This window comes from Streptomyces sp. NPDC087310, assembly GCF_044744405.1.
Taxonomy (GTDB): domain Bacteria; phylum Actinomycetota; class Actinomycetes; order Streptomycetales; family Streptomycetaceae; genus Streptomyces.
In genome coordinates this window covers 229171-341523 of sequence record NZ_JBIUYF010000005.1, presented here as the reverse complement: position 1 = coordinate 341523, position 112353 = coordinate 229171, and the positions used below count along the sequence as shown (strand labels likewise).

Here is a 112353-nt window from a genome sequence, read left to right as displayed (position 1 = left end):
TGGGCGCCTGCGGGGTGCGTCCGGAGTCACCGGCGTGGGCCAGCGCGCGGATCGCCTCGACGCCCGCGGCCGTGGACCAGGGGGTCACCCGCAGCTCGGGCCCCCAGTTGACGGTCGGGCCGATGGTGTCCGGGCGCGGCAGGTGCAGGTTGCGCAACTGCTCCTCGAACCAGCCCACGTACGACTGCTGCCGCGCCAGCGCGCGCAGTACGGCCGGCAGGCTCCAGCGGCGCAGCCGGGCGAGGTCGCGGATGCCCCGGACCGCCCTGAGCGGGGACGTCGCGTACAGGTCGCTGAAGTAGGAGGGCGCCACCGTGAACAGCTCGTCCCCGCCGAAGCCGCCGATGTGCACGGTGGCCCCGGTGGCCGCGAAGATCCGGGACATGGCGATCTTCCGCGCGCGGTTGCGGATGAGTGTGTACGGTGCGCCGAGTCCGTACGGCACCGACCGGACCAGCCCTTCGCCGGGGTGCCAGATGCCGTCGTACGGGCCGGGGATGTCCTCGGGGCGCAGAACGGTCAGGTCCCGGCCCATCTCCTTGGCGGCGATGGCCGCCCAGTGGGCGTCGTCGTGGTTCGGGTCGATGGTCTGCTCGACGAAGGAGTGGAAGCGCGCGCCCTGTTCGGCCATCAGGAAGCAGAGCGACGTCGAGTCCATACCGCCGGACAGGTCCGCCGACAGGCCGTCCGCCGTGGCGATCCTGACGGCCACCGCCTCGTCCAGCGCGGCCCGCAGCCGCGGGGCGCCCTCGCCGATCGGCAGCTCCGACGGCGGCGGTGTCCACCAGGTGGCGCGGTCGATGCCCTCGGCGGTCACGCGCAGGCGCTGGTCGGCGGGGAGCCGCCGTACCCCGGTCCAGTAGGTGCCCTCGGTCAGTCCGTGGTCGAAGCCGGGGTGGACCATGCCCCAGGCGACCATCTCGATCCGCGGGGTGGCGCCGGCCAGCCGGGCCAGGAGCTCCACCGAGTCGGACACCGCGTAGGCGCGGGTGTCCTCCCGCCGGGCGTAGCACACCTGGCGCAGACCGGACGCGCTTCCCTGGACGTACAGGGCGCGGCCGTCCGTGTACAGGATGTGGAAGCTGCCCGGGAGGTCGTGTGCCGCGGCCATGAGGCCGTCGGCGTCGGCGTGCCGGTCGAGAAGACGTGCCAGACGTCCCGCTTCGGCATCCGTCTCGCCGAAGAGCGCGAGACGTCTGGCACCGGCTTCCGCAACGATCAGACGGGAGTGCGAGACGTCGGCGACGACCCACGTCCGGCCTGACGCATAGCTCAGTGTTGCGGTGTCATCGGCCATTCCTGGGAGACCCGGAAATGCGCCTTCGACGTTTTCTGGGAAAGCGACGAACCACGACGCACCCAACGGTCTCCCCCTTCATGACCGAATGACATGTGTGATTATCAGATGATGGCTACGCCTTCACCGTCATTGCTGGCCCAGCCGTACCACATGGTGAGTTCGGAGAACTCGCCGACGGGCAGCATCTCGGGCGCCTCGTATTCAACGATCTCGTTCTCGATCATTTTCCTCACTCCTTAATTCGAAGGACGATATAAACCCTAACCATGGCTCCGCGTGCGAAGCAAGGAATTTTCCGCGGGATAGTCGTTCCGGTGGGGCTGAAATTCGCTGGTTTGAAGGCAGGGGAACCGAAAGCGGAATATATCCTTCGGTTAATGAAAGAAATGTGGTGACCGCCCTCGTGCGGGCGATCACCCTGTGGTTCGGGGCGCGGACGACAGCGTCGCGCGTCCGTGTTCGATTTCGGAGCGGTCGGTGGGCGGACGTCGTTCCGGCGCGCCGGGACGGTGTTCCGGTCGGGTCGGCCGACGCCGGTTGGCGTGAAGCCGACGTTGTGACCGAGAGGCGCACCTGCGGCGCGCCGACCCACACGAGCGCCCCGTCACCGCGCCGGCCCCCACGAGCGCCCCGTCAGCGTGCCGGCCCCCACGAGCGCCCCGTCAGCGTGCCGGGGGCGTCATGTCCTCTCCTGGGACGGCCATTCCGGGGACCTCCGCCGCGACGAGGTCGGCCGGGAGCCGGAAGACCAGCGAGCCGAAGAGGAAGCCGGCCCCGATCGCGCCGAGCACGATGACGTCGCCGCGCCGGGCCCGGCCCTCCCTGGCCAGCCGCCACAGCGCCGTCAGCGGTGAGGCGGCGGCGGTGTTGCCCAGCGTGTCCGCGGTGACGGGGACCCGCTCGGGCTCGGCGCCGGCCATGCGCCCGATGTGCCGTACCAGCTTGGCGTTGGCCTGGTGGACGGCGAAGCCGCTCACCTCGTCCACCGTGACCCCGGCCAGCGAGAGCGCCTCGCTCAGCGACTTCGGCACCCGGGTCATCGCCTCCCGCAGCACCACGTTGCCGTCCATGAAGATGTACGGCGAGCGGGGGGTCTCCGTCGTCGACGTCGGCACCTCCTGGTCGATCCGCCAGGCCGTCGCCATCCGGACGCCGTCCGAGTGGACATGGCCGAGGTCGTAACTGAGCAGGCCGTCCGCGCCGTCCGTCCGGTGGAGCACCACGGCCCCCGCCGCGTCCCCGAAGAAGATCCGGGTGAGGCGGTCCGCCGGGTCGGTGATGCCGGAGCCCCGCTCGGCGCAGACGACCAGCGCGGTCTCCAGGCCCGGTTCCTGGAGGAGGCAGGAGGCCGTGTACATCCCGTACGCGGACGAGGCGCACGCGTGCTGTGTCAGGTCGAGGATCCGCGGGGTCTCGATGCCGAGGCGTTCGGCGAGGCTCACCCCCAGGGACGGCATGATCCAGTCCGGGCTCGTACACGCGACCACCAGGACATCGACGGAGCGGGGCCCGATGCCGGCCGCCTCCATGGCCTTCGCGGCCGATTCGACCGCGAGGTCGAGAACGGTCTCGTGGGATTCGAGGAAACGGCGTTCCCGGATTCCGGTTTTCTCCTCGATCCATTCCGGCGTGGTGTCCAGGGTTTCGCAGAGTTCCGCGTTCGTGACGACTCTCCCGGGCAATGCCAGCGCGACGCTGCGCGGACTGACGGGCGCGAGTTCCCATGTGGGCATGACGAAGTCTCCTCGGTGCCGGATTCAGGGTGTTCGGGGTGGTGCGGCGCCTATTTCTCCTCGAACGCCATGCGTACGGAGCTCCTCAGGTACGGGCTCGGCGTGGGGCGCTTGTCCAGCGTGATGCCGAACCATTTCTCGTACGCGTCCAGCACCGCGGCGTCGTCGGCGAGTTTCTCGGTCGCCGTCTTCTTTCCGCGGGTGACGGTCAGCACGTCGTCCTTGAGCATGACCCAGCCCTCCTCGGTCGGAAGGGAACAGAACATGTTCTGGAGGAGCATCGAGTCCGGGCTGGTCCGGTACCAGTGGATCACCTGGTCGAAGTCGGACAGGGACGTCGGATCGTCGTAGACGCGGTACTGCGGCTTTCCGTCACGGAGGACGTCGGTGGCGCGCTCGTCGACCTTCCGTACGGAGAACACACCGTGCGGATCGCCCTGTGCCTCCGGCGTGTCCAGGGGGATCGGATATCTGGCGCCCTTGCCGAACCCGACGTCGACGAGCCAGTGCCGCCCCCCGACCTCCGCCGTGAGCGTCATGTGGTTGTACGGGTCGCGCAGCCGGCCGCCGATCCAGACGCGCGCGTGCCGGAGGCGCACGGTGAAGCCCAGGGCTTCCAGGAGGAAGAAGAAGGCGCTGTTGAGTTCGCCGCAGGCGCCGCCGCGGCGCTGGTGCACGATCTTCTCGACGATCCGTTCGTCCTTGTAGTAGATCTCCTTGCCGAGGTGGTAGTCGAGGCTTTCGAAGGGCACCGACAGCACATGCCGCTCATGGAGGTGGCGCAGCGCGGCAAGGTCGGGCCGTTCCGGCCGCCCGGCCGAGATACGCCGCAGATAGGCGGCCGTCATCGCTTCGTCCAGCATGCCGTTTCCCCTGTCGGTGTGGGTGTCAGTCGCCGTCGAACGAGAAGCGGGGCGCGTCGTTCGTGTACGGGGTCGGTACGGGACGCCGCTCCAGCCTCATCCCGAACCACCGCTCGTACGCCGCCAGTACCGCCGCGTCGTCGGTGAGCTTCTCGGTCCGCTTCCCGTCCTCGGAGACGACGGTCAGCAGGTCGTCCCGCAGGATGACCCAGCCGTTCTCCAGGGGCATCGAGCAGACGAGGGTCTGCAGGAACGGGGAGTGCGGGCTGGTTCGGTACCACCACATCGTCTGGCGGAAGTCGGGCAGCTCCACCGGCTCCTCGTAGAGGATGTACTGCGGTGTCCCGTTGCGGAGCACCTCGACGGACCGCCGGTCCGGGCGCCGCGTGGTGAACTCGCCGTGCGGGTCCCGCTGGGGCTCGCCGGAGTCCAGCAGCAGGGGGCGGCGGCTGCTCTTGCCGAATCCGATGTCGGCGATCCACCGGGCGCCGTCGACGGCCACCGTCATGACCACATGGTGGTACGGGGCGGTGGTCCCCCCGCCCGGGATGTGGACGCGGCCCTGATGCAGGGTCACATCGAACCCCAGGGACTCCAGCAGGAGGTAGAACGCGGTGTTGATCTCACCGCAGAGGCCGCCCCGGCGCTGGTGGACGATCTTGTCGACGGCCCGTTCGTCCATCCGGATGTCGGCGCCGCGGTGGTAGTCGAGATTGTCGAAGGGCACCGAAAGCACATGCCGTTCGTGCAGGTGGCGCAGTGCGTCGGCGTCGAGGCGCTCCGGGGGGTCGGCCGAGATGCGGTCCAGGTAGGCGGCGACCGTCGTGTGGTCCAGCACGGTGTCTCATCCGTCCTTTCCGTCGAATCGCGGGAGGAACCGCGGGAAGAGGGCCTCGGCATTGGCGTGCTCCAACTGCCGCCGCCCCTCGGGGCTGAACCCGCCGTGGCCGATGACGCGGTGGCCCGTGTCGAGCGTGTAGTGCTCGGGCATGAGCGGGAAGTCCGAGCCGACCAGGATCCGGTCCGCGGCGGCGAAGGAGCGCAGCGCCGCCAGGGCGTGCGGATCACCCGCCATGGCGATGTCGACGTAGAGCCGCCGCAGTGAGCCGACGGGGTCCGCGGGCAGCCGGTCGGCGAGAGGCGCGCTGATCAGCCCGCCGCAGGCGAGCCGGCCTGCGTAGAAGGGGACGCCCCCGCCGCCGTGCGGCAGGATCACCGGCAGGTCCGGGAACCTCTCCAGCGTCCGGTTGTAGAGCAGGTGGGCCGCCACCCGTACCGACTCGAAGGGGAACTCGTACAGCGAGGCGGGCAGGCCGAAGTCCGGCTGACCGGTCGACGGGGGGACCGTCGGGTGCACGAAGAGCGGGGTGCGCCGGCGGTCCGCCGCCGCGAAGAGCGGGTCCATCGAGCGGTCGCCCACGTACAGGCCGGCGTAGTTGCTGATGAGGCCCACACCGTCCAGCCCGAGCGTGTTGATCGCGTACGCGAACTCGTCCAGTACGAGGTCGTGGTGGGGAAAGGGGAGCGTGGCGAAGGCGCCGAAGCGGCCGGGGTGCGCGGCGACCAGCTCGGCCAGGTACTCGTTCACCCGGCGCGCGAACCGTGCGGCGGGCTTCGGCTCCAGGGTCGCCGGCACCCCCGGCCAGACGCTGACCACGGCGGCGCGGATGCCGTGCCGGTCCATCATGGCGAGGCTGCCGCGCGCGCTCCAGGTCGGCCGGTCGACGCCGGGGAGAATGGTCGCGACACCCATCCGGGCCAGCTCGTCGAGGTAGAAGTCCGGCAGGATGTGGTGGTGTACGTCGATGGCGCGCGACCACGGCCTTTCGGTGGGCGCTGTCTGCTCACTGTCCGGCATCGATCGTCCTCAGGTCGGGGCAGGTCAGGTCGGGGTGGGGCGGGGCGGGGCCGGATCGGGTCAGGGCGCGTCAGGCCCGGGTGGTGCCCGGCGGGTTGCTGATCAGACACCTCCAGACGCCGTCGGCGCCCCGGCGGAGGATGTCCGCGGCCGTGCCCTCGACGCGCTGGTGCGTTCCGTCCGGACCGGTGCCCTCGTGCACGTAGTCGCAGATCAGCAGCGCCGTGTCGTCGACCGTGTAGATGTGCCGTACCGACAGCGTGACCGGGAGGCGGTCCGGCAGCGTCGCCTCGGCGGACTTCCACATCTCCTCACCCGTCTGGTACTGGCCCGGGGCGAGAACACGCATGGCGTTCGGTGCGAAAAGCTGCTGGATGGCTTCGAGCCGGCCCGAGTTGAAGGCCAGCTCGAATGCCGTCGAAAGCTGATCGGGTTCGGTGGGAAGGGTGATCTGTTCGTCCGTGGAATTCGACATGAGAACAGAACAGTGCACCGTCACAGGGCACTCAACCCGTCACCGGCCAGTCTGTCAGGTCCGGTCCGTGCCGGAATTCGGGCCGGGGCGAGCTGTCCGCGGACCTGACGAACTGTCCGGCGCGGGCCTGGGCAGCGCACGTACCGGACCGTGAGGATGACGCCTCGTACCCGGGGGATGTCGCATTCCCCGCAATGACGAATGGCGAGGAGTTTTCCATGGTCAAGGTGGCCATCATCTTCCATTCCCGGAGCGGCAACATCTTTCGGCTGGCCACCGCGGCGGCGGCCGCGGTGGAAAAGGCGGGTGCCGAGCCGAAGCTGTACAAGGTTCCCGAACTCCCGGACCCGATGGTGCTGGACAAGGAGGCATACGCCGAACTGGAGACCACCACCGGTGACATCCCGGTGGCCACGCTGGACGATCTGGTGGCGGCGGACGCGATCATGATGGGTACGCCCGTCCACTTCGGTCTGCCGGCCCCCGAGATCCTGAAGTTCGTCGACAGCTCGGGCCCGGTGGCCATCCCGGGGAAGCTGGCGAACAAGGTCGCGACCGTGTTCGCCTCCGGGTCCGCCGCGCACGCCGGGCAGCAGACGGCGATCCTCGCCCTCCACAACGTGCTGTGCCACTGGGGCTGCCTCATCGTCCCCAACGGGTCGAGCGTCGAGATCCTGGCGTCCGAGCACAACGGATCGCCGTACGGCACGTGCAGCATCTCGCGGCACGCGCCGGACAACGTCCACGAGGACAACCTGAGGGCGATCGAGTACCAGGCCCTGCGTCTGGTGGAGGTGGCCACGGCCTACCGGACCGGGCTCCAGCAGCAGGAGTCCGCCATCGACTTCGTCACCTTCGACTTCCTCATGAAGAAGTTCCCCCGCCTGTCGGTGGACTGACGGACCGTGGACCGACGGGCGGTGGACCGGCCGGCGAGCCGCCGGAGCGGCGACTCGGCGCACCCGCGGCACTCCGGTGCCGCGGGTGCGCCGGCATGTCGGCGGGCCTCTCCCACCCCTTGGTCCCCGGAACCCCCGTGGTACTTTGATCCGGTACTAGACCAACGTTCGAGTGCTCGATCGATGTCCGCCTCGCAACCGCCTCGGAGACGTCCCGAAGACGTTCCGGAGGCGATGTACGGGGACCGGCGGGAGGCCGGGAGGACATCCACCCGCAGCCCCACTCATGTCCCCGCACAGGAGGAACACGTGAAACTGGTCATCTTCGGCGCGAACGGCCCGACGGGCCGGTTGACCACGGAACAGGCGCTCGCCGAGGGCCACGAGGTCACCGCCGTCACCCGCCGGCCCGACGCGTTCCCGCTGAGCGGCGCCCGGTTGAGCGTGGTCAAGGCGGACATCCTGAACCCTGACGAGACGCACACCGCGGTGGCCGGCCATGACGCGGTGATCTCCACCGTCGGCGTCCCGTACACGAAGGAGCCGGTGACCGTCTATTCGGAGGGCACCGCCAACATCATCAAGTCGATGAACGCGCACGGCATCCGGCGCCTGGTCTGCGTCAGCTCGATCGGGGCGAACTACGAGGACGCGCCCGGCGAGGCGTTCGTCTTCCGCAAGGTGATCGTGCCGATCCTGCTCAAGATGGGCCGTCCCCTCTACGAGGACACGAGCCGCATGGAGGAGATCGTGAGCGCCAGCGGCCTGGAGTGGACGGTCGTCCGCCCCGCCGGCCTCTTCGATGCCACGACCACCACCGACTACATCGTCAGCAGGACCCGTCACCCCGGCTGGTTCACCTCGCGCAAGGACCTCGCGGACTCGCTGGTGCGGGAGGCGGTCGACAACCTCAACGTCGACTCCCGCGTCGAGGTCATCACCACCAAGGGCGTGCCCAGTTACTTCCAGGTCTTCGCCAAGGAGGCGCTGCACATCGGCAAGAAGTGAGCCGCGCCGAACGGCCCCGAAGGCGGCACCACCCCGGGAACGGGTGGTGCCGCCTTCGTACGGGTCCGGCGGTCAGCCGGCCCGCAGCAGTGTCATCCCCATGGACATGCCGCCGCCGAACGCCGTCAGCAGGGTCAGATCACCGGGGGCCACGGTGCCCGAACGGGCCAGGTGGTCCAGGGTGATGGGGACCGAGGCCGCGCCGGTGTTGCCGTACTGCGCGACGGTGGTGGCCATCCGGGCGGCAGGGATGCCCAGCCGCTGCGCCAGGCTCTCCAGGAGCCGTCCGTTGGCCTGGTGGGGCACGAAGTGCGCGATGTCGTCCTGGGTCACCCCGTTGTCCTTGAGGAACGCCTCGATGCCGGGGGCCACTTGGGTCTCGACGAACTCGGTGACGCCCCGGCCGTTCATCGTGAAGTACTGCGCCCCCTCGCGGAGCGTCTCCTCCGTCGCCGGCAGCCGGCTGCCGCCGCCGGGCACGCCGATCAGCTCACGGGCGGAGGAGAAGCTGGCCAGGCGGGAGGAGAGCATCCGCTGCCGGCCGCCCGGTCCCAGGACGACGGCACCGGCACCGTCCCCGAACAGCACGATCGTGCGGCGGTCCGCGGGCGAGAGGATGCGCGAGTACACGTCGGCGCCGATGACCAGGGCGTGGTCGGACGAGGAGCCGGCGAGCATCCGCTCGGCGATCGACAGGGCGAACGTGAAGCCGCTGCATACCGAGTTGACGTCGAAGGCGGCGGTGCCGTGCCCGGCGCCCAGTGCGTCGGCGACGACACAGGCGGTCGCCGGCTGGGGGGAGTCCGGGGTGGAGGTCGCCACGACGATGAGGCCGAGCTCGGCGGCGCCGACCCCGGCCTGCTCCAGGGCTGCCCGGGCGGCGGCGACGGCGAGGTCCGAGGTCGCCTCCTCCGGCTTCGCCCAGCGCCGCTCACGGATCGCCGTCTTGCGCACGATGGCCATCTCGGACACCCCGGTCAGGGTGCTCAGCTCCTTGTTGCTCATCACGCGACCGGGCACGTAGGACCCCGTCCCGAGTACGCCCGGTGCGTCCTGGGCGGCAGCGCATGTGATCATGGTCTGCTCCAATGTCGTCCTGACTGGTACCGGCCACCCGCCCGCGTCGGCCACGACGGGGAACGGGGCCCGCGCGGGCCGGATACGGCGGATCCGCAGGAGATCAGGACATCCGCTGCCCGGTCCGAGGTCCAGCGGACCGGTGCGGATCTGTCAGATGAGCCGGCGCCGACCGGTCGTGCCCGGGTGTCCGGCGGGCGGGGTGCGGCTGTCAGCCGGTGACGGGGAGCTGGGCTTCCAGGCCGTCGAGGACGAGCTTCACACCCAGGTGGAAGTTGTCCTCCCAGTCCTCGTCGAGCATGTACTCGTACTCCACGAGCGTCGGGTACTCGTCCTGCTGCCGGCGCAACTGCTCCTGTGCCGCCGCGCGTTCGGCCTTCGACCACTGGAGGTTGGACTGGCTCGCCGCCGAGCCGAGAACGTGGTTGTACAGTAGCCAGCAGGCTGCCTGTGTTTGCTGTGCCTTGAATCCGGCGCGCGACAACGTTGCCTGGAGGAACTCCAGCCACGTGAGGAAGTTCGGCCCTATCGACGGCCGTTGACGCAGCGGCAGTGCGGCGGACCACGGGTGCCGCAGAAGCATGGCCCGACATCCGGAGAGGAGGGCCACGACGTTCTCCTGCCAGATTCCGTCGTGCCCGTCGGGGAGCGGGGCCTCGACGAAGATGGCATCGGTGGCCAGGTCGACGACGTCGTCCTTGGTGTCGATGTGCCAGTACAGCGTCGTGGCGCCGATGCCGAGACGCTCTGCCAGGTGGCGCATGGTCAGCCGCTCCATGCCCTCCTCGTCCAGCAGGGCGATCGCCGCCTCGGTGATGCGCTCCCTGGTCAGCGGCGGCTCGTGGCGCGGTGCGGGCGGTCGGCGCAGCCAGACGCTCTGCCCGGAACCCGAGCCCGTACGACCGTTCCCCCGTGGCTTGCTCACGCTGACCCTCACCAACCTTTCCGGCGCATCGTACGCGGCGGAGCTCATCGTAGTACATTGATCGGTGCGCTCGATCAATGTACGAGAGACCGACCGATGTTCGACAACGGCTCTCACCTGCGTTCCTCACCGCACGCAGGCCCGGCAGCTCAGCCCGCCCGCCAGGAAGGACCGCATGAAGCTGGTCGTGTTCGGCGCCAACAGCCCCACGGGTCGTCTGGTCACGGCCATGGCCATGACCGCGGGGCACACGGTCACCGCGATCACCCGGCGGCCGGCCGATTTCCCGTTCTGCGACCACCGGGTACAGGTCGCCGACGCGGACGTGATGGACGCCGACGCGGTGGACTGGGTCGTACGCGGCCATGACGCCGTCCTCTCGGTGGTCGGCGCGCCGCCCTCCGTGAAGCCCGTCACCGTCTGCTCCCAGACCGCGTACAACATCGTCAAGGCGATGATCAACAACGGGGTGCGGCACCTGCTCTGCGTCGGCTCCGCCGGTCTCGACGCCGCCGACCTGTCCCGCGCCGACCTCCTGCGTCAGCGGGCCACCCGCCCGGTGGTCCTCGCGTGCGGCCGCGCCGTGCAGGAGGACGTGCGGCGGATGGAGAACGTCGTCCGGGAGGCCGGGCTCGACTGGACCCTGTTCCGGACCGGGCGCCTCGTCGGCCGGAGCGACGTGTCGGACTACCGGATCGCCCCGCGGCCTGAGCCGCGTCTGCTCACCTCCCGGGTCGATCTCGCCCACGCCCTGGTCCACGAAGTCACGCACGGCGACCACCTGCGGCGGACCGTCTACGTCGCCACCGCGCGCCACGCCGCGTGAAAGGCGTGCCGTCCTCCGTGTCGTTCGGAATTTACGGCAGGCAAACATCAGGCAAAGCAGACCCTTTGGGGCGCTGCCCGTCTTCCGTGTGTTCCGGGTGAATCGGTGGCGTCCACTCGCCGTGTGACGGGTGCGTCTTCGCTCGTCAGTGGGGTAGGTGACAGATTTGTGTCCTGTGTGGTGGTGCAAAGATCGACTGGTGGATAAAGTGATGTCCGTTTGGGTGGGATAAATCACCCTGTGCACATGACAGTCGAGGAGTGGTCAAGCGTTCTACCAATCTTCCGCGGGGCATGAGTTCCGGCCCGGCGGGACATTAAATCGGGGGTCAACATGAATACAGCCAGGTTTCCGCTGGCCAGGATGGGAAATCAAAAAGAGAATTCTGATCGATTATTCGGTGAGAACGTTCCGCCGGATGAATTGCTGAGAGAAATGTCGACCTCGCTCTTCGCCTCCCTGCCGCGTGCCGATCAGCGCAAGAAGGGCGTCGAGTACGTCAGGGGCCTCCTGGAGGTGCCCGGACGCAAGTCGATCAGGAACATCGCGAGTCTGATCGGTGGCCGGGCGACGGACCAGAGCCTGCACCATTTCATCAGCGAGTCGACATGGGAGTGGGCGCCGGTGCGCCAGGCCCTGGCCCGCTATCTGGTGCCCCGCCTGCCGGTCGAGGCATGGGTGCTGCAGGACACGGTGATCCGCAAGGCGGGACAGCACTCGGTCGGGGTCGACCGCCGGTTCGTACCGGCCGAGGGGCGGGTGCTGAACGCACAGCAGGCGATCGGGGTCTGGGCGGCCTCCGGCTGCCGGAGCGGCCCGGTCGACTGGGGGCTCCATCTGCCCCCGACCTGGATCGACGACCGGTCGCTGCGCAGCCGGGCCTCCATTCCGGAGAGCACCGAGGCGGAGACCCTGTCCGACCGGGCCGTCAGGCTCTGCGTCGGCATGGTGTCCGAATGGGGGCTGCCGGTACGGCCGGTGGTGCTGGACGCCAGTTCACTGAACCTCGCCATGCTCTTCGACCGGCTGGGCCGCCGGGGCATCCCCCTGCTGGCACGGGTCGACCCGTCGGTCCCGCTGCTCGTCTCGGACCCGGCGCTGACCGGCCACCGCGGCGCGGCGAGCATGCCGGCCGGAGAGGTCGCCCGCGCGGCGAGCAGCACCAGACAGCCGGCCCGGTGGCGCGAGTTCGGTAGCTGCGGCGGGATGCGCTCGGGGCTGATCGCGACGGTGGCCGTCCGGCTTCCCCAGGGGCGGGCGGCACGGCTGCGGGCGGGCGGCGGCCGGCGGCTGGCCCTGGTCGGGCTGGCCGAGACCGGACAGGGGAACGAGCCCCAGTTGTGGCTCACCAACCTGACCTCCCTCAGGTCGACCTCGCTGCTCACCCTGTTCACCCTGCTGGAGCGGGTACGGGACGACTACCGCGACGTCGCGAAGAACGTGGGCATCGAGGACTACGTGGGGCGTTCGTTCGACGGATGGCACCGCCACATGACCCTCGCCTCGGCCGCCCACGCCATCGCCGTGCTGAGCTGCCCCGGCCAGGTGCGGAACGGGGAGCCGGGCAGCGCGGAACCCGGCACCTGACGAAGTGAGCCGCGGCGCGTTGTCGCCGTACGCCCCCCACCGCAGGATCGGACCGTAGGCCGATCGGCCGGCGCTCGGTCCGCGCCGGTGCGGCCGTGATCCGTCCGGCCGTGCGGTGGGGGGCGTCACGGGCTCCCCACCGGTGCGCACGGCATCCCGCGCGACCCGTGCCGCGCGGCGACCGCGGGACGTACCCGCGGACCGATCCATCCACAAGGGGAGAGGCGTCAGTGGACAACCCTGTGCTCGACATCGGATCGCTACCGGCCGGCCAGCAGCCCGGGTGGGACGACACGGAGGGCGTACGGCGGGTACGGCGGCAGCTCCTGGCCGCCCCCGGGCTCGTCGGCCCCGAGGACGTCCGCGCGCTGCGCTCGGCGCTGGCCGTCGTCGCCGCCGGGGAAGCCCATGTGGTGCAGGCGGGGGACTGCGCGGAGGACCCCGCCGAGTGCACCGCGCCCCATGTCGCCCGCAAGACGGGCCTCCTGGACGTCCTCGCCGGCACGCTGAAGGGGGTCACCCATCGGCCGGTGGTCCGGGTGGGGAGGATGGCCGGCCAGTTCGGCAAGCCCCGCTCGAAGCCCACCGAGTGGGTCGGCGACCTCGAACTCCCCGTCTACCGGGGCCATATGGTCAACGGCCCCGAACCCGATCCGCTGAGCAGACGCCCGGACCCCCGGCGCCTGCTGGCCTGCTACCACGCCTCCGGCACGGTGCTGCGCCATCTGGGCCGGCACCGCGGGCCGGGGGAACCGGGCATCGACCCACCGGTGTGGACCAGCCACGAGGCCCTCGTACTCGACTACGAAGTCCCCCTGGTGCGCGAGGACCCGGCCGGTGCGCCGGTCCTCACCAGCACGCACTGGCCGTGGATAGGGGACCGCACCCGCCAACTGGACGGCGCCCATGTCGCCCTGCTCGCCGCGGTGGCCAACCCGGTCGCCTGCAAGGTGGGCCCGGGTATGACCGCGCGGGAGTTGCTCGCCCTGTGCGAACGGCTCGACCCGGCACGCGAACCCGGCAGGCTCACCCTGATCGCCCGCATGGGGGCGCAGCTCGTCGCCCACCGGCTGCCGCCGCTCGTGGCGACGGTACGGGAGGCCGGGCATCCGGTGATCTGGCTCAGCGACCCGATGCACGCCAACACGGTCACCGCGCCGGACGGGCGCAAGACCCGCTACCTCGACTGGATCGTCCGGGAGGTACGGGACTTCAGGGCCGCGGTGCGCACGGCGCGGGGGACCGCCGGCGGACTGCATCTGGAGACCACCCCGGACGACGTGACCGAATGCGCCCCGAGCCCCCTGGCCGCCGATCAGCTCGGCGGCCGCTACACCAGCCTGTGCGACCCGAGGCTCCGCCCGGACCAGGCCGTCTCCGTGGTCGCGGCCTGGGGCGCGCGGACCGGTGAATCCGAGGACGGCGCCCGGCGGGACCGTCCCATCCGAACGCGTACGAAGGAGGACCGCACATGAACGGCAAGGTCGCCCTGGTCACGGGGGCAGCGCGGGGGATCGGCGCGGCGGTGGCCCGCGCGCTCGGCCACCAGGGGGCCGCCGTGGCCGCCGTGGACTGCGACGCGGACGGGCTCCGGTCCACCGTGGAGAAGCTGACCGCCGACGGTGTCACCGCCGAGGGGTTCCCGGCCGACATCACCGACCGTACCGAGGTCGGCAAGCTGGTCGACACGGTCGAACAGCGGCTGGGCCCGGTGGACTTCCTGGTCAACGCGGCCGGGGTGCTCCACCTGTCCGAGGCACGGCACCTGACCGACCAGGACTGGGACGCCACCTTCGCGGTGAACGCCACGGGGGTGTTCGTGATGTCACGCGAGGTCGTCAACCGGATGGTGCCGCGCGGGCGCGGCGCCCTCGTCACGGTGGCGTCGAACGCGGCCGGCACGGCCCGTACCCAGATGGCCGCGTACGCCGCCTCGAAGGCCGCCGCCACCATGTTCACCAAGTGCCTGGGCCTGGAAGTGGCCCGGCACGGCATCCGGTGCAACCTGGTCGCCCCCGGATCCACCGACACCCCGATGCTCAGCTCCATGTGGCACGACGCGAGCGGACGCCGGACCACGATCGCGGGCACGCCCGACGCGTACCGGGTCGGCATTCCGCTCGGCAAGCTGGCCCTGCCCTCGGACATCGCCGACGCCGTGGCCTTCCTCCTGTCCGACCAGGCGGGACACATCACCCTGCAGAGCCTCACCGTGGACGGCGGCGCCACCCTCGGGGTGTAGGCACGGCGCGATCGGACGAGGCCGCGACCGTACGAGGCGGAGAGAAGACATGAGCGGGATACCTCCCATCGAACCCTACGAACTGCCGCGCGCGGGGGAGTTGCCCGCCCGCGTCCCGTCGTGGACGGTCGACCCGCGGCGCGCGGTGCTGCTGGTCCACGACATGCAGCGCTACTTCCTCCGGGCGCTGCCCGAGCCCCTGAGAGGACAACTGCTGTCCCACGCGGCGCTGTTGCGCGCGCGCTGTGCCGAACAGGGCATCCCCGTCGCGTACACGGCACAGCCCGGCGCCATGGACGAGGCGGACCGCGGTCTGCTGAAGGACTTCTGGGGGCCGGGCATGCGCCGCTCCGCAGCGGACCGCGAGATCACCCCGGAGCTGGCACCGGCGTCCGGCGACTGGACGTTCACCAAGTGGCGGTACAGCGCCTTCTTCCGCTCCGGCCTGCTGGAGCGGATGCGGGAGCACGGCCGCGACCAGTTGATCATCTGCGGGGTGTACGCGCACGTGGGCGTGTTGATGACCGCGGTCGACGCGTTCACCCACGACATCGAGACGTTCCTGGTGGCCGACGCGGTCGCCGATTTCTCCGCCGCCGACCACGCAACGGCGCTCGACTACGCGGCGCGCTGTTGCGCCGTCGTCACCACGGTCAAGGAGGTCGTCGCGTGACATCCGATCTGCTCGGCAGGGTGCTGGCACCGCATCCGCCGCCCTTCGCGCTGCTCCACCGGCCCACGGCGACCGGCGGGCGGTTGGAGGTGCTCGTCGGTGAGGTGCGCGCCTATCCCACCCTCGGGTCGATCCCGCTGCCCGAGGCGCCCGCCGCCGACGGCCGGCCGCACCACGACGTCCTGGTCCTGGTGCCGTACCGGCAGATCACCGAGCGCGGCTACGCCGGTGTCGACGACGGCGCGCCGCTGCTCGCCCTGCGGGTGACCGACCAGCAGACGGTGCCCCTGGCCGAGGCCCTGCCCCGGCTCGTCCGTACGCCGATCCGGCTGGTGGACGGGCACTTCGCACCGGACGACGAGACATACGCGGCCACGGCACGGAAGGTGATCGCGAACGAGATCGGCACGGGCGAGGGCGCGAACTTCGTCATCAAACGCTCCTACCGGGCGCGGATCGGCGACTACACGCCGGCCGGGGCGCTGGCCTTCTTCCGCAATCTGCTGGAGACCGAGTCCGGCGCCTACTGGTCCTACGCGGTGCACACCGGCAGCCGTACCTTCGTCGGCGCCTCACCGGAGCGCCATGTGAGCCTCTCCGGCGGTACGGCCGTGATGAACCCCATCAGCGGCACCTACCGCTATCCGGCCTCCGGACCCGAACTCTCCCAGATGCTGGGGTTCCTCGCCGACCCCAAGGAGACCGACGAGCTGTACATGGTCCTCGACGAGGAACTGAAGATGATGGCGCGCGTCTGCGACGGCGGAGGCAGGGTGGTCGGCCCCTACCTGAGGGAGATGGCCCGGCTCGCGCACACCGAGTACCTCATCGAGGGGCGCAGCACCCGCGATCCGCGGGAGATCCTGCGGGAGACGCTGCTCGCGCCCACGGTCACGGGGAGCCCGCTGGAGAGCGCCTGCAGGGTGATCGCGCGGTACGAACCCGAGGGCCGCGGCTACTACAGCGGCGTCGCCGCCCTGATCGGCGGGGACGGACAGGGCGCCCGCTCGCTGGACTCCTGCATCCTCATCCGCACCGCCGACATCGACAGCGCCGGCCGGGTCGAGATCGGGGTCGGCGCCACCCTCGTACGCCACTCCGACCCGGCCGCCGAGGCCGCGGAGACACGGGCGAAGGCGGCCGGGCTGCTCGCGGCCCTGGAAGGCGGGCGGACGGCCCGCTTCGCCGACCATCCGCGGGTGCGGGCCGCGCTGGCCGAACGCAACACCTCCCTCGCCGAGTTCTGGCTCGACGGGCGGAACGCCCGCACCCCCGTGGTGCCGGCGCTGGCCGGGGCCCGGGTGCTGGTCATCGACGCGGAGGACACCTTCACCGCGATGCTCGACCTCCAACTGCGCGCGCTGGGGCTGTCGGTGACGGTGTGCCGCTACGACGGGGAGTACGCGCCGGGCGACCACGACGTCGTCGTGCTGGGACCCGGCCCCGGCGACCCCCGGGACACCGGGCACCCGAAGATCGCCCGGCTGGCGGCGGTCGTCGACACCCTGCTGGCCGGCTGCCGCCCGTTCCTCGCCGTCTGCCTCAGCCACCAGGTGCTCTGCGGCCGGCTGGGGTTCGAGCTGGCCCGCCGGGAGGTGCCCAACCAGGGGACGCGGCGGGAGATCGACCTCTTCGGGGCGCGCGAGACGGTCGGCTTCTACAACACGTTCTCCGCCCGGTCGTCCGAGGAGAAGGCCGAGTGCGAGGGCGTGGGCCTGGTGGAGCTGAGCCGGGACCGGGACACCGGCGAGGTGCACGCGCTGCGCGGACCGCACTTCGCGTCCGTGCAGTTCCACGCGGAGTCGGTGCTCACCCGGGACGGTGTGCGCATCCTCGCCGAACTGCTGACGGGCCTCGTCCGCGGCTGACCCCCGGGCCCCGGGCACGAGTGAGGGGGGGGGGGGGGGGGGGGGGGGCGGGGCCGCCCCCCCCCCCCCCGGCGGGGGGGGGGGGGGGGGGGGGGCGGGGCGCCCGGGGCGGGGGGCGGGGGCGGGGGGGGGGGGGGGGGGGCCCCGGGGGGGGGGGGCGCGCGCGGGGGCCCCCCCGGGCCCCGGGCCCGGGGGGGGGGGGGGGGGGGGGGGCCCCCGGCCCCCCCCCCACCCCCGCCTCGGTGTGTACGGCCTCGGGTACGGCCGTGACCGCGGCCGCGTGTACGGCCTTCAGGAAGAGGTGCGCAGCGCGCGGTCGACCAGCGGGCCGGCCGCCCCGGTGTAGCCGACGGGGTCGCACAGCGTCGCCAACTCGGCCGCGTCCAGGCCGAGTCCGGGTACGTCAGCCAGGACCTTGGCCAGGGTGCGCCCCGACTCCTCGGCCTCCCGTGACGCGTCGTCCAGCAGCTTCCTGGCGGCCTCGACGCCCCGGCGGGGCGCGAGCACGGAGACGATCCGCTCGGCGCTGGTCCGGGACCCGGTCAGCGCCAGGTTCTCCCGCATCCGCTCGGGCCGCACCCGCAGCCCCTCGGCGAGCTGTACGGCGGTGTGGGCGGCGCCCCCGGCCAGGCGCAGGCACTCGCGCAGCGGCTGCCACTCCGCGTGCCAGGCGCCGGCCGACCGCTCGTCCTCGGACACCAGACACTGCGTCAGGACCGAGGCGATCGGCGGGACCTGGATCGCCGCGCTGCGCACCAGGGTGGCCAGCACCGGATTGCGCTTGTGGGGCATGGCCGAGGACCTGCCCCGACCGGGCGCCGTGGGTTCGGCGACCTCGCCGACCTCCGTCCTGACCAGCGACTGCACATCGACGGCCAGCTTGCCCAGCGCCCCGGCGGTGAACGCCAGGGCCGAGGCGAGATCGGCCACCGGGGTGCGCAGCGCGTGCCAGGGCAGCGTCTGCGGGGCGAGCCCGGTCTCCTCGGCGAAGGCCGCGACCAGCCGGTCGGGGTACGCGGCTGCCGCGGCCCCGGTGAGGGGCGTGGCGGCGAGATAGCCGGCCAGGGTGCCCGCCGCTCCGCCGAGCGACACGGGCAGGGCCGCGTCCACCGCGTCGAGCCGCTGGGCGGCGTCCAGCACGAGCCGGCGCCAGCCCGCCGCTTTGAGACCGAAGGTCGTGGGCACGGCGTGCAGCGCCAGGGTGCGGCCCGCCATCGGGGTGTCCCGGTGTTCGGCCGCCAGGCGGGCCAGCGCGTCGGCGGTGGTGCGCAGATCCGCCCGGATCAGCCCCAGCGCGCGGCGCGCGACCAGCATGGCCCCCGTGTCGAAGACGTCCTGGCTGGTGGAGCCCTGGTGCACGTACTCGGCGGCCTCCGGGTCCCGTTCCCGTACCGACTCCCTGAGCGCCACCACCAGTCCCACCACGGGGTTGGCGGTCTCCCGGGCCGCGACGGCGAGCGCCCGCAGGTCGAGCCGGTCGGCGCGGGCCGCCCGGGTGATCGCCTCGGCCGCGGGGGAGGGGACCACACCGAGCCGGGCCTGGGCCCGGGCCAGCGCGGCCTCCGCGTCCAGCATCGCCTGGAGCCAGGCCGTGTCGCAGACGGCCGTCTCGACAGGGGTTCCCGCGCGGACGGGCGAGAGCAGTCCCGCGTCGATGAGAGTGGTGCTCATACGATCACCTCCGTGAAGCGGCCGGCCCCGGCCACGGCCGCACGCGTGGGCGCCTGCCGGGCAGGGGTGAGGGCGAGGACGGCACGGGCGATCGCGTCCGCGTCGCCCAGCGTCACCGAGTCCACCCCGGGACGGACCCCGGCGGCGGTGACCCAGTGCACCGACTCGGTCGGGACCCCGTAGGCGAACCGGCGGGGGTGGGGCCGGCCCTGCCCGTCGACGACCCGGCAGGGCCGCTCGGTGACGGCCAGGCCGCCCGTCTCGTGCCGGACGCCGCACTCCCCTTCGATGCGGTAGGGGCGGCACTGCTCGGTGAGGAGCAGATGCCGCAGCAGCGGGTCGGCGGTGTGCCGTACGTCGGGCGGGGGCAGGCGGGCCTCGATCAGATGCCGGGACCGTACGGGCGGGCCGGGCACCACGGCCGACCGGGCGACGAACGCGGGCCGTTCGGTGTCGACGTGGATCCGGGTGCCGGGGCCGGTGAGTTCGAGGATCCCCGCCTCGATCAGGGCGATCATCTCCTCGGTCCTGGAGACCGGGGGGCCGATGGAGAAGAACGCGTTGAGCGGGGTGTACCAGCCCTCCAGCTCGTCGAGGTGCGAGCCGCCGTCGAGGCCGCCGTGGTCGACCACCAGACGGATCTCGTTGCGCAGGTCGCGCAGGACGTCCAGCGCCGCCTTGAGCGGTCCGCTGACGTTGCCCGCCCGCGCCTCCCGCACGTCCCGCGCCAGGTAGGCGAGCAGCCAGCCGCGGAAGTCCTCCCGGTCCGCGAAGCTCCGCCCGTGGCAGGGTCGGGAGAGCCGTTCCCAGTCCCAGCGGTCGGCGGGCGGGATGCCGTGGTCGTCCAGCAGCGCGGCCCGCCGCCCCGGCGGGGCGGACAGGTAGCGGCGTACGAACTCCTCCGACGCGGCCCCCCGCGAGGCCAGCAGCGTCCCGTAGTAGACGCCTTCGACCTCCGCGGCGATCAGCGGCCACACGTCGGCCCGGAAGCGCACCCGCTCGCCCTGCCGGGACCGCTCGCGCAGCGCGGCGATCGTCCCGGGGGTGAGCAGACGCGGGGTGTACCTGCCGGAGGCGCCTTTCTCGTTCTCCCCGCGCGCGTGGTACGGCACGCCGCGGCGGGAACTGGCGCAGAGCCGCGGCTCGCGGCCGGAGGGCCGGTAGACCAGCCGGTCCCCGACGCGGTCGAAGACGCCGCCCCGCCCGACGGTGAACAGCGCCATGTGGTCGAAGAAGTTCAGCCCCAGGCCGCGCAGCAGCACCGTCTCGCCCGGCTCGACGCGGTCCGTGTCCACATCGGCGGGGTTGGCGGGCGGCAGGTAGGTGAGGTGGTGGATACGGGCGAGGCTGGCCGTCCGCTCCTGGTGCGGCGTCAGATGCGCGGGGATGTGCCCCTGGGCCAGGACCACGGAGTCCAGGCCGTGGATCCTGGTCCCGTCCTCCAGCCGGACGCCCTGCGGCCCGCCGGGGACCCCGTGGGTGTCGGCCATCGCGACGGCGCGCGAGCGGTGCACCGTGACGGTGACGTGCGCCGGGGCCCGCGCGACCACCTCGCGGAAACAGGCCCGCAGATAGTGTCCGTACAGGGCGCGGCTGGGATAGGAGTCCGGCCCCAGGGCCCTGGCCTCGGCCCGTACGGCCTCGTCGTACCCGCCCTGATCCGCGGAGCCCTCCAGGCCGGACGCCCATGCGTACAGGCTGGGGCCGGGTTCGACCGGTCCCTCGGTCCGCGTCCGGGCGTCGGTGAACACGGTGATCTGGGACGCCACGGTGTTGGTGAGCAGATGGCGGGACTGGTCGGTGCGCCAGACGGCTCCCGCGCCCGGCGCGGCCGGGTCGACGACGTGCACGGTGACGGACCGGTGGGCGGGCGCCGTACGCTCGTTGGCGCACAGCCGTTCCAGGAAGCACAGCCCGCGCGGCCCGGCGCCCACGAGGCACACCGTCAGACGGTCCCCGCTCATCGCCCGGCTCCGGCGGCGCCGAACGCGCGCGCTCCGTGCATCCAGGCCACATGGTCGTGCAGGTCCGTGCCGGACAGCTCCGACAGCATCTGGTTCCTCGCTTTCGCTTCGGCTCCGGCCGGGTGCCACAGCCGGGTGCTGGCCCGGGCTGCGTGGGTGATCCGGGCGGTACGGTCGTGTCGTTCCGCGTGGTACTTCTCGAACCGTTCGGGGATCGCGTCCGCGTCGTCGAGCAGGTCGCCCAGGACGACCGCGTCCTCCAGGGCCTGGCAGGCGCCCTGGGCGGCGTAGTGCAGCATCGGGTGGGCCGCGTCCCCGAGCAGCGCCACCCGTCCGTCGGTCCAGCGGTCCACGGGATCCCGGTCGACCAGCGTCCAGGACTTCCACTCCTCGCCCAGGGCCAGGAGCCGACGCGCCGTCCCGTCCAGACAGGCGAACGCGTCGCGCACCCGCTCCCGCTCCACGGGGACCGCGGCGAACGGTTCGGTGACCCCGGTCTCGACGCTGGGGGCGAGATTGAGGTACCGGCCGCCGGCGATCGCGTAGTGCACGAAGTGGCGGCCGGGCCCGGCCCACCAGGTCACGGCGTTCCACCGCAGCTCCTCGGGGACGCGCTCCATCGGGATGACCGTGCGGTACACGGTGATGCCCGAGACGCGCGGCGCGCCGTCGCCGACGAGCTGCCGCCGGATCGCCGAGTGGATGCCGTCGGCGCCGATCACCGCCTCCCCCGTGACCCGCCCCCCGCCGTCCAGGAGCACGGTCGCGGTACCGCCGTGCTGCCGGTAGCCGGTGGCCCGGCTGCCGGCGCGCAGTTCGATCGCCGGCGACCGGCGGCAGGCGTCCACGAGCAGCCCGTGGAGTTCGCCGCGGTGGACCACGACGTACGGATTGCCGAAGCGGCGCCGGTAGACACCGGTGAGCGGCAGGCTCGCCACATGCTCACCGGACACCCCGTCCATGAACCTCAGTTCGTCGATGTGCACGGCGCGGGCGCGCACCGCGTCGCCGAGACCGAGGCGGTCGAGGGCGTGGAGCCCGTTCGGCGCGAGCTGGATGCCCGCGCCGATCTCCGCGAACGCTCCGGCCCGCTCCAGCACCACGGCCCGGTGCCCGCGCCGGGCGACGGCGAGGGCCGCCGCCAGACCGCCGATACCGCCCCCGACGATGACCATCCTCGCCATGCCGCCCCCTACTTGTCCTGGCCGGCCGCGGTCAGCCGCCGCGCCAGTTCGAGTCGCTTGATCTTCGTGGTGGCGGTCTGCGGCAGGTCCGCCAGACGCCACTGCACCGGCTCCGCCATCGCGGGCAGCCCGGCCACCGCCCCGCGCCACGCCTCCCGGTCGAGGGGTGTGTCGTCCTTGGTGCACACCACGGGTACGGCGGTGCCGTCCGGGCCCGGGATGATGATCACTTCGGTGAGCGCGGCCACCTTCGCGAACAGGGCGTCCTCGACGGCGAGCGTGCTGCCGAAGCCGGGGATCAGATCGACCTCGCGGTCGAGCAGGTGCAGACACCCCCACCTGGTCCGGTAGCCGACATCGCCCATCCGCCACCAGCCGTCGCTGAGCTGCTGGGCGTAGCGCTCCGGCTCGCCCAGGTAGGTCGTGATCCGCCCGTCGCTCCGCACCTCGATGTAGCCCGGGTTGGACTCCGAGGGGGGCCGCCCGTCGCGGCTGACCACCCGGACGTCGGTCATGCCGGGGAAGGGCCGGCCCACACAGCGCCCGTCCGCCTCCGGGTCGCGCCGCCGCGTGTAGGCGCGTACCACCGTGGGGCCCACCTCGCTCTGCCCGTAGAGCTGCCCGAACAGCGGGGCCCTGCGGCGTGAGGCGCGGAGCAGCCGGTGCACCGTACGGGGATGGATGGCGTCGAACGTGCTGCTGAACAGCTTGACGTTGGCCAGGGGTTCGCGCGGGTCGTCCGCCAGGCTCTCCCAGCGCATGAACGTGTTGGGGTGGGCCTCAAGGATTCCCGGCCGGATCCCGGCGAAGAGGCCGGCCACCCGCTCCGGGTCCGCGTCGGACAGGACGACGATCGGGAAGCCCTTCAGCAGGGAGATGGCCAGGGCGGTGAACAGCCGCGAGTGGACGAACGAGACGTGCATCGCGATGGTCTCGCGCTGCCGGACGACCGGTTCGACGGCCAGCCGCTGCGGGCGGTAGCGGGCCTGAAGGGTCCGTCCCGTGTGGACGGCCAGCTTGGGGACGCCCGTGGTGCCCGACGTGTGGGTGATCAGCGTCGGGTGGTCGGCGGGCATGGTCACCGGGGCGACCCGCCGGACGGCGGTGAAGTCCCCCAGCGCCACGGCCCGGTCATGGTGACCGGAGGTGAGCAGCACGCTCGCGGCCAGGTCGAAGACCGTCCCGGGCAGCGAACCCTCCAGCGTGGCCTGGTCGGTGACGAGATGGGGCCGGTCGGCGCGGCGCATCAGCACGGCCACCGTGTCGCCGTCGAGCTGTGGCGAGAGCAGGACGGGCACCGCGCCGATACGGCTGATCGCACAGGCGAGCAGCGTGATGTCGAAGCTGTCGGACGTGTGGACCACGACGTGTTCGCCGGGCCGGACCCTCGCCGCCCAGAGCCGCGAGGCGTGTTCGGCCACCAGCTCCGCCAGCTCCGCGACGGTGGCCCGGCGGCCGAGGTCCGGGGCGAGGGCCAGATCGTGGTCGAGGATCAGCACGTTCGCCGGATGCCGGGACGCGGCGCGCTCGAAGAGCGTCCCCAGCCGGATTCCACGGTTCCCAATGCGCTGCAGCAGCATCTGGCCGCCTTCCCTTCGGTTGCTGCGGAGAGTCGGAGAGTCGGGGGGGTTCGGTTCGGGCGGTGCCGGGTCAGCCCTTCTCGACGACCTGCTTGATCCGCTGGACGGTGGCCGTGATGTCCGCCGTGAGCTTGGCCGTCCAGTCGGCGAAGAACCTCTGCTTCCGCGCCGGGTCCATGCCGGCGGTGATCCCGCGGATGCCTTCGGTGTGCCGGCCCATCCAGAAGCGGTGCACCAGGACACAGCCGTGGTCCGTGGCACGCGTCTCGAACGACCAGACGCTCTCCTGCCGCTGTCCGGCGCGGTCCCGGATCGCCCAGCGGAAGACGGAGCCCGGCTCCGCCTCGACCACCTCGGACTCGGTGGTCCACCCGCCGCGTACGACGGGGGCCCAGGCGACCACGTCCTCGGGCCGGTGGTTCTCGCCGCGGAAGACCGCGCCCACGGTCGCGGGGGTACCGGAGATCCACCGGCCGCCGGTGCACTCGACGCTCCACTCGCCGCTGCGCGGCAGGTCGCTGACCGTGGCGTACACCGCGTCCGGGGACGCGTCGACGTGTGTCTCGGCGCTGACCTGGAAGGCCGGGGCGCTCTTCGGCGGGGTGCTCTCGAATGCTGAATCCGTCATGGCTGGAAGCGTCGCCAGTGGCGTGCGACCCGGTCAACGGACGCCGCCCGGATCCGTCAGGTCGGCTCCGCCGGACCGGGCCCCGCGCCGGGCCGTCCGCCGTGCCCTGTCGGCCGGTTCAGGCGTCGGGTCAGGCGCCGTTCAGGCGTCGAGTCAGGCGCCGTTCAGACGTAGGGGCAGGCGTAGGGGCAGGCGTCGGTTCAGGCGCCGTTCAGACGTCGGATCAGACGTCTGGTCAGGCGTCGGTTCAGGCGTCGAGGTCCGGGCGCAGGACCACCCGCCTGCCGTGCAGGTGTCCGCCCTCCAGCCGGGCGTGGACCTCGGCCGCGGCGCTCAGCGGTGCCTCCTCGACCGCCCGGGACCGCAGCCGCCCCCGTGCCAGGAGCCGGTTCAACGTACGGGCGGCTTCGGCGAGTTCGGCGGACGTGGCGCGCGAGATCACGAACCCGGTGACGGAGCCGTCCTTGAGGTACAGCGGGCCCACGGGGAGTACGGGGCGGGACCGGAGGCCGGCCAGTACCACCACCCGGCCGCGGAAGGCGAGGAGGTCGACCGCGGTGTCCAGATCGTTCCAGCCCGCCGCGTCGACGATCAGGTCGAACCCGTGGGGCGCGAAGTCCCGGCAGCGCCGGGCGAGTCCGGGATCGCGGTAGTCGGCGAAACCCGCCGCCCCGAGGCCGCGGCAGTGCTCCTCGTCGCCGGAGCGGGCCGTGGCCATCACCCGTGCGCCGGCCTCGGCGGCGAGGACGACCGCCGCGCTGCCCACGTTCCCGCCGGCCCCGACGACGAGTACGGTCTCCCCGGTGCGCAGGGCGCCACGGGTGAACAGCGCGAGATACGCCGTGGCCGCCGGGTGCAGCACGGCCGCCGCGTCCGTGGGGGAGACCCGGTCCGGCAGGTGGTAGAGCCGGTCGACCGGCACCACCACGCGCTCCGCCGCGGCCCCCTGCCGTCCGCCGTGGCCGAGGCTGTTGCACCACACCCTGTCGCCCACGGCGAAGCCGGCCACCCCCGCGCCGGTGGCGGAGACCGTGCCGACCACATCACGGCCGACGACGAACGGAAAGGTCACCGGCGTCCGCCAGGCGCCGGAGCGTATGAACGTGTCCACCGGGTTGACCGTGGTGGCGAGGACATCGACCAGCACGTCCGTCGGACCGCCCACGGGTGGGGGGAGTTCACCGAACCGAATGGCGTCCGCGGGCCCGAACGCCTCTGTGTACGCAGCCTTCATGGGCGCATGGTGGCACGGGGCCGGCGCCGTGCACGGTGCGCGCCGGGGCACTTTGTCAGAGGCGTACGGACTCACCGGCCCCTCTCTCCCCCCTACGATGAGCGCATGGCATCAAGCCCGCGTGCCGCAGGTGCACACCCTGTGCAGGAACCGGAGGCCGGTGACCGGCTGGAGGTCGCCGCCTCGGTGCTGGCGCTGCTCGCGGACCGTACGCGTCTGGCCCTGCTGGAGCGGCTGGGGCAGGGGGACGCCGATGTCACCACCCTCACGTCGGCGTGCGGCGCCGCCCGGCCCTCGGTCAGCCAGCATCTGGCCAAGCTCCGTCTCGCCGGGCTGGTGACCGCCCGCAAGGACGGCCGGCGCGTGGTCTACTCCCTGCGCCACGGCCATCTGCGCCGCCTGGTCGACGAGGCGCTGAACGTCGCCGACCACCAGATCGGCGCGCTGCCCGCGCACGACTGAGGCCGCACTCTCGACTGAGGCCGCACTCTCGACTGAGGCTGCACCCTCGACCTCGGCTGAGGCCGCACCCTCCCGCCCACCGGATTCCCGGGCCCTTTTTCCTGGGCGCTTTGCCGGGCCCTTTTTCTTGCTCAACATGTGCTCAGGTGCGCACATGTTGAATATGATGGCGGAGGTCTCACACCGCCGACCCGGGACGGGGATCCATGCTGTCCGTGCTGCGCAACCGCACCTACCGCCACCTGTTCACCGCCCAGGTCGTCGCCCTCGTCGGCACCGGGCTGGCCACCGTGGCGCTCGGCCTGCTCGCGTACGACCGGGCGGGCGACCGGGCCTCGGCCGTTCTGGGCACGGCGCTGGCGATCAAGATGGTCGCCTATGTCGCCGTCGCCCCGCTCGCCGGAGCCGTCGCCGCCCGCGTGCCCCGCCGCTCCCTGATGGTGGCCGCGGACCTCACGCGCGCCGGTGTCGCGCTCGTGTTGCCCTTCGTCGGCCAGATCTGGCAGATCTACGTCCTGGTCTTCCTGCTCCAGGCGGCGTCCGCCGTGTTCACGCCGGTCTTTCAGGCCACCATCCCCGAGGTGCTGCCCGCCGAGCGCGACTACACGCGGGCCCTGTCGCTGTCCCGGCTCGCCTACGACCTGGAGAGCCTGTTCAGCCCCGCCCTCGCCGCCGGGCTGCTGACCCTGGTCTCCTCCGACCGGCTGTTCGCCGGTACGGCACTCGGCTTCCTCGCCTCGGCCGCACTCGTCGTCTCCGTGGTCCTGCCGGGACCGGCCGCCCCGGCCGACCCGGAACGGCCGGGTGCCGTCCGTGCCGAAGTCGCCCTCGGTGCCCGGTTGTTCTGGGCCGCCCCGCGGCTCCGGGCGCTGCTCGCCCTCGACCTCGCGGTCGCCGCGGGCGGCGCCCTCGTCCTCGTCCACAGCGTCGTTCTCGTACGCGACCACTTCCACCGCCCGGCGGGCGATCTCTCCCTCGCCCTCGGCGCCTACGGCGCGGGCTCCGTGCTCACCGCCCTGCTCCTGCCCCGGCTGCTGCGGCGGTTCCGCGACCGTGCCGTGATGCTGCCCGCCGCCTTCGCCCTGCCGGTGATCCTCGCCGCCGTCGCCGCGCTCGGCGCCGTCGCGCCCGGCGCCGGGGCCTGGTTCGGGTTTCTCGCCGCCTGGGCCGCGATCGGCGCGGCCTGCTCCGCCGTCCTCACGCCCGGCGGGCGCGTGATCCGGCGCTGCGTCGGCGACGCGGAGCTGCCCGCCGCCTTCGCGGCGCAGTTCTCCCTCTCGCACGCCTGCTGGCTGCTCACCTACCCCCTCGCGGGCCGGCTCGCCACGGGCGCGGGGCTGCCGGTCGCCGCCCTGGTCCTCGGCGCCCTCGCGCTCGCCGCGGCGGTCGTCGCCACCGTCGTCTGGCCCGCGCGTGAGCCCGTACGGACCGAACGGGTCCAGGCCGACCGGGACCGGCGTCCTCGGGCGTCTCTTTCCCGTTATAAATGAAGAGGTGTTCATTCTTTCCTGTACGGTGAGCGGGTCGTTCCGTGCCGCCGTCCGCCGAAGGAACCCGCATGTCTTCCGCCCTCACCGAGCGCCCCGCCCCCGACGCGGCCGAGCCCGGCCGGAGTGCCGCCGCGCCCCGTCGCCGTACACGCGTCCTCGCGCTGCCCGAGGCCCGCTGGGCGGCCACGGCGCTGGCGCTCTTCCTGGTCGCCCTCCCGGCGCAACTGGCCGGCGCCCCCGCCTGGAGCTGGGGACCGCTGTACGCGGCGGCCTACCTGACCGGCGGCTGGGAACCGGCCCGCGCGGGGCTGCTGGCGCTGAAGGAGAAGACCCTCGACGTCGACCTGCTCATGATCGTCGCCGCGATCGGCGCCGCGGCCATCGGACAGGTGATGGACGGGGCCCTGCTGATCGTCATCTTCGCCACCTCCGGCGCGCTGGAGGCCCTGGCCACCGCGCGTACCGCCGACTCCGTACGCGGACTGCTCGACCTCGCCCCCGCCACCGCGACCCTGCTGGACGCCGGAGGCGAGGAGCGGACCGTCGCCACCGGGGACCTCGTCGTCGGCGACACCCTCCTCATCCGCCCCGGCGAGCGCGTCGGGGCCGACGGCCGGGTGACCGGCGGGGCGAGCGAGGTCGACCAGGCCACCATCACCGGTGAGCCCCTGCCCGTACCGAAGGCGACCGGGGACGAGGTCTTCGCCGGGACCCTCAACGGGACCGGCTCCCTGCGCGTCACGGTCGAACGGGACGCGTCCGACTCCGTGATCGCCCGGATCGTGGCGATGGTCGAGGAGGCGTCCGCGACCAAGGCCCCGACCCAGCTCTTCATCGAGAAGGTCGAGCAGCGCTACGCGGTCGGCATCGTCGTCGCCACCCTCGCCGTCTTCGCGGTCCCGCTGGGCTTCGGCGCGAACCTGACCGACGCCCTGCTCCGGGCGATGACCTTCATGATCGTCGCCTCGCCGTGCGCCGTGGTGCTCGCGACCATGCCGCCGCTGCTCTCCGCCATCGCCAACGCCGGACGCCACGGGGTCCTGGTCAAGTCAGCCGTCGTCATGGAACGCCTCGGCCAGATCGACACGGTGGCCCTGGACAAGACCGGCACCCTCACCGAAGGCACCCTCCGGGTCACCGACCTCCTCCCGCTGCCCGGCACCGGACTCTCCGCGGACGCGCTGCTGGGCCTGGCGGCCGCGGCCGAGCGCCCCAGCGAGCACCCGCTGGCCCGCGCGGTCGTCGGCGCCGCCCGCGCACGCGGCCTGGCGCTCGCGGAGGTACGGGACTTCACCTCAGCGCCCGGCGTCGGGGTGACCGCCGTCGTCGACGGCCGTACGGTCACGGTCGGCGCCCCGTCCCGGCTCCTGGGCGGGAACACCGGCGCGGACGCGGAACCCGGCACGGCCGCGGGATCCGGCGCGGACGCGGGATCCGGCCCGGTCGTCGTCGCTGCCGCCGTCGACGCCACTGCCGCCGCTGCCATCGCGGAGCTGGAGGACGGTGGCCGTACCGCGGTCCTCGTCCGGTGCGACGGCGTTCCCGTCGGCGTGCTGGGCATCGCGGACCGGCTGCGCCCCGACGCCGCCGCCACCGTCGCCGCCCTCACCACCCTGACCGGCACCGCGCCGACGCTGCTGACCGGCGACAACCCGCGCGCCGCCGCCCGCCTCGCCGCCGAGGCGGGCATCACCGACGTACGCGCCGGACTGCTGCCCGAGGACAAGGTCGCCGCCGTACGGGAGCGGGAGGCGGCCGGACACCGGGTCCTCGTGGTGGGCGACGGTGTCAACGACGCCCCCGCGCTGGCCGCCGCGCACGCCGGTGTCGCCATGGGCCGGGCCGGCTCCGACCTCGCGCTGGAGACCGCCGACGCCGTCGTCGTCCGCGACGAACTCGCGACCGTCCCCGCCGTCGTCGCCCTCTCCCGCGCGGCCCGCCGCCTCGTGATCCAGAACCTGGTCATCGCGGGCGTGTTCATCACCGGCCTGGTCGTCTGGGACCTGGCCGGCCATCTGCCGCTGCCCCTCGGCGTCCTCGGGCACGAGGGCTCCACCGTCATCGTCGGCCTCAACGGCCTGCGCCTGCTGCGCGACGCCGCCTGGCGCCGGGCGGCGAACGGTGCGTGAGATGACGGTGCGTCAGATGCGTACGCCCCACATGAAGGGCATACCGCTGCGCGCGATCGACTCGTAACGGACCTGCGCCCCGGGCTTGGGCGAGTGCAGGATCTGGCCGTTGCCCGCGTAGAAGCCGACATGGCTCAGGTCGGTGCGCATGATGATGAGATCGCCGGGCCTGAGGTCGCCGAGGGAGTTGATACGGGTCCCGGCGTCCGCCTGGGCCTGTGAGGTGCGGGGGATCGAGACACCGGCCTGCTTGAAGGCCCAGGAGGTCAGACCGGAACAGTCGAAGGAGCCGGGCCCGGTGGCGCCCCACACGTACGGCATGCCGACCCGGCTCTTGGCGGCGGCGAACGCCGCGGCGCCCCGCGACGACGCGCTGGCCTCGTTGCCCAGGTCCACGCGGGCGCTGTCACGGTTGGCGCGGTCCTCCTGCTCGGTGATCTTGGCCCGCTCCTTGGCGCTGAGCGTGTTGAGGAGCTTCTGCGCCGTGGCCAGCTTGCCCTGGATCTCCTTCTTCTTACGGCCCAACTCGGCCCGTGTGTCACTGAGTTCCGTCAACTTCGTGGCGGCCTGCGCACGCTGCTGCCGTACCTCGCGCTGCTGCGTCTGGAACTGCTGGAGATCGCTCACGTCACGGGCGCCGAGCTGGTCCATGAGGGTCGCCTGGTCCAGATAGGCGTCCGGGTCGGAGGAGAGCAGGAGCTGCATGGACGGGGCGAGGCCGCCGCTGCGGTACTGGTCGGCGGCCATCGTGCCGATACGGTCGCGCAGTTCGTTGAGGTCCGCCTGCTTGCGGGCGGCGGCGTCCTGGAGGGCGTCGACCTCCTTCTGCAGGGTGCCGGCCTTCTCCTTCGCGCCGCTGTACTTCTCGGTCGCCTGCGTGGCCTCCTCGTAGAGGCGGTCGACCTGCGCCTTGACGCCCTTCTTGGTCGGATCCGGAAGGGGGTCGGCCGAGGCGGACTGCGCCGAGAGGGCGACCGCGGCCGTGGCGGTGGCCGTGAGCATCGTTCCGTAGGCATTGCGCTGCGGCTTGGGACGGCGGTGGGACGCCACGATGGAGCAGCTCCTTCTGTCTGACGTTCGAATACTAAGTAGATTAGCTCTCCCGTTCCAAGGATGGGTGCTCCAGCCGCAGATGATGCCCTTCACCTCTCCTGCCACGCCGCCGTAGGAGGTGCCTGATCTGCTGTACTGCTAAGTCGATTGGCTCTTCTCGTTCCGGATCGGCCCGGAAGCTACGATGAGCGGTCCGGGAGTGAGGGGAGCGGTTGTGCGACAGCTTGGCGAGCTGGAGGCGGAGATCATGCACCGCCTCTGGGCCTGGGGCAGGCCGGCCACCGCGCGCGACGTGCTGACCGACCTCAACAAGAAGCGCCCCCTCGCCTACAGCACGGTCAAGACCGTGGCCGACATCCTCTACCGCAAGGGCATGCTCCGGCGTGAGAAGGAGGGCCGTGCCTGGGTGTACGAACCCACCGGCACCCGCCAGCAGTACACGGCGGCCCTGATGCAGGACGCCCTCGGCGGCAACCCGGACCCCGCCGGCGCCCTGGTCAGCTTCGTGGAGCAGATCACCCCGGAGGAGGCCGACGCGCTGCGGGCCGCCCTGCGGACGGCGAAGCGGCGGAGCGGGGCGTGATCGCGGCCCTGGCGCTGACCGGGTACGCGGTTCTGGTGGGCGCCGTGGTGCCGTACGGGCTGGCGCGGGCGCGCTGGGCACACCGCGCCCCGGCGGTGGCGGTGCTGGCCTGGCAGGGGCTGATGGTGACCTTCGTGGTCTCCGTCGCGCTGGCCGCGTACCACCTGGTGCTGACCGAGGAACATGTGCACCGGGGCCTCGTCGGGCTGCTCAGCATCTGCGGCGTGGCGGCGGAGGCCCCGGCCGGTGCCGATGGTGCTGCTGGTCTCGGTGGTGCCGGTGGTGCCGGTGGTCCCGGCGGTCCTGGTGGTCCCGGTGGCGCCTCCGCCGCGTCCTCCGCCGGTGGTACGACGCCCCCGGACGGCGGAGACGTCGCCCTGCTGGCCCCGGTGGCGGTCGCGCTCCTTCCGCTGGGCTGGCTGCTGCGCACGGTGTGGCGCTCGCGCCGGGCCCGGCAGCGCCGGCTCGACCTGCTCGCCCTCGTCGGCGTACCGGCCCCCGAGTACGGCGCCACCGTCGTGGAGCACGACGTACCGGCCGTCTACTGCCTGCCGGGGCGGCGCCGCCGCGTGGTCGTCTCGCGCGGCGCGCTGGACGTCCTCTCCGACGAGCAGCTCCGCGCGGTCCTCGCCCACGAGCACGCGCATCTCGCGGGCCGCCACCATCTGCCGCGCATGGCGGCCGAGGCGTTCGCCCGGGCCTTCCCCGGCCTGCCGCTCGCCCGGCACGCCACGGCGCAGACCGCGCTGCTGCTGGAGATGGCCGCGGACGACCGGGCGCTGCGCCGCCACCCCCGGGAGACGCTGGCCGCCGCGATGTGCGAGGTCGCCGCGGGCCGGGCGCCACGGGGCGCGCTGGGCGCGGGCGGCCCCGGCACACTGATCCGGGTGCGCCGGGTCCTCGCGCCGCAGCCGAGGCCGCACCGCGCGACCTGGCTCGCGATCGTGGCGGCGTCGGTCGCGGCGCCCGTCCTCCCGCTCCTGCTCACCTGCGGGCCGACCCTCTGATCCGTGCCCGTACGGGTACGGGTAAGGGTTCGCGTGCCCGTACGGTGCCGGACCTACCTGCGGGCAAACCCTGACGAACCAGGACGATCCACCGTCAAAATGTGATTCGCATCACGTCAGGGTTATGTCAGGTAACTGGCTGGAGGGCGTCAGTCCACTCCCTTTCCATGGGGTGCAGTCGAGTTGTTCAACCTCCCGGACCTCGGCCCCCCACAGCACGGAGGAGACGCCATGACCGAGACCCTGACCTGCCCCGCGGGCGGCGGCCAGTCGCTGCCGGAGTACCCGATGCCGCGCGCCGCGCAGTGCCCGCTGGCGCCGGCTCCCACCGCGCAGGAGCTGCGCGCGGAGAAACCCATCACCAAGGTGCGGATCTGGAACGGCGGCACGCCCTGGCTGATCACCCGCCACGCCGACCAGCGCACCCTGCTCACCGACTCCCGCGTCAGCGACGACGACCTCGACCCGGGGTTCCCGTACGTCAACGCGCACCGGGCGATGATCGCCCCGGTGTCGCCGCGGATGATCACCAACACGGACGCGCCGGAGCACACCCGGCTGCGCCGGACGGTGAACGGACCGTTCGTCGTCAAGCGGATCGAGAAGATGCGCGAGCCCATCCAGAAGATCGTCGACGACCTGATCGACGAGATGCTGGCCGGACCGGCCTCCGCCGACCTCCTCAAGACGCTGGCCCTGCCGGTGCCGTCCCTCGTGATCGCCGAGCTGCTCGGGGTGCCGTACAAGGACCACGACTTCTTCCAGGCCAGCAGCAGCACCGTGCTGGACAGCTCGGTGGCACCGGAGAAGGCGCGCGAGGTCAGCGGAGCGCTGGCGGCGTACCTGGACAAGCTGCTCGGGGAGAAGCTGGAGAACCCCGGCGACGACGTCCTCTCGGAGATGGGCGGGCGGGTCAAGGCCGGTGAGATGAGCCGGACCGAGGCCGTCCACATGGGCGTCGCCATGCTGATCGCCGGTCACGAGACCACCGCGACGATGATCAGCCTGGGCACGCTGGCGCTGCTCCAGCACCCCGACCAGCTCGCCCTGCTGCGCGAGACCGACGACCCGAAGGTGGTCGCGAACGCGGTCGACGAGGTGCTGCGCTATCTGACGATCGTGCAGACCGGGGTACGGCGCGTCGCCAAGGCGGACATCGAGATCGGCGGCGTCGTCATCAAGGCCGGCGACGGCATGATCTTCGACCTGCACGCGGCGAACTGGGACCCGGAGGCGTTCCCGGAGGCGCAGCGCCTGGACCTGACCCGACAGGCGCGCACGCACCAGGCGTTCGGTTACGGGCCGCACCAGTGCCTCGGCCAGAACCTGGCCCGGCTGGAGCTCCAGGTCGTCTACAGCACGCTCTACCGCCGGATCCCCACGCTGCGGCTGGATGCCGCCCTGGAGGATCTGGAGTTCGACCACACGGGTACGACATACGGCGTACACAGCCTGCCGGTCGCCTGGTAGCCCCTCTCCGTCCCCGACGACCCTCATCAACCCCCCACAGCGATCAGAACAGAGGTGAACACCCATGCGTGTTGAACTGGACGAGCCGAAATGCGTGGCAGCGGGACAGTGCGTGATGGCCTCCCCCGAGGTCTTCGACCAGCGGGACGACGACGGCGTCGCGATCCTGCTGGAGGAGCACCCTGACGACGGCCTCCTCGACGGGGTGCGCGAGGCCGTGGCGATCTGCCCGGCCGCCGCGATCCGACTGGTCGAGCAGTGAACCGGATCGTGGTCGTGGGCGCCTCGGCCGCCGGGCTCGCGGCGGTCGAGACCCTGCGCAGGGAGGGGTACGACGGCACCCTCACCCTGATCGGGGAGGAGCCGCACGCCCCGTACGACCGGCCCCCGCTCTCCAAGCAGATCCTCTCCGGCGAGTGGAGCCCCAAGCGGCTCCCGCTGCGCCCGTACGCCGATCTCGACGCCCTCGGCCTCGATCTGCGGCTGGGGGTGGCGGCGACCGGGCTGGACACCGCGGACCGTACGGTACGGCTGGCGGACGGCGCGCAGGTGCCGTACGACGGGCTGATCGTGGCCACCGGGGTACGGCCCCGGCGGCTGCCCGGCGAGGGCGCCCACGTGCTGCGCACCCTGGACGACGCGCTCACGCTGCGGGACCGGCTGGGCCCCGGGCGGCGGCTGGCCGTGGTCGGCGCCGGGTTCCTCGGTGCGGAGGCCGCCGCCGTGGCGTGGCAGCTCGGCGCGCACGTGACCCTGATCGAACCCGCCCCCGTACCGCTGGCCCACGCGGTCGGCACGGCGGTCGGCGAGGTGCTGTCGCGGGCCCACCTGGAGCACGGGGTGGACCTGCGCACCGGCGTCTCCGTGCGGGAGATCACCGAGGACGGGGTGCTCCTGGCCGACGGCGGTCTGGTCGAGGCCGACGAGATCCTGGTCGCCGTCGGATCGCTGCCCAACACCGAGTGGCTGGCGGGCAGCGGGCTGACGGTGGGGGACGGGCTGGTGTGCGACACGTACTGCGAGGCCGCCCCCGGTGTGTACGGGGCGGGCGACGTGGCCCGCTGGCACAACCCGCTGTTCGGCGTCGACATGCGGATCGAGCACCGTACGCACGCGGCCGAGCAGGGCATGGCCGCCGCCCGCAACCTGCTCCGCCCGGAGGCGCGCAAGCCGTTCGCGCCCGTGCCGTACTTCTGGTCGGACCAGTACGACATGAAGATCCAGGCGTACGGCTACCTGCGCGGCCACGACGAGGTCGCCGTGGTCGCCGGGGACCTGGCGGAGCGCCGGTTCGTGGCCGCGTACCGCACCGGGGACCGGGTGACCGGGGCCCTCGCGGTCGGTATGCCGCCCAAGGAGATCCGGCAGTGGCGCCAGGCCATCGCGGCGGGTGCCTCCTGGCAGGAGACCGTACCGGCCGGGGCCACCGAGGCGGCCTGACCGCCCCTCACCCCTTCACCGGACAACGAGAAAGAGGACGTTCATGCAGGAGCGTACGTACGACGACGCGCGGGACGTGGTGGTGGTCACCGGGGCGGGTGGCATGGGGTCGGCCGTCGCACGGCGGCTCGGCAGCGGGCGGACCCTGATCCTCGCCGACGCCTCGCAGGCCCAACTCGACCGGGCCGTCGACGCGTTGAGCGCCGAGGGGTACGCCGTGCAGGGCGTGCTCACCGATGTGTCCGACCGGGCGTCCGTCGAGAAGCTGGCGGACACGGCAGCGGGCGAGGGCCGGCTGACGGCCGTCGTGCACACGGCGGGCGTCGCCGCCGCCACCGCGTCGTCGCGGAAGATCTTCGACGTCGACCTGCTCGGCACGGTGTACGTGATCGACGCGTTCGAGCGGGTGGCCGTCCGCGGCACCTCGCTCGTCTGCGTCTCCAGCATGGCCGGCCACTACGCCTCGCTGAGCCGCGAGGACGAGGCCGTCCTCGCGACGGCCCCGGCGGAGGATCTGCTCGGTCTCGGCGCGGTCGCCGCCGTCGGGGAGGACGCGACGGCCGCGTACATCCTGGCCAAGCGCGCCAACCACGTACGGGTGGAGGCCGCGGCGCTCGCCTGGAACCTGAAGGGCGCCCGGATCAACACCGTCAGCCCGGGGGTCATCTCCACCGCGATGTCGAAGGCGGAGGTCGACGCGGATCCGGACGGACACATGCTCAAGATGGTCCAGGCGTGCGGCGCGGGCCGTACGGGCACGCCCGGGGAGATCGCCGACGCGGTGGCCTTCCTGGCCGGTCCGCAGTCGCTCTACATCACGGGCACCGACCTGCTCGTCGACGGCGGACAGGCGGGCTGGATCCGCTGGCACATGAAGCGGTGAGGCGCTGAGGCGTTACCGGGGCCCGTGGTGCGGTCGTTCGCGCCACGGGCCCGTCCGGTTCGGGCCAGGTCGGCTCAGCCGTCGGTGATGGCCGCGCTGGTGCCGCCCGCCGGGGCGCGGTCGGTCGTGGCGGTCAGTTCCCTGACCCGGTCGGCGGAGAGCGTGACGCCCGGGGTCTCGAAGAACCAGCGTCCGGTCGCCTCCTGGTCCATCCCCTTGGGCCGCGCCGCCATGTACGGCAGTACGTAGACCGAGGTGCCCGGCTCGCTGCGCCAGCTCTCCGCGAGCGGACCGATGTCCACCGCGTCGTAGCCGAGCACGTCCAGCAGCCGCGCCACCCGCGCCTTCGCGTCCGCGTCGTCACCGGCGAGGGGCAGGGCGCTGCGGTCGGCGGCGCCCGCGGGCCGGGCGCTGGTGAACAGGCGGCGGAAGTCGATGTTGTTGAACGCCTTGACCACCCGGGAGCCGGCCAGATGCCGCTGCACCAGCTCGCTGGTGGTCAGCTCGGCCGCGTCCAGCTCGGCGATGCGGTCGTCGCGCTCCGGGTAGTAGTTCATCGTGTCGATGACGACCTTGCCGGCCAGATCCGTCGGGGAGAGCCGCGTGTAGGCGCGCAGCGGGATCGTCGCCACGACCAGGTCGCCGGCGCGGGCGGCCTCGGCGGGCGTGGCCGCCCGCGCGTGCTCGCCGAGTTCGGCGACGAGGTCGGCCAGGGTCTCGGGGCCGCGCGAGTTGCTCAGTACGACATTCAGGCCGGCGGCGACGGCGAGGCGGGCCACCGCGCTGCCGATCATGCCGGTGCCGATGAGCCCGAGAGTCCCGAGGGCCTCGCTGCCCGGCCGGGCCGGGGTCTCGGCCCGCGATGGGCGCTGGTCCTGCTGGTCCTGCTGGTCCTGGCTCTGGTCCTGGTTCTCGGACATGGTGCCGCATCTCCGTCTCGATCGTGAACATGAATCGCTCATGTGGAACTCGGTGTCACACTAGAGCCTGTGATTCACTCCTGCAATCCAGGGTCGGAGGGAAGGTACGATCGCGGGATGGACGGAGCGGGTGAACCAGGCGGACCGGGCGCTGCGCGCGGCTCCGCGCGTACGAGCAGGGACATCGCGCGGGCCGCCGTCCGCGCTGAGCTTGCCCAGGTGGCCTTCGAGCTGTTCTGCCGTGAGGGCTTCGACCACGTCACGGTGAACGAACTGGCCGCCGCCGCAGGGGTGTCGCGCAGCACGTTCCTGCGCTACTTCCACACCAAGGAGGAGGCCGTTCTCGGCGCCTTCGACACGCACGGCACACAGGTCGCCGACGCGCTGCGCGCCCGGCCCGCCGGCGAGGACGACTGGACGGCGCTGCGGCGCGCGCTGGACACCGTCGCCGACCAGTACCGCCAGGACCCGGCCGGCACGCTCGCCATCGCGCGCCTCGTCCAGGACACCCCGGCCCTGTGCGCGCGGCAACTGGAGAAGCAGCACGGCTGGCGCCCGGCCCTGACCGAGGCCCTCGCCGAGCGCGGCGGCTCCGACGGGCCCGCGTCGCTGGTCCTCTCGGTCCGGGTCGCCGCCGCGCTGGACTGTCTGAACGTCGCCGTCGACCACTGGAGCGAGTCCGACGGCCGGCTGGACCTGGTCGACCTCCTGGACGAGGCTTTCGCCGCCCTCGCGCCGCGCTAGAGGCTCCCGTCCCAGAGCCCCGCTCGTCCCCTCCCGTCCCCCTGTACGTGGCCGCGCTCAGGCGGCGGGCCGCTCCCGCCGTGCGACCGCCGTACGGCCGACCGCCGCGGCCAGCTTGCGCAGCCGCCGCCGGTCCAGGGGCGGCTGCACCGGCGGGACGCCGGGCCGGTTCCTGGGGACCCGTACGCGCAGGGCGCCGGGCTCGATGCGGCACCGTACGGGCGCGGGCAGGACCAGCGCCTCCCCGTCGACGCCGACCTCTATCTCCGCCCGGTCGGCGTCCACCGTCACCTGGTGGGCCGTCAGAACCGTGAGCCCGGCCGACTGCCGGCCGCGCAGCAGCCCGGCGGCCTCCGCCGCGCTGTCGACCCGTACGCCGAGGACCCCGAGCACCCCCGCGTCCAGCCGTTCGCGCCGGCCCAGACCGGCCGGATCCTCCGTGCGGTACGGGTTGTTGCTCACCAGCAGGGCCTGCGGGCCGGTGACGGTGACGGGCGCCCCGCCGGTGCCGCCGTCGGCAGAGGCGGCCGTGACGGTCAGCAGCGGGCCGCGCTCGTGCGTCAGCAGTTCGGGCAGCAGGTCGAGCGTGGTGCGTACCTTGTCGTCGCGGTAGGCGGGGCTCTGCACGACCGCCGCGTACGCCCCGAAGGACGCGTTGTTGACGAAGGGGTGCCCGCCCGCGAAGCCGAGGTCGACATGGAGTTCCACGCCGTCGGTCAGCGCGTCCAGGCAGGCCGACGGGTTCTCCCGGTCGAGCCCGAGGTCCATCGCGAAGTGGTTACGGGTCCCGGAGGAGATCACCAGGAACGGAAGCCCCCGCTCCGCCGCCACCGCCGCGACGAGCGCCTGTGTCCCGTCGCCGCCCGCCACACCCAGCAGATCGGCCCCGTCGTCGGCGGCCCGACGAGCGAGGGCGGCGACGTCCTGCGGGTGGTCCGGATCGAGCAGTACGACCTGTGCGCCGAGCCGCTCCGCCTTCTCCCGCAGCCCGAACCTGCCGACCTTCCCGCCGCCGGAGCGCGGATTCATGATGAGGAACGGGCGCAGGGGCGGCGGCGTCTCGTGTTCCCGCATGGCGGTGGTGCGCGTGGCGCCCGTACTGCTGAGCGCGGTACGGCCCGTCCAGACGGCCACCGCCCACAGCGCGGCACAGACCAGGACCAGCCAGAGCAGGTTGGCCGCCGCGAAGACCGCGATGACGGTGAACGGCGTCGCCACGGACAGCACCGCCGCCCCCACCCGGGCGGCCCCACGACGGGTCAGGACCCACCAGACGGCCGCGGCGGTGAGCGCGGTCCCCGCGAGGATGGCCCCGATCAGCAGCAGGCTGGCGGCGGCTCCCGCGTACCCCAGCGGCAGCAGTACGGCCGCACCGGAGGCGGCCAGCGAGACCCGCGCCGACCACCGCTGCGCGGCATGGGCGCCCTCGCCGAATTCCACAGCCACTGCTTCTTCTCCCACCGATCAGGCGCGTCGATCACGCGGCCCCGGCGTAGGGTACCGAGCGACCGCCCAGGGGGATGACCATGCCGCACGCCGACCGCACCGACCGGGCCGTCGCCGCGCTGTCCGCGCCCGGGGCGCCCTTCGCCACCGTACGGACGGAGAACGGCTCGCTCGTGTACGCGGACGGGCCGCGCACCCTGCGCGAGTTCGTCGAGGCGACCTGGGCCTACGGCGACCGGCCGTTCCTGCTGGGCGCCGGGCTGGGCACCGGGCTGGGCGCCGAATCCGCATACACGTACGGGGAGTTCTTCGCCGCCGCCACCGCCCTGGCCAACCACTTCGTGGACGCGTACGGGCTGCGCCCCGGCGACCGCGCCGCCCTCGCGATGGGCGACCGCCCCGAGTGGCAGACCGCCTTCTGGGCCGCCCAGTTGGCCGGGCTCGTCGCCGTACCGCTCGACGCCGCCTGGGCCGAGGACGAGATCACGTACGCGCTGGACGACTGCGCACCGCGCGTGCTCCTCGTGGACGGCGAGCGGCTGCCGCGCGTGCGGCGCTGGGCGGCGCGCCAGGGGGCGGGGGCCGTACGGACCGTCGTCCGCGACCACGGGGGAGCGGTGGAGGCGGGGACCGAGCGGTACGAGGACCTGCCCGCCGCCGATCGGTACACCGCCCCGCCCGATGTCGAGGTGCGGGCCGAGGACGACGCCACGATCAGCTACGTACCGGGGCCCTCCGGCCGGCTCCGGGGCGCCGTCGCCACGCAACTCGCGCAGGCCGGAGCCGCGATGAACGCGCGCTTCCTCGCCACCGTCGCCGCCCTGGACCGCGGGGAGATCCCGGGCCTGGGCCCCGTCCCGGTCACGCCGCTGACGTACCCCTTCTCCCGCGTCGAGGCGCTCACGCGCGTGTACGCGGCGATGGCGGCGGGCGGCGCGCTCCGCGTCACGGACGGACCGCGGAGCGACGACGGAAGCGAAATCTCCGGTTCCGGCCTTGGCTCCGGCTCCGGTTCCGGTGACACCTTGTCCGGTGACACCTTCGGCCTGACGGAGACCTGCGGCGCCGTGCTCGCCGGGGGCCGCCCCACCCCCGTCACGGAGGTACGGGTCGACGGGGCGGGGGAGTTGTGGCTGCGCGGCCAGTCCCTCGTACGCGGCTACTGGGGCGAGAACCCAACGGACGAGGCCCTGGCAGTCGAGAACCCGGCGGACGAGGCTCATGCGCGGGACGGCTGGTTCGGCTGGTTCGCCACCGGCATCACCGCGACCCTCCGCGACGGGCGCGTCAGGACCGGGTCACCCGCACCTTGAAGTGGTCGTCCGGCTCCTGCGACACCACCGAGATCCGGATGCGGTTGTCGCGGTCCACGAAGGACTGCCCCGGCCGGTACGGCGCGTCCGACAGCTCCGCGTGGACGTTCGGGCGGCGCGTACAGCCGCCGCTGTTCTCCTTGCTGTCCGCGATGGTGACCGGGCCCCGCCCGGTGTCCACGGCGGCGTCCACGCGGTAGACCAGCACGCCCGGTTCGCAGACCGCCTCGTCGTTGCCGGCCCGCGTCCGTACCTCCACCGCGTACCCCGACTCCGGGGAGACCGGCACGAAGGCCATCTTGGGACCGCCCGACGTCGCGAGCGGACCGAGCAGGAAGTCGCTGGTGCCCTGCCCCGAGGCGCAGCCGATCTGCTCGTCGTCGAGCCAGCCGAGCTTCCACTTGTGCCAGCCCAGCAGGTCGTTGTTGGCGCCCCAGTCCTCGGACATGATGTCCCAGTGCCCGACCGAGCCGCCGCCGTCCACCGTGTAGAGGTCGGGGAGGCCGAAGACATGGCCGTTCTCGTGCGGCAGGACCCGGTAGCCGGTGTCGCCGTACGAGCCGGAGCCGTCGTCCTGGCGGCTGTAGACGAAGGACGTGTTGGCGAGCGGGACACCGTCCGCCTGCGGGGCGTCCGCGTTGCCGGAGAAGGTGACGGACAGGACGGTGTCCAGGGCCGAGGGGCCGGCGTTGGGCGTCACCAGGATGTTGACCAGGTCGTACGCGGCGAAGTCCACCCGCGGGTCGGCGGCGGCCACGATGTCGTCGACGAGCCGCCGGTAGCCGGGTTCGTACGGCGCGCCGCGCGCTATCCCGTACTCCGCGAACGGCAGCGGCATCCGCAGCCAGTTCTTGATCGGCGCCTCGGGACGGTACTCCAGGCGCCCGTACGAACTGGTCCTGAACCACTCCGACGTCTTCGGGAAGAACTCGGCGAGCCGGTCGAGCGCCTTCCCCGGGCCCGGCGCGTCCGAGAAGTCGACCATCAGGTTGAGGGCGCGGATCCTGCCGGTCGAGCGGGAGTAGCCGGGCGGGGTGGGCAGCCCCTCCGACATCTGCACGGCCGTGGCGGCGGAGATACGGCACGGGCCGCGGCCCGTGTCCTTGACCGCGCCGGGCCCCGACGAGGCCCGGTTGGGGGCGGGGAGGGTGCCGCTCGCGCTGGTCAGGGCGGCGAGGGTGAGCGCCGCGAGGCCGGCGAGGGCGCAGAGACGGCGGGAGCCGGTGATGGGTATGAGACGCCTCTGCTGCATACGGTCGCCTTCGGTCTCGGCAGCCTGCCGTCCCGGCTGTCCTCCGTTCGATCACCCTCCGCCGGTCGGCGTGTCGGCGCTCGCTGGGTGCGCCGATCGGGGCAAAAGCCGTCAACAGGGGTACGTGATTCAGGTCACACGAGTGGCCGAAATAACCGGGGACAAGTTCCCCGTTTGCATCTACGTCCCCGGGCGCCGGGGACCACGCAGACCGAAGAACCGAAAGCTGGGAAGGGAACCGACGTGACCGCCACCGCCGCCGCCATCGAGGCTGCCGTCGCTGCTGCCGCGGCCGTCGGACCGGCGGCCCGCCGCGTCCCCCGGCCGCGCGCGGACGCGCTGCGCAACCGGGAGCGGATCGTGACGGCGGCCCGTGAGATGTACGTGGAGCACGGCTCCGAGGCGCCGCTCGACGAGATCGCCCGCCGGGCCGGAATCGGCAACGCCACGCTCTACCGGCACTTCCCCGACCGGCACGCTCTCGCGCACGAGGTCGTCCGCTCGGTCATGGCCCGCGTCGCGGACCAGGCGGAGCGGATCGACGCCGAGGAGCCCGACGCGTTCACCGCGCTGCGGCGCTTCGCCCACACCGCGGCCGACGAACGGATCGGGGCGCTCTGCCCGATGCTCTCCGAGGCGTTCGACAGGAGGCGTCCCGACCTGGACGCCGAACGGCGCCGCCTCGAAGGCGCCGTCGAAGGGCTGATGGAGCGGGCACGGCAGGCGGGACGGCTCCGTCCCGATGTCGAGGCCGGCGACCTCATGATCGCGCTCTCCCAGCTCACCCGGCCGCTGCCCGACAGCGGCTGCCTCACGATGGACCGGTTCGTGCACCGGAACCTCCAGCTCTTCCTGGACGGCCTGGAGGCCCCCGCCCGGTCCGAACTGCCCGGCTCGGCCGCGACCCTGGAGGATCTGCGCCGCGCCGCTCCGTGACGCGCCCCTGACACGTCTCACTCACACGTCTCACCGACCGTCCCGCCACACGCCTGACTCGCACGCCTGACTCGCACGCGTCAGTCACACGTCTCAGTCACGCGTCTCCCTACACGTCCCAGCGCAGGCCCGCCAGAAGGCCACGCGCTGCCCTTGACGGCTTCACGCCGTCGCCATCAGCCCGCCATGACTTCGTAAGTCCCGCAGCGTCGCCTGTACTTACGTACGTTTCGCCCTTTCTGCACCCTTAGGTGGATACCTCCATGTCAAAAACAGCCGAAAAGCGGCTCCCCGACCCGGGCGCCCTGTCCGCCCCCGACCCGGGCCGCTGGAAAGCGCTCGTCTTCATCGCCCTGGCCCAGCTCATGGTCGTGCTCGACGCGACCATCGTGAACATCGCACTGCCCTCCGCCCAGCAGGACCTGGGGATATCCGACGGCAACAAGCAGTGGGTCATCACCGCCTACGCCCTCGCCTTCGGCGGTCTGCTGCTCTTCGGCGGACGCATCGCCGACCTGTGGGGCCGTAAGCGCACCTTCGTCACCGGCCTGATCGGCTTCGCCGCCGCGTCCGCCATCGGCGGCGCCGCGACCGGCGAGGCGATGCTGCTCGGCGCCCGCGCGCTCCAGGGCGCCTTCGGCGCGCTGCTCGCGCCCGCCGCGCTCTCGCTGCTCGCGGTGACCTTCAGCGACGCCAAGGAGCGCGCGAAGGCGTTCGGCATCTTCGGTGCGATCGCCGGTGGCGGTGGCGCCGTGGGTCTGATCCTCGGTGGGTTCCTCACCGAATACCTGGACTGGAGGTGGACGTTCTTCGTCAACATCCCCTTCGCGATCGTGGCCGCGCTCGGCGCGTACTTCGTGATCCGCGAGCCCGCCTCCGGCCGTAACCGCTCCGCGCTCGACATCCCCGGCGTCGTCCTCTCCACGCTGGGCCTGGTCTCGCTGGTGTACGGCTTCACGCGCGCCGAGTCCGACGGCTGGAGCGACCCCGTCACCATCACGCTCTTCGTGGCGGCCGTGGCGCTGCTCTTCCTCTTCACGGTCGTCGAGTCGAAGGTCAAGGCCCCGCTGCTGCCGCTGCGCGTGGTGACCAACCGCAACCGCGCCGGCGTCTACCTCTCGCTGGGCCTGGCCATCATCGCGATGTTCGGCCTGTTCCTCTTCCTGACGTACTACCTCCAGGTCGTGCAGGGGTACTCGCCGGTCAAGACGGGCTTCGCCTTCCTCCCGATGATCGCGGGCATGATCACGGGCTCGACCCAGATCGGCGCCCGGCTGATGACCCGGGTCCCGCCGCGCTACCTGATGGGCCCCGGCTTCCTCGTCGCGGCCGTCGGCATGCTGCTGCTGACCCGGCTCGACCTCGGCTCCTCGTACACAGGTGTGATCCTGCCGGGCCAGCTCCTGCTGGGCCTCGGTATGGGTACGGCCTTCATGCCGGCCATGTCGCTCGCGACGTTCGGCATCGAGCCGCGGGACGCGGGCGTCGCCTCGGCGATGGTCAACACCTCGCAGCAGGTGGGCGGCGCGATCGGTACCGCCCTGCTGAACACGATCGCGGCCTCGGCCACGACCTCGTACCTCGCCACGCACGCGGCCACCGCGGGCGACGAGCGGCTCCTCCAGATGCGTGCCCTGGTGGCCGGGTTCTCCAGCGCCATCTGGTGGGCGGTCGGCATCCTCGCCATTGCGGCGACGATCGCGATCACCTTCATCAACACCGGCCGCCCCGGCTCCTCCACGGGCGCTTCCGGCGCGGACGGCGAGAAGGGCGCGGCGGCGGACGAGGTGCAGCTCCCGGTCGCGATGCACTGACCGTCGCGCACGCGCAGGCGCTCGCCCGCTGACAGGCGCCCGTCGGCCCGCGCTCGCTGACACGCACCCGCCGGCACACGCTCGCCGACGCGCCCCCGTCGGCCCGCCCCCGCCGGAAGCGAAAGGCGAAACGGCCGCCCCCGCGGCCTGCCGGTTACGGCCGCCCCCGCGGCCAGCCGGTTACGCCGCCCCACGGCCTGCCCTGGCGCCGCCGACTCCCCGGATCCTCGGAGTCAGCGGCGCCAGGGCAGATCCGCGCCCGTCCCCTCGGGCTGCAGCCCCTCCGCCATCACCCGCATGATCTCGCCGAGCTGACCGACCTGCTCCGGGGTGAGCCGGTCGAAGATCGCCTGGCGTACCGCGGCGACATGGCCGGGCGCCGACCGCTGCAACATCCTGAAGCCCTGGTCCGTCAGGAACGCGTTCTGTCCCCGCTTGTCGGAGGGACACTCCTCACGCTGGACCCAGCCGTTCTCCTCCAGCCGCGCGATCGCGTGGGAGAGCCGCGAGCGGGTGATCTTGGCTTCCATGGCGAGCTGCGTCATCCGCAGCCGGCGGCGCGGCGCCCACGAGAGTTTGACGAGAAGCCCGTAGTAGATGTGCGGCATCCCCGCGTCACGCTGGAGCTGACGGTCGAGGTGGTCCTCCAGCAGGGTCGTCGCCTGGAGGTACGTCATCCAGACGCGCTGCTCCTCGTCGCTCAGCCAGCGCGTTTCCTCCGCCCGGGCCTCGGGTTCTCCGCTGGTGTCCTCGCCTGGGCCGGCGCCGCTGCCGGTAGATGCCATGGTCATGTACTCCACTCTACCCATTCTTGAAAATTAAACTAGATCTGGTTAAGCTGATAAGCAATGAATGCTTGAGCTTTCAAGTAGACGTCCGGGTGGGGGACGCGTGGACGTCGACACGGATGACCCCGGGAGTCACCATGAACGCCGTTGCCGAGCGCATGCCCGCCCTCTACCTCTCCCATGGGGCCCCGCCCCTGGCCGACGACCCGGTCTGGCCCGGGGAGCTGGCGGCCTGGTCGGCGACGCTGCCCCGCCCCAAGGCCGTCCTGATGGTCTCGGCGCACTGGGAGGAGGCCCCGCTGGCGCTGGGCGCGACCGGCTCCGTACCGCTCGTGTACGACTTCTGGGGCTTCCCCGAGCACTACTACCAGGTGCGCTACGACGCCCCGGGCGCGCCCGGGCTCGCCGACTCCGTACGGAAACTGCTGCGCGGCGCCGGCACCCCCGTACAGGACGTGCCGGACCGCGGGCTGGACCACGGGGCGTACGTACCGCTGGTCGAGATGTACCCCGAGGCGGACGTCCCCGTGCTCCAGATCTCCCTGCCGACGCTCGACCCGCGCAAGCTGCTGGAGATCGGGCGCAAGCTGGCCCCGCTGCGGGACGAGGGCGTCCTGATCGTCGGCAGCGGCTTCTTCACCCACAACCTCGCCGCGCTGCGCCACCCGGGCGGCGGCGTGCCCGGCTGGTCGGCGGAGTTCGACGACTGGGGCACGCGGGCGCTCCAGGCGCAGGACGTCGACGCCCTGCTCGACTTCGAGCACAAGGCCCCGTCCGGCCGTCTGGCCCACCCCCGCACCGAACACTTCGCCCCGCTGTTCGTGACGCTCGGCGCCGCGGAGGACGAGCTGGGCACCGGCAGGAGCGTCATCGACGGCTTCTGGCTGGGCCTGGCGAAGCGGTCGATCCAGTTCGGCTGAGGATCTTCGGCCGGGCCGGGGAATGCCGGGGGAGGGGCGGGGAAGGCGCGGACGTACGGGCGTCCATGCGGACGGTCGCGAGGGCGCGGAGGCCGTCCGGGGGTGTCCGGAGGGCGTCCGGGGACGCCCTGAGCAACCAAAGCCGCATGCGAATCGTCTTCAAGAAGTGACCGGAGCTGCTGAAGTCGCCGGTCGCGCTCCTCGGGGAGCGCGGTCGGCATCCGCCTCGGCAACTGTCCTGACCTGCGGTTCTGCGTTCGACAGAAGGCGCGGGTCACTCGGTCGGCGGCACAGGATACTGCATGATCACAAAATCTATGCACGCCATGGGAATTCTGTCCGGATTCCAGTCGTTGTTTCCAACGGATGCAGGGCACCCGGAAGGGTGTCGCGACCTACTCAGTTCAGTAAGGGAGCTCGCATGGCAACCCGTGCCGTCGCCCGTCGTTCCGCCTCCGGCGGGGCGAAAGCGGCAAGCAGTGTTCGCGCCGTAGGCGGGGAGATCGCCGACCGCGACCTGGTCGGCATGTACCTCGACGAGATCGCTCGTACGCCGCTGCTCGACGCAGCGAAGGAAGTCGAGCTGTCCCAGACCATCGAGGCCGGGGTCTACGCCCGGCAGATCCTCGACGGAGAGGTGGAGAGCGAGGCGCGCGGCGCTTCGCGCGAGGAGCTGGAGGCGCTGGTCGCCGAGAGCGAACGCGCGAAGGACGTCTTCATACGCTCGAACCTCCGCCTCGTGGTGGCCGTCGCGCGCCGTTACCCGCGCAGCGGCCTGCCCCTGCTGGACCTCATCCAGGAGGGCAACGCGGGACTGGTCCGCGCGGTGGAGAAGTTCGACTACGCCAAGGGCTTCAAGTTCTCGACGTACGCGACATGGTGGATCCGCCAGGCCATCACGCGCTCCATAGCCGACCAGTCGCGCACGATCAGGCTCCCCGTCCACCTGGTGGAGGAGCTGGGCAGGATCCGCCGCGTACAGCGCGAGTTCAACCGCGAGCACGGCCGCGATCCGGAGCCCACGGAGGTCGCCGCGGAGCTGGACTCGAACCCGGCGCGCGTCATCGACGTCCTGGACTGGGCCCGTGACCCGGTCAGCCTGAACATGTCGGTCGACGACGACGGGGACACCCAGTTCGGCGACCTGCTGGAGGACACCTCCGCGGTCTCGCCCGAGCAGTCCGTGCTCACGCTGCTGCGCAGCGAGGAGCTGGAGGACCTGATCAGCAAGCTCGACCAGCGCACGGCGTCGATCATCAAGATGCGGTACGGCATCGACGACGGCCGCGAGCGCACGCTGACCGAGGTCGGCAAGCAGCACGGCCTGACGCGGGAGCGGATTCGCCAGATCGAGAAGCACGCGCTGCTGGAGCTGAAAAAGATGGCTCGGGACACCGGCTTCGACGCGGCGGCGTGACGTCACCGTTCTGTGGCCGTAGTGTCCCCCTTACTCGTACTGTCTCTCCGAGCGGTACGGGACGGCTGATCCGTCGGCCCCCAGAGACGAGCCCCGGCACCAACCCCCCCCAGGTGCCGGGGCTCCCCTCTGTCCTCCCGCCCTTCCCTCCGTTCCTCTCCGCGTCTCCCGCTACCCGGTCGGTGCGGCGGCGCGGGTCAGTCTCGCCCCCAGCTCGTAGAGGTACCCCGTGAGCTGTGCCGGGGCGTGCGCGGTGAACTCGCAGTCCACCAGAGCCAGGCGCAGCGCGAACCACTCCAGCGAGTCGGTCACGGTCGTGCGCAGCCGGCAGGAGTCCGGCCCGGTGGGCGTGGGCGCGGACAGATACGGCGGCAGCCGGGCCACCACGAACTCCGCGGGCGCCCGGAAGGTGACGTCCACGTCCATCCGGGGTTGCAGCCGTGACATGGACCGGCTCAGGAACTGCGCCGCGTCCGCGTTCCCCGTGGGCAGCTCGCGCGGTGCGAACCGGGCGCCGGTCGGGAAGGGCTCGCTGACCCGGTCGACCCGGAACGTACGCCAGTCGTCGCGCTCCAGGTCGTACGCCACGAGATACCAGCGGCTGCCGGTCGAGACGAGCCGGTACGGCTCGACCTGCCGCCTCGTCTCCGTACCGTCGCCGGAGCGGTAGCCGAAGCGCAGCCGCTCCGTGCCCGCGACGGCGCCGGCCATGACCGTGAGGGTGTGGGGATCGATGGTCGCGCCGTCCCCGCGGGTGAGCGGCGTCGTCGCCGTCTGGAGGGTGGAGACGCGGTGCCTGAGCCGGGACGGCAGCACCTGCTCCAGCTTGGCCAGGGCGCGTACGGACGCCTCGTCGATGCCCTCGACGGCGTGGCCCGCCCCGGCCCGCAGCCCGACGGCGATGGCCACGGCCTCCTCGTCGTCCAGGAGCAGCGGGGGCATGGCCGTACCGGCGACCAGCCGGTAGCCCCCGATCGCCCCCATCGTGGCCTCCACGGGGTATCCGAGGGCGCGCAGCCGGTCGATGTCGCGGCGGATGGTGCGCGCGCTGACGTCGAGTCGCTGGGCCAGCTCGCTGCCCGGCCACTCGCGCGGGGTCTGGAGGAGGGAGAGCAGCCTCAGGAGCCGTGCCGGGGTGTCGGTCATGCGTCCATGGTGCGCGGCATCTAGGACATGGGCGGACCTAGATGCTTCCTAGCTTGTGCCCCATGAGCTCACCCACCACCTCTTCGCCGGCCCCGTCCCCGGCCGCTGCCCCAGACGATCCCGATGTCCCTGGTGTCCCCGGTGTTCCTGGTGTCCCCGGTGTCCCCGAAACGTCCTCGGGGCGGGTCCCGGAGGGCGGCGACCGCCGCCGCTGGCTGGCCCTGGCCGTGGTCATGACGGCCGCCTTCATGGACCTGGTCGATGTCACCATCGTCAACATCGCGATCCCGAGCATCGAACGGGACCTCGGCGCCACCTTCGGGGCGATCCAGTGGATCACCGCCGGATACGCACTCGCCTTCGCGGCCGGACTGATCACCGGCGGCCGTCTCGGTGACATATACGGCCGCAAGCGGCTCTTCCTGATCGGTATCACCGGCTTCACGGTCGCCTCCGCGCTCTGCGGCTTCGCCACCGGCCCCGAGATGCTGGTCGGTTCGCGGCTGCTCCAGGGCGCGATGGCCGCCATGATGGTGCCTCAGGTGCTGTCGATCATCCATGTCACCTTCCCCGCCCACGAACGCGGCAAGGTCTTCGGGCTGTTCGGCGCGATCGTCGGTCTCGGAGCCGTGTCGGGCCCGCTGCTCGGCGCGCTGCTCACCCAGTGGAACCTCTTCGGCCTCGAATGGCGCCCGATCTTCCTCATCAACCTGCCGGTCGGCGTGGCGGGGGTGCTGCTCGGCCGCAGGTTCATCGTCGAGTCCAAGGCGCCCAAGGCGCTCCGGCTCGACCTGGTGGGCGTGGTGCTGGTGACGGGCGCGCTGCTGATGCTGGTCTACCCCCTCACCCGCGGGCGCGAACTGGGCTGGCCGCTGTGGGGTCACCTCTGCATGGCCGGCAGCCTCGTCGTCCTGGCGGTGCTGGTGGCGTACGAGCGGAGGAAGGCGCGCAAGGACGGCTCACCGCTGATCGAGCTGTCGCTGTTCCGGGTCAGGAGCTTCGCCGCCGGCGTCGCCGTCCAGCTCGCCTTCGGCGTCGCGCTGGGCATCTTCTTCCTGGTCTGGACGCTGTACATGCAGATCGGCCTCGGCTGGAGCCCGTTGCGCGCGGGGCTCACGGGGGTGCCGTTCTCGCTCGCCGTATCGGTCGCGGCCGGTCTCTCCGTACAGAAACTGGTCCCGCGCTTCGGCCGCAAGGTCCTCCAGACGGGCGCGCTGACGATGATCGCCGGGCTGCTGCTCTACATCGGCGCGGCCGGGCGGTACGGCCTGGAGATCACCCCCTGGCAGATGGCGCCGCCCCTGCTGGTCATGGGTGCGGGCATGGGCCTGATCGTGGCCCCGCTGACGGACGCGGTGCTCTCGGGCGTCCCGCGCGAACACTCCGGCTCGGCGTCGGGCCTGATCAACACCACGCAGCAGATGGGCAACGCGCTCGGGCTCGGACTGGTGTCGGTGGTCTTCTTCGGAGTGGTCGACGACCGGCCGGCGAACGCGATGCGCGTGGCCTTCGCCGACGGCTTCCAGCACGCCCTGTGGTGGGTGGCGGCCGTGCTCGCGGCCATCTTCACCATGATGTTCGCGCTCCCGGCCAAGGCGCGGACCGAAGAGGGATGACCGATCGTGTCCGCAGTTCGCCCGAATCTGTTTACTTTCTGGAAATGCGGGCGTAGCGTGTCGCCGAAACCACAGGTTCGGGCACTGAACGGACGTAAACCCACATGTACGCACCGGAGCGTCAGCAGGAGATCCTGCGCCTGGCCCGTGAGGGCGGACGTGTCGATGTGCTGTCGCTCGCCGAGCAGTTCCAGGTCACCGCGGAGACCGTACGGCGTGATCTGAAGGCCCTCGACCGGGCCGGCCTCGTCCGCCGCGTGCACGGCGGGGCCATACCGGCCGGGCGGATGGACTTCGAGCCCGACCTGGCCGAGCGTGAGTCCACCGCCGCCGACGAGAAGGACCGCATCGCGCACGCGGCGCTCGCGGAGCTGCCGCGGGACGGCAGCGTGATCCTGGACGCCGGTTCGACCGTCGCGCGGCTCGTGGCGGAGCTGCCGCTGGAGTGCGGGCTCACCGTCGTGACCCACTCCCTCCCCGTCGCCGCCCGCCTCGCCGACCACCCGGGGATCGACCTCCACCTGGTCGGCGGGCGGGTCCGCAACCGTACGCGCGCCGCCGTCGACGCCTGGGCGCTGCGGGCGTACGGGGAGATCAGCGCCGATGTCGTCTTCCTCGGCACCAACGGTTTCTCCCCCGAAGGCGGGCTCACCACCCCCGACCTCGCCGAAGCCGCGGTGAAGCGCGCTCTCGTCGGCGCGGCACGGCGCGTGGTGCTGCTCGCCGACTCGGCGAAGCACGGCCAGGAGCACTTCGCGCGCTTCGGCACGCTCGCCGATGTCGATCTGCTCATCACCGACAGCGGGCTCAGCCCTTCGGATGTCGCGGCGGTCGAGGCCGCGGGCACCGAAGTGCTGTGTGTTTAGGAGCGCCGCATGATTCTCACCGTCACCCCCAACCCGAGCCTGGACCGTACGTACGAGGTCCCGGCCCTCGACCGAGGCGAGGTGCTGCGGGCCACGGCCGAACGCATGGACCCCGGCGGCAAGGGCGTCAACGTCTCCCGCGCCGTCGCGGCGGCCGGCCGCCGTACGGTCGCCGTGCTGCCCCTCGGGGGCGCCCCGGGGGCGCTGGTCGCCGAGCTGCTGGCCGGGCAGGGGATAGAGGTCGCGCCGGTGCCGGTCGCGGGGGCGACCCGGTCCAACATCGCGCTCGCGGAGCCCGACGGCACGCTGACCAAGATCAACGCGCCGGGCCCGGAGCTGACCGCGGCCGAGTCGGAGTCGCTGCTCGCCGCGGTGCGCACCCAGATCCGCACCCACTCCGCCTCCGCCGCCTGGATCGCCTGCTGCGGCAGCCTCCCGCGCGGACTGGCCCCCGAGTGGTACGCCGAACTGGTCGCCGGCGCCCACCACGCCGGGGCGAGGATCGCCCTCGACACCTCGGGCCCCTCGCTGCTGGCCGCCCTGCGCGAGCGGCCGGACGTCGTCAAGCCGAACGCCGAAGAACTGGCCCAGGCCGTCGGCCGCCCCCTCACCACCGTCGGCGACGCCGTCAAGGCGGCGGAGGAGCTGCGCACGTACGGTGCGGCCTCCGTCCTCGCCAGCCTCGGCGCGGACGGCCAGCTCCTGGTCGCGGAGACGGGTACGTACTTCGGCTCCGCCACGGTCACCACGGTCCGCAGTAACGTCGGTGCGGGCGACGCCTCGCTCGCCGGGTTCCTGGCGGCGGGCGGCGAGGGCCCGGAGGCGCTCGCGTCGGCCGTCGCGCACGGCGCGGCGGCGGTGCAGCTCCCGGGCAGCGTGATGCCGGCGCCCGGGGACCTGGACCCGGCGGCGGTCACGGTGACCGCCGACATCCCGCTGGACCGCCTGCTCAGGGAGCCCGCCTCATGACCTCCTTGTTCTTCCCCGTTCCCCTTCCTCTTCCCCTTCTGGACCCGAACCGCGCGATAAGCGAGCAAAGGAGCCCGCGATGAGCGACATGATCACCGCGGACCTGGTCGACCTCGACCTGGCCGCCGAGACAAAGGAAGCAGCGGCCCGCTCGCTGGCCGAGCGAATGGTGGCCCTGGGCCGGGTCACCGACCTGGACGGCTTCCTGGCCGACGTGGCCGCGCGCGAGGCGCAGATGCCGACCGGGCTCGACGGCGGCATCGGCATCCCGCACTGCCGCAGCGCGCACGTCGGTGAACCGACCCTGGCCTTCGGCCGCTCGGCGCGGGGCATCGACTTCGGCGCCCCCGACGGGCCCGCCGACCTGATCTTCCTGATCGCGGCCCCGGCCGGCGCCGACGACGCGCACCTCACGATCCTCTCCGCCCTGGCCCGCCGCCTGATGAACGAGGACTTCACCACGGCGCTCCGCTCGGCCACGGACGCCTCGGCGACGGCCGCCCTGATCCGCGGCGAGGAGCCCACGACCACGGAACCCACGGCGACCGCCCCGGCGGCGGCCGAACCGTCCAAGACCTCGGACGAGCCCGCGGAGCCCGCGGGGACCTCCCAGGAGAAGGCACCGGCAGAAGCACCGACGGCGAAGGCACCGGCAGAGGCTCCGGTCACAGAGGCACCGGTCACAGAGGCACCGGCCGCGGAGGCACCGGCCGCGGAGACACCGGTCGCCGGCGCCACCGAGGACCAGGTCTTCCGGATCGTCGCCGTCACCTCCTGCCCCACCGGCATCGCGCACACCTACATGGCCGCCGAGGCCCTGGAGCAGGCCGGACAGCACGCAGGCGTCGAGCTCGTCGTCGAACCGCAGGGCTCCTCCGGCTTCAGCCGGCTCGACCCGGCCGTCATCGCCGCCGCCGACGGCGTGATCTTCGCGCACGACGTGCCCGTACGGGAGAAGGAACGCTTCGCCGGGAAGCCGACGGTCGACGTCGGCGTGAAGGCCGGCATCAACCGTCCCGCCGAACTGATCGCCGAGGTGCGCGGCAAGGCCGAGCGCGGCGAGGTCACCGGCGCGGGCGCCCACAGCTCGCCCGTGGACGACGCGGGAGAGCCCGGCGAGGGCTACGGCACCAAGCTGCGCAAGTGGCTGATGTCCGGCGTCAGCTACATGGTCCCGTTCGTCGCGGCGGGTGGACTCCTCATCGCCCTCGGCTTCGCCATCGGTGGCTACACCGTCGACAAGGCTCCCTCCGTCGCCGAACACTTCGTCTGGACGGAGAGCATGAGCTGGGCCGCTCTGCTCTTCCAGATCGGCGGCCTGGCCTTCGGCTTCCTGGTGCCCGTCCTCGCGGGCTACATCGCGTACGGGATGGCCGACCGCCCCGGTCTCGTACCCGGCTTCGTGGGCGGCTCCATCGCCCTCACCATCAACGCCGGCTTCCTCGGCGGCCTCGCCGCCGGTCTGATCGCCGGTGGCGTGGTGATGGCGATCCAGCGGGTCAAGGTGCCCGCCGCGCTGCGCGGCATCATGCCGGTCGTCGTGATCCCCCTGGTCGCCTCCGCGGTTGTCGGATTCCTGATGTTCCTGGTGGTCGGCAAACCGATCGCCTCGCTCCAGGAGGCCCTGTCCGACTGGCTGTCCGGCCTCTCCGGGGCCAACGCGGTCATCCTGGGCGTCATCCTCGGTCTGATGATGTGCTTCGACCTCGGAGGCCCGCTGAACAAGGTCGCCTACGCCTTCGCCGTCGGCGGTCTCGCCAACCCCAACGAGGGCAGCCTGAAGGTCATGGCCGCCGTGATGGCGGCGGGCATGGTCCCGCCGCTGGCCATGGCGCTCGCCACGACAGTACGAGGCAAGCTGTTCACCCGTACCGAACGCGAGAACGGCAAGGCCGCCTGGGTGCTCGGCGCCTCCTTCATCACCGAGGGCGCGATCCCGTTCGCCGCGGCCGACCCGCTGCGGGTGATCCCGTCCGCGATGGCGGGCGGCGCGGTGACCGGCGCGCTCTCGATGCTCTTCGAGTGCACGCTGCGGGCCCCGCACGGCGGCATCTTCGTGATCCCGCTGATCGGCAACCCGTTCCTCTACCTGATCGCGATCGCGGCGGGTACGGCCGTCACCGCCGGACTGGTCATCCTGCTCAAGGGAGCCCGGAAGACCGGCCGCCCGGAGCAGGCCGCCGAGGCCGGAGCCACCGGCGCGGGCGGAGCCGCAGCGGAAGCCAAGGTGCCGGCGAGCGTCTGAGCCCCACGCCGCCCCACCCCGGCGCCCTCCCGGCAGGTCGTACGGTCCGTCCCACCCCTGGCGGGCCGTACGCCCCTTCCTTCCCGGTCCGGTTCCCTCAGCCCCGGCCGGCCCTCACAGGACCCGCGCGCGAAGCTCCATGGCTTCGCGCGCCGTCTGTTCGGCCTCGTACACCTCACACATGTGCCGACCGTCCGGCGTCGCCGTGTGCTCCACCTCCCACAGGCTCGTCTCGGTGCCGTCGATCAGCAGGAACGCGTGCTCGTAGAGCATGAACCCCGCGTCCTTGCCCTCGACCTGGCACTGCCGGCCGAAGACCTGCGTGATGTGATGCGCGAACGCCGTCTTCAGCAGCAGCTTGGTCTCCTCACCCGGGCAGTCCGCGTTCTCCGCCCGGCGCAGCACCCTGCGGGCGTGGTCCGGGGAGTTGTCGGGCGAGTAGAGCCGGTGCCGCGGCGTGGGCGCCGGAGCGGGCAGCGCACGCAAACCGCGGATCAACGCGAGATGAGCGTCGATCTCGGCCGTGCGCTCCGACTCCAGCTCCGCGAGCAGATCGGTCGCGAGGTCGTCCAGGGCCGTCTCGCGATGTCGAGGGTCCTCCTCACGGAGATCGTCGTCCAGGCATCCTCGTTCTCCCCAGTACGCCTCGCCGTCCTGCCGGTCCGGATCGGCCGATGAAAGCCGCGGCGCCTCCGGGCTGCCCGGCCGGCACAGGCGTGCCGCCGCGAGCTGGGCCTCGGATTCGTCCCCGTACAGCTCGTGCAGCCGCGCGCCGTCCCGGCCGGTGTTGTGCACCAGCTCCCACAGGCTGAACGCGCTGCCGTCGTCGAGCAGATAGGTGTGCCGGTACGTCTCGCGATGCAGCCCCGCACTGTGGTGCGCGGAACACAGCGAGCTGGCGTGCGCCAGCGCACGGTCGAGTCGATCGACCAATGCGTCAGGCAGGTCGAAGGAGTTGAGTGCCCGACCCAGGAGTCGCTCGAGGTGCGTCTCGGTTGTCTCGTAGGGATCGTTCAAGATGGGTCTCCAGGCCGTCGCCACATGTCACTTGGTGATTGCATAACGTAGTGCCTAGGGCTGACATCGCGTCCTAAGTTTGGGAAAACGAAGGGGGCGTACGTGAAGTTCCCGCGCGCCTCTTGCCAACTCGCCGGACACTCCCCTCAGTCGAGCCCGTACAGCTCACGGTACGAAGGGAACGTCCCGCCAGGACTGTCGACCCCCTCCGCCGCACGTACGGCCGAGACGATCGCCCTGGTCACCACATCAGCACCCGCTTCCAGTATCGCGTTGAGGGCGAGCGAATTCCCCTCGGACAACGGCTGAACTCCCGTCGCCAGCGCGAAAACCGTGTCCCCGTCATTGAGTAGATGCACGGGGCGGACGGCGCGCGCGATGCCGTCGTGCGCCGTCCCCGCGAGCTTCTGCGCCTGGGCACGGGACAGTTCGGCGTCGGTGGCGACGACCGCCAGGGTGGTGTTGAGCGGAGCGGGGCCGTTCCGCTCGCTCAACTCGGCCAGTCGCCGTTGCGCGGCCTGGTGTACCTCAGACGACGGGTACTCCGTACGACCGCTGAAGTAACGCCCGTACAGCACGCCGGTCAGCGGATCGACCACGGAGCCCGCCGCGTTGGCCACGACCAGCGCGGCGACGGTGATTCCGGATTCCAGCACCGTACTCGCCGTCCCCACGCCGCCCTTGAGCTGTCCGGCGAGGGCGCCGACCCCCGCGCCCACACAGCCCTCCGCGACCGGCGCACCGCCCTCCGACGCTGCCGCCGCCTCCACCGCCGCACGCCCCGTCGCCGCGTCCGGCCGGATCCGCCAGTCGCCGCCGCGTCCCAGGTCGAAGATGCCCGCCGCCGGGACGACGGGCACCACCTGACCCGGGTCGGGGCCGACCCGTATGCCGCGCCCGCGCTCCTCCAGCCACGCCATCACGCCGGACGCCGAGTCGAGCCCGTACGCGCTGCCGCCCGTCAGCACGACGGCCTCCGTGCGCTGGACGATATTGCGTGGGTCGAGTGCGTCGGTCTCCTTCGTGGCCGGCCCGCCGCCCCGTATGTCCACGGCGGTGACCACCCCGCCCTCCGGGGCGAGTACGACGGTGGTGCCGGTGAGCGCGCGATCCCCGGCCACCTGGGCGTGCCCTACCCGGAGGCCCGCCACGTCGGTGAGTGCGTCATTCGATGCCATGAACCCAATGCGTACCACGTGCCTCGGACAGTGAGGCGCTGGACGCCGGAGAACCGGCGGAGGAGGGCGGAGCGTGGGGACGGCGGAGGCGACGGTGGGGCGGGAGGCGGGCCGCGCGCGCGTCGGCCGATCCCGGGCGCGGGCGCCGTCCACCGTTCGTCCACGCACGTCCCGGCTCCGTACACGCCCCCGTACCCTTGGGGTATGAGCACCGCCCCCACTCCCGAGCCGGCCCCCGCGGAGCAGACCTCGGAGCCCCGGCGGCCGACCGGGACGCCGCGCCCGCCCGCCGCGCTGGTCTTCGACGATCCGCTGGACCAGCAGTCCTCGGACGACACCGACGACGGCTGGGGGGAGCGCGCCGCCGGGAGCGGTGACAGCGCGGCCGATCTCGCCCGCTTCCTCGACGAGAAGCCGCCCCACCACATCTGAGCCGAGCGCCCCGGGCGGGGCGCCGCTCCACCACGGCCCGCCGCTAAGGCGTGCTCTGCCCCCGGCCGTTCTGCCCCGAGCCGCGCTGCGCGACCAGGGTGTCCCTGATCTCCTTGAGCACCTCCAGCTCGCTGACCTCCATGACCTCCTGGACCTCTTCCTTGGCGGCCTGCTGCCTGGCGCGCCGGGCGAGGTACTTGGCCATCGGCAGCACCATCAGGAAGTACACGACGGCTGCCGTGATCAGGAACGTGAGAACCGCGCTCAGCACCGTTCCCCACATGATCGGAATGCCATTGACGACCTCGCCGGCGGCGTTCGTCTCGCACGGCGACCTGAGGCACGAGCTGTACTTGTTCAGATCCTGCGTGCCGAACGCGCCAACCACCGGGTTGATGACGCCCTTGACGACCGCGGTCACCACGTTGGTGAACGCCGCCCCGATCACCACCGCCACCGCGAGGTCGATCACGTTGCCGCGCATCAGGAAGGCTTTGAAGCCTTCGAGAACGCTCTCCTTCTTCTCGCTCACGAGTGAGCCTTTCTTCACATGTGCTGTAGGGGTGACAATCTGTCCCGCAACCTACGGCAGCGCGTGCCCGCGCTGTCCAATCCGCACACGCGATCAGGCGACGTAGCAGCTCGCCAGTACGAGTCCGCACAGCGCTGAGCAGCTTCGCCCCGGCCCGGAAGAGCCGCTCCGCAACCGGCCGCACCCGCGTCGTGACGCTCCGCACCACCCGAGTCCGTACCACCCGACTCCACACCGCACGGATCAGCACAGCGTCACCGCCAGCCGAGAGGTGGCGCTCGCGCCGACCAAAGCCGTGGCGGTGGCGCGCGGCACGGACAGCACGATCAGCGCCCCGCCGTCCGACGAGATCTCCGGCGCCTTGGGGACATCGGCGACCCGGGCGCCCACAGCCACCACACGAGCCTCGGGCCCGCCCTCCCCGATCCCCGCCGACCCCGGTGGCGGTGGCGCGGACGCGATCACATCGACGCGGTCCCCCCGGCGCAGCAGCCGGACCGTCGCCGCGTCGGCGATACGCACGGGCGCGGACACCATCCTCACCGGCCGAGGGGCCCGTTGCCGCCGGGGCGCCGGCGAGGACGCCAGGGCGCCGGCGGCGGCCTCCGCACGGGCATCGGCGCCCGCGGTCCCGCCGGCCGCGCCACCCGCTCCGGCGGCGGCCAGCGCGGCGGCCGTCACGGCCAGACCGGCCGCCGTCGCCCGCCGCCGTTTCATCAGCGCCCTGCGCAGCCGCTGCCGCGATCCACCCACGCGCAGCGGGGCGAAGGGCGGCACGTCGCGCGGCTCGGGCGCGGCACCGGACGGAAGAAAAGGGGGAAGCGGGGCGAACGACGAGAGCGGGGACGGGGGAGGCACGGGCGCGCGGGAGGGATCATGCGCGAACGAACGGGACATGGCGAACACCGCCTGACGTGAGAAGTTCTGCGATCGCTCCTCACGATGCACCGCCCGGCGAGATCCTGCTGCGGCCTGTGGATCAGTTCCCGATTGTGGATAACTCCCTCACCCGCAAGGGTGGTTCAGGGCTCCGCCCGGCGAATTTCCCCGCTCCCGCGCATGGTCCGAGCGGGGGCAGGGCAATCCGAGATCAAGGCACGGCGGGAATCAAGGCACAGCGGGATCAGGGCAGTTGAATCCCGGTGTCCATCCCGTCCAGCGCGTGCGCGCACAGACAGTCACGTGTCTCGTTCGACGGCAGTCCGGCCACGGCGTCGAAAAGCACGGTGCGCAGCCGGTCCACATTGGAGGCGAAGACCTTGAGGACCTCTTCGTGGGAGACCCCCTCACCGGCCTCGGCCCCCGCGTCCAGGTCCGTCACGAGCGTCATGGAGGTGTAGCAGAGACCCAGTTCACGAGCGAGCACGGCCTCGGGGTGACCGGTCATCCCGACGACCGACCAGCCCATCGCCGCATGCCAGCGCGACTCCGCCCGGGTGGAGAAGCGCGGGCCTTCGATGACGACGAGCGTTCCGCCGTCCACCGGCTCCCAGTCGCGCCCCCGCGCCGCCGCCAGAGTCGTCCTGCGCCCTTCGGGACAGTACGGATCGGCGAGCGAGACATGGACGACTTTGGAGGCGCTGCCGTCCGGCAGCGGCAGCCCGTCGTAGTACGTCTGGGTACGGGCCTTCGTACGGTCCACCAGTTGATCGGGTACGAGCAGTGTGCCCGGGCCGAACTCCGGCCGCAGTCCGCCCACCGCGCACGGCCCCAGGACCTGCCTCACGCCGACGGAGCGCAGGGCCCACAGGTTGGCGCGGTAGTTGATGCGGTGAGGAGGGAGGTCGTGCGAGCGCCCGTGCCGGGGCAGGAACGCGACCTTCCGGCCGGCGATCTCGCCGAGGAAGAGAGAGTCACTGGGCGGTCCGTACGGGGTCTCCACCTGGACTTCGGTCACGTCCTCCAGAAAGGAGTAGAAGCCGGAGCCACCGATCACGCCGATCTCTGCATTCGCCATCCGGTCACACTAGCCGGACTCGTCGACCCGCACCTGGTACGGGCCCGTCGGGACAACGGAGGCAGGTCCCGTACGTGCACGGAGGCGGATCCCGTACGCGAAGGACCCCGACCGTACGGAACGGCGGGGCCCTGGCGGTGAAAGGAGGAAAATCAGGCGGCCGACGAGCCGCTGGAGCTGCTCGATGAGCCGGAGCCCGAAGAGCTGGACCCACCCGAGGAGGATCCGGAGCCCGAAGAGGAGGACGCCGCGGCCTTGGAGTCCGAGGACGGCTTCGCACTCGAAGAGCCGGACCCGGAGGACCCCGAGGAGCTCGCCGCCGCGGGCGCGCTGCTCGACGACGAGCCGCGGCTGTCGTTGCGGTAGAACCCGGAGCCCTTGAAGACGATGCCGACCGCGGAGAAGACCTTCTTCAGGCGTCCTTCGCAACTCGGGCACACCGTGAGGGCATCATCGGTGAACTTCTGCACCGCCTCGAGGCCCTCGCCACACTGGGTGCACTGGTACTGGTAGGTCGGCACTTGCTCCTCCTGGCACTCTCACTCAATGAGTGCTAACGACGCTCCATAGTGACGTATTCCGAGCGATCAGTCCACTGTCACCGGCGTGCGGTGACTCATCCCACGCGCACTGACCCGTCCCGAGGCCCTCGGGGCGAGCCGCGAACGCAGCGCCACGAGGGTGGCCAGGGCCAGCGCCGTGCCCACGAGCGGCACCAGGAATCCGGCGCTCGCGCCATGGGCGTCGGCCAGTTGTCCGGCGGCGGTGACCGCTGCCGCCTGCCCGAGCGCGACCGCGCCGGTCAGCCAGGTGAAGGCCTCGGTGCGCGCCGAGGCGGGCACCAGCGACTCGACCAGCGTGTAGCTCGTGATCAGAGAGGGGGCGATGCAGAGGCCGACCAGCAGCCCGAGGCCGGCGAGCAGAGGTACCGAGTGCGCCGTCCAGAGCACGGAGGCGGCCAGAGCCAGTGCCGCGTACCCGACCAGCAGCCTGCGCCGCGGCCCGATCTTCCAGGCCACGGCGCCGCAGACAAGGCCGGCGAGCATATTGCCCGCCGCGAAGATCCCGTAGAGGAGGCCGTTCACACCGGGGTCGCCGATCTCCTCGGCGAACGCGGTGAGAGAGACCTGCGTCCCGCCGAAGACCGAACCGATCCCGAGGAGGGCCACAGCCAGTACGCGCACGCCGGGCACGGAGAGTGCGGACGTGCGCGGCACGGCGGAGCCGTCCGCCCCGCCGTGCCGGTCGGAGCGGGGCTCTGTGGCGCGCTGGGCCGCGAAGAGCAGCCCGCCCACCAGCGTGAGGGTGGCCTCGGCGATCAGTCCGGCGGCAGGATGGATCCCCGCGCAGAGCGCGGTCGCCAGCACGGGGCCGATGACAAAGGTGAGTTCGTCCGTCACGGACTCGAAGGCGGCAGCCGTCGGCAGCAGGGACGAAGAGCCCCAGGCCCCCGAACCCGGGTCTGCGTCCGAACCCGAACCCGAACCCGAACCTGAACCGGTGGCGGAGGGGCCCAGCAGCGCTGCCCAGCGCGAGCGGACCATGGGACCGATCTGCGGGACGGAGGCGCCGGTCGGGAGGGCCGCGGCGAACAGCGCCCAGAGCGGAGCGCCCCCCAGCGTGAGAGCGACCAGCGCCGCCACGGACGCCGCGTGGATCATCACGCCCGGTACGAGGACGGCGCGCTGCCCGTACCGGTCCGCGAGCTTGCCGCTCTGCGGGGCGAAGAGCGCCATGGACACACCCGTGACCGCGGCGACGGCACCGGCGGTGCCGTACGAGCCGGTGGTGTGCTGGACAAGAAGGACGATGCCGATCGTCAGCATCGCGAAGGGCTGTCGCGCGGCGAAGCCGGGGATCAGGAAGGTCCAGGCACCGGGGGTGCGCAGCAGCCGTCCGTAGCCCGGGCGGGGCGTCGCGGCCTCCGCCTCGACAGCGTCGGTGCCGGTGCCTGCGCCGGTGTCGACCGTGTTGCGGGACACGGCCCATGCCTTTCTGCCGCCTGGTAGCGCGCCCCTGTACGGCCTCCGTCGATCACGGGGGCGGGCGCAGCCGAGAGCTGTCCTCTTGCGCGGAACTGCGGTAGATACCAGGGCCCACTGAGGGGACAGCCACGGCCGCCATACGGTCGCGCCAGCACTGCGTCAGGCAGAGTTGGTCGATCAGTAGATGCAGATGTTGGATGCAGACGTTACAGATGCAGATGGATCAGACAGACACAGATGTCAGATGTCGCAACAGTTGATCACCTGCGCCTTCATCGTACAGGCACGTGTTCCTGTACGCCTGAGAAAGCCCGATCACGGCGAGTGCACGCCTGCGATTGACCGGCGCCCACCTTGCCCACGGCGCCCACCTCGCACCCCGCGCCTCGCGTCCACCGGGCGGTCACGGGAGCTTGCCGCCCGCGCCCGCTCCCGTACCCACACCGTTGCCGGCGCCGTTGCCCGTGCCCAGCCAGCCGGCCAGCTTTCCGCCCTGTCCGACCGCCCGCAGCCGCCGCTCCGCCGCGTCCCGTACCGGATCCGTCGCCACCACGAGCAGTTCGTCGCCGCGGCGCAGCACGGTCGCGGGGAGCGGTACGAAGCTCTTTTCGTCCCGTACGACCAGGGTCACCGCGGACCCCGGCGGCAGCCGCAGCTCCGCCACCTCCACGCCGTGCATCTTCGACCCCGCGGGGATCGCCACGGAGAGGAGATGACCGCGCAGCCGTTCCAGCGGCGCCGACTCGATGCCCAGGTCGGAGGCCTCGGAGGAGCGCCCGAGCCGCAGTGCCTTCGCCAGCCAGGGCAGCGTCGGCCCCTGCACCAGCGTGTACACGACGACCAGGATGAAGACGATGTTGAAGATCCGCAGACTGCCCTGCACCTGCGAGACCATCGGGATGGTCGCCAGGATGATGGGCACCGCGCCGCGCAGCCCCGCCCACGACATCAGGGCCTGCTCCTGCCAGGGGATCCGGAAGGGCAGCAGGCTGATCAGGACGGACAGCGGCCGGGCCACCACCGTCAGGACCAGGCCGACGATCAGGGCGGGCAGGAAGTCGTCGCCCAGTTCGTGCGGTGTCACCAGCAGGCCGAGCAGGACGAACATGCCGATCTGCGCGATCCAGCCCAGCCCCTCCGCGAAGCCGCGGTTCGCCGGGGCGTGCGGCAGTTTGGAGTTCCCGAGGATCATGGAGGCGATGTAGACGGCGAGGAAGCCGCTGCCGTGCGCCGTGGCGCCGACCGCGTACGCCGACACCGCGATCGCCATCACGGCGATCGGGTAGAGACCGGAGGCCGGCAGCGCCACGTGCTTCAGCCCGAAAGCGCCCGCCCAGCCGACCGCGAGCCCGATGACCGCACCGATCGCCAGTTCCAGGACGATCTCGCCGACGAGGATGTACCAGTGCTCGACCGGGCCCGCCGCCGCGAGCGCGACCACCATGATCACCACGGGGGCGTCGTTGAACCCGGACTCGGCCTCCAGCGCCCCGGTGACCCGGGACGGCAGCGGCACCCTGCGCAGCACGGAGAAGACCGCCGCCGCGTCCGTCGAGGAGACGACGGCCCCGATGATCAGCGCCTGCCGCCAGTCCAGGCCGATCAGATAGTGCGCGGCGGACGCCGTGACGCCGACGCTCACCGCGACCCCCACCGTCGACAGAGCGGCGGCGACGGGCAGCGCCGGTTTCACTTCCTTCCACTTGGTGCCCAGGCCGCCCTCGGCCAGGATCACCACCAGTGCCGCGTAGCCGATCACCTGGGTCAGTTCGACGTTGTCGAACTTCACGTGGAAGAGGCCGTCCTGGCCTATGACGACACCGATCCCCAGGTACAGCAGCAGGCTGGGGAGGCCGCTCCGGGACGAGATCCGGACGGCGGCGACCGCGATCAGCAGCACGAGCGAGCTGATGAGCAGCAGTTCATTGAGATGGTGAACAGACAGCGGCCGATCCTTCCCCTCGCGCACGCCGGATCGTTCCTCCGGGAGCCGGTACTTCGTTACCTTACCTAATCTTTAACGTTTTCTTGACGCTTTCGATCGCCAGTACGAGCGTTGATGTGATTTCCATCGCGGTCGAGGGGTGCGTCAGGCGTACGGGGCGGTACGACAAGGGCGAAGCGTGGTGAATTCGTCGAGGAATCCATGTGTCAATCTCTGTGTGATCATTTTGTGATCGTCGGATCAGTCGCACTACATGACACCGCGTCGGGGGCGCGGAACCCCTGCGCCTATGGTTGCTCCAGCATTCCAGGACCACCCTGCCCCTCGAAGGACAGCGATGCCCGCCAACACAGCCCCCCCTTCCGTCAAAAAGAAGGGGCGACGCGCCCGTCTGATCGTGATCGTCCTGGTGCTGGCGCTTGTCGCGGGTGTCGGTTACGGCGCGTTCTGGGGCGTCAGTACGGTCCGAGCCTCATTCCCCCAGACCGCGGGGACCGTCACGCTCAAGGGCCTGTCAGGCCCCGTGGACGTCCGGCGCGACAGTTACGGCGTCCCCCAGATCTACGCGAACAGCGACACCGACCTGTTCCGCGCGCAGGGATACGTCCAGGCGCAGGACCGCTTCTGGGAGATGGACGTACGGCGGCACATGACCGCCGGCCGGCTCTCCGAGATGTTCGGGAAGGGGCAGGTCAAGACCGATACCTTCCTGCGCACCCTGGACTGGCGCGGAGTCGCGCAGCGCGAGTACGACACCGAGCTGTCGGCGGAGACCAAGAAGAACCTCCAGGCGTACGCGGACGGGGTCAACGAGTACCTCAAGGGCCGCGACGGCAAGGACATCTCGGTCGAGTACGCGGCCCTGAGCTTCACCAACGACTACACGCCGCAGAAGTGGACCCCGGTCGACTCGGTGGCGTGGCTCAAGGCGATGGCCTGGGACCTGCGCGGCAACATGCAGGACGAGATCGACCGTTCGCTGCTGACCAGCCGCCTGAGCGAGCAGCAGATCAAGGACCTGTACCCGTCGTATCCGTACGACCGGAACAAGCCCATCGTCAGCGAGGGCGGGATCGACCCGGTGACGGGCACGTACGACCCCGAGGCCGAGCCCACCGGCGACAGCACCGGCACCGGTACGGGTACGGGCACAGGCACAGGAATCGGCAGCGATCCCGGCACCGGAACCGGCTCGACCATCGACGGCACAGGCACAGGCGCAGGCGCAGGAACGGCCACGGGCTCCAACGTCTCCCTGCGGTCCTCCAGCGCCGCCGGCGCCGCTCAGGGCCTCGAAGCGCAGCTCGGCGCCCTCTCCAGCACCCTGGACGAGATCCCCGCCCTGCTCGGCCCGAACGGCAGCGGCATCGGCTCCAACTCCTGGGTCGTCTCGGGCAAGTACACGACGACGGGCAAGCCGCTCCTCGCCAACGACCCGCACCTCGCGCCGCAGCTTCCCTCGCTCTGGTACCAGATGGGGCTGCACTGCCGCAGCGTCTCGCCGACCTGCAAGTACGACGTCGCCGGCTACACCTTCGCGGGAGTGCCCGGAGCGATCATCGGCCACAACCGGAACATCGCCTGGGGCTTCACCAACCTCGGCGCGGACGTGACCGACCTGTACCTGGAGAAGGTCAGCGGCGACACGTACCAGTACGGGTCGCAGAAGAAGAAGTTCAAGACCCGTCAGGAGACCATCAAGGTCGCCGGTGGCGCGAGCAGGAAGATCACGGTCCGTTCGACGGATCATGGTCCTGTGGTCTCCGACCGTGACGGCGAGCTGGAGAAGGTCGGAGAGAAGGCCCCGGTCGGCGATGTCGCCCCGGACCGCGGCACCGGCTACGCGGTCTCCCTGGAGTGGACCGCGCTCCAGCCGGGCAAGTCCATGGACGCCGTTTTCGAGCTCAACAGGGCCGAGGACTTCTCCGGCTTCCGTAAGGCCGCCGAGCACTTCGAGGTTCCCTCGCAGAACCTCATCTACGCGGACACCAAGGGCAACATCGGCTACCAGGCACCCGGCCGGATCCCGATCCGCGCCGAGGGCGACGGCACGATGCCGGCGCCGGGCTGGGACCCGAAGTACAAGTGGAAGGGGTACATCCCCTTCGACGAGCTGCCGTACGAGTACAACCCCGAGCGCGGCTACATCGTCACCGCCAACCAGGCCGTCGTGAACGCGGAGAAGTACCCGTACCTGCTCACCGAGGACTGGGGCTACGGCGCCCGCAGCCAGCGGATCAACGACCTGATCGAGTCGAAGACCAAGGACGGCGGGAAGATCTCGACCGACGACATGCAGACCATGCAGATGGACAACAGCAGCGAGATCGCCAAGGTGCTGATGCCTTACCTGCTCAAGATCGATGTCTCGGACCCGTCCATCCGCGAGGCGCAGAAGCTCCTCGAAGGCTGGGACTACACCCAGGAGCCCGACTCGGGTGCCGCCGCCTACTTCAACGCGGTCTGGCGCAACGTCCTCAAGCTGGCCTTCGGGAACAAGCTTCCCAAGGAGGTGCGCGTCAAGGACGAGTGCCTCAATGTGCGCCCCGCCGACTCGACCGGCCCGGCGGACGGACTCGACCAGCTCGTACGGGAGTGCGGCCAGCGCGACCCCGACCAGGCGCAGCCCGACGGCGGTGACCGCTGGTACGAGGTGGTGCGCAGCATCGTCAAGGACCAGGACAACGAGTGGTGGAGCTCTCCGAAGAGCCGCAAGGACACCGCCACGACGACGCGTGACGGGCTCCTGAAGCGCGCTATGAAGGACGCGCGCTGGGAGTTGACGGCCAAGCTCGGCAAGGACGTCTCCAGTTGGAGCTGGGGTCGTCTGCACCAGCTCCAGTTGGAGAACCAGACCCTCGGCACCCAGGGGCCCGGTTTCCTCAAGGAGATACTCAACCGCGGCCCGTGGAACCTCGGCGGCGGCGAGGCGGCGGTCAACGCCACCGGCTGGAACGCGGCGGGCGGCTACGAGGTCGTCTGGGTGCCGTCCATGCGGATGGTCGTCAACGTCGGTGACTGGGACAAGTCCCGCTGGATCAACCTGACGGGCGCCTCGGGGCACGCGTACAGCGCGCACTACACCGACCAGACGGAGAAGTGGGCCAAGGGCGAACTGCTGGACTGGTCCTACACCCCCAACGCGGTGCAGAACAGCACGAAGGACACGCTGACGCTGGAGCCGTAGCGGGGCAGGCGCCTCCGGCCCGCCTCAAGGGCCGGTCCGGCCGGCGGCGGCGCCGAAGCGCCTGACGCCCTCCGGTGTCACCACGGCCTGTACGGGGTGGTCGTGCGGTTCCTCCGGGACCTGCGCGACCACCTCGTTCGCGTACAGCAGCACCACGAGCGCCGGCGTGGCGCCCGCCCGTGCCAGCCGGCTCAGGACCCGGTCGTACGAGCCGCCGCCCCGGCCCAGCCGCATCCCGCGCCCGTCCACCGCGAGACCGGGCAGCAGGACCGTCTCCGCCGCCAGGACGGCCTCCGGGCCCTGTCGGGTCCCGTCGGGCTCCAGCAGCCCCCGTCCGGCCCGTACGAGCCGTTCTGCGCCCTCGTAGGGAGCCCAGTCGAGATCGTTGTCGGCCATCAGTACCGGCAGCAGGACCCGGACGCCCCGTGCGCCCAGCGCGTCGAGCAACGCGCGCGTGCCCGGCTCGCGTCCGACCGACACGTAGGCGGCGACGGTGCGGGCGTGGGCGAGTTCCGGCAGATCCAGTGCCCTCCGTGAGAGAACCTGCGCGGCCTTTCGTACGTCTTCACTGGAGAGAAGGCCGCGCGCGGCGAGGAGTTCACTTCGCAGAACACTCTTTCCCGGCGTGTCGGGCGAGTCGGCACTCACGGGGCATCACAAACCTCTCGTACCTCGCCTATGGGCTTGTATGAGGCGAAAGTTAACCGGAGCATCATCTTCCGCCCATAAGCACCGGATAGGCTCCCGGCATGACTCATTCGCCCTCCAGGATCACCAAGGCTGTCATCCCCGCCGCGGGCCTCGGCACCCGGTTCCTCCCCGCCACCAAGGCCACGCCCAAGGAGATGCTGCCGGTCGTCGACAAGCCGGCGATCCAGTACGTGGTCGAGGAGGCGGTGGCCGCGGGGCTTTCCGACGTCCTCATGGTCACCGGTCGCAACAAGCGCCCTCTTGAGGACCACTTCGACCGGAACTACGAACTGGAGCAGGCGCTGACCCGCAAGGGCGACGCCGGGCGCCTCGCGAAGGTCCAGGAGTCCAGCGACCTCGCCACCATGCACTACGTGCGCCAGGGCGACCCCAGGGGCCTCGGACACGCCGTCCTGTGCGCCGCACCGCACGTCGGGGACCAGCCCTTCGCCGTCCTGCTGGGCGACGACCTGATCGACCCGCGCGACCCGCTGCTCGCGCGCATGGTCGAGGTCCAGGAGCGGGAGGGCGGCAGCGTCATCGCCCTCATGGAGGTCGATCCGGCGCAGATCCACCTGTACGGCTGCGCCGCCGTGGAGGCCACGGGCGACTCCGACGTGGTCAAGGTGCACGACCTGGTCGAGAAGCCCGACGCCGACGACGCCCCCAGCAATTACGCCATCATCGGCCGCTACGTGCTGGACCCCGCCGTCTTCGACATACTGCGCACGACCGAGCCGGGCCGCGGGGGTGAGATCCAGCTCACCGACGCCCTCCAGCAGCTCTCCGCGGACGAGAAGGTCGGCGGGCCGGTCCACGGCGTCGTCTTCCAGGGCCGCCGCTACGACACCGGTGACCGGGGCGACTATCTCCGTGCCATTGTCAGACTCGCGTGCGAACGTGAAGACCTGGGCCCGGACTTCCGGACCTGGCTCCGCAGTTACGTCAGCGAGGAGATGTAGCACTTGAGCAGCACGGCAGACGCCCCGGACCCGGCCCCGTCCGAGGACCGGCCCGAGGGGCGGGCGCCGGAGCGGGCGCCTGACGGGGCCCTGGACCGGGCCCCGTGGAGCGAGGCCCCGCCCCGGGCCGAGGCCCCCGGGCGGGACCGGATCTGGTCCGTGGAGGACCATCTCGCGGACATCCTGGCCGGGGTCCGTCCGCTCGACCCCATCGAGCTGCAACTCCTCGACGCTCAGGGCTGTGTCCTCGTCGAGGACGTCACGGTTCCGGTCGCGCTGCCGCCGTTCGACAACAGCTCCATGGACGGGTACGCCGTCCGTACGGCCGATGTGACGGGCGCCACGGAGGAGTTCCCCGCCGTGCTGACCGTCGTCGGGGACGTGGCCGCGGGCAGCGGCACGCTCCCCGAGGTCGGCCCCGGCCAGGCCGCCCGGATCATGACCGGCGCCCCGCTGCCGCCCGGCGCCGAGGCCGTCGTCCCGGTCGAGTGGACCGACGGCGGTACGGGCGCCGGCGCGGCCACCTCGATGCGCCCGGCCCGGGAGGGCGGGGCCGGCGCGAGCGGCGAGGTACGGGTCCACCGCCCGGCCGAGGCCCGCGCCCATGTCCGCGCCCGCGGCAGCGACGTACGCGCCGGTGACCTCGCCCTGAAGGCCGGTACGATCCTCGGCCCGCCGCAGATCGGCCTGTTGGCGGCCATCGGCCGGGGCAGGGTCCGGGTCCGCCCGCGCCCCCGGGTGGTCGTCCTCTCCACCGGCAGCGAGCTGATCCAGCCGGGCGAGTCGCTCGGCGAGGGCCAGATCTACGACTCCAACAGCTTCGCCCTCACGGCCGCGGCCAGGGACGCGGGCGCCCTCGCCTACCGGGTCGGCGCCGTCACCGACGACGCGGACACCCTGCGCGCCACGATCGAGGACCAGCTCATCCGCGCCGACATGGTCGTCACCACGGGCGGCGTGAGCGTCGGCGCGTACGACGTCGTCAAGGAGGCGCTCTCCTCCGTGGGGGACGAGGACGAGGCGGGCAGCGGGATCGACTTCCGCCGCGTCGCGATGCAGCCGGGCAAGCCCCAGGGGTTCGGTTCGATCGGCCCTGAGCACACCCCGCTGCTCGCGTTCCCCGGCAACCCGGTGTCGTCCTACGTCTCCTTCGAGCTGTTCGCCCGCCCGGCGATCCGCGCCCTCATGGGCCTGGAGGACCTGCACCGTCCGACGGTCAGGGCGCCCCTCAAGGCGGACGGGGCGCTCTCGTCCCCGGCGGGCCGCCGCCAGTTCCTGCGCGGTACGTACGACGCCGAGGCCGGCGCCGTCACCCCGGTCGGCGGCGCGGGCTCCCACCTCGTGGCGGCCCTGGCCCACGCCGACGCGCTGATCGTGATCCCCGAGGAGACCGTCTCCGTCGAGCCCGGCACGGAGGTCGAGGTGGTTCTGATCGGCTGACGCCCCGCTGTGGCGGTACCGTGTCTGCCCACACAGGCCCTGTCGGGCCCGGACCGGGAGCGCCACAGCGAATGACTGTGTTTTCCCGGGGGGAGACCCCCGGACACCCTCAGCAGGCCGACGAGAGCGGTTCGAGCGATCAGGACGGCCCGACCGAGGCGGGACAGGACGGCCTGACCCACATCGACGCGTCGGGCGCCGCCAGGATGGTCGACGTCTCCGCCAAGGAGGTCACGGCGCGCACCGCGCGCGCCAGCGGCCGGGTGCTGGTCTCGCCGCGCGTCGTCGAACTGCTCAGGGGCGGGGGAGTGCCCAAGGGGGACGCCCTCGCCACGGCCCGTATCGCGGGCATCATGGGCGCCAAGCGGACCCCGGACCTGATCCCGCTCTGCCACCCGCTGGCCGTGTCGGGCGTCACGCTCGACCTCGCGGTCGCGGACGACGCGGTCGAGATCCTGGCGACGGTGAAGACCACGGACCGCACGGGCGTCGAGATGGAGGCCCTGACCGCCGTCTCGGTGGCCGCGCTGACCGTGGTCGACATGGTGAAGGCCGTCGACAAGGGCGCGGTCATCACGGACGTACGGGTCGAGGAGAAGACCGGCGGCAGGTCCGGGACCTGGAGCCGCCCGGAGGCGGCCGGTGACGGAGCCGCCGGGGGTACGGCATGAGCACGCCGCCGCCCGGCCACCCCGCACCGTCGACCGGGGCGTCCCCGTCCCCGTACCGCGCCCTGGTCGTCACGGCGTCCAACCGGGCCGCCTCGGGCGTCTACGCCGACAAGGGCGGCCCGCTCCTCGCCGACGGTCTCGGCACGCTCGGCTTCGCCGTCGACGGCCCGCGGGTCGTCCCCGACGGCGACCCGGTCGAACAGGCCCTGCGCGAGGGCGTCGACGCCGGGTACGACGTGATCCTCACCACCGGCGGTACGGGCATCTCGCCCACCGACCGCACTCCGGAAGCCACGCGCGGCGTGCTCGACCACGAGATCCCCGGCATCCCGGAGGCGATCCGCGCGCAGGGCGCCGCGAAGGTCCCCACCGCCGCGCTCTCCCGGGGCCTGGCGGGTGTCGCGGGGCGGACCCTGATCGTGAACCTGCCCGGCTCGACCGGTGGCGTACGCGACGGGCTCGCCGTACTCGACCGGCTGCTCGTCCACGCCGTGGACCAGATCCGCGGCGGCGATCACCCCCGCGTCTCCGGATGAACCCGGCCTGGCCCACGATGCTGGTGGACGGTGAGGTGACCCTCCGCCCCATAAGGCTGCGCGACCAGCGTGCCTGGCGGGAGGTGAACCGGCGCAACCGCGACTGGCTGCGCCCCTGGGAGGCGACGATTCCGCCGCCGCCCCCCGGCGGCCCGGTCGCCCAGCGCCCCACGTACCGCCAGATGGTCCGCCATCTCCGCGCCGAGGCCAACGCGGGCCGGATGCTGCCGTTCGTCATCGAGTACCAGGGGCGGCTGGTCGGCCAGCTCACGGTCGCCGGGATCACCTGGGGCTCGATGTGTTCCGGTCATGTCGGCTACTGGGTGGACCGCGAGGTGGCGGGGCGCGGAGTGATGCCGACGGCCGTCGCGCTCGCCGTGGACCACTGTTTCCGGATGGTGGGGCTGCACCGCGTCGAGATCTGCATCCGCCCCGAGAACGGGCCCAGCCGTCGCGTCGTCGACAAGCTCGGCTTCCGCGAGGAAGGGCTGCGGCCGCGTTACCTCCACATCGACGGAGCCTGGCGGGACCATCTCGTCTATGTGCTCACGGCGGAGGAGGTGCCCGAGGGGCTGATCCACCGCTGGCACAGAGCACGCCCGGGAACGACCAGAAAATAAAACAAGTTTTCGATATCACGTTCCATACGACCATAAACCGATACGAACAATCACAAAAAAAGTCCGTGATATCAGCCGGATCGTGCGACACACCGGCCCAATTGGCCGATGCCCTCGTGCGAACCCCTCTACGGTGTGAACCGTGAGCAGCAGCGGCCTCATCTACGCAGTCATCGTCGGGGCCTGGGCCGCCTATTTGGTGCCGATGTGGCTCCGCAGGCAGGACGAGCTGAACGAGGCACGTCCGACGGAACGCTTCAGCACCGCCATCCGGCTGCTGTCCGGACGGGCGGCCATGGAGCGCCGTTACGCCAAGGAGCTTCAGGGACGAGCCGCCGAAGAGGCGGGGACCGACGCGGAACCGGAGAGCCGTACGGAGTCGATGAGCTCCGTCGACGTCCGGGCCTTCGCCGCGCCTCCGGACCACACCGAGGTCCGGCTGAGCGTCCACGCGGACATCCCCGCACCGGCCAGATCGGCGCAGCCCAGACCGGCGGCGCCCGCCCCCGAACCCCATCCCGCGCCCCGTCCCGCCCCCGAGCGCCCCGCGTACGGGCGGCGCGTGCGCCCCGCGGGCACACCGGCCGAACGAGCCCGGCGCGCACAGCGCTCCCAGGTCCTCGCCCGCCGCAGGCGCACCACCATGCTCCTCTTCCTCGCCTTCACCCTCGGCGCGGTCGTCGCGGCGGTCGGCGGCCTGGGCTTCCTCTGGGCGCCCGCGGTCCCGGCCGTACTCCTCAGCACGTACATCGTTCATCTGCGCGGCCAGGAGCGGCGTCGCTTCGCGTTCACCATGGACCGGCGCCGGGCCGAGGCGGCCGCCCAGCGGCTGCGTGAGAACCGTTCCCCGCGCCGGCAGCCCTCCGCCCCCGGGGCCGACGAGCCCGAACAGGAGCCGGAACCCTGCCCCGAGCCCGAGCCGGCCGCCACGGTCTCCCCCCAGGAGGCGGGCCGCCGCGCCCTGGTCGAGCAGACCGACCACGCCGAGTGGGTGGACCAGCAGCGCGAACACGGCCCGGCCCGCGGCGAGAGCTGGGAGCCGGTCCCGGTGCCCCTGCCCACGTACGTCACGGCCCCGGTCGCCCCCCGCGCCTCCAGCGGCGTGGAGGTCGGCGACCCGGAGACCTGGAGCGCGGCCCGCTCCTCCACGGCCGAACCGGCACCGGACCCCGCCCCGCCCCCCCGCACCCCACCCCAGCGCCGCACCCGCGACCACGGCAGGACCCCGCTCTTCGACCAGTACGACGAAGAGGACGACCGCCCCCGCGCGGCCAACGAGTAACCGGCCCCGCGACGACCCCGCCCGGCCGCGGGTCCGCCCGCCCGTGACCAGCCGCTGACGGATTTCCGACCACGGCCGGGAGGGTGCTAAAGTTTCACTCGTTGCAAGGGCCTGTGGCGCAGACTGGTAGCGCACCTCGTTCGCATCGAGGGGGTCAGGGGTTCAAATCCCCTCAGGTCCACAACACCGACTGTTCTTGAGTTCGCTCGGGAATGGTTGACGAAATCCCGTCCGATCACTTCGATCGGGCGGGATTTCGTCGTTTCTGGGCTCGTTCGGAGGTCTGGGTGCGCACGTCGTGGCGTCGTGGCCGGCGTGCGGTGGTCGGTTGTGGTTGTCGTGCGGGCCAGACGTCAGGCAGACGCCCAAACGCCAAGCTGCGTACGGCAGTTGAGTTGGCTGACGCCGCCGGATGTGTCACCGGGGTTTGAGCTCGTGCCGGTTGGCCCGGATCGGCCAGGTCCTGGAGGTCGAGAACTGCCCCCGCCCGGTGTTCACCGGGCGGGGGCATGGTGCGGCCGGGACGCATCGCGGTTCGCGATGGTTGACGGTTAGCGCGTTGCGGTGGCCAGTGCTGCGCGGATGGCGGCTTCGCCGGCCGGCTGGCCCTTCTCGTTCGAGTACGGTCCGTACGGTGTTCCCCACACCGGCGTGTCCGTCGCCTGCCGCCAACTGTCGGCCAGCGTTCCCGCGTCCACCACGCCGTAGCCGATGGAGTCGATGAACTCGGTCACCGCCGCCCTCGCCGGTGCGGAGTCGCCGGCGATCGGCAGGTAGGAGCGGTCGGCCGCCCCAGCCGGGCGTGCGAGTGACAGCAGGTGCTTGAAGAAGATGTTGTTGAACGCCTTTACGAGCAGGGCGTCCGGGGCGTACCGCTGAAGCAGCTCGCTGGAGGTAAGGGACTTGCTGTCGAGTTCGGGGATGTGCCCGTCACGCTCGGCGCCGTAGTTGCAGGTGTCGATGACCGTCTTCCCGGCCAGCGGCGCGGCGGGCAGGTGGGGGAAGGCGCTGACCGGCACCGTGACCACGACGATGTCACCGGCCCTCGCGGCCTCTTCGCTCGTCGCCGCGGACGCCCGCGGCCCCAGTTCCTCGGCCAGGTCCCCGAGTGTTTCGGGACCGCGCGAGTTGCTGAGCACCACCTGGTGGCCGGCGTCGACGGCGAGTCGCGCGAGGGTCCTGCCGATGGCCCCGCTTCCGATGAATCCCACAGTTGTCATTATTTTTTAGGTCCTTCCGAAGAGCCGAATGTGCCGGTTGCCGGGCTCGTTACGATTCGGGTTCCCGCCGTCAGCCGGCGGGGAAGTAATGGCCGTTGTCCAGATCGGCGCGCAGGCCGGGCCGGGCGGGTTCCCAGCCGAGGGTCCGGCGGGTGATGAGGTTGGACACCGGGTAGCTCTGCGTGGCGATATTCGCGAGAAACCCGAAGTACCCCGGCGTCATCAGGGCATCGTTGGGAACGCTCACGGCGGGCAGGCCCAGGCGGCCGGCGATGGCCTCGGCGAGTTCGCGGAACGGGATGCCCCCGTCCTCGACCGCGTGCCAGTACGCGCCGGCCGGACCCTTCTCCAGCGCCAGGCGGAACAAGGTGCCGACATCGTGGATGTGCACGGCGTTCCACAGGTTCGCGCCGTCGCCGGGGTAGCCGACGAACCCCTTTTCCTTCGCGAGCGCGATCAGTGTGGGGAGGAAGCCGACCCGATCGGTCGTGCCGTGCGCCATGTTGGCGATCCGCACGACCGAAGACCGCACTCCCTGCTCGGCGAGGTCGACAACGGCCCTTTCCACGACGTTGCGGACCCGCAGGGTGCCCTTGTGCTCCTCGCCCACGGGGAGGGCCGGGTCGTCCTCGGTGGCCGGCCGCCCCAGGTTCCCGGACGAGCCTATGCTTCCCGCCGTGACCAGCGGCTTTCCGGTTCCCGCGAGTGCTTCGCCGTACGCGAGCATGATCGGGAGCTCAGCAGCGGCCACGGCGTCCATCCCGCCGGAGGGCAGCAGATCCTGCCGGTGGGCGACGTGGATGACGCCATCGGAGTCCGAGGCTGCCTCCTTGAGGCCGTCGAGATCCTGAAGGTCGCCGCGACGCACCTTCGCGCCGAGCGCGGACAGGGCCGCCGCGGAGGCGTCCGACCGGGCCAGGCCGGTGACCTCGTGCCCGGCGGCGATGAGCTCGGGAATGATGTACGAACCGGAATGGCCGGTCCCTCCAGCGACGAATACGCGCATTTAACTTGTCCTTGTAAGGGTAGGTGCATGGTATTCCCGTGCCGTAAGTGAACTGGCGTAATGCGGCACGAGAGGTAGTGGTACGGGTGCGCTCAGTCGAGAAGGGTGATGCCGAGGGAGAAATTGGCGTGCTTGACGGAGTGGTTCATGAGGCCCAGCTCCAGCAGGCCGACGTTCTCCAGCGTCCGCGCCATGAACAGTTCCCCGATGTCCCAGGGGCGCAGCCCCAGGCTCTCGACGAACGCCGACACGCGTACCTTCGCCTGCGCGTCGTCGCCGGCGATGAACACGTCCAGAGGGCGGTCCTCGGCCGGGCCGGCCGCCAGAACGTGGGAGAACACCGTGTTGAACGCCTTGACGACATGCGCGTCGGCGGGAGCCGCCTTGGCGATCTCCTGTGCGCCGGAACTGTCGTCGGGGACGACGAAGCCTCGCAGGTCGGGGGCTACGGGGTTGGTGACGTCGACGATGATCTTGCCGCGCAGCGCGTCCCCGTACTCCCTCACCGCCGCCGCCGCGCCGGCGTACGGCGCGGCGAGGATCACGATGTCCCCGGTCGGGACGGCCCCAGCCGTCCCGACCGGGGCACCGCCGAGCGTGGCGGCCAATTCCTCGGCCTTGGCCTGGTCGCGGCCGATGATCTCGACGGCGTTGCCGCCGGCGAGCGCCCGGTCGGCCACAGCACGGGCCATGTTTCCCAGTCCGACAATGCTGATGCTGCTCATCGGTGTTCCTGCTTTCCGAGCTTTTCCCTGCTGTCAAATTCCGGTGTCGAATTCTGATGTTGAATTCTGATGTTGAATTCTTGTGCCGAAATCACCTCGACGCCCTTAAGCGCCTGTTTTCATGCTGCCACCGGGTCCGAGTGGTGTCCAAGACCTATTGAAGCCGTGGTGATACCCTGGAGGTATCACCACGGTGGAGGGTTCTATGGATCTGGATCTGGATCTGCGCAAACTGCGTTACTTCGTCACCGTGGCCGACCGGCTGCATTTCGGCAGCGCCGCCGATGAGCTTCACATCGCACAGCCGGTGCTCAGCCGGCAGATCCGTGCGCTTGAGCAGGATCTCGGCACCTCGCTGTTCACCAGGGACCGCCACGGCGTAGAGCTGACAGACGCGGGCCGGCAACTGCTGGCCGACGCCGGTCCGCTGCTCGCCTCGACCCACGCGGTCCGCCGCCGGGTGTCCGCGGCCGCCAACGGCAAGCGGCGGCTGATGGTCGGTTTCCGGGCCGGCGTCGCGGTCATCCCGGCGGCCCGTGCGTTCGAGGACCGACACCCTGACGTGGTCGTGGACGTGCGGCGGATCGAAGGGGACGATCAGGCCGCGATGCTGCTCGACGGCCGCATCGACGTCGGCTATGTGCGGCTGCCCATCGACGAGGCCGGCCTGCGCGTCACCCCGCTGTACACCGAGCCGCGGGTGGCGGTACTGCCCGCCGGACACCGGTTGGCCGGCAAGGAGGAGGTCACCGAGGCCGACCTGGCCGGCGAACCGCTGGTCTGGCACGGTGACCCGAGCACGCAGCCCACCAAGCGCCCGCTCCCCAATGCCGGGTACCCGGTGCGCGGGGTGGACGAGACGCTTGAGCATGTCGCGGCCGGACGGGGCATCTCCTTCCTGGCCCGTTCGGCGTCCGTGTTCTACTCACATCCGGACATCGCCTATGTACCCATCCCTGATCTGGCGCCCGACCAGGTGAGCCTCGCGGTGGCGGCATCGCGCACCTCGCCGCTGGTGGATGACTTCGTCACCGCGGCTCGGTCGACGGCCGAGATCACGGCGGAATGTGGGAACTATGAGATGTGGCAGCTTGGCGGCGAGGACGCCTCAAGGCACGCTTGAGTAGAGGGCGCGCTTGAGTCGACGGCGCGCTTGAGTAGTTCGGCTGCCCCCCCGTTCATCGAGCGGAGCCGGTCACCGGCGGTCTGCCGTTCGTGGCGTCGGGAGTCGGTCCCTGGGATCCAGAACCCGACGGCGGGTTCCGGCCGGACGTGTTGGCTGCCCGCCTGTTGGCCCCCGTTGAGCGCCCCGGTGGAGTGGATGAGGGGGCGGCAAGTCTCCGGCTCGTAGAGGGTCGCCATTCTCCCCGGCGGCTTTTGCCGCGGCCATCAACAGGCGGGCGGGGCGGGCCGGTTCCGTAAAAGCCTGCCATGCCAGGTGCCGGGCGGCTGGTATCGCGGGCCGGCCGGTGCGGCCCCGTGACCGGTAGCGCGTCCGGCCCGGCCGCGCTGTGCCACGTCAGGATGTGCCACGTCAGCTCGACACTTCCTCCTGCCGTCGGTCATCGCCGGCTGTGGCGGCGGGGATGGCGTTGTCGATGAGGACGGCGGCGATGGCGGCGGCCGTGGGGAAGGCGTCGGCGTTGAGGACCCGGGTGCGGGCCGCGGCGCCGTCGATGAGCAGCGCGAGTTGCTCGCCGAGCTGTTCAGGGTCGGTGGCGCCGGCTTCGCGGGCGGTGTCGGCGAGCCGCGCGGCGACGGCTTCCTTGTAGTCGCGCGCGTACTCGGATGCGGGGTGCTGGGGGTCGTGGAGTTCGACGGCGGCGGCGATGTACGGGCACAGAGGCGTGGTGGGGGGGACGTCGAAGGCGGCGAGGAGCCGTTCGCGGGGCGTGAGGTCGGTGCGGTCGAACACGCCGGACAGAACGGCGGGGTCGAACCGGCGCAGGTACTCCGCGACGAGTTCGTCCTTGCCGGTGAAGTGCTGGTAGGCCGTGCGCTTGGACACCTGGGCCGCCGAGCAGAGCTGGTCCATGCCGGTGCGGTTGATGCCCTGCTCGCGGAACAGTTGCTGGGACGCGCTGATGATGCGCTCGCGGGCGCCCCGGCCGCGGCGGCGGCCCGTGGGGCCCTTCTCCAACTCCGTCATGGCTCCACCATACCGCGACGAGGTAACGACCGGTGTACTTAGTTTGCGCCCGGGTCGCCCGCCCCGTACCGTAAGCACACAGGGCGGTGTACATAACACCGTCGCCCCAGGTACACACGGCACCACCGACCAAGGGAACGATCATGGGAAAGCTTGACGGCAAGGTCGCGGTCATCACCGGCGGCACCACCGGCATGGCGCTGGCCGGCGCGAAGCTGTTCGTCGACGAGGGAGCGCACGTCTTCATCACCGGCCGCCGCCAGGACGCCCTGGACGAGGCCGTGAAGCAGATCGGCCGCAACGTCACCGGCGTCCAGGGCGACGCCGCCGACCTGGCCGACCTGGACCGCCTGTACGACACCGTCAAGCGGGAGAAGGGAAGCCTCGACGTGCTGTGGGCCAGCGCCGGAGGGGGCGAGCCCGCCCCGCTCGGCGAGATCACCGAGGCCCAGTTCGACACCTGGTTCGGGCTCAACGCCCGCGGCACCCTGTTCACCGTCCAGAAGGCTCTCCCGCTCTTCAACGACGGCGGTTCCATCCTCATGACCGGCTCCAACGCCTCCCTCGGCGCCTTCCCCGGCTGGAGCGTCTACGCCGGCAGCAAGGCCGTCCAGCAGGCATGGGCCCGCATCTGGCTCAACGAGCTCAAGGACCGCCGCATCCGCGTCAACGTCCTGACCCCCGGCCAGGTCGCCACCGCCAAGCAGGAAGAACTCTTCGACGAGGCCACCAAGCGCCAGTTCGAGTCCCTCATCCCCCGCGGTCAGATGGGCCGCCCCGACGAAATCGCCTCCGCCGCCCTCTTCCTCGCCTCCGACGACTCCAGCTACGTCAACGGCATGGAGCTCGTCGCCGACGGCGGCACCACCGCCATCTGAACCGAACGACCACAACCAACAGCCACAACCAACAGCCACAACCAGGGCAGGGCATCTCATGAGCAGCATCAGCGTCATCGGCACCGGGAACATGGCCCGCACCATCGGCGCGCGGGCGATAGCGGGCGGCAACACCGTCGAGGTCATGGGCCGCGATCGGTCCAAGGCCGCTGACCTGGCCAAGGCTCTCGGCGGCGGCGCCACGACGGGGGAATGGGGCACCGCCCCGGCCGGGGACATCGTCATCGTGGCCCTGCTGTACGACGGCGTCGTGCCGGCCATCGCCCAGTACGGAGACGCTCTCGCGGGCAAGGTCATCGTCGACATCAGCAACCCCTTCAACTCCACGTTCGACGGGTTGGCCCACCGCGAGGAGACCTCGATCGCGCAGGAAGTCGCCAAGGCCGCCCCGGCGAGCGCCACCGTGGTGAAGGCGTTCAACACCGTCTTCCGCCATGTCCTGGAGAAGGGTCGGCCTGATGTCTTCTTCGCGGGCGATGATGCGCAGGCCAAGGCACGTGTGGAGGCGTTCATCGAGACCCTCGGGCTGCGCCCGCTGGACGTCGGCGGCCTGAAAATGGCGCACTGGCTGGAAGGAGCGGGCGTGGTCACGGTGGGCCTCGCCAACCACGGCGTGGGGAACTTGGACTTCGCCCTCAGCATCACCGCACTTCCCGTCTGAGCTGACGGTTGACGGTTGACCGTCGCCGGCACCACTCCGAGGCGGTAGGGATCCGGGACGGCGCATTCGTCTCCTGGCGCCTGGACGAGTACTGCACCCTCTTCCGGGGGCCGGCCGGCCCCGGACGGACCGACCCGCACCCGCCGCATCGCCAACAAGGCGTATCACCGCCACTTCTGAGAGCGGGAACCGATCCCTGTCCCCGGGGAACGATCACCATGCACACGGGAAACGATCTTCAGAATCTTCGCGTTTCCCGGTGGTGTGCGGGCCGGTTCGGGGTGTCCGGTTCGCTCACCTGGGTCGCGGAGATCGAGCGTCGTACACCGGCCGACTCCACGCCGCTCGACGAGTTCTTCCGGCTCCTGGACGACTTCAGGCGTGACGCGCCCCAGGGGCCTGCCCCGTAGGAGAGGGGCGTAGGGGGCATCGCGCTGCTTCCGGTCCTCGTGTACGGGGCCGGCGCGCAGCTCTCCCTACCTGTGGTGTCGTCGCACCGTGTGGCGAAGGTTGCCGGTGGGGTGGAGTGCGGCACATGTGGCTGATTAGGCGTCAGTTCTTGTCTGAACACGCCTAGTTGAGAGTTAAAGCGCGCACACTACAGTCGGACGGAAGACCGCGAGGGGCGTCGGCCCCCGCCGGCCAGTGGACCGCAAGGCGTTCGAAATACCGGACCCCCCATCCGTCGCTCGAAACAGCCAGGAGGTCTCCCCTCCCATGCACCTGGACCACCTCACCCCGCGGGATCGCGAGCTCTTCCGGCGGTTCGGGCACGGGCCCGCCGTGCGCGTTCCCCACCTCCTCGTCCACCGTGCCTTCGAGCAGCAGGCGCTCGCCGTTCCCGACGCCGTGGCGGCCGAACACCGCGGCACCACCGTCACGTACGGGGAGCTGAACCGTCGCGCGGACCGGCTCGCGGCCTGGCTCCGGCGTGCCGGGGTACGGCCGGGTGACCGTGTCGGGCTCTTCGTGCGGCGCTCGATCCCGATGCTCGTGGGGCTGCTCGGCACGCTCAAGGCCGGTGCGGCGTACGTACCGCAGGACATCGGCCTCGCGCCCGCCGCCCAGCTCCGCCATGTCATCCGTACGGCCGCCACGCGGATCGTCCTCACCCAGCGGGAGTACGCGCACCGCGTGCCCTTACCGGCCGGGGTGTGTCATCTCGTCGAGCTGGACGACGTGGACGACCTGGGCGATGTGAGTGACGTGGGCGATGTGAGTGACGTGGGTGAACTCGATCGTCTGTACGGGCACGGCACGGCGGCGCCCGACGACGGCTGCTACGTCCTCTTCACCTCCGGCACCACCGGCCGGCCCAACGGGGTCACCGTCACCCACCGGAACGTGGCCAACATCCTGCTCACCGAGCCCGGCAGCCTCGGTATCCGGCCCGGAACGCGGGTCGCCCAGCTTCTCAACATCGCCTTCGACATGGCGGCCTGGGAGATCCTCGGCTGCCTCAGCCACGGCGGCACCCTCGTCATCCGCGGCAAGGACATCGCGGAGGCGGCGCGCACCGCGGACGTCCTGGTCGCGACCCCCACCGTCCTCGCCTCCATCGACCCGGCCGCCTGCCCCCGGGTGCGGGCGGTCGCGGTGGCGGGGGAGCCCTGCCCGCGGCCCCTCGCCGATCTGTGGGCGCGGCGCTGCGCCTTTCACAACGCCTGCGGCCCGACGGAGACCACGATCGTCAACACGATGCAGCGCCATCACCCGGACGCGGAGCTGCTGACGATCGGCCGGCCGACCCCCAACAACGCGGTGTACGTCCTCGACGAGCGGCGCCGCCCCGTCCCCATCGGCGAGGTGGGCGAGATGTGGGCGGGCGGCGACTGCGTGTCCGCGGGCTACCTCGGTGACGACGCCCTGACCGCGCAGCGGTACGCGCCCGACCCGTATCTCGGCGGGGGCCGCCGCATGTTCCGTACGAGGGACCTCGGCCGCTGGACCCCCGACGGTGAGCTGGAACACCTCGGCAGGACGGACGACCAGGTCAAGATCCGGGGCTTCCGTGTCGAGCCGGACTCCGTCTCCGCCGTCCTGGAGTCCCTGCCGGGGTGCGTCCGCGCCGTCACGCTCAAGCGCGACGCCCAGCATCTCGTCTCGTTCGTCTGCCCTCAGGACATCGACCCGGAGGCGGCGCGCGGGGCGGTGGCGGCGGCGCTCCCGTACTACTGCGTGCCGTCCGCCGTGCTGCCCCTCGCGGCCCTGCCGGAGACCGACCGGGGAAAGATCGACAAGGCGGCGCTGCTGCGGCTCGCCACCGGGGACACCACGGGGGACACCGGCCGGGACGCGCGTGTGGGGGTGGTGGGGGCGTGACCTTCTCCGTTGATGAGGAGAGCGTGCGTCGGTCGGTGGAGGGGGCGCCGGGTCGGCCTGCGGCTCGGGCTCGGTCCGTGCCTGCGGCTCCGCCTGCGCCTATGCCTCCGCCCGCGCCTCCGTCCGTGCCCGTGCCTCCGCCCGTCGCCGTCGACGACGTGTCGCTTCCGCCGCTCACCTCCTGGCCCAGGCGCCTCCTCAAGCACCCCCGCCTGATGCACTACAACCGTCTCGCCGCCCTCGTCCTCCTCGCCAACCTCGGCTTCCTCGCGGCGGGCCCGTACAGCCCCCGTACCCTCGGCCACGCCGCCCTGGCCAACCTGGCGCTCGCCGTTGTCGTGCGCCAGCAGTACGTCATCAACCTGCTGTTCCGGCTGGCCACCTGGCCGTCCACGCGCAGGCCGCTCAGGCTCCGCTGGACGCTCGCGAAGGTGTACCACTTCGGCGGGCTCCATGTGGGCGGGGCGGTGGCGGGGGCGTTGTGGTTCCTGGGCCAGACCGCCGCCCTGACCGGCGCGGAGGCCACGGGAAGCGGTGCGGGTGTCGCGCTGCTCGTCGTCGCGTACACGCTGATCGCCCTGCTCGCCGGCGTCATCGCCACCGCGCTGCCGCCCTTCCGCTCCCGCTTCCACGACCGCTTCGAGAAGATCCACCGTTACGGCGGCTGGGCGGCGCTCGCGCTCTTCTGGGCGCATACGGTGCTCTCCACGCTCCCCCCGCTCTCCGCCGGCGGTCCGGTCGTCGCGGAGCCCGGCCTCTGGGTGCTCGCCCTCGTCACCTTCTCGGTCGCGCTGCCCTGGCTGCGGCTGCGCAAGGTCGACGTACGGATCGAACGGCCCTCGTCCCATGTGGCGCTGGCCCACTTCGACCATGGCGTCACACCGTTCGCCGGTTCGTCCACCGCGATCAGCCGCAGCCCGCTCAAGGAGTGGCACTCGTTCGCCAACGTGCCCGCCCCCGGCCGCTCCGGCTTCCGGCTCACCATCTCCCGCGCGGGCGACTGGACCGGGTCCTTCATCGACGACGCGCCCGCGCGGGTGTGGGTCAAGGGGATCACCACGGCGGGCGTCGCGAACATCGAGACCCTGTTCACCAAGGTGATCTACGTGGCCACCGGTAGCGGCATCGGTCCCTGCCTGCCCCATCTCCTCGCCGCCGAGGTGCCCGCACGGCTGGTGTGGGCGACCCGCGATCCGCGGGTGACGTACGGGGACGGGCTCGTCGACGAGATCCTCGCCGTCCAGCCGGACGCGCTCATCTGGGACACCTCGCGCCACGGCAAACCCGACATGGTGCGGCTCGCGTACGCCGCGTACCGCGACTTCGGCGCCGAGGCCGTCATCTGCATCTCCAACAAGAAGCTGACCTGGCAGGTCGTGCACGGTCTCGAACGCCGTGGCATCCCCGCGTACGGCGCGATCTGGGACTCATGACGTCGTCCCGCCGGACCCCTATCGGAGGCACTTCCGTGGATCTGAACCTCAAGACCGAGCGGCACGGCCCGGACGGCCGGATCGTGACCGTACGGCTCCACCGGCCCCATGTGCTCAACGCCCTCAGCAGCGCCCTCATGCGCGAACTCCTCGACGTACTCGCCCCGTTGGACCGCGATCCCGGCGTCGGCTGCTTCGTCGTCACCGGGTCGGAGAAGGTCTTCGCGGCCGGCGCCGACATCAGGGAGATGTCGGGGAAGACGGCCGTCGAGATGGCGGACGAGGACTACTTCGCGCGGTGGGAGGAGTTCGCCGCCTTCCGTACGCCGAAGATCGCCGCCGTCAACGGCTACGCCCTCGGCGGTGGTTGTGAGCTGGCGATGATGTGCGACATCGTGATCGCGGGGGAGTCCGCCGTCTTCGGCCAGCCGGAGATCAAGCTCGGTGTGATCCCCGGCATCGGCGGCACCCAGCGCCTCACCCGGCTGGTGGGACGCGCCAAGGCCATGGATCTCGTCCTCACCGGCCGCACGATGGACGCGGTCGAGGCCGAGCGGTCCGGGCTGGTGTCCCGGGTGGTGCCCGACGACCGGGTCCTGGAGGAGGCGACGCGGGCCGCCACCGCCGTCGCCTCGTACGGCAGGCCGGCGGTGACGGCGGCGCGCGAGGCGGTCGACCGGGCCCTGGAGACCGGGCTGCGCGACGGCGTCCTCTTCGAACGGCGTCTGTTCCACGCGCTGTTCGCGACCGAGGATCAGAGCGAGGGCATGCGCGCGTTCCTGGAGAAGCGCGAGCCCCGCTTCACCGGTCGCTGAGCCGGGTCTGGATCAGCGCGTGGGTGCCGCTGGTCCGCCAGGAACTCCCCTTCTCCGTAAGTGTGTTCAGCGACGACAGGGTGGTGTCGCTCAGGCCGACGATCACATCGGACTTCAGGGTGCGCAGCGCGGTCACCGGACCCGGGAAGTACGCGGTGCGCTCGGAGAAGGGCAGGGTGGCGGGCCAGGCGCGGTCGCCGACCAGACGGCGGTAGTTCAGGTCTCCCTTGACCAAGGTCACGGCTGCCTCGGCGAGTTGGCCGCGCAGATCGGCGGGCATCGCGTCGAAGGGCAGGGGGGCGCGGAAGAAGTCGTGCGCGCGTACGTCGAGGCGTCCCGTCGCCATCGCGGCCCACAGACGCTTGCCGATCTCCGCGGCGTACCCGGGCGCCCGGCCGAGCCGCCGCAGCGCGTCGATGACATCCGCGAGGGTCGCGTCGGACACGTAGTACGGGCACGGCTTGACGTGCAGGACGGCGCGGGCGGCGCGGCCGGTACGGAGGAGATGGTCGAGGAGGACGAGGTCGGGGATGAGCTCCCGGCCCGAGTTGTCGGCGATCAGGTGGACGGGCCCGGCGGGCGCCCCGTCGGGGAGCAGGGACCAGAGCAGGGCGCTGTCGTCCGCGACGAGCGGCGAGCCCGTATCCGAGCCCGTATCCGAGTCCGTGTTCGTATCCGAACTGCCACTGTCGTCAGAGGCGGAAGGGGGCGACATACGGAACCCCAGGTCGGCCCGGTTGCCCCAGAGCGAGGCCAGCAGGAGCGCGTACGCCTGGTCCTCGTCGTACCGCCCGGGTCCGTTCGCCAGGGTGGCGAGGCCGTCCAGGGCGGTGAGTTCGTCGTCGACCGCGCCGGTCCGCAGCTCGGCCTGTTTGAACGGGGCGAAGGGGTCGACGCCCTGCCAGGGGCCGGGGGCGAAGTACCCCACGGCCCCCAGCAGCCTGCGGTAGAAGTAGCTCTCGCTCCACAGGAACGGCGCGTCGAACCACGACCGGCCCACGTGCTCGTCGTACCCCCAGCTCCGCCACCGGTCCAGGTCATGGGCGTCCGCGGGGAGCGGCTCCATGACCCCGTCCGTGATCTCCCGGAGGAGCGCGTCGAGGGCCTCGTGCTGCGCGGGCCCGTAGGGGAACGCGTCACGGACCTGCTGGATGAGCGCCGGATGGCGGGTGGCCAGGACGCTCCGGGCGAACGAGCCGGGCTCGTTGCCCAGGATCACGGGCGTGTCGTCTGCTGCTGCGGGAACCACGGGCATGGCCTTCACGTACTCCTTCTGCTCCGACTGCCTCCTACCGCTGATGACGCTAACGGGTCAGGGCGCGACCGGCGGGAACGGTATGCCGGACAGGAGCGGCAGCAGCGACTCCTCCTCGTAGTCCAGGTGGGCCGACAACTCGACCGACATACGGTCGAGGTCGGTACGGAAACGATCCGGATCCGTGGTGGCGACCTCCGCCAGCAGCGCGTGCAGCTCACCCTGGATACGGGCGACCGTGCGGTGTTCTTCGGCGAGTCGGGCGAACACGTCGGACAGCTGGGGGTGGCCGCTCGCGAGTGCCGGGAACAGATGCGCGTCCTCCCCGGTGTGGTGGAACGTCAGCGACTCGCAGAACGCCAGGCAGTGCTGGCGCAGTTGGAGGCCGAGTCCGGGCGCGGGAGGCGCCCCGGGGCCCTGGTGCGCCGCCCGCGCGGCGAAGTGTGCGTCGGCCTCGACGCGTACGTGCGCCAACTGTGAGCGCAGCCAGGTGTGGACCTCGATCAGCTTCTCGGCGAGATTGGCCGGGCCCGTCCCGGGAGCGGCGTCGGGCTCGGAGCGCTCCAGCACCACGACCGGCAGGATCCGGTCGGTGCCGGCCTGGTAGTCGGCGTATCCGGGCGCCACGCGCACGACGCGCTCGAAGAGCAGGTCGCGCCGTTCGCCCTCGGCGGGGACGGCGATCGCCCCGTACGTCCGCGTACCGACCTCCACACGCACCATGGGGTGGGCGAGCAGGTTGTGGTACCAGTCGGGGTGACGGTGGCCGCCGCCGGCCGAGCCGACGATCAGCAGCAGGTCGCCGTCGCGTACGAAGCCGAGCGGAGTGGTGTGTTCCGTTCCGGACCGCGCGCCGGTGGTGGTCAGCAGAAGAAGGTTGGCGCCCTCGAAAGGGCCGCCGACCTTTCCCCCGTTGGCCCGGAACTCCTCGATGACGGACTGGGTGAAGGACAGGGGCATACGGCTGTGACTCTCCTGGGAAAGAGGAAAAGGGATGGGTGAAGTGCAAAGGGAGGAAGGGAAGGAAGACATGCGGGCTGTCAGGAAGACAGGACAAGGAGGCGGCGCGGGAAATCGCGGTACGTCAATGCACCGGGGCATGGCGGTGAGGCCGAGTAAGGCAGGTGCATCGGGTACGGCGGTGACGCCGGGTACCTCGGAAGTGTCAGACGCGGGGTGCGGAGTATGAACTCATGGCATCGTCCCTCGATAAAGGTGTCCGCTCGATCGCCGGCCTGCCCACAGCTCTCTGGCCGGTGTCGCGCTACACGCCGACCATTACAGCCATCCCGCGGTGCCCTGTCAATCCGTACGTGTTCGCCCCTCTCGCACGGGAAGGCGAGGGGTGGGCGATGAGCATTGGTCGTAACTGCCCCTCGCAATAGCCCACTTGGGTGACACGGGCTCACGGATATTCTCCGCGGGCCACTACTGTGCCCAGACATGACCTCTACCAATACCGCGGCGAACCATGCCCAGTACGCGGCCCTTCTGGGCACCCTCTCGGTGATTCCCTGGACGAGCGATCCCGCCTCCGGTGAGCGCACCGCGCCTTTCCTGCTGGCCTATTCACTCGGCGACGGCCGGGACGGTCCCGAGGCCGGCGAGGAGGCGATGCGCACGGTCCTCGCGGACATCGGGCTGAGGCCCGGCAGTGAACTGATCGATGTCGCGCAGTCGCCCAACATCCCGATCAAGCTGATCGTCGAGGCGGGCCGGGCGGTGCTGACCATGCCGTACCTCAACGCGCAGTGCCCCGTACCGCCGGAGTGGGAGCAGGACGCGCGCGACACCGGGCAGGTCTACTTCCTGGTCGCGACCCGGCCGTGGGCCGAGGGCACCCCGGGGCGGCCGGTCGGCGAGGAGCAGTTGCGCGCCTTCGCGGGCGACGAGCAGATGCTCCTGAGCGCCGCGCACTGCCTGCTGCCGGTACGCGGCCTGCGCGGCTGAGCCGGGAAGGCGGGAGCGGAGAGATGGCAGCGGCATCGACCGGGTACAGGTCCGCCGGGGAAGCGGCGGACGGCATCCACGGCATCGACGGCATCGACGACGCCGAGGGGGAGGGGCCCGGTGTACAGGGCGCGAGCCGGGCCTTCGCGCTGCTGTTGGTGGTCACGGGTGCGGCGGGGCTGCTGGCCGCGTGGGTGATCACGATCGACAAGTTCAAGCTGCTGGAGGACCCGGACTTCACGCCGGGGTGCAGTCTGAATCCGGTGGTGTCCTGCGGCAACATCATGAAGAGCGCGCAGGCGTCGGTGTTCGGTTTCCCCAACCCGATGCTGGGCCTGGCCGCTTATTCGGTGGTGATCGCCATCGGGGTGGGGCTGTTGGCCGGGGCCCGTTACCGGGGCTGGTTCTGGCTGGGGCTGAACGTGGGGACGCTCTTCGGCGTCGGGTTCTGCACCTGGCTCCAGTACCAGTCGCTGTACAGCATCAACTCGCTCTGCCTCTGGTGCTCTCTGGCGTGGGTCGCGACGATCTTGATGTTCTGGTACGTCACCGCCCACACCATCCGTACCGGGGTGCTGCCCGCGCCGGCCGCGCTGCGTGGCTTCCTCGCCGAGTTCACCTGGGTCCCGCCCGTGCTGCACATCGGGGTCATCGGGATGCTGATCCTGGCCCGCTGGTGGGACTTCTGGACGAGCTGACCGCAGCGCCGAACTGCCCGTAACGCCGAACCGACCGCTGGACCGATCGGCCCCGCCCGCCCCTCAAGGCAGTGCGCCATGAGGGGCGGTGGCGGGACGGCGACGACGGTGTGACTACTTGCCGAGCGGGAGTCCGCCGAGCAGCTTGTTGCCCTGCTGGGGCTTGTTCAGGCTGTCGGTGACGCCCTTGACCGCGTTGAGCGCGGAGCCCTCGTTCTCGGTGTCCAGGGCGTTGGTGTGGAGCGGCTTGGCGTCACGCAGGCCCTCGCTCGCCACGGTGTCCAGCGCCCCGTTCAGGCTGAACGAGGGGGACTTCGCCTCGGCGGCGAACGCCGGGGCGGCGGCACCCAGGACCACCATGGAACCGGCGACGACGGCAGCGACCTTCATGGGCTTCATTGTGATTCCTTCTCCGTGTGATGTCCGGTGCGCTTCGATACGAGTCAACTCTCGCCGCGCACAGGGCCTTTGGGAGGTCTTCCTCCCCTGGTCCCGTCTTCTCTAACGATTCCCCCGCGCGCCGGAAACTCCGTGCGGAAGGAATTCTGGGCGGGCCACCCGAATGAAGGGGAGACTCTTCCTATTCTCCTATCAGCCCACCGGGGGAGTGGCGGGACGGAACCCCTGACCGCGACGGGCGCCCATGGGAAAGCACACGGAAAGCGCACGGAAAAGCGCACGGAAAAGCCGCCCTCCCCCGGAGGGGAAGAGCGGCTCCGCGGTGGGAACGGCGTCAGTTGTTGACGCAGACGTTGCCGAACGCCGGGTTCAGCAGACCGATGACGTCGACGGTGTTGCCGCAGATGTTGATCGGCACGTGGAGGGGGACCTGGACGATGTTGCCGGACAGCACGCCGGGGGAGCCGATGGCCGCGGCCGAAGCGCCACTGTCGGCAAAGGCGGCGCCGGAGGCACCGGCGACAGCGGCGGCGGCCGCGGTGGAGAGAACAACAGCCTTGGCGATACGCGACATGGGGAAGGGCTCCTCGGTCGTATGGGGATGGCATGGGCCGCCGGGCGCGATTGCCCGGCTCAGGGATCAACGCCGAGGACATCGAGAGGTTGCGGGCCGAACGAGTGAAGCTGGGCCGGGCGCGACTCCGGTGGGCGTCATCCGAAGGGGCATTCCCCGGTTGGCTGTACGGTCAGTGCGTTTCAGCGCGTCTGGCGTGATTTTCAGCCTGCGCTCTGTAATGGTCCCATCTTGCCTGTTTCGAACTTCGAGGCGGAGAGCCAGTATGCGGAATTCTGCGGTTCTTTCTTTCGGGTGCGGCCTGCTGTGCGGCCCGGCCCCTCTCGCCCTGTCCGCGGTGAATTCCCGCGCCTGATTTCCCTGTATCCACGAGTGGAAAGAGTTGCGCGTGCAGCCACAACGGCACCGGCCCGGGACCGGCTTCACGGCGCTCCATCTCGTCCAGCCCGTCGACGGCGGTGTGGCGCAGGTGGTGCTGGACCTCGTCGCGGCGCAGGTGGCCGCCGGGTTCCGGGTCGTCGTCGGCTGTCCCCCGGAGGGACCGCTCGCCGGGGCGGCGGCGCGGCGGGGCGCCGAGATTCACGCGTGGCACGCCACCCGCGCGCCGGGGCCGGGACTCCTCCGTGAGGTACGGCAGGCGGCCCGGCTGGTCGGCCGGGTACGCCCCGATCTGATCCACGCGCACAGCGCCAAGGCCGGACTCGCCGGCCGACTGGCCGTCAGGGGCCGTGTCCCGACCGTCTTCCAGCCGCACGCCTGGTCCTTCGAAGCGGTCGACGGGGTGACCGGACGGCTCGCCAGGCGCTGGGAACGGTGGGCGGTCCGCTGGACCGACCGGGTCGTCTGCGTCAGCGAGGCGGAGCGGCGCACCGGTGAACGCGCGGGCATCGACGCCACCTGGTCCGTCGTCCGCAACGGCGTGGACACCGGCCGCTTCACCCCGGGCGCGGGCCCCGCGCGGGCCGCGCTGCCGCTGCTCGCCGGAGTGCCGGCCGCCGCCCCCGTCGTCGTGTGCGTCGGCCGCCTCTGCCGCCAGAAGGGCCAGGACATCCTGCTCCGGGCCTGGCAGCCGGTCGTACGCCGGATTCCGGGGGCCAGGCTGGTGCTCGTCGGTGACGGGCCCGACGCCGAGGCGCTGCGCGCCGCCGCCCCGCCGTCCGTGCTCTTCGCGGGCGCCGTACCGGACACCGCGCCCTGGTACCGGGCGGCCGACCTGGTGGTTCTGCCGTCCCGCTGGGAGGGCATGGCCGTGGCGCCGCTGGAGGCCATGGCGAGCGGCAGGACCGTCGTCCTCAGCGATGTGGACGGCGCGCGCGAGAGCCTGCCGCCGGGGCGAGAGCGGTTCTGTCTCACCCCGCCCGAGGACCCGCCCGCACTGGCGGCGGCCGTCAGCGCCCTGCTCCACGACGGGCCGCTGCGCGAGGCCATCGGCCGCCAGGGCCATCAGCACGTACTCAGCACCTACGACGTGCGGCAGACCGCGCAGGCGATCGCGGACGTGTACCGCGAAGTCGCCGCCGTGCCGCGCCCCGAGCGCAGGGAGCCGATTCCCCAGTGACCACGGAAAGCACCAGTGTTCCGCCGCCGCCCGGCCGGGCGCGCACCGCACCGCAGCACGGGGAGCGGAACCAGGGACAGCCGACGACGCGGCCCTCCCTGGCCGAGTCGCCCCTGCCCGCCCTGGGTCAGCAGGCCCTGGGGCAGCAGTCCCTCGGCGGGCGCGTTCCCCTCGCCCCGCCCCGGGGCGCCACCGACCGCGTCGCGCTGCCGCCCCGCCGTACCCCGGTCCACGACGCGCTCCGCTTCGGCCTGCCGCTCCTCGCGGTGGACGGGCTCGCGGTGCTGCTCTCCACCGCCGTCCTGGGCGACGAGCAGCGCACCACCCTCCTGGTCGTCCAGCTCCTCGTCTGCGTGACCGCGCTCAACGCGCTCGCCGGGCTCTACCGCCCCGGAACCGTCGTCTCCGGCCTCGACCAGCTTCCCGCGCTGGCCGCCAGGATCGCGGTCGCCTGGTGCGGCGCCGCGGCCGTACTCGCCGCGCTCCTGCCCGCCCACGCCCTGGGCTTCGCTGCCCTGACCGGTGGCGTCGCCGTCCAGCTCGCCGTGTGCGGTACGGGCCGCTCGCTGCTGCACACCTACCGCCGCGCGCTCGCCCGCCGCCGGCTGCGGTCCGCCCTCGTCGTCGGTTCGGGGACGGCCGCGAGCCGGCTGGCCTCGCTGCTCGCCCAGCACCCGGAGTACGGACTGCGCCCGGTCGGGATCGCGGTCCCCGCCCCCGCCCGGGGGGACGGCCACCAGGACGGACCTCCCCACGGCGGACCTCCCCACGGCGGCGGTACGGACGTCCCCGCCCTGCCCGTGCTGACCACCACCGAGGAGATCCACCGCGCCGTCATCCAGAACGGCGTCCAGGAAGCCCTGTTCATCGACGCGGGGGCCGGCCACGGCGGCCACGGCGACCCCGGCGGGTGGACCGGCCGCGCCGGGCTCGTCCCGCTCTTCCACGAGTACGGCTGCGCCACCTCCTTCGTCGGCGCCGGCCCCTGGGGCGCGGCAGCCCCGCCGGCCCTCATGGAGCACCACCTCTGGGGCTTCGGCCGCCGCCGCGTCGAGCCGCCCGCCGCGCACGCGCACCGCCGCGGCGCCCTGGCCAAACGGCTGCTGGACCTGGTGATCGCGGTACCCGCCCTGCTGGCGCTCTCCCCGGTACTGGCGGTCTGCGCGCTCGCGATCCGGGTCTGCGACGGCCGCGGTGTGCTGTTCCGGCAGGAGCGCGTCGGCCAGTACGGCCGCTCCTTCACCCTGCTGAAGTTCCGTACCCTGCGCCCCTCCGACGACCACGAGTCCGCCACCCGCTGGAACATCGCGGGTGACCTGCGCATGAGCCCGGTCGGCAGTGTGCTGCGCCGTACGTCGATGGACGAGCTGCCCCAGCTCTGGAACGTGCTCCGCGGTGACATGAGCCTGGTCGGCCCCCGCCCCGAACGCCCCTTCTTCGTCGCCGACTTCAGCAAGAGTCACCCCGGTTACGCGGCCCGCCACCGGATGCCCGTCGGCATCACCGGACTCGCCCAGGTCCACGGGCTGCGCGGGGACACCTCCATCGAGGAGCGCTCCCGCTTCGACAACCACTACATCGACCACTGGTCGCTCTGGCAGGACGTGTGCATCCTGGTGCGCACCGCCCTCTCCCTTCTCCGCCCGGCGGGAAGCTGATGGCCGCCGACGCCGTCGAAGCACCCCGCGTACGGCCCCACCCGCCCGTACGGTCCGGCGCGCTGCGCCGGGCTGCGCCCCTGCTGCCCGCCGTGGCCGTCGTCGCGCTGCTCGCCGTGCCCGCGCCGCCGGCCGGTGACGGCTCCGCCGGGTCGGGGAGCGTGGCCGACGCCGCCTCCGCCGTGCTCGTCCTGCACTGTCTGCTGCGCGTACTGCGGTCCCGGGCCCGCCCGTTGACCCGTACCGCCGCACTCGTCCTGGGACTCCCGGTGCTCGGCGTGACCGTCGCCTCGCTCACCGCCGACGACCCCGCGGCCACCCTGCCGGGCCTGGCGCGCTACCTCCAGATCTTCGTGCTCGTACCGGCGGCCCTGCTGCTCCTCCTCCGCGACCGCCGTGACTTCCGGCTGGTCGCCGGGTCGGTGGTCGTTCTCGCGCTGGCGCAGGGGGCGATCGGGGTCACGCAGTTCCTGACCGGCACCGGCGCCTCGTACCAGGGCGAGGACATCCGCGCGGTCGGCACCTTCGGGGCCACCGATGTGATGGGGATGGCCACCGTCGTCGCGTACGGGCTGATCATCTCCGTCGGTTACGCCCTGGGCGGCGGTGCGGGGGCGCCGCGCGGACAGCGGGCGCTCGCGCTCTGCTGCGCCGGACTGCTCTGCGTACCGCTGCTGCTCTCCTTCAGCCGTGGCGCCTGGATCGCCACCGCCGCGGCGCTCGCGCTGCAACTCGCGCTCTCGGGCGTCCGCAGGGCGCTCGTCGTGGCGCTCACCGCCGGGGCGCTCGGGGTCGTCCTCGTCGGCGGGCTCGGCATCGGCTCGCAGATGATCACCGAGAGGGTCGACTCGATCGCCCGGGTCGCCGACGCGCCCGACCAGTCCGTCACCGACCGGTACACCATGTGGGCGGCGGCCACCGACATGTGGCGCGAGCGGCCCGTCACCGGCGTGGGGCTGAAGGGCTTCCCCGCCTACCGCGACCACCACGCCTCCCTCGCGCTCTCCGCGGCCAGCGACACCTCGGGCGCGGGGGCGGGGTTCCAGCGCCAGCCGCTGCTGTCGCCGCACAACATGTATCTGCTCGTCCTGAGCGAACAGGGGCTGCTCGGCATCGTCGCCTTCGCGGCCAGTTGGGCGGGGCTCCTGGTGTGCGCGGTGCGCGGACTGCGCGGGGCGCGCCGCTCCGGTACGGGGACGGAGTGCGGGCTCGTCGTCACGGGGCTGCTGGTCTGGCAGTTGGTGGACTTCGGTTACGCGGACATCGGCGGCCCGTCGACCGTCCTGACGGCGGTGATGCTCGGCCTGGCGGCCTGGTGGGCGCTGGGCCGGCGGCACGCGACGGCGTACGGGGCCACGGCGTACGGGGCCACGGCCGGCAGAGGGGCCGGTCCGGCGTGAGCGATACGACGCACTCCCTCCCGGCCGTCCCGCCGCCCTCGGTGCCCCCGGCGGCGGAGGCGGGACCGTCCGTCCCGGACCCCGGCGCGGCCGGTCCTGCCACCACCAACACCGTCACCCCCGACACCGTCACCCCCGACCCCTCGGCCGTCACCCCCGACCCCGCGGAGGATCCCGGCGGGCGCGGCTCCGCCTCCGGGCGGTTCCTGGCGCGGGCCGCGTTCGTGACCGCCGCGCTGACCGCCGCCGGATCGCTCCTCGGCCTGCTCCGCGACCAGACCATCGCCCACCTCTACGGCGCGGGCCCCGACACCGACGCCTTCCTCGTCGCCTGGACCGTGCCCGAGGTCGCCGCCACGCTCCTCATCGAGGACGCCATGGCGCTGATCCTCGTCCCGGCGTTCAGCCTCGCGCTGGCCCGCCGGGCCGTGCGGTCGCCGCAGGACCGGGCGCGCGACTGCGCCTCGGACCTCGACCCCGTACGGCAGCTCACCCGCGCCACCCTGCCCCGGCTCTTCCTCGCCCTCAGCGCCTGCGCGGCCCTGCTGGTGGCCCTCGCGCCCTGGGCGGTCGCCGTCCTCGCACCCGGTCTGCCCGAACCCCGGCTGGCCGTCGACTGCACCCGGCTGACCGCCACGTCGATCTTCACCTACGGGGTGGCGGGCTACTGCAGCGCGGCGCTCCGCGCGCACGGCAGCTTCGTGGCGCCCGCCGCGATCTACGTCGCCTCCAACGTCGGCATCATCTCCACGATGCTGCTGGCCGGCGCGGAGACGGGGGTGCGCGCGGCCGGGGCCGGGGTCGCCGTCGGCGGTGTGTTCATGGTGCTGATCCAGCTCCCCGCCCTGTGGAACAGGCTGACGGAGCGGCGGCCCACGAGCGGTCACGAGCCCCCGCCCGCCACCGAGACACCCCCCGCCGTCCTCACCGGCACGCCCGTCCCCGTACCCGCGACGGCCACGGCGACGACGGCCACGGTCACGGCGGCCGCGCCGCTCACCGCGCCGCTCACCTCGCCCGTCGTCCTCGGACTGCTCGTCCCCGTCATCGCGTTCGCGCTCAGCCGCCAGTCGCAGGTCCTGATCGAGCGGTTCCTCGCCGCGCCGCTGCCCGCCGGGGCCATCTCGCACCTCAACTACGCGCAGAAGGTCGCGCAGATCCCGATGACCCTCTCCCTGATGCTCTGCACCGTCACCTTCCCGGTGGTCGCCCGCGCCATGGCGGCGGGCGAGACCGACCGGGCCAGGCGGCGCGTCGAACGGGATCTCGCGCTCGCCGGGATCATCGTGCTGATCGGGGCCGCCACCGTCATCTCCTGCGCCCCGCAGATCATCGAAGTGCTCTTCCAACGGGGCGAGTTCCACGCGGCGGACACCGCGGCGACCGCCGCCGTGATGCGGGTGTACGCGCTCGGCCTGCTCGGCCACACCCTCGTCGGGGCGCTCGTACGCTGCTACTTCTCCGCCGCGCGCCCCCTCTGGTTCCCCGCCCTCGCCATGACCGCGGGGCTCGCGCTCACCGGCGGCGCGGGCGCCCTGCTGGTCGGCGTCTGGGGCGTGCGCGGCATCGCCGCCGCCAACGCCCTCGGCATCACCCTCACCGCCGTCCTCATGCTGGGCGCCCTCCGCCGCCACAGCGTGCCCGTCAGGACCCGCCACATGACCGGCGGTCTGGCCAAGCTCGGCGCCGCCGCCGCGGCGGCCACCGGCTCCGGCTGGCTCTGCGCCGCGCTCGTGCCCTCCCCGGCCCTCGCCACCCTCACCGCCGGGCTGGTGGTGACCGTGGTGTTCCTCGTCGTCGCGCGCGCCCTGAAGGCGCCCGAGACCGACTCCGTCCTCCGCTCCCTCGCCCGTCCCTTCTCACGAAAGCTCGCCGATGCCCGCTGACAAGGCCGACCTGCCCGACGTGGCCGACCCGAGGTCCGGCGGCCCCCTGTGGGCCGTCATGTACCACTCGGTCGCCGACCCCACCGACGACCCCTACCAGGTGACGGTCTCCCCCGGCCGGCTCGAACGGCAGCTCCGCTGGCTGCGCCGCCGCGGCCTGACCGGTGTCTCCATGGCCGAACTGCTGCGCGCCCGCGCCGAGGGGCGCGGCGCCGGGCTCGTCGGCCTCACCTTCGACGACGGGTACGCCGACTTCGTGGCGAACGCCGTCCCGCTGCTCCATGAGTACGGGTGCACCGCGACCGTCTTCGTCCTGCCGGGTCGCCCCGGCGGCACCAACGAGTGGGACAGCCCAGGACCCCGCAAGCGGCTGCTCACCGAGGACGGCGTACGACAGGCCGCCGCGGCCGGGATGGAGATCGGCTCCCACGGGCTGCTCCACGTCGACCTCGACACGGTCGACGACGCCACGCTCGCCGCCGAGACCGGCCGCAGCAGGGAGCTGCTGCGTGAGCTCACCGGCACCGAGGTCGGCGGCTTCTGCTACCCGTACGGCACGGTCGGCATCCGGGCCGTCGCGGCCGTCCGCGCCGCCGGGTACGCGTACGCCTGCGCCATCGACCCCGGGCCGCTGACCGGGCTGTTCGCACTGCCCCGTATCCATGTGGGGGAGCGGGACACCGACCTCAGGCTGCGCCTCAAGTGGCGGCTGCACCACCGCAGGCGCGAACCCGTCCCGCCCGCCGCCTTCGCGGAGTACGCCGGCTCCGCCGCTTACCGCGCCACCGCGGCGGCCGTCCCGGCGCCCACCTCGGCGGCTGTCCCGGCGGCCACCCCGTGAAGGTCCTGCATGTCATCACCGGCCTCGGCATCGGCGGTGCCGAGCAGCAACTGCGGCTGATGCTGCGTCAGTTGCCCACCCACAACGAGGTCGTCACGCTCACGGACCCGGGCGCGGTCGCCGAGGGCATCGTCGCCGACGGCGTACGCGTCGCCCACCTCGACATGGCCGGGAACCGCGATCTCGCCGCCCTGCCCCGGCTGACACGTCTCGTCAAGCAGGGCGGGTACGACCTCGTCCACACCCACCTCTACCGCGCCTGCCTGTACGGCCGGATCGCGGCCCGCATGGCCGGGGTACGGACCATCCTCGCCACCGAACACTCGCTCGGCGCCGTCCAGATCGAGGGCCGGCCGCTGACCCCCGGCGCCCGCGCCCTCTATCTCACCGGGGAGCGGCTCGGCACCGCGACCGTCGCCGTCTCCACCACCGTCGCGCGCCGGCTGGAGCGCTGGGGGGTGCGCCGCGACCGTATCCACGTCGTCCCCAACGGCATCGAGTCCGGGCGCTTCGCCTTCGACGAGAAGGCGCGCCGCGCCGCCCGCGAGCGGCTGGGCCTGGCCGAGGACGCGTTCGTGGTGGGCGGCGTCGGGCGGCTCGCCCCCGGCAAGCGGTACGACCGCCTGGTGCGCGCCGTCGGTGAACTGTCCGGAGCCCGGCTCCTGTTGGTCGGCGAGGGCCCGGAGCGTGCCCGGCTGCTGCGGCTCGCCGAGGAGCGCAGGATGGCCGACCGGGTGCTGCTGCCCGGCGCCTGCGAGGACCCGCCGCCCGTCCCGCACCCGGGGGACCTGCCCTCGCTGCTCGCCGCCATGGACGTCTTCGTCTCCACCTCCCACGACGAGGCGTTCGGGCTCGCCGTGGTGGAGGCGCTCGCCGCCGGGCTGCCGGTGCTCCATGTGACCTGCCCGGCGCTCCAGGACCTGCCGCCCGAGGCCGCGCCGGGCGCGCGCCGGGTCAGCGGCTCCGTCCCCGGTCTCGCCGAGGAGCTGCGGCGGCTGCGCGACCTGGGCCCGCACCGGCGGCCCGTACCGCCCGCCGTGCACCACTACGACATCGCCCGCAGCGCCGAGCAGTTGATGGCCGTCTACGAGAGCGCCCTCCGCCGCCAGGCCCCCACCCGAGAAGTGAGCACCTCATGACCCAGCAGGCGCCCCAGCAACCGAACCGGCGGCCGCTGCGGTGCGGCGCTCCGCGCGGCCGGCGCCCGGAGCCCGAGCGCCGCACCCCGCCCCCGGCGTGGCGGACGCTGCCGGCCCGGCTGGCCCGGCGGATCCGGCGGACGCGGCCGAGGGCGCTGCCGGTCCGCTGGATCGTGCCGGCCGCCGTGCTGGCCGGGGCGGTGGCCGGCGGTGCGTACGGGGCGCTGCGTACCCCCGAGTACGCGGCGACCAGCTATGTCGTCGTCGTACCGACCGAGCGGTCCGACCCGGCCGCCGCACTCGGCTTCGCGACGGCGTACGGGCGGGTCGCCTCGCAGGTCGCGGTGGTCGGGGACGCGGCGGTCTGGGCCGGGGTGCCCGCGCGGACCCTCAAGGAGGACGTCCAGACGGCGACCTCGCCCGACGCGCCGATGATCTCGGTGACCGCGACCTCGGCCAGCGCGGCGACCGCCGTGAACATGGCGGACGGCGTCGCGCGCGCACTCGTCGTCAACGGCTCGCAGATGCAGGCCAGTACGCACGTACGCGTCCTCCCGTTCTCCCGGGCCGTACGGCCCACCAGCCCGGTCACGCCCACCGCCGCGCTGGCCGCGCTGGTCGGCGGCTGCGCGGGCGGGCTGCTCGGCGGGCTCGCCCTGCTGGTCCGGCCCAAGCGCCGCCAGGAGGCCCCCGCGCACACCGCCGGAGCGTCCGTGCCGGGACCCGCGGCCGGCTCGGCGGCCGGCTCCCCGCAGCAGCCGGAAACGGTCTGATGGCCCCCGGCCCCGGCACGCGGACCGCCGCCGACCGCTACGTCCCCGTATCGGCGCTGCTCAACGCCTCCCGGTCCGGGCCGGTGTTCACCACGGAGGTGTGCCGGGACGCCGGCCGCTTCGCCGAACTCGCCCCGGAGTGGCACGCCCTGTACCGCCGCTGCCGTACGGCCACCCCCTTCCAGAACCACGCGTGGCTGCACTCCTGGTGGCTGTCGTACGGTCAGGGCGGCGGTCCGGGCGCTGCACGCGGCGGGCGCGGCCGGTTGCGGGTCGTCCTGGTACGCCGGGACGGGGAGCCGGTCGCGGCGGTCGCGCTGATGCTCACCCACCGCCCGCTGCCCGTCCTCGTCCACCTCGGCGGCTCCATCACCGACTTCTCCGACGTCCTGCTCGACGACGAGCACGCCGACACCGCCGCGCCCGCGCTCGCCCAGGCCCTCGCGGAGCTGGCCCGTACGGCGGTGATCGACCTGCGCGAGGTACGGCCGGGGGCCGCGGCCGACCGCCTCTACGACTGCTGGCGCGGGCCGCGCCGCCGGCTGGCGGACTCCGTCTGCCTCGAACTGCCCGCCGTCCCCATGGACGCACTGCTCACCAGACTGCCCGCCGCGCGCGCCCAGCGCGCCCGCGCCAAACTGCGCAGGCTCGACGCGCTCGGCATCGGCGAGCGGGTGGTGGAGCGCGCGGAGATCCCGGCCGCCGTCGAACGGCTGCTGGCGCTGCACCGCCTCCAGTGGCAGGGCCGCGGCGTCACCACCGAGCACCTCAGCGGGCGCTTCGCGGAACACCTCACCCGGGCCGTGCGCGCCATGGCCGAGTCGGGCGACGCGCGGGTCACCGAGTTCACGCTCGCGGGCGCGGTGGTGGCCGCCGACGTCACCCTGATGTCGGGTCACCTCGCGGGCGGCTATCTGTACGGCGCCGACCCCGAGCTGCGCGCCAGGAAGGCGGACGTCGCCACGATGCTGCTGCGCGGCGGCGCGGGGTGGATCAGCGCGAGCGGCCGGACCACGCTGAGCATGCTGCGCGGCGACGAGCCGTACAAGCACCACTGGCGCCCCGAGACCGTCACCAACCAGCGGCTGCTGCTGGCGAGGTCCGCGCTGGCGCCGTCCCTGCACCTCGTGGTCGCGCGGGCGGCGGGGCGCGGCCGGGCGGCCGAACTGGTGAAGCGGGCGCGCCCGCGGCTGCGGGCACGGCGAGGCGGCGACAAGGGATGACCTCGCCGCCGCCGCCGTCGTCCGTACCGGGGAAGCGATCTCAGGTGCGCCGGCTCCCCCACCAGTCGAGACGGATACAGATCTTGCCGCCCAGCCAGCTCTCCAGCCAGGTACCGAGGTTCAGCGGGTGGCAGGCCCGCGGCGGCTCCGGGGTCGGGCGCGGAACCGGCGGGGGCTCCACGGGCGCGGTGATCGTGGGCTCCGGCGTCGGAACCGTGGGGGGAGCGGGCGGTGTCGGCGGCGTCGGGGGAGTGGGCGGCGTCGGGGTCGGTACGGGCTGCGGGGCCTGTCCGTACAGCATCGAACGGAACACCTGCGACGACCTGGGATTCCGGGTGCACTGCCAGACGCCGTGGGGGCAGTAATCCGTGATGGTGCTGTACAGCGGCTTGTACGTGTCGATCCACTGGAGCATGCGCCGCATGTACACAGGGTTGTCCCCATTGCGGAAGAGGCCCCACTCCGGATAGGAGACAACCTTTCCATGCGCGGCGGCGAAGTCCACATGCTGCTGGAGTCCGTAAGGCTCACTGACCTGTTCGTCGAACGTCCGCCCCGGCGGCTGGTCGTACGAATCCATGCCGACGATGTCCACGGTGGCGTCGCCCGGATAACACTCCGTCCAGGGAATGGCGTCCCGTCCCCGGTTCGGGGCGAAATCGAAACGGAATTTCTGTCCTGGCACCTCGCGCATCGCGGTGACGATACGGTTCCAGTACGCCTTCCACGCCTCCGGGTCAGGACCGCAACGATGGGTGTACGTGGTTCCGTTCATCTCCCAGCCGAGCACGACCACCGTGTCGGGCACCCCGAGGGCGACGAGCCGCCGTGCCAGCGTCCTGAAGTGCCCGTCGTACTGGCCGGCGGCGCCTCTGCGCAGCTCACGGCGGACCAGGCTGTCCGGTACGTGGTCCTCGTTCCGCTCCAGCATGGGCACGTTGAGGACGAACAGCCGGTCGTCACGCGCCTTGCGCCACTCGGCCCAGCTCTCCAGGAAATCCGGGCTTCCCTCGATGTTGGACCACACGTCGCCGGGGAGATAGGTGTGGCCCACGCGCAATTCCCGGCCGCCGAGCCATTTCTCCATGGCCGCGATACGCCGTACCCCGTCCGGCCCGTAGTCGAGATACGCGCCCAGCGCGGGCGACGGGGCCGCGGGCGGCTTCTGTCTTTCCGCGTCAGCGGAATCCGAGGCGCTTCTCGGAACGGGCAGCACGGCACCGGAGGCGAGCAGTCCGGCCGAGACCACACCCAGGCAGGTGGTCGTCATCCTTCGACGTCGTCGACGGGTCATGTCCGCTCCTTGTGATCGCACGTGCTTTCCGTGGCCGCGAGCCGTGGTCACGTTGATCACAAAGTATTTCTAATAAGCCGGTCGGGAACCCGACCTGGTGTTCCAGTAGTCCGTTCGTGAATTTCATCCCTCGCATGGGGTATCGAAATGAAGGGCACCACCGTGCCGAGCTTTGACACCCGCGTTCCGGCCGTCCTCGTACGGCTCGACCGGAACCCGTTCCACCACGGCACGCTGGGCGCCGTACGCTCCCTGGGCCGCGCCGGCATCGAGGTGCACGCGGTGGTCGAGGGCGCGCACAGCCCCGTCGGGCGCTCCCGCTATCTGCGCCAGGCCCATCTACGGCCCGGTCACGCACCGGATCTGACGGCGGATCCGGCGCAGGACCCGACACAGGGCCCGGCGCTCTCGGCGGTGCGGAGGCTGCTCCTCTCCATCGCCGACCGGCTCCCCGCCCCGGCCGTGCTCATCGCGATGGACGACCTGAGCGCGATCGCCGTGGGCCGGCTCCAGCCGGAGCTGGCGGGCCGTTACCTCCTGCCTGAACAGCCGTCAGGGCTGCCCGAGCGCGTCGCGGACAAGGCGGAGCTGGCCGGCATCTGCCAGGAGCTGGGCCTGCCCCATCCGCGCACGGTCATCCCGGACGGCGCCGCGGAGGCCGCCGCCGCGGCCTGGTCGCTGGGGCTGCCCGTGGTCGCGAAGTGGAGCAGGCCCTGGCTGCTGCCCGAGGGGTCCGGGCTGCGCAGCACCCGCGTCGTCCGCTCCCCGCAGGAGGCCCGCGCGCTGTACGGGCGCAGCGACGAGGCGGGCAGCAGGCTGCTGCTCCAGGAATTCCTGCCGCACGGTCCCGACCGCGACTGGTTCTTCCACGGGTACAGCGGGCGCGCCCCCGAGGCCGGCCGCACCCGGCTGCTCGGGGCGGCCGGGCGCAAGGACCGGGCCTGGCCGGTGGGGGCGGGGCTGACCGCGGTCGGCCGGTGGCTGCCCAACCCGGCCGTGGAGCGGCTGGCGGGCGAACTGGTCGCCGCGCTCGGCTACCGGGGGATCCTCGACCTCGACTTCCGCCGCGAGGCCGCGACGGGCGCGTACCACCTGCTCGACTTCAACCCCCGGCCCGGCGCACAGTTCCGGCTCTTCACCGACCGCGCGGGCACCGACGTGGTCCGCGCGCTCCACCTCGACCTGACCGGGCGCGGCCTTCCGGTGCAGGAGGCGGTGCACGGACGCGCGTTCGTCGTGGAGAACTACGCCCTGCTGTCGCTCCTCTCCCCGACCGGTGCGTCCAGGAAGCGGCCCCGCTTCCGATTCCGCCTCCCCTCCCGTTCCGGTTCCGGTTTCCGTTCCCGTTCCACGGAGACGGCGTGGTGGGCGCTGGACGACCCGCTGCCCGCCTGCGCGATGGCCCTCGCCTGGGGGCTGCATCTCGTACGGCGCGGCTGGCGGCCGCTGCGCCGCGCCCTGCCGTACCGGCGTACGGGCGAGGCCGGACGGCCGCCGCGCACCCCGCCCGTACAGCAGCGGTGGAGCGGTCCGGACCACTCCGGCCCCACCGACCGGTCCCAGACCCCCGCACCACGCCGTACCCGATGAACCACCCCACCCCCTGACCCGACCGACACGCACAGAGAGCGGGAAACCCCATGCACGACCTGGTAGTTGTGGGCGCAGGCCCCTACGGACTCTCCATCGCCGCGCACGCCGCCGCGGCCGGGCTCGACCTGCGGGTGTTCGGCAAACCGATGGCCTCATGGCGGGAGCACATGCCGCCGGGGATGTTCCTGAAGTCCGAACCGTGGGCGTCCAACCTCTCCGACCCGGACGGCGCCTTCGGCCTCGCCGCCTACGCCGCCACCCGGGGCACGGAGGCCCGGCACGGCGTTCCGCTGCCGGTCGGTCTCTTCGCCTCGTACGGACTGTGGTTCGCCGAGCGCGCGGTCCCGCCGGTCGACGAACGGACCATCACCTCCGTACAGGCGTGCCCCGGCGGGTTCCGGCTGACCGCCGAGGACGGTGAGCGGCTCCTCGCCCGTACGGTGGCGCTCGCCGTCGGGGTGATGCCGTTCATCGACATCCCCGCGCCGCTGCTCGGCCTGGACCGCGCGCAGGTGACGCACAGCAGCCACCACGCCGATCTGACCCGCTTCGCCGGCGGCGACGTGACGGTCATCGGGGCGGGGCAGGCGGCGCTGGAGACCGCCGCGCTCCTCGCCGAACAGGGCACGTCCGTACGGCTGGTGGCCCGGTCCCAGCGGCTGAACTGGAACACCCTGCCGCCGCCCCTGGAGCGCCCCGCCGCCACGGCGGCCCGCGCCCCGCACACCGGGCTCGGCTGCGGCTGGAAGAACTGGCTGTACGCGGAGACCCCCGGTGTCTTCCGCCGGTTCCCCGAGGCGACCCGCGCCCGGATCTTCACCTCGGCGCTCGGCCCGGCCGGCGCGTGGTGGCTGCGCGAGCGCTTCGAGACGGCGGCGCGGGTGGAGGTGCGGCTCGGCGAGAGCGTGGTGACGGCGGTCCCGGCGGGCGGGCGCGTACGGCTGGAGCTGTTCGCCACCACGGGACGGACGGAGACGGTGGAGACCGACCATGTCATCGCCGCCACCGGCTTCACCCCGGGGCTCGACCGGCTCGGCCTGCTGGAGGGGCCGCTCGCCGCGGGCCTGCGGACCGTGGGCCCGAGCAGGGCGCCGGAGGCGAGCGCCGCCTTCGAGTCCTCGTACCCGGGACTGTTCCTGGCGGGCCTGCTGAGCGCGCCGTCCTTCGGCCCGTCGATGCGCTTCGTGTACGGGGCGTCGTACACCGCGGAGCGGCTGGTGGCCGGGGTACGGCGCCGGGTCGGCGCCCGGGGCGGACCGCTCGCGAAGGTGCGTCAGCGACAGGTGCTGCGGCAGGTCCGCCAGGACCGGGACCAGGGCCGGATCCCCGTGAAGTGACGTCGGCCCGTCGCCCCGTCAGCCCCGCGCCGAGGGGGTGACGGGGCGACAGGGTGACGGGGCGACAGGGCGGTGGTCAGACGCGGGCCGCTACGCGCGAGCGCCGGTACAGGAGCGCGCCGCCGAGGATCAGCCCGGCGCTCGACGCGGCGGCGCCGAGGAGGCGGGGGTCGCCACCGGTGGCCGCGAGCTGCTCGTCGGCGGCGGGGCTCGCGGCGACGGGCAGGACGGCGGGTGTGATCGCCCGCGAGGTGACCTCGGTGTGCGGCACGTGGTGCGGGGGCGCGCCGGGGGACGGCGGGAGTACGGAGCGGTCCTCCGGCGGCGTGATCTCCTCGGGCACCTCTTCGGGGGCGTCGGGGAGTTCGGGGGCGGCGGGCCGCTCCGGGGGCGTGCCGTTGACGCAGGAGTTGCCGAAGGCCGGGTTGAGGAGGCCCACCAGGTCGACGGAGTCGCCGCAGACGTTCACGGGGATGTCGACCGGCGCCTCGACGTCGTTGCCGCCGAGCACGCCGGGCGACCCCTTGGCGATGCTGCTGGCCTCGCTGCCGGAGCCGGTGACCGCCTGGTGCGGGGCTCCGGGCGCCAGGTGCGGCTGGGCGGGAGCACCCTGCTGGGCGGGAGAGCCGTGCTGCTGGGGCGAGTGGTGCGGGGGCGCCGCGTGGTGCTTCGGCGGGGCCGACACGTTGGCGCAGGTGTTGCCGAAGGCGGGGTTCAGGAGCCCGACGACATCGACGCTGTTGCCGCAGACGTTGACCGGGACGTCCAGCGGCACCTGGACGTTGTTGCCGGACAGCAGCCCGGGCGATCCGACGGCCGCCCCGCTCGCGTCGGCGGCCTGGGCGTAACCGCCGCTCAAGGACAGCACACTCGACGCCGCGGCGGCCGTGAGCAGTCCTTTGCCGATGAGGTCTCGCACTCTGTTTCTCTCCTCCTGCCGGCGGACCGGCCGGCTGTTGTCGCAGGTGGGTTCCGTGCCCCACCGGGGCCGGTCCCGGAGCGCGACCGAACGCGCTCCGGGACCGGAAGGGGGTGTCCCGCGGGACACCCCCGAGACCTCACGAGGTCACAACGTCACTTGTTGACACAGACGTTGCCGAAGGCGGGGTTCAGGATCCCGATGACGTCGATGCTGTTGCCGCAGACGTTCACGGGGACGTGAACGGGAATCTGGACGACGTTGCCCGAGAGGACACCCGGGGAACCGACGGCGATGCCCTCGGCGCCCGCGTCGGCCATGGCGGGGGCCGCGGCACCCACGGCGAGGAGCAGACCCGCGACGACCGTTGCGGCCTTCTTGCACTTCATGTTGAGCCCTTTCCGCAGCGGCGAACACGTCCGCACGACCGTCGTACGGGCGTGAGCCGTCGACTAACGGCTCTCACTCCGCTGCTGGAACTCCAACGAGAGCGCCGTTCCGAGGAAACTGTCCGGTTTTAGGGCATTGCTGTTTCACCCGATTGCGCCCTTGAGGATTTTCGTTTCTGCGTGGCAGCACGGAGACGCCGGGACGCCGCACCACGGGACGCCGCAGCACGGAGACGCCGAACGGGCCGTACGGGGCGCCATTGCCCCGTACGGCCCGTCCGTCGCGCGCCGAGCGGTCGTGTCAGCCGTTGGCGACACCGTTGCCCGAGAGCACCGGGATGTCCTCCAGGATGTGCGACAGCGGCTCGTCGCCCTTGGCCTGGGTGGAGTTCTCCGCGCACTGCTGGTTCTGCGGGGAGGACAGCACATTGACGTCCTGGACGGCGACGGGCACGAGCAGGCCGACGAGCGAGCCGACGTTGGCCTTGATCGGGGCGCCGACGCACAGCTTGTTCAGCGACCCCTGGACCAGCTCCAACTGAGGGCTCTGGTCGCCCTTGGTCACCGCGTTGCCGAAGGTCTCCTTGGCGCCGTTCCCGCTGAACGACGTGGTGCCGCCGTCATCGGCGATGGCGAGTGCCGGAGCTGCGGCGGCGGCGGAGACGCCGACGACGGAGACTGCGATGGCCGCGCCGGCCATAATCTTCTTGATCACGGTCTGTTTCCTTTTCTCAAGAAATGCATGTGGAGCGACCTGAACAACCGGGTGGCGGTGTTTTGGTTCTCCTCGGCCCTCCTGCTTCACCCGATCGGCTTGTCCGCCCTCCGTGCGGTAGATCGCCGGTAATAGGCCATTGGAGTGAAGGGCCGGAACCAAACCGGGGGCGGGGAGTTGCACAGGGGGCCCCGGGGATTTTGGGGCATCCTTCAGAAGGGGACTCATCGTGATCAAGAAGGTTATGGCCGGCGCGGCCGTCGCCGCCTCCGTCGTCGGCGTCTCCGCCGCCGCCGCGGCCCCGGCACTCGCCATCGCCAACGACGGCGGCACGACGTCGTTCAGCGGCAACGGCGCGGACCAGTGGTACGGCAACTCGGCGACCTACGGGAACATGAGCCCGCAGATGGCGCTCATCCAGGGCTCGCTCAACAAGCCCTGCATCGCCCTGCCCGCCAAGGCGAACGTCGGTTCGCTCCTGGGTCTGGTGCCGATCTCGGTCCAGGACCTCAACATCCTGTCCTCGCCGCAGAACCAGCAGTGCGTCGAGAACTCGACGCAGGCCAAGGGCGACGAGCCGCTGTCGCACATCCTCGACAACATCCCGATCCTGTCCGGGAACGGCGTCGCGAACAACTGAGGAATCGGCCGTCAAGGCCGGGCTGTTGCTGTTCTCCGCGACGGTCCGGCCTTTTTATCTGCCGGTGCGGTACTCCATTAGGGGGAACCGCAGAAACTAATCCCCCCGTAAGCAGTTGAACATAATGGATTCCACCGGTGGAGTCCGACTTTCCGGAAAGGCATTTAAATGAAGAAGCTGTGGGCAACCGCTGCTGTAGCCGCCTCCCTCGTCGGTGCGACGGCCGCCATGGCGTCGCCGGCGCTGGCCATCGCCGATGACGGTGGTACGACCTCCTTCAGCGGCAACGGCGCCGAGCAGTCCTTCGGCAACGCGGTGACCAAGGGTGACCTGAGCCCCCAGCTCGGTCTGGTCCAGGGGTCGCTGAACAAGCCCTGTGTCGGACTTCCGCTCAAGGCCAACGTCGGTTCGCTGATCGGTCTCATCACGGTCGCCGTCCAGGACGTCAACGTGCTGTCCTCGCCGCAGAACCAGCAGTGTGTCGAGAACTCGACGCAGGCGAAGGGCGACGAGCCGCTGTCGCACATCCTGGACGACATCCCGGTCCTGTCCGGGAACGGCGCCGGCAACCACTGAGAAACCGACTTTCCGGAAAGGTATTCACCATGAAGAAGCTGTGGGCAACCGCTGCTGTAGCCGCCTCCCTCGTCGGTGCGACGGCCGCCATGGCGTCGCCGGCGCTGGCCATCGCCGATGACGGTGGTACGACCTCCTTCAGCGGGAACGGTGCGGACAGCTCGTTCGGCAACGCCGTGACCAAGGGCGACATGAGCCCCCAGGCCGGTCTGATCCAGGGCACGCTGAACAAGCCCTGCATCGGTCTGCCGATCAAGGCGAACGTCGGCTCGCTGATCGGCGCCGTGCCGATCGCGGTCCAGGACATCAACGTCCTGTCCTCGCCGCAGAACCAGCAGTGCACGGAGAACTCCACCCAGGCGAAGGGCGACGAGCCGCTGTCGCACATCCTGGACGACATCCCGGTCCTGTCCGGGAACGGTGTCGGCAACCACTGACGCTCCCACCGAAGCCCGGTCCGGCGGTACACACCGCCGGACCGGGCCTTTTGGCGTCCGAGCCACCCCGGGTGTCCGGGGCCACTTTGCATACATCGCGTATCGGATACATGATGTATCCGTTGGTCCCCGGCGGGGACCGCCCCGGACCGGCAGGCCGGAGCGCGAGAAAGGGTCCCTTCCATGCCGAAGTCACCGACCAAACGCCGCCCCCGTACGGTCGCCTCCCTGACCGACAGTGCGCTGGCCCTCTTCACCGAGCACGGCTTCCACGCCACCTCGATCAGCGACATCGTCGAGCGGGCCGGGCTCACCCGGGGCGCCTTCTACTCCAACTACCGCGACAAGGACGAGCTGTTCCTCGCGCTGTACGACGCCCACGCCGACCGCCTGCTGGCCGACCTGCGGGACGAGGCCGCCCGGCTGGACCCGGGGGAGGACCTGGTCGACGGGCTGCTGGCGTACACGGCGGACCGGGCCGCCCGGGAACGGCAGTGGTTCCTGGTCTCGATGGAGTTCACCCTGCACGCGGCCCGCACCCCCGCCGTGGCCGAGCTGCTGGCCGTCCACGAGGAACGCCTGGTCCAGGGGGTGTCCGGGATGATCACGGAGACCCTCGCCAGGACCGGACTGCGCCCCGCGATCGACCCCGCCGACGGCGCCCGGCTGCTCATCGCCCTGTTCAAGGGCATCAGCGCCCTGGAGCCCGTCCAGGGGCCGCGGGGGCTCCGGGGCACCGACGGACTGTCGCGGCGGATCGCCCCGTACCTCGTCCGCGCGCTGACCACGGCGGCGGACCCCGGGGCCGCCCCCCACCCGAACGACGACGAAGGAACCCCCGAGCGATGAGCACCGAGCTGTCCGAACCCTCCGAACCCTCCATATCCACCGACTCCGGAACACCGGCGCCCGGGTTCGCCGCCGAGCTGCGGGACGCGCTCAGCGCGCGCGGGGTGCTGCTCGTCGTCGGCGGGCTGGTCCTCCAACTCGCCTTCATCCTGTCGTACATCGGGGCGTTCCACGCCCCCACCCCGCACCGGATCCCGCTCGCGGTCGTGGCGCCGGAGCAGGTCTCCGCGGGGACCGTCGACCGGCTGAACGGGCTGGACGGCGACCCCCTCGCGGCCCGTGCCGTCAAGGACGAGGCCGCCGGGCGCGCGCTGATCCACGACCGCACCGTCGACGCCGTACTCCTGGTGAATCCGCAGGGCACCAAGGACACGCTGCTGGTGGCGTCCGCGGGCGGGCCCGCCGTCTCGTCAGCGACCACCCAGATCATCGAGAAGGCCGACGCGGCCCAGAACCGTACGGTCACGACCGACGACATCCTGCCGCCCGCGGCGGGCGACGGCCGCGGGCTGTCCTCGTTCTACCTGGCCATCGGCTGGATCGTGGGCGGCTATCTAGCGGCGGCCATCCTCGGGGTCGCCTCCGGGTCCCGGCCGGCCAACCCGCACCGTACGGTCGTCAGGCTCGGCGTCCTCGCCGTGTACGCGGTGGTCTCCGGTCTGGGCGGCGCGCTGATCGCGGGGCCCGTACTCGGGGCGCTGGACGGCCACTTCGCGCAGTTGTGGGCGATCGGCGCGCTGACCGTCCTCGCCGCCGCGGCGACCACCGTCGCCCTCCAGATCCTGCTGGGCGTCGTCGGTATCGGTGTGACGATCCTGGTCTTCGTCGTGCTGGGCAACCCCAGCGCGGGCGGCGCGTTCCCCAGCTCGCTGCTGCCGCCGTTCTGGCGGGCCATCGGTGACTACATCCCGACCGGCGCGGGCACCACCGCCGTACGCAACACCGTCTACTTCGGCGGCAACGCGCTCGCCGGGCCGCTGTGGGTGCTGGCCGCCTACGCGGTGGCCGGTACCGCCGTCGCGGTGCTCGCCTCGGCCCGCCACCGGCGCGGGGGGACCGCGCCGGTGGCGGAGGACGGGACGGATGTGCGGGAGCGTCAGAGCGTGGAGCGGTAGAGGCCGAACTCCGCGATACGGGCCGGCCGGCGGGAGCCGAGGATCCGCAGCCGCCAGCGCCGGGCCGTGACCGGGGCCGGCAGGAGCAGGATGCGGCTCGCGCCGACCGTGCCCGTACGGGCGACCTCCGTCCAGCCGGTCGCCGACTCGGCCTCGACCACGGCCCGTTCGATCTGCTGGCCGTGGCGGATGTCCTCGGCCAGCCGGATCCGGTCGACGGCCGTGGGCGCGCCCAGGTCCAGGGTGAGTGTCCCGGCGGACGGTGCCGGGGCGGCCCACGAGGTGTCCGGGTCGCCGTCGACCGCCAGGGCGGGATCGCGGCCGTCGCCCCGGGCGCGGGCACCCCGGGCCAGGTCCGCGGGGAGTTCGCGGCGCACCCGGTCGGCGAAGGCGCCGAGGGCCGCGACATCCGCCGGGTCGAGCCGGCCCTGCCGGTCGGGCGGGACGTTGAGCAGGAGGACGGCGTTCCGGCCGACCGAACGGAAGTAGAGGTCGGTGAGCTGCTGGGCCGTCTTGGGGCGTTCTTCCGGGTGGAAGAACCAGCCGGGGCGGATCGACACATCGCACTCGGCGGGCCACCACTGGAGGTAGTCGGTGTCCGGCTGGGCGCGGACCAGGGCGTCGCGGCTGCCCTGGTCAGGGGTGTCGTACGAGAGGGCGAAGTCGGTGCGGCCGTTCGGCACCGCCGTGACGGGGACGGTGCTCCACTCGTTCTCGCGGGCCGAACCGCCCTCGTTGCCGACCCAGCGGACATCGGGCCCGGAGACGGCGATGGCCGCCTGCGGGGCGAGGGCCCGGATCAGCGCGTACCAACTGTCCCAGTCGTAGACCTCGACGTGTTCGGGCGGGATCCGGCCCTGGGCGCCGTCGAACCAGACCTCGTCGACCTGGCCGTACTCGGTCAGTACCTCGTAGAGCTGGTTGAGCATATGGGCGCCGTAGTCGGTGGCGGGGAGGCGGAGGACGGGGCCGTCCTGTCCGGCGCGGTCGTCGCCGTCCACCAGGGTGGGGATGGTGCGGGGGGTGCGGGCGCTGCCGTTGGCGTAGACGCCGTGCAGGTACTGGTTCTCGTCGGCGGGGGAGATGTACACGCCGACCTTGATGCCGTGGGCGCGCATCGAGTCGGCGAAGGAGCGCAGGACATCGCCGCGGCCCGCCTCCCAGGTGGAGGAGGCGACGCTGTGGGCGGTGTGGCGGGAGGGGTAGAGGACGAAGCCGTCGTGGTGCTTGACGGTGAGGATGGCGAGCGAGAATCCGCCGTCGCGCAGGGCGCGCGCCCACTGGTCGGTGTCCAGACCGACCGGCTGGAAGACCTCGGGGTCCTCGTCGCCCGTCCCCCATTCGAGGCCGGTGAAGGTGTTCACACCGAAGTGCAGGAACGCGGTCCGCTCCAGCCGCTGCCACGCTATCTGGCGCTCCGTCGGGCGCAGCCCCGCGGCCTTCGCCACGAGCTGGTCGGGGGTGTCGCCGGGACCGACGGGGACACGTGCGGCGCTCTCGTCCGGGACGGCTCCGGCGGTACGGCGGGGGGCCGCCTGCGCGGATGCGTACGGGAGGAGCGGTACGGCGCCGAGTGCGCCGAGGCCCGCGGCGAACGGGCGTCTTCCCAGAGTCATGAGCGGTTCCCCTTCGGCTGCTGCGGTGTGGCGGCGGCGGTGAGCGTCCAGACGGTGGGCGGGCGCTGGTCGGGCGGGTACTGGACCCACCGTCCGTCAGTGGTGAGGACGACGGACATCCGGGTGATCGCGTGGGTGAGGTGGAACCCGCCGGGGACCGGGGTCAGTTGCCAGCGTTGCAGTGTGTTGGCGGCGGAACACACCTCCTGGGTGACCGGACTGCCGGGCTCCAGAGGGGTGTTGAGGGTCAGCCTGCCGCTCCGGATCTCCGCGCACCGCCCGGTGGCGGGGTCGGTGAGGGTGACGTAGCCGTCGGCGGTACGGGTGATCCGCCGTGCGGCAGCGGGCAGTTGGCCGTTCGCGTCCCGCAGGGTGTACGTGCCGTCGGGGAGTGGCGGGCGGGTGAGATCGGTGCGTCCCGGCGCGTACCCGGCGGCGGTGGCGCGGGCGGTGAACTCCGCGTAGGTCGCGTCCGGGCGCGGGGCGCCCCAGGTGGTCTGGGCGATGTAGCGCAGCGGCAGGAACAGGCCCGCGGCGACCTCGTTCTCGGTCTCGCCGCGCCCGTTGTCGGGCCAGAGGCTGATCTTCGCGCCGGTGATCCCGGTGGCGGAGGCGACCTTCTCGCCCTCGAAGCTCCTCGGGTCCCAGCCCTGTTCGTACAGGGAGGCGGTGTTCATGTGGAAGCCGCCGCGGATGAGGTAGAGGGAGTACGAGGCGTTCATGACCCGGTATCCCTGGGCGAGGAGTTGGCTGGGCCTGGTCCTGACGTTCAGCCAGTGCTCGACGGTGGTGCCCGCGGCGACGGGGACGGTGTGGTCGCCGGTCAGCCCGTCGTTCCAGATCCGGAGCTGCTTGCCCCGTCCCGCCGCGTGGGCCCGGACACGGTTGACGAAGTCGATGAAGGCGTCCTGCGGGGTGGCGGCCGGGCCGTACCGCTCGCGCGCGTACGCCAGGATGTGCGGGTACTTCGCGAAGTCGGAGCCGAGCATGTACTCGTCCGCGCCCATGTGCCAGACGGGCGCGGTGAAGACCTCGGCGTACTCGTCCATGAGATCGGTGTAGTACGCGAAGGCGTCCTGGCTGGTGATGTCGAGGCGCGAGGGCTGCGGGGCGCCGTCGGAGTCGGTGAGCTGGAGATCGGGCCGCCGCTCGATCCACGGGTCCATGTGGCCGGGGGAGTTGATCTCCGGGACGATGGTGATGTGGTAGCGGTCGCCGAGCGCGACGAGCCGCCGTATCTCGTCCTTGGTGTAGTAGCCCCAGGAGTTGGCCTCCGGGTGGCGGTCGCTCCTCACCTTCAGCTCCAGCAGAAGGTGGTTGAGCTTCAGGTACGCCATGTCGCGGACCAGGT

103 protein-coding genes, 1 tRNA gene and 1 pseudogene (2 of these 105 cut by a window edge) are annotated in these 112353 nt (G+C 72.0%); 61 read left to right on the top strand and 44 right to left on the bottom strand.

Going from position 1 to position 112353, the window contains the following annotated elements; translation table 11 throughout:
• The 7 genes from ACIO3P_RS20765 to ACIO3P_RS20735 all read right to left on the bottom strand — a co-directional run.
• Positions 1-1297, bottom strand: partial view of an asparagine synthase-related protein gene (locus ACIO3P_RS20765; RefSeq protein ID WP_401852870.1) — the 5' portion only. It extends 545 nt beyond the left edge of the window; only the first 1297 of its 1842 coding nucleotides appear in the window; the start codon lies at positions 1295-1297; its stop codon lies off the left edge, out of view.
• A gap of 104 nt (positions 1298-1401) precedes the next feature.
• Positions 1402-1524 carry a lasso RiPP family leader peptide-containing protein gene (locus ACIO3P_RS20760; protein ID WP_106974329.1) on the bottom strand — a complete coding sequence of 41 codons (123 nt, stop codon included), beginning with the start codon at positions 1522-1524 and terminating at the stop codon, positions 1402-1404.
• Between the two features lie 438 nt (positions 1525-1962).
• Positions 1963-3033, bottom strand: a complete 1071-nt coding sequence (locus ACIO3P_RS20755; RefSeq protein ID WP_329822260.1) for a ketoacyl-ACP synthase III — start codon at positions 3031-3033, stop codon at positions 1963-1965.
• A gap of 50 nt (positions 3034-3083) precedes the next feature.
• Positions 3084-3896: an arylamine N-acetyltransferase gene (locus tag ACIO3P_RS20750; RefSeq protein ID WP_401852869.1), complete on the bottom strand. Its 813-nt coding sequence runs from the start codon at positions 3894-3896 to the stop codon at positions 3084-3086.
• A gap of 25 nt (positions 3897-3921) precedes the next feature.
• Positions 3922-4734 (bottom strand): arylamine N-acetyltransferase, encoded by an 813-nt coding sequence (locus tag ACIO3P_RS20745; protein WP_401788892.1) that lies wholly within the window; start codon positions 4732-4734, stop codon positions 3922-3924.
• 6 nt (positions 4735-4740) lie between these two features.
• Positions 4741-5754 (bottom strand): amidohydrolase family protein, encoded by a 1014-nt coding sequence (locus ACIO3P_RS20740; protein ID WP_329822263.1) that lies wholly within the window; start codon positions 5752-5754, stop codon positions 4741-4743.
• Positions 5755-5824: 70 nt separating this feature from the next.
• Entirely contained in the window at positions 5825-6229 is a 405-nt protein-coding gene (locus ACIO3P_RS20735; RefSeq protein WP_329822264.1) for a nuclear transport factor 2 family protein, read from the bottom strand.
• A 218-nt stretch (positions 6230-6447) separates the two neighbouring features.
• Here ACIO3P_RS20735 and ACIO3P_RS20730 point away from each other — a divergent pair, with 218 nt between their 5' ends.
• Together ACIO3P_RS20730 and ACIO3P_RS20725 are read left to right on the top strand one after the other, a co-directional pair.
• Complete coding sequence (locus tag ACIO3P_RS20730; RefSeq protein WP_329822265.1) at positions 6448-7128, top strand: NAD(P)H-dependent oxidoreductase; 681 nt, start codon at positions 6448-6450, stop codon at positions 7126-7128.
• Between the two features lie 309 nt (positions 7129-7437).
• A complete protein-coding gene (locus tag ACIO3P_RS20725; RefSeq protein WP_329822266.1) occupies positions 7438-8136 on the top strand; it encodes an SDR family oxidoreductase in 699 nt (232 codons plus the stop codon).
• A 72-nt stretch (positions 8137-8208) separates the two neighbouring features.
• On the opposite strand, the gene ACIO3P_RS20720 is transcribed toward ACIO3P_RS20725, so the two are convergent.
• Positions 8209-9213, bottom strand: a complete 1005-nt coding sequence (locus ACIO3P_RS20720; RefSeq protein WP_401852865.1) for a 3-oxoacyl-ACP synthase III family protein — start codon at positions 9211-9213, stop codon at positions 8209-8211.
• A 211-nt stretch (positions 9214-9424) separates the two neighbouring features.
• A complete protein-coding gene (locus ACIO3P_RS20715; protein ID WP_329822268.1) occupies positions 9425-10138 on the bottom strand; it encodes a TetR/AcrR family transcriptional regulator C-terminal domain-containing protein in 714 nt (237 codons plus the stop codon).
• 175 nt (positions 10139-10313) lie between these two features.
• Between ACIO3P_RS20715 and ACIO3P_RS20710 the strand changes: the two genes are divergently transcribed.
• From ACIO3P_RS20710 to ACIO3P_RS20685, 6 genes are all read left to right on the top strand, one after another.
• Complete coding sequence (locus ACIO3P_RS20710) at positions 10314-10964, top strand: NAD(P)H-binding protein (protein ID WP_329822269.1); 651 nt, start codon at positions 10314-10316, stop codon at positions 10962-10964.
• Between the two features lie 435 nt (positions 10965-11399).
• Positions 11400-12551: an IS701 family transposase gene (locus ACIO3P_RS20705; protein WP_401788882.1), complete on the top strand. Its 1152-nt coding sequence runs from the start codon at positions 11400-11402 to the stop codon at positions 12549-12551.
• 230 nt (positions 12552-12781) lie between these two features.
• Positions 12782-14026 carry a 3-deoxy-7-phosphoheptulonate synthase gene (locus ACIO3P_RS20700; protein WP_401852863.1) on the top strand — a complete coding sequence of 415 codons (1245 nt, stop codon included), beginning with the start codon at positions 12782-12784 and terminating at the stop codon, positions 14024-14026.
• Positions 14023-14793 (top strand): 2,3-dihydro-2,3-dihydroxybenzoate dehydrogenase, encoded by a 771-nt coding sequence (locus ACIO3P_RS20695; protein WP_329822272.1) that lies wholly within the window; start codon positions 14023-14025, stop codon positions 14791-14793. Before ACIO3P_RS20700 ends, ACIO3P_RS20695 begins: the two co-directional genes overlap by 4 nt.
• A gap of 49 nt (positions 14794-14842) precedes the next feature.
• Entirely contained in the window at positions 14843-15466 is a 624-nt protein-coding gene (locus tag ACIO3P_RS20690) for an isochorismatase family protein (RefSeq protein WP_401852860.1), read from the top strand.
• On the top strand, positions 15463-17334 hold the full coding sequence (locus ACIO3P_RS20685; RefSeq protein WP_401852857.1) for an anthranilate synthase family protein: 1872 nt from the start codon (positions 15463-15465) through the stop codon (positions 17332-17334). Before ACIO3P_RS20690 ends, ACIO3P_RS20685 begins: the two co-directional genes overlap by 4 nt.
• Positions 17335-17625: 291 nt before the next feature.
• Here ACIO3P_RS20685 and pcaB read toward each other — a convergent pair whose 3' ends face one another.
• The 6 genes from pcaB to ACIO3P_RS20655 all read right to left on the bottom strand — a co-directional run bounded on the left by pcaB (position 17626) and on the right by ACIO3P_RS20655 (position 25595).
• A complete protein-coding gene (gene pcaB / locus ACIO3P_RS20680; protein WP_401852855.1) occupies positions 17626-19005 on the bottom strand; it encodes a 3-carboxy-cis,cis-muconate cycloisomerase in 1380 nt (459 codons plus the stop codon).
• Positions 19002-20969: an FAD/NAD(P)-binding protein gene (locus ACIO3P_RS20675; RefSeq protein ID WP_401852852.1), complete on the bottom strand. Its 1968-nt coding sequence runs from the start codon at positions 20967-20969 to the stop codon at positions 19002-19004. Before ACIO3P_RS20675 ends, pcaB begins: the two co-directional genes overlap by 4 nt.
• The gene (locus tag ACIO3P_RS20670; RefSeq protein WP_329822277.1) at positions 20966-22153 is read right to left on the bottom strand and encodes an FAD-dependent monooxygenase; all 1188 of its coding nucleotides are present in this window, start codon (positions 22151-22153) and stop codon (positions 20966-20968) included. The genes ACIO3P_RS20675 and ACIO3P_RS20670 overlap by 4 nt, the downstream gene beginning before the upstream one ends.
• An 8-nt stretch (positions 22154-22161) precedes the next feature.
• A complete protein-coding gene (locus tag ACIO3P_RS20665) occupies positions 22162-23733 on the bottom strand; it encodes a class I adenylate-forming enzyme family protein (RefSeq protein WP_401795330.1) in 1572 nt (523 codons plus the stop codon).
• A 70-nt stretch (positions 23734-23803) separates the two neighbouring features.
• Positions 23804-24361, bottom strand: a complete 558-nt coding sequence (locus ACIO3P_RS20660; protein ID WP_329822279.1) for an SRPBCC family protein — start codon at positions 24359-24361, stop codon at positions 23804-23806.
• 247 nt (positions 24362-24608) lie between these two features.
• A complete protein-coding gene (locus tag ACIO3P_RS20655) occupies positions 24609-25595 on the bottom strand; it encodes an NADPH:quinone reductase (protein WP_401852849.1) in 987 nt (328 codons plus the stop codon).
• 105 nt (positions 25596-25700) lie between these two features.
• On the opposite strand from ACIO3P_RS20655, the gene ACIO3P_RS20650 reads away from it, so the two are divergent.
• The 3 genes from ACIO3P_RS20650 (at position 25701) to ACIO3P_RS20640 (ending at position 29676) form a co-directional block, all read left to right on the top strand.
• Entirely contained in the window at positions 25701-26057 is a 357-nt protein-coding gene (locus ACIO3P_RS20650) for a metalloregulator ArsR/SmtB family transcription factor (RefSeq protein ID WP_329822281.1), read from the top strand.
• A 206-nt stretch (positions 26058-26263) separates the two neighbouring features.
• Entirely contained in the window at positions 26264-27547 is a 1284-nt protein-coding gene (locus ACIO3P_RS20645; RefSeq protein ID WP_401852848.1) for an MFS transporter, read from the top strand.
• 68 nt (positions 27548-27615) lie between these two features.
• Positions 27616-29676: a heavy metal translocating P-type ATPase gene (locus ACIO3P_RS20640; protein WP_401852846.1), complete on the top strand. Its 2061-nt coding sequence runs from the start codon at positions 27616-27618 to the stop codon at positions 29674-29676.
• 12 nt (positions 29677-29688) lie between these two features.
• On the opposite strand, the gene ACIO3P_RS20635 is transcribed toward ACIO3P_RS20640, so the two are convergent.
• Positions 29689-30726: an NlpC/P60 family protein gene (locus tag ACIO3P_RS20635; protein WP_329822283.1), complete on the bottom strand. Its 1038-nt coding sequence runs from the start codon at positions 30724-30726 to the stop codon at positions 29689-29691.
• 217 nt (positions 30727-30943) lie between these two features.
• Here ACIO3P_RS20635 and ACIO3P_RS20630 point away from each other — a divergent pair, with 217 nt between their 5' ends.
• The 6 genes from ACIO3P_RS20630 (at position 30944) to ACIO3P_RS20605 (ending at position 36112) form a co-directional block, all read left to right on the top strand.
• Positions 30944-31312, top strand: coding sequence for a BlaI/MecI/CopY family transcriptional regulator (locus tag ACIO3P_RS20630; protein ID WP_329822284.1), 369 nt, complete (start codon positions 30944-30946; stop codon positions 31310-31312).
• A complete protein-coding gene (locus ACIO3P_RS20625) occupies positions 31309-32319 on the top strand; it encodes a M56 family metallopeptidase (RefSeq protein ID WP_401852844.1) in 1011 nt (336 codons plus the stop codon). The genes ACIO3P_RS20630 and ACIO3P_RS20625 overlap by 4 nt, the downstream gene beginning before the upstream one ends.
• A gap of 231 nt (positions 32320-32550) precedes the next feature.
• The gene (locus tag ACIO3P_RS20620) at positions 32551-33789 is read left to right on the top strand and encodes a cytochrome P450 (protein WP_329822286.1); all 1239 of its coding nucleotides are present in this window, start codon (positions 32551-32553) and stop codon (positions 33787-33789) included.
• Positions 33790-33853: 64 nt separating this feature from the next.
• A complete protein-coding gene (locus ACIO3P_RS20615; RefSeq protein ID WP_329822287.1) occupies positions 33854-34051 on the top strand; it encodes a ferredoxin in 198 nt (65 codons plus the stop codon).
• Positions 34048-35229, top strand: a complete 1182-nt coding sequence (locus ACIO3P_RS20610) for an FAD-dependent oxidoreductase (protein WP_329822288.1) — start codon at positions 34048-34050, stop codon at positions 35227-35229. The genes ACIO3P_RS20615 and ACIO3P_RS20610 overlap by 4 nt, the downstream gene beginning before the upstream one ends.
• Positions 35230-35272: 43 nt before the next feature.
• The gene (locus tag ACIO3P_RS20605) at positions 35273-36112 is read left to right on the top strand and encodes an SDR family oxidoreductase (RefSeq protein WP_329822289.1); all 840 of its coding nucleotides are present in this window, start codon (positions 35273-35275) and stop codon (positions 36110-36112) included.
• A 74-nt stretch (positions 36113-36186) separates the two neighbouring features.
• On the opposite strand, the gene ACIO3P_RS20600 is transcribed toward ACIO3P_RS20605, so the two are convergent.
• Positions 36187-37032: an NAD(P)-binding domain-containing protein gene (locus ACIO3P_RS20600; protein WP_329822290.1), complete on the bottom strand. Its 846-nt coding sequence runs from the start codon at positions 37030-37032 to the stop codon at positions 36187-36189.
• Positions 37033-37149: 117 nt separating this feature from the next.
• On the opposite strand from ACIO3P_RS20600, the gene ACIO3P_RS20595 reads away from it, so the two are divergent.
• Positions 37150-37776 carry a TetR family transcriptional regulator gene (locus ACIO3P_RS20595; protein ID WP_401795351.1) on the top strand — a complete coding sequence of 209 codons (627 nt, stop codon included), beginning with the start codon at positions 37150-37152 and terminating at the stop codon, positions 37774-37776.
• A 57-nt stretch (positions 37777-37833) separates the two neighbouring features.
• On the opposite strand, the gene ACIO3P_RS20590 is transcribed toward ACIO3P_RS20595, so the two are convergent.
• Positions 37834-39222, bottom strand: coding sequence for a diacylglycerol kinase family protein (locus tag ACIO3P_RS20590; RefSeq protein WP_329822292.1), 1389 nt, complete (start codon positions 39220-39222; stop codon positions 37834-37836).
• A gap of 80 nt (positions 39223-39302) precedes the next feature.
• On the opposite strand from ACIO3P_RS20590, the gene ACIO3P_RS20585 reads away from it, so the two are divergent.
• Positions 39303-40535 (top strand): AMP-binding protein, encoded by a 1233-nt coding sequence (locus ACIO3P_RS20585; RefSeq protein WP_401852842.1) that lies wholly within the window; start codon positions 39303-39305, stop codon positions 40533-40535.
• Here ACIO3P_RS20585 and ACIO3P_RS20580 read toward each other — a convergent pair.
• Entirely contained in the window at positions 40510-41787 is a 1278-nt protein-coding gene (locus ACIO3P_RS20580; RefSeq protein ID WP_401852839.1) for a M6 family metalloprotease domain-containing protein, read from the bottom strand. The genes ACIO3P_RS20585 and ACIO3P_RS20580 overlap by 26 nt on opposite strands.
• A 264-nt stretch (positions 41788-42051) precedes the next feature.
• On the opposite strand from ACIO3P_RS20580, the gene ACIO3P_RS20575 reads away from it, so the two are divergent.
• Both ACIO3P_RS20575 and ACIO3P_RS20570 read left to right on the top strand, forming a co-directional pair.
• A complete protein-coding gene (locus ACIO3P_RS20575) occupies positions 42052-42723 on the top strand; it encodes a TetR/AcrR family transcriptional regulator (RefSeq protein ID WP_401853248.1) in 672 nt (223 codons plus the stop codon).
• A 263-nt stretch (positions 42724-42986) separates the two neighbouring features.
• On the top strand, positions 42987-44537 hold the full coding sequence (locus ACIO3P_RS20570) for an MFS transporter (protein ID WP_329822294.1): 1551 nt from the start codon (positions 42987-42989) through the stop codon (positions 44535-44537).
• Positions 44538-44770: 233 nt separating this feature from the next.
• Here ACIO3P_RS20570 and ACIO3P_RS20565 read toward each other — a convergent pair whose 3' ends face one another.
• A complete protein-coding gene (locus ACIO3P_RS20565) occupies positions 44771-45337 on the bottom strand; it encodes a MarR family winged helix-turn-helix transcriptional regulator (RefSeq protein ID WP_401795360.1) in 567 nt (188 codons plus the stop codon).
• A 125-nt stretch (positions 45338-45462) separates the two neighbouring features.
• Between ACIO3P_RS20565 and ACIO3P_RS20560 the strand changes: the two genes are divergently transcribed.
• Both ACIO3P_RS20560 and ACIO3P_RS20555 read left to right on the top strand, forming a co-directional pair.
• Positions 45463-46245 (top strand): dioxygenase, encoded by a 783-nt coding sequence (locus ACIO3P_RS20560; RefSeq protein WP_401852836.1) that lies wholly within the window; start codon positions 45463-45465, stop codon positions 46243-46245.
• 421 nt (positions 46246-46666) lie between these two features.
• Positions 46667-47662, top strand: a complete 996-nt coding sequence (locus ACIO3P_RS20555; protein WP_329822296.1) for a sigma-70 family RNA polymerase sigma factor — start codon at positions 46667-46669, stop codon at positions 47660-47662.
• 171 nt (positions 47663-47833) lie between these two features.
• On the opposite strand, the gene ACIO3P_RS20550 is transcribed toward ACIO3P_RS20555, so the two are convergent.
• Positions 47834-48808, bottom strand: a complete 975-nt coding sequence (locus ACIO3P_RS20550) for a transcriptional regulator (RefSeq protein WP_329822297.1) — start codon at positions 48806-48808, stop codon at positions 47834-47836.
• A 62-nt stretch (positions 48809-48870) separates the two neighbouring features.
• On the opposite strand from ACIO3P_RS20550, the gene ACIO3P_RS20545 reads away from it, so the two are divergent.
• From ACIO3P_RS20545 to ACIO3P_RS20530, 4 genes are all read left to right on the top strand, one after another.
• Positions 48871-50424 carry an MFS transporter gene (locus tag ACIO3P_RS20545; RefSeq protein ID WP_329822298.1) on the top strand — a complete coding sequence of 518 codons (1554 nt, stop codon included), beginning with the start codon at positions 48871-48873 and terminating at the stop codon, positions 50422-50424.
• 104 nt (positions 50425-50528) lie between these two features.
• Positions 50529-51290, top strand: a complete 762-nt coding sequence (locus tag ACIO3P_RS20540) for a DeoR/GlpR family DNA-binding transcription regulator (RefSeq protein ID WP_329822299.1) — start codon at positions 50529-50531, stop codon at positions 51288-51290.
• Between the two features lie 9 nt (positions 51291-51299).
• Entirely contained in the window at positions 51300-52259 is a 960-nt protein-coding gene (gene pfkB / locus ACIO3P_RS20535; protein WP_401852834.1) for a 1-phosphofructokinase, read from the top strand.
• A gap of 79 nt (positions 52260-52338) precedes the next feature.
• Positions 52339-54504 carry a fructose-specific PTS transporter subunit EIIC gene (locus ACIO3P_RS20530; protein ID WP_401852831.1) on the top strand — a complete coding sequence of 722 codons (2166 nt, stop codon included), beginning with the start codon at positions 52339-52341 and terminating at the stop codon, positions 54502-54504.
• A 114-nt stretch (positions 54505-54618) separates the two neighbouring features.
• Here ACIO3P_RS20530 and ACIO3P_RS20525 read toward each other — a convergent pair whose 3' ends face one another.
• Positions 54619-55476: a DUF6227 family protein gene (locus tag ACIO3P_RS20525; RefSeq protein WP_401795792.1), complete on the bottom strand. Its 858-nt coding sequence runs from the start codon at positions 55474-55476 to the stop codon at positions 54619-54621.
• Positions 55477-55667: 191 nt separating this feature from the next.
• A complete protein-coding gene (locus ACIO3P_RS20520) occupies positions 55668-56699 on the bottom strand; it encodes a P1 family peptidase (protein WP_329822303.1) in 1032 nt (343 codons plus the stop codon).
• Positions 56700-56903: 204 nt separating this feature from the next.
• On the opposite strand from ACIO3P_RS20520, the gene ACIO3P_RS20515 reads away from it, so the two are divergent.
• Positions 56904-57131, top strand: a complete 228-nt coding sequence (locus ACIO3P_RS20515; RefSeq protein ID WP_401852828.1) for a hypothetical protein — start codon at positions 56904-56906, stop codon at positions 57129-57131.
• 43 nt (positions 57132-57174) lie between these two features.
• Here ACIO3P_RS20515 and mscL read toward each other — a convergent pair whose 3' ends face one another.
• From mscL to ACIO3P_RS20485, 6 genes are all read right to left on the bottom strand, one after another.
• A complete protein-coding gene (mscL, locus tag ACIO3P_RS20510) occupies positions 57175-57663 on the bottom strand; it encodes a large conductance mechanosensitive channel protein MscL (protein ID WP_401852825.1) in 489 nt (162 codons plus the stop codon).
• A gap of 243 nt (positions 57664-57906) precedes the next feature.
• On the bottom strand, positions 57907-58560 hold the full coding sequence (locus ACIO3P_RS20505; protein WP_401852822.1) for a hypothetical protein: 654 nt from the start codon (positions 58558-58560) through the stop codon (positions 57907-57909).
• Between the two features lie 226 nt (positions 58561-58786).
• Positions 58787-59620, bottom strand: a complete 834-nt coding sequence (locus ACIO3P_RS20500; RefSeq protein WP_401795379.1) for an S-methyl-5'-thioadenosine phosphorylase — start codon at positions 59618-59620, stop codon at positions 58787-58789.
• Positions 59621-59772: 152 nt separating this feature from the next.
• Entirely contained in the window at positions 59773-60141 is a 369-nt protein-coding gene (locus ACIO3P_RS20495) for an FmdB family zinc ribbon protein (protein WP_401852819.1), read from the bottom strand.
• A gap of 66 nt (positions 60142-60207) precedes the next feature.
• Positions 60208-61602 carry an MFS transporter gene (locus ACIO3P_RS20490; protein ID WP_401852816.1) on the bottom strand — a complete coding sequence of 465 codons (1395 nt, stop codon included), beginning with the start codon at positions 61600-61602 and terminating at the stop codon, positions 60208-60210.
• Positions 61603-62008: 406 nt separating this feature from the next.
• Complete coding sequence (locus ACIO3P_RS20485; RefSeq protein WP_329822309.1) at positions 62009-63574, bottom strand: potassium/proton antiporter; 1566 nt, start codon at positions 63572-63574, stop codon at positions 62009-62011.
• Between the two features lie 313 nt (positions 63575-63887).
• Between ACIO3P_RS20485 and ACIO3P_RS20480 the strand changes: the two genes are divergently transcribed.
• Complete coding sequence (locus tag ACIO3P_RS20480) at positions 63888-66737, top strand: penicillin acylase family protein (protein WP_401852814.1); 2850 nt, start codon at positions 63888-63890, stop codon at positions 66735-66737.
• A gap of 24 nt (positions 66738-66761) precedes the next feature.
• Here ACIO3P_RS20480 and ACIO3P_RS20475 read toward each other — a convergent pair whose 3' ends face one another.
• A complete protein-coding gene (locus ACIO3P_RS20475; RefSeq protein WP_329822311.1) occupies positions 66762-67385 on the bottom strand; it encodes a 5-formyltetrahydrofolate cyclo-ligase in 624 nt (207 codons plus the stop codon).
• A gap of 101 nt (positions 67386-67486) precedes the next feature.
• Here ACIO3P_RS20475 and galU point away from each other — a divergent pair, with 101 nt between their 5' ends.
• From galU to ACIO3P_RS20440, 7 genes are all read left to right on the top strand, one after another.
• Positions 67487-68389, top strand: a complete 903-nt coding sequence (gene galU / locus ACIO3P_RS20470; protein ID WP_401852811.1) for a UTP--glucose-1-phosphate uridylyltransferase GalU — start codon at positions 67487-67489, stop codon at positions 68387-68389.
• Positions 68390-68479: 90 nt separating this feature from the next.
• On the top strand, positions 68480-69829 hold the full coding sequence (gene glp, locus ACIO3P_RS20465) for a gephyrin-like molybdotransferase Glp (protein WP_329822341.1): 1350 nt from the start codon (positions 68480-68482) through the stop codon (positions 69827-69829).
• A gap of 71 nt (positions 69830-69900) precedes the next feature.
• Positions 69901-70500: a cyclic pyranopterin monophosphate synthase MoaC gene (gene moaC / locus ACIO3P_RS20460; RefSeq protein WP_329822313.1), complete on the top strand. Its 600-nt coding sequence runs from the start codon at positions 69901-69903 to the stop codon at positions 70498-70500.
• On the top strand, positions 70497-71036 hold the full coding sequence (locus ACIO3P_RS20455; RefSeq protein WP_401852809.1) for a molybdenum cofactor biosynthesis protein B: 540 nt from the start codon (positions 70497-70499) through the stop codon (positions 71034-71036). Before moaC ends, ACIO3P_RS20455 begins: the two co-directional genes overlap by 4 nt.
• A complete protein-coding gene (locus tag ACIO3P_RS20450) occupies positions 71033-71656 on the top strand; it encodes a GNAT family N-acetyltransferase (RefSeq protein ID WP_399291764.1) in 624 nt (207 codons plus the stop codon). Before ACIO3P_RS20455 ends, ACIO3P_RS20450 begins: the two co-directional genes overlap by 4 nt.
• 142 nt (positions 71657-71798) lie before the next feature.
• Positions 71799-72938 carry a gephyrin-like molybdotransferase receptor GlpR gene (gene glpR, locus ACIO3P_RS20445; protein ID WP_401852807.1) on the top strand — a complete coding sequence of 380 codons (1140 nt, stop codon included), beginning with the start codon at positions 71799-71801 and terminating at the stop codon, positions 72936-72938.
• A 107-nt stretch (positions 72939-73045) separates the two neighbouring features.
• A tRNA-Ala gene (locus ACIO3P_RS20440) sits at positions 73046-73119 on the top strand.
• Between the two features lie 370 nt (positions 73120-73489).
• Here the strand turns inward: ACIO3P_RS20440 and ACIO3P_RS20435 are convergent.
• From ACIO3P_RS20435 to ACIO3P_RS20425, 3 genes are all read right to left on the bottom strand, one after another.
• Positions 73490-74149, bottom strand: a complete 660-nt coding sequence (locus tag ACIO3P_RS20435; protein ID WP_401852805.1) for an NADPH-dependent F420 reductase — start codon at positions 74147-74149, stop codon at positions 73490-73492.
• A 79-nt stretch (positions 74150-74228) separates the two neighbouring features.
• Positions 74229-75164, bottom strand: coding sequence for an SDR family oxidoreductase (locus tag ACIO3P_RS20430; RefSeq protein ID WP_401852803.1), 936 nt, complete (start codon positions 75162-75164; stop codon positions 74229-74231).
• Between the two features lie 92 nt (positions 75165-75256).
• Entirely contained in the window at positions 75257-75889 is a 633-nt protein-coding gene (locus ACIO3P_RS20425; RefSeq protein ID WP_401852800.1) for an NADPH-dependent F420 reductase, read from the bottom strand.
• Positions 75890-76100: 211 nt separating this feature from the next.
• Here ACIO3P_RS20425 and ACIO3P_RS20420 point away from each other — a divergent pair, with 211 nt between their 5' ends.
• Entirely contained in the window at positions 76101-77012 is a 912-nt protein-coding gene (locus tag ACIO3P_RS20420) for a LysR substrate-binding domain-containing protein (protein ID WP_329822342.1), read from the top strand.
• Positions 77013-77423: 411 nt separating this feature from the next.
• Here the strand turns inward: ACIO3P_RS20420 and ACIO3P_RS20415 are convergent, their stop codons facing one another.
• Entirely contained in the window at positions 77424-78038 is a 615-nt protein-coding gene (locus ACIO3P_RS20415) for a helix-turn-helix domain-containing protein (RefSeq protein WP_329822326.1), read from the bottom strand.
• 143 nt (positions 78039-78181) lie between these two features.
• Between ACIO3P_RS20415 and ACIO3P_RS20410 the strand changes: the two genes are divergently transcribed.
• The 7 genes and pseudogenes from ACIO3P_RS20410 (at position 78182) to ACIO3P_RS20380 (ending at position 84168) form a co-directional block, all read left to right on the top strand.
• Positions 78182-78916, top strand: coding sequence for an SDR family oxidoreductase (locus ACIO3P_RS20410; protein ID WP_329822327.1), 735 nt, complete (start codon positions 78182-78184; stop codon positions 78914-78916).
• A gap of 58 nt (positions 78917-78974) precedes the next feature.
• Positions 78975-79598, top strand: a complete 624-nt coding sequence (locus ACIO3P_RS20405; RefSeq protein ID WP_329822328.1) for an NAD(P)-binding domain-containing protein — start codon at positions 78975-78977, stop codon at positions 79596-79598.
• 47 nt (positions 79599-79645) lie between these two features.
• Positions 79646-79778, top strand: a pseudogene (locus ACIO3P_RS20400) (6-phosphogluconate dehydrogenase); the annotation flags it as partial.
• Between the two features lie 101 nt (positions 79779-79879).
• Positions 79880-80008 carry a hypothetical protein gene (locus tag ACIO3P_RS20395; RefSeq protein WP_329822329.1) on the top strand — a complete coding sequence of 43 codons (129 nt, stop codon included), beginning with the start codon at positions 79880-79882 and terminating at the stop codon, positions 80006-80008.
• A gap of 307 nt (positions 80009-80315) precedes the next feature.
• Positions 80316-81920 carry an amino acid adenylation domain-containing protein gene (locus ACIO3P_RS20390; protein WP_401852795.1) on the top strand — a complete coding sequence of 535 codons (1605 nt, stop codon included), beginning with the start codon at positions 80316-80318 and terminating at the stop codon, positions 81918-81920.
• A 101-nt stretch (positions 81921-82021) separates the two neighbouring features.
• Positions 82022-83353 (top strand): hypothetical protein, encoded by a 1332-nt coding sequence (locus tag ACIO3P_RS20385; RefSeq protein ID WP_401852793.1) that lies wholly within the window; start codon positions 82022-82024, stop codon positions 83351-83353.
• 35 nt (positions 83354-83388) lie between these two features.
• Positions 83389-84168, top strand: coding sequence for an enoyl-CoA hydratase-related protein (locus ACIO3P_RS20380; RefSeq protein WP_401852791.1), 780 nt, complete (start codon positions 83389-83391; stop codon positions 84166-84168).
• Here the strand turns inward: ACIO3P_RS20380 and ACIO3P_RS20375 are convergent.
• Together ACIO3P_RS20375 and ACIO3P_RS20370 are read right to left on the bottom strand one after the other, a co-directional pair.
• Positions 84155-85423, bottom strand: coding sequence for a damage-control phosphatase ARMT1 family protein (locus ACIO3P_RS20375; RefSeq protein ID WP_401852789.1), 1269 nt, complete (start codon positions 85421-85423; stop codon positions 84155-84157). The genes ACIO3P_RS20380 and ACIO3P_RS20375 overlap by 14 nt on opposite strands.
• Positions 85424-85480: 57 nt before the next feature.
• On the bottom strand, positions 85481-86383 hold the full coding sequence (locus tag ACIO3P_RS20370; RefSeq protein ID WP_401852786.1) for a nitroreductase/quinone reductase family protein: 903 nt from the start codon (positions 86381-86383) through the stop codon (positions 85481-85483).
• Positions 86384-86866: 483 nt separating this feature from the next.
• On the opposite strand from ACIO3P_RS20370, the gene ACIO3P_RS20365 reads away from it, so the two are divergent.
• On the top strand, positions 86867-87373 hold the full coding sequence (locus ACIO3P_RS20365; RefSeq protein ID WP_329822334.1) for a DUF5949 family protein: 507 nt from the start codon (positions 86867-86869) through the stop codon (positions 87371-87373).
• A 23-nt stretch (positions 87374-87396) separates the two neighbouring features.
• The gene (locus ACIO3P_RS20360) at positions 87397-88071 is read left to right on the top strand and encodes a vitamin K epoxide reductase family protein (RefSeq protein WP_401852783.1); all 675 of its coding nucleotides are present in this window, start codon (positions 87397-87399) and stop codon (positions 88069-88071) included.
• Between the two features lie 114 nt (positions 88072-88185).
• Here ACIO3P_RS20360 and ACIO3P_RS20355 read toward each other — a convergent pair whose 3' ends face one another.
• Together ACIO3P_RS20355 and ACIO3P_RS20350 are read right to left on the bottom strand one after the other, a co-directional pair.
• Complete coding sequence (locus ACIO3P_RS20355) at positions 88186-88461, bottom strand: hypothetical protein (protein WP_401795429.1); 276 nt, start codon at positions 88459-88461, stop codon at positions 88186-88188.
• A 343-nt stretch (positions 88462-88804) separates the two neighbouring features.
• Positions 88805-89044, bottom strand: a complete 240-nt coding sequence (locus ACIO3P_RS20350; RefSeq protein WP_329821352.1) for a chaplin — start codon at positions 89042-89044, stop codon at positions 88805-88807.
• Between the two features lie 388 nt (positions 89045-89432).
• Between ACIO3P_RS20350 and ACIO3P_RS20345 the strand changes: the two genes are divergently transcribed.
• From ACIO3P_RS20345 to ACIO3P_RS20310, 8 genes are read left to right on the top strand one after another with little or no spacing between them, the layout of a single operon-like run.
• A complete protein-coding gene (locus ACIO3P_RS20345; RefSeq protein ID WP_329821351.1) occupies positions 89433-90602 on the top strand; it encodes a glycosyltransferase family 4 protein in 1170 nt (389 codons plus the stop codon).
• Positions 90599-92260, top strand: a complete 1662-nt coding sequence (locus ACIO3P_RS20340) for a sugar transferase (protein WP_401852781.1) — start codon at positions 90599-90601, stop codon at positions 92258-92260. The genes ACIO3P_RS20345 and ACIO3P_RS20340 overlap by 4 nt, the downstream gene beginning before the upstream one ends.
• A complete protein-coding gene (locus ACIO3P_RS20335) occupies positions 92260-93660 on the top strand; it encodes an O-antigen ligase family protein (RefSeq protein WP_401852778.1) in 1401 nt (466 codons plus the stop codon). The genes ACIO3P_RS20340 and ACIO3P_RS20335 overlap by 1 nt, the downstream gene beginning before the upstream one ends.
• Positions 93657-95546, top strand: a complete 1890-nt coding sequence (locus ACIO3P_RS20330; RefSeq protein ID WP_401852775.1) for a lipid II flippase MurJ — start codon at positions 93657-93659, stop codon at positions 95544-95546. Before ACIO3P_RS20335 ends, ACIO3P_RS20330 begins: the two co-directional genes overlap by 4 nt.
• On the top strand, positions 95536-96387 hold the full coding sequence (locus ACIO3P_RS20325; RefSeq protein ID WP_401795442.1) for a polysaccharide deacetylase family protein: 852 nt from the start codon (positions 95536-95538) through the stop codon (positions 96385-96387). Before ACIO3P_RS20330 ends, ACIO3P_RS20325 begins: the two co-directional genes overlap by 11 nt.
• Positions 96384-97526: a glycosyltransferase gene (locus ACIO3P_RS20320; protein ID WP_329821347.1), complete on the top strand. Its 1143-nt coding sequence runs from the start codon at positions 96384-96386 to the stop codon at positions 97524-97526. The genes ACIO3P_RS20325 and ACIO3P_RS20320 overlap by 4 nt, the downstream gene beginning before the upstream one ends.
• On the top strand, positions 97523-98299 hold the full coding sequence (locus ACIO3P_RS20315) for a lipopolysaccharide biosynthesis protein (protein ID WP_329821346.1): 777 nt from the start codon (positions 97523-97525) through the stop codon (positions 98297-98299). Before ACIO3P_RS20320 ends, ACIO3P_RS20315 begins: the two co-directional genes overlap by 4 nt.
• Positions 98299-99522, top strand: a complete 1224-nt coding sequence (locus ACIO3P_RS20310) for a GNAT family N-acetyltransferase (RefSeq protein ID WP_329821345.1) — start codon at positions 98299-98301, stop codon at positions 99520-99522. The genes ACIO3P_RS20315 and ACIO3P_RS20310 overlap by 1 nt, the downstream gene beginning before the upstream one ends.
• Before the next feature lie 40 nt (positions 99523-99562).
• Here the strand turns inward: ACIO3P_RS20310 and ACIO3P_RS20305 are convergent, their stop codons facing one another.
• Positions 99563-100816, bottom strand: coding sequence for a glycosyl hydrolase (locus ACIO3P_RS20305; RefSeq protein ID WP_329821344.1), 1254 nt, complete (start codon positions 100814-100816; stop codon positions 99563-99565).
• 147 nt (positions 100817-100963) lie between these two features.
• Here ACIO3P_RS20305 and ACIO3P_RS20300 point away from each other — a divergent pair, with 147 nt between their 5' ends.
• Together ACIO3P_RS20300 and ACIO3P_RS20295 are read left to right on the top strand one after the other, a co-directional pair.
• Positions 100964-102406: an ATP-grasp domain-containing protein gene (locus tag ACIO3P_RS20300; protein ID WP_401852773.1), complete on the top strand. Its 1443-nt coding sequence runs from the start codon at positions 100964-100966 to the stop codon at positions 102404-102406.
• Between the two features lie 50 nt (positions 102407-102456).
• The gene (locus ACIO3P_RS20295) at positions 102457-103746 is read left to right on the top strand and encodes an FAD-dependent oxidoreductase (RefSeq protein WP_401795452.1); all 1290 of its coding nucleotides are present in this window, start codon (positions 102457-102459) and stop codon (positions 103744-103746) included.
• 76 nt (positions 103747-103822) lie between these two features.
• Here ACIO3P_RS20295 and ACIO3P_RS20290 read toward each other — a convergent pair whose 3' ends face one another.
• The 3 genes from ACIO3P_RS20290 to ACIO3P_RS20280 all read right to left on the bottom strand — a co-directional run bounded on the left by ACIO3P_RS20290 (position 103823) and on the right by ACIO3P_RS20280 (position 105766).
• Positions 103823-104665: a chaplin gene (locus ACIO3P_RS20290; RefSeq protein WP_401852771.1), complete on the bottom strand. Its 843-nt coding sequence runs from the start codon at positions 104663-104665 to the stop codon at positions 103823-103825.
• 155 nt (positions 104666-104820) lie between these two features.
• Positions 104821-105054: a chaplin gene (locus ACIO3P_RS20285; protein WP_329821340.1), complete on the bottom strand. Its 234-nt coding sequence runs from the start codon at positions 105052-105054 to the stop codon at positions 104821-104823.
• A gap of 301 nt (positions 105055-105355) precedes the next feature.
• A complete protein-coding gene (locus tag ACIO3P_RS20280; RefSeq protein ID WP_329821355.1) occupies positions 105356-105766 on the bottom strand; it encodes a rodlin in 411 nt (136 codons plus the stop codon).
• Between the two features lie 232 nt (positions 105767-105998).
• On the opposite strand from ACIO3P_RS20280, the gene ACIO3P_RS20275 reads away from it, so the two are divergent.
• From ACIO3P_RS20275 to ACIO3P_RS20255, 5 genes are all read left to right on the top strand, one after another.
• Positions 105999-106409: a rodlin gene (locus tag ACIO3P_RS20275; protein ID WP_329821339.1), complete on the top strand. Its 411-nt coding sequence runs from the start codon at positions 105999-106001 to the stop codon at positions 106407-106409.
• 168 nt (positions 106410-106577) lie between these two features.
• Positions 106578-106985 carry a rodlin gene (locus ACIO3P_RS20270; RefSeq protein WP_329821314.1) on the top strand — a complete coding sequence of 136 codons (408 nt, stop codon included), beginning with the start codon at positions 106578-106580 and terminating at the stop codon, positions 106983-106985.
• Positions 106986-107014: 29 nt separating this feature from the next.
• Positions 107015-107422 carry a rodlin gene (locus ACIO3P_RS20265; protein ID WP_329821600.1) on the top strand — a complete coding sequence of 136 codons (408 nt, stop codon included), beginning with the start codon at positions 107015-107017 and terminating at the stop codon, positions 107420-107422.
• Between the two features lie 183 nt (positions 107423-107605).
• Positions 107606-108271 (top strand): TetR/AcrR family transcriptional regulator, encoded by a 666-nt coding sequence (locus ACIO3P_RS20260; protein ID WP_401852769.1) that lies wholly within the window; start codon positions 107606-107608, stop codon positions 108269-108271.
• Entirely contained in the window at positions 108268-109386 is a 1119-nt protein-coding gene (locus tag ACIO3P_RS20255; RefSeq protein WP_329821602.1) for a DUF3533 domain-containing protein, read from the top strand. Before ACIO3P_RS20260 ends, ACIO3P_RS20255 begins: the two co-directional genes overlap by 4 nt.
• Here ACIO3P_RS20255 and ACIO3P_RS20250 read toward each other — a convergent pair.
• Both ACIO3P_RS20250 and ACIO3P_RS20245 read right to left on the bottom strand, forming a co-directional pair.
• Positions 109368-111002: an alpha-L-fucosidase gene (locus tag ACIO3P_RS20250; RefSeq protein ID WP_401852766.1), complete on the bottom strand. Its 1635-nt coding sequence runs from the start codon at positions 111000-111002 to the stop codon at positions 109368-109370. The genes ACIO3P_RS20255 and ACIO3P_RS20250 overlap by 19 nt on opposite strands.
• Positions 110999-112353, bottom strand: the 3' portion of a protein-coding gene (locus ACIO3P_RS20245) for a beta-N-acetylhexosaminidase (RefSeq protein ID WP_329821604.1). The gene runs 577 nt beyond the window's last position; 1355 of the gene's 1932 nt are visible here — the last part of the coding sequence; the start codon falls outside the window, past its right edge; its stop codon occupies positions 110999-111001. Before ACIO3P_RS20245 ends, ACIO3P_RS20250 begins: the two co-directional genes overlap by 4 nt.

Excerpts from the sequence above, each read along its gene's own strand:
- ACIO3P_RS20760 (WP_106974329.1), bottom strand. The coding sequence starts at position 1,524 with ATGATCGAGAACGAGATCGTTGAATACGAGGCGCCCGAGATGCTGCCC.
- ACIO3P_RS20755 (WP_329822260.1), bottom strand. The coding sequence starts at position 3,033 with ATGCCCACATGGGAACTCGCGCCCGTCAGTCCGCGCAGCGTCGCGCTG.
- ACIO3P_RS20750 (WP_401852869.1), bottom strand. The coding sequence starts at position 3,896 with ATGCTGGACGAAGCGATGACGGCCGCCTATCTGCGGCGTATCTCGGCC.
- ACIO3P_RS20740 (WP_329822263.1), bottom strand. The coding sequence starts at position 5,754 with ATGCCGGACAGTGAGCAGACAGCGCCCACCGAAAGGCCGTGGTCGCGC.
- ACIO3P_RS20735 (WP_329822264.1), bottom strand. The coding sequence starts at position 6,229 with ATGTCGAATTCCACGGACGAACAGATCACCCTTCCCACCGAACCCGAT.
- ACIO3P_RS20730 (WP_329822265.1), top strand. The coding sequence starts at position 6,448 with ATGGTCAAGGTGGCCATCATCTTCCATTCCCGGAGCGGCAACATCTTT.
- ACIO3P_RS20720 (WP_401852865.1), bottom strand. The coding sequence starts at position 9,213 with ATGATCACATGCGCTGCCGCCCAGGACGCACCGGGCGTACTCGGGACG.
- ACIO3P_RS20710 (WP_329822269.1), top strand. The coding sequence starts at position 10,314 with ATGAAGCTGGTCGTGTTCGGCGCCAACAGCCCCACGGGTCGTCTGGTC.
- ACIO3P_RS20705 (WP_401788882.1), top strand. The coding sequence starts at position 11,400 with ATGTCGACCTCGCTCTTCGCCTCCCTGCCGCGTGCCGATCAGCGCAAG.
- ACIO3P_RS20695 (WP_329822272.1), top strand. The coding sequence starts at position 14,023 with ATGAACGGCAAGGTCGCCCTGGTCACGGGGGCAGCGCGGGGGATCGGC.
- ACIO3P_RS20690 (WP_401852860.1), top strand. The coding sequence starts at position 14,843 with ATGAGCGGGATACCTCCCATCGAACCCTACGAACTGCCGCGCGCGGGG.
- pcaB (WP_401852855.1), bottom strand. The coding sequence starts at position 19,005 with ATGAGCACCACTCTCATCGACGCGGGACTGCTCTCGCCCGTCCGCGCG.
- ACIO3P_RS20675 (WP_401852852.1), bottom strand. The coding sequence starts at position 20,969 with ATGAGCGGGGACCGTCTGACGGTGTGCCTCGTGGGCGCCGGGCCGCGC.
- ACIO3P_RS20670 (WP_329822277.1), bottom strand. The coding sequence starts at position 22,153 with ATGGCGAGGATGGTCATCGTCGGGGGCGGTATCGGCGGTCTGGCGGCG.
- ACIO3P_RS20665 (WP_401795330.1), bottom strand. The coding sequence starts at position 23,733 with ATGCTGCTGCAGCGCATTGGGAACCGTGGAATCCGGCTGGGGACGCTC.
- ACIO3P_RS20660 (WP_329822279.1), bottom strand. The coding sequence starts at position 24,361 with ATGACGGATTCAGCATTCGAGAGCACCCCGCCGAAGAGCGCCCCGGCC.
- ACIO3P_RS20655 (WP_401852849.1), bottom strand. The coding sequence starts at position 25,595 with ATGAAGGCTGCGTACACAGAGGCGTTCGGGCCCGCGGACGCCATTCGG.
- ACIO3P_RS20650 (WP_329822281.1), top strand. The coding sequence starts at position 25,701 with ATGGCATCAAGCCCGCGTGCCGCAGGTGCACACCCTGTGCAGGAACCG.
- ACIO3P_RS20645 (WP_401852848.1), top strand. The coding sequence starts at position 26,264 with ATGCTGTCCGTGCTGCGCAACCGCACCTACCGCCACCTGTTCACCGCC.
- ACIO3P_RS20640 (WP_401852846.1), top strand. The coding sequence starts at position 27,616 with ATGTCTTCCGCCCTCACCGAGCGCCCCGCCCCCGACGCGGCCGAGCCC.
- ACIO3P_RS20620 (WP_329822286.1), top strand. The coding sequence starts at position 32,551 with ATGACCGAGACCCTGACCTGCCCCGCGGGCGGCGGCCAGTCGCTGCCG.
- ACIO3P_RS20615 (WP_329822287.1), top strand. The coding sequence starts at position 33,854 with ATGCGTGTTGAACTGGACGAGCCGAAATGCGTGGCAGCGGGACAGTGC.
- ACIO3P_RS20605 (WP_329822289.1), top strand. The coding sequence starts at position 35,273 with ATGCAGGAGCGTACGTACGACGACGCGCGGGACGTGGTGGTGGTCACC.
- ACIO3P_RS20600 (WP_329822290.1), bottom strand. The coding sequence starts at position 37,032 with ATGTCCGAGAACCAGGACCAGAGCCAGGACCAGCAGGACCAGCAGGAC.
- ACIO3P_RS20595 (WP_401795351.1), top strand. The coding sequence starts at position 37,150 with ATGGACGGAGCGGGTGAACCAGGCGGACCGGGCGCTGCGCGCGGCTCC.
- ACIO3P_RS20585 (WP_401852842.1), top strand. The coding sequence starts at position 39,303 with ATGCCGCACGCCGACCGCACCGACCGGGCCGTCGCCGCGCTGTCCGCG.
- ACIO3P_RS20580 (WP_401852839.1), bottom strand. The coding sequence starts at position 41,787 with ATGCAGCAGAGGCGTCTCATACCCATCACCGGCTCCCGCCGTCTCTGC.
- ACIO3P_RS20570 (WP_329822294.1), top strand. The coding sequence starts at position 42,987 with ATGTCAAAAACAGCCGAAAAGCGGCTCCCCGACCCGGGCGCCCTGTCC.
- ACIO3P_RS20560 (WP_401852836.1), top strand. The coding sequence starts at position 45,463 with ATGAACGCCGTTGCCGAGCGCATGCCCGCCCTCTACCTCTCCCATGGG.
- ACIO3P_RS20555 (WP_329822296.1), top strand. The coding sequence starts at position 46,667 with ATGGCAACCCGTGCCGTCGCCCGTCGTTCCGCCTCCGGCGGGGCGAAA.
- ACIO3P_RS20550 (WP_329822297.1), bottom strand. The coding sequence starts at position 48,808 with ATGACCGACACCCCGGCACGGCTCCTGAGGCTGCTCTCCCTCCTCCAG.
- ACIO3P_RS20545 (WP_329822298.1), top strand. The coding sequence starts at position 48,871 with ATGAGCTCACCCACCACCTCTTCGCCGGCCCCGTCCCCGGCCGCTGCC.
- ACIO3P_RS20540 (WP_329822299.1), top strand. The coding sequence starts at position 50,529 with ATGTACGCACCGGAGCGTCAGCAGGAGATCCTGCGCCTGGCCCGTGAG.
- pfkB (WP_401852834.1), top strand. The coding sequence starts at position 51,300 with ATGATTCTCACCGTCACCCCCAACCCGAGCCTGGACCGTACGTACGAG.
- ACIO3P_RS20530 (WP_401852831.1), top strand. The coding sequence starts at position 52,339 with ATGAGCGACATGATCACCGCGGACCTGGTCGACCTCGACCTGGCCGCC.
- ACIO3P_RS20520 (WP_329822303.1), bottom strand. The coding sequence starts at position 56,699 with ATGGCATCGAATGACGCACTCACCGACGTGGCGGGCCTCCGGGTAGGG.
- ACIO3P_RS20515 (WP_401852828.1), top strand. The coding sequence starts at position 56,904 with ATGAGCACCGCCCCCACTCCCGAGCCGGCCCCCGCGGAGCAGACCTCG.
- ACIO3P_RS20505 (WP_401852822.1), bottom strand. The coding sequence starts at position 58,560 with ATGTCCCGTTCGTTCGCGCATGATCCCTCCCGCGCGCCCGTGCCTCCC.
- ACIO3P_RS20500 (WP_401795379.1), bottom strand. The coding sequence starts at position 59,620 with ATGGCGAATGCAGAGATCGGCGTGATCGGTGGCTCCGGCTTCTACTCC.
- ACIO3P_RS20480 (WP_401852814.1), top strand. The coding sequence starts at position 63,888 with ATGCCCGCCAACACAGCCCCCCCTTCCGTCAAAAAGAAGGGGCGACGC.
- galU (WP_401852811.1), top strand. The coding sequence starts at position 67,487 with ATGACTCATTCGCCCTCCAGGATCACCAAGGCTGTCATCCCCGCCGCG.
- moaC (WP_329822313.1), top strand. The coding sequence starts at position 69,901 with ATGACTGTGTTTTCCCGGGGGGAGACCCCCGGACACCCTCAGCAGGCC.
- ACIO3P_RS20455 (WP_401852809.1), top strand. The coding sequence starts at position 70,497 with ATGAGCACGCCGCCGCCCGGCCACCCCGCACCGTCGACCGGGGCGTCC.
- ACIO3P_RS20450 (WP_399291764.1), top strand. The coding sequence starts at position 71,033 with ATGAACCCGGCCTGGCCCACGATGCTGGTGGACGGTGAGGTGACCCTC.
- ACIO3P_RS20430 (WP_401852803.1), bottom strand. The coding sequence starts at position 75,164 with ATGCGCGTATTCGTCGCTGGAGGGACCGGCCATTCCGGTTCGTACATC.
- ACIO3P_RS20425 (WP_401852800.1), bottom strand. The coding sequence starts at position 75,889 with ATGAGCAGCATCAGCATTGTCGGACTGGGAAACATGGCCCGTGCTGTG.
- ACIO3P_RS20415 (WP_329822326.1), bottom strand. The coding sequence starts at position 78,038 with ATGACGGAGTTGGAGAAGGGCCCCACGGGCCGCCGCCGCGGCCGGGGC.
- ACIO3P_RS20410 (WP_329822327.1), top strand. The coding sequence starts at position 78,182 with ATGGGAAAGCTTGACGGCAAGGTCGCGGTCATCACCGGCGGCACCACC.
- ACIO3P_RS20405 (WP_329822328.1), top strand. The coding sequence starts at position 78,975 with ATGAGCAGCATCAGCGTCATCGGCACCGGGAACATGGCCCGCACCATC.
- ACIO3P_RS20390 (WP_401852795.1), top strand. The coding sequence starts at position 80,316 with ATGCACCTGGACCACCTCACCCCGCGGGATCGCGAGCTCTTCCGGCGG.
- ACIO3P_RS20385 (WP_401852793.1), top strand. The coding sequence starts at position 82,022 with ATGCCTCCGCCCGCGCCTCCGTCCGTGCCCGTGCCTCCGCCCGTCGCC.
- ACIO3P_RS20375 (WP_401852789.1), bottom strand. The coding sequence starts at position 85,423 with ATGCCCGTGGTTCCCGCAGCAGCAGACGACACGCCCGTGATCCTGGGC.
- ACIO3P_RS20370 (WP_401852786.1), bottom strand. The coding sequence starts at position 86,383 with ATGCCCCTGTCCTTCACCCAGTCCGTCATCGAGGAGTTCCGGGCCAAC.
- ACIO3P_RS20365 (WP_329822334.1), top strand. The coding sequence starts at position 86,867 with ATGACCTCTACCAATACCGCGGCGAACCATGCCCAGTACGCGGCCCTT.
- ACIO3P_RS20360 (WP_401852783.1), top strand. The coding sequence starts at position 87,397 with ATGGCAGCGGCATCGACCGGGTACAGGTCCGCCGGGGAAGCGGCGGAC.
- ACIO3P_RS20355 (WP_401795429.1), bottom strand. The coding sequence starts at position 88,461 with ATGAAGGTCGCTGCCGTCGTCGCCGGTTCCATGGTGGTCCTGGGTGCC.
- ACIO3P_RS20350 (WP_329821352.1), bottom strand. The coding sequence starts at position 89,044 with ATGTCGCGTATCGCCAAGGCTGTTGTTCTCTCCACCGCGGCCGCCGCC.
- ACIO3P_RS20335 (WP_401852778.1), top strand. The coding sequence starts at position 92,260 with ATGGCCGCCGACGCCGTCGAAGCACCCCGCGTACGGCCCCACCCGCCC.
- ACIO3P_RS20325 (WP_401795442.1), top strand. The coding sequence starts at position 95,536 with ATGCCCGCTGACAAGGCCGACCTGCCCGACGTGGCCGACCCGAGGTCC.
- ACIO3P_RS20315 (WP_329821346.1), top strand. The coding sequence starts at position 97,523 with ATGACCCAGCAGGCGCCCCAGCAACCGAACCGGCGGCCGCTGCGGTGC.
- ACIO3P_RS20310 (WP_329821345.1), top strand. The coding sequence starts at position 98,299 with ATGGCCCCCGGCCCCGGCACGCGGACCGCCGCCGACCGCTACGTCCCC.
- ACIO3P_RS20305 (WP_329821344.1), bottom strand. The coding sequence starts at position 100,816 with ATGACCCGTCGACGACGTCGAAGGATGACGACCACCTGCCTGGGTGTG.
- ACIO3P_RS20300 (WP_401852773.1), top strand. The coding sequence starts at position 100,964 with ATGAAGGGCACCACCGTGCCGAGCTTTGACACCCGCGTTCCGGCCGTC.
- ACIO3P_RS20295 (WP_401795452.1), top strand. The coding sequence starts at position 102,457 with ATGCACGACCTGGTAGTTGTGGGCGCAGGCCCCTACGGACTCTCCATC.
- ACIO3P_RS20285 (WP_329821340.1), bottom strand. The coding sequence starts at position 105,054 with ATGAAGTGCAAGAAGGCCGCAACGGTCGTCGCGGGTCTGCTCCTCGCC.
- ACIO3P_RS20270 (WP_329821314.1), top strand. The coding sequence starts at position 106,578 with ATGAAGAAGCTGTGGGCAACCGCTGCTGTAGCCGCCTCCCTCGTCGGT.
- ACIO3P_RS20265 (WP_329821600.1), top strand. The coding sequence starts at position 107,015 with ATGAAGAAGCTGTGGGCAACCGCTGCTGTAGCCGCCTCCCTCGTCGGT.
- ACIO3P_RS20260 (WP_401852769.1), top strand. The coding sequence starts at position 107,606 with ATGCCGAAGTCACCGACCAAACGCCGCCCCCGTACGGTCGCCTCCCTG.
- ACIO3P_RS20255 (WP_329821602.1), top strand. The coding sequence starts at position 108,268 with ATGAGCACCGAGCTGTCCGAACCCTCCGAACCCTCCATATCCACCGAC.
- ACIO3P_RS20250 (WP_401852766.1), bottom strand. The coding sequence starts at position 111,002 with ATGACTCTGGGAAGACGCCCGTTCGCCGCGGGCCTCGGCGCACTCGGC.